We start from the raw sequence: 101,554 nt of genomic DNA, 5'->3' as shown, positions 1-101,554 counted from the left end.
CCTCCGCCCCTCCCAAGTAAGTGGCGCTAAGTGTCGTTTTGGGCCTCCAAAACGACACTTAGCGCTACTTACTTGGGCGTTGCCAACAGGGCAGCCGCGGGGCAGGGTTGAGGCATGACGGAACACGCGCCCCACCAGCACGAACAGCACGAACACGAGGCCACGCACGACGCCGGCGCCGGCCTCTTGGACGACGCCGGCCCCGGCCTCTCGGGGCACGCTGACCCCGAGGGCGGCCAGGGGATCAGGGACGCGGCGGCCCTGTGGGACGAGCGGTACCGGAGCAAGCCCCAGATTTGGAGCGGCAAGCCGAACCCCCAATTGGTGCGCGAAGCCGGCGGCCTGCGGCCGGGCCACGCACTGGACCTTGGTTGCGGCGAAGGGGCCGACGCCATCTGGCTGGCCCAGCACGGGTGGACCGTCACCGCCGTCGACGTTTCCGCCGTCGCGCTGGAACGCGCGCACGGACACGAGAAGGCGGCACTGGCGCGGGAAAGCGTGCACGCTGCCGAGGGCGCCATCGCCAGCCGGATCCATTGGCAGCAGGCCGACCTCGAGGAGTGGCATCCTGAGGGCTCGTACGATCTTGTCACCTCGCAGTTCCTCCACTCGCAGGAGCTGGCCTGGCAGGGGCCCCTCCGTGCGGCCGCAGCGGCCGTGAAACCCGGCGGGACCCTGCTGGTGGTTGGCCACCACCCCGACCGGTTGCCGCCCTGGGGAGGGGCGCATACCCACCACAACATGTTCTACACGGCTGATGAGCTGGTGCGGGAGCTGGAACTGGACAGCCCCGGGTGGCAGCTGGAAGTGCAGACCAGCCGGGAGCGGCCGGTGACCGGACCGGAAGGCCAGCAGGCCACCATCGCGGATGTTGTGGTCCGGGCCAGTAGGCTCCCCTGACTTTTAAGGGGTTTTGGTGGTGACCCGCGGGGCCACCGAAACTGCGGCAGCGGCGAGCACGGCGCAGAGTGCGAAGACCCCGGCGAAGGATCCGGCCGTCGTCGTAAACGCCGCGAAAACGATGCCGGTGGTGGCCAGCGCCAGCGCGCCGCCCAGTGAGTCCGAGATGGACATGGCCGAGCTGTTGAAGCCCTCGTTCTCCTTGTCCGACAGCGCCAGCGTCATCACACTCAGCCGCGGATAGAGCAGGCCCATGCCGCCGCCCGCGAGAATCCACCCGGCGATGACGACGGCGGGCGGCCAGTGCAGCGCCGCTGTTGCCAGCGCGAGGAGCACGGCCCCGAGCACCATGAATGAGCCGGTGCGGACGGCGGCGCGGTGGGACAACCGGGTGCCGAGACGGCCCTGGACCGCCGAGGCGCCCGCCCACGCAATCGCTCCGAAGGTGAGGGTGAGGCCCGCAAAAGTGGGCGAAAAGCGGTACTGCTCAATCAGCAGGTACGGCAGGTAAACCTCCGCGCCGAAGAACCCGGCCGCGGCGAGCCCGCGGACCAGGATTACGCTGGGCAGGCCGCGGCGGGCGGTGAGCGTTCCCCGCGGCACCAGCGGCCGCACTGCAATCAATGCAATAGCGACGGCGGCCAGTGCCAGCAGTGCCGGCGCAGCGGTAAAGCCGGGGAGACGGACTTCCCGCGAGAGATTGAGCGCCAGCACGGCGAGCGCGGCGAGGCTGGCCCAGGCGAGCCGGCCCAGGGCCCACGGGGAGGGCGGTTGCGCCGGGCCATCGCCTTGTTCCTGGCGCGGCGATGACTGGCCTGACAGTGATTGGCCCGATGCCATGTTCCGGAGCACCGGCACGATCATCGCGAGGGCCGGGATCACCAGCCCCACCACACCCAGGAACACCCAGTGCCAGCTGAAAACCTGCGCCACCACGCCGGCGGCAAACGGGCCCACCAGGGACGGGATCACCCAGGCTGCGGAGAACGCCGCGAAGATCTTGGGGTGCAGCAGTCCCGGGTAGATGCGCGCCACCAGCACATACAGGGCCACGGTCAGGGCGCCGCCACCGAGCCCCTGCACCAGCCGACCCGCCACCAATTGCGGCATGGACATGGACGTGCCTGCGATCAGCAGTCCTACGACGAACAGTGCCACGGACGCATAAAGGGGAGCGGCGGGGCCGCGGCGGTCTGACCAGTTCCCGGCGGCCACCATGCCGATCACGCCCGTAGCCAGCGGGCCAGCGAAGGCCAGGGCGTAAAGGTCCCCACCGTGCAGTTCCCGGCTCACTACCGGCATGATGGTGGTCACCGCCAGCGACTCGAACGCAGCCAGGAAGACCAGCGCGCAAGTGCCAATGGTCACCCACAGGTAAGGCCGCTGCAGGATGCCGGAACGGGTGTCTGCCGATGGAAGGGTTGTGTCGCGCACGCTGTTGGGCCGATCGGTTGTTTGTCTTTCGTGCCAGCTTATCGCCGGGCCTGGAAGAGCTACCCGGCGCTTGCTACCGCCGCCGGGACAATGACCCGCCCCGTGGCTGTCGAATCCTGGTTCAGCATCCAGCCCACCCGTTTGACGGTACTGAGCATCACCACACTCTCCACGAGTTCGATGTCCGGGATCCGCTGCTGCAGCGCAAGTTCGGCGTTCATCACATCGGCCAGCGACTGCAGCCACATGATGATCACATAGTTGGTGCGGCCGGTGGTGGAGGCGCTGAGCCGGACGTTGCGGAGGCCGCGGAGCTCGGCCGCGGCGGCTTCATGCTGGCCTGGCGGCACGTTTGCGAACCACTGGCAGGTCACGGGGTAGCCGGAGAACTTCTGCGCCACTTCGCAGCGGAATGAGAGGAGCCTGCTGGCGAGGACCCGGTTCAGCTGGCGTTGGACTGTGGCGGGGTGGCGGCCCAGCGCCCGGGCGATGTCGGCCGCCGTCGCCCGGCCGTCCCTTGCAAGGAACGGAAGCAGCGCGAGGTGGCTTTCGGGCAGGGGCTCGACGACGGCGTCCGGAGGCGCCGAGCCTGCGGCCTCCGGACCGGCCTTGGCCTGCAGCGCAGCGATCTGGGCGCGGTCCAGCACGTTCAGGCGCCAGGCGTAGCCGCCGGAGTGCAGCCTGGTGCACAGCGCGGTCTGGTACTTCAGCAGCCCGCCGATGTCCTGCAGCCGGGAGGCCACAGTGGTGGTGAACTCCTCCAGGGACTGGGTGAGGACCGTCAGCATCAGGTCCCGGTTGCTGGCGGCCTCCTCGATGGTGACAATCTCCGGGACGGCAGCCAGCGCCTCTGTGACCTCGGCACGGCGGTGCATGTCGCAGTCAACGTCTACCAGCGCCAGGCACATCTGTTTGGGATCGCCCATGAGGTGGGCTGTCACCCATGCGGCACCTGCCCCGCGGACTCGCTCCCACCTGGCTGCCAAGGTGGTGGCGTGAACGCCGAGGATTTCGCCCGCGTCCGCCCAGCTGATCCGCGGTGCGATCTCCAGCGCATTGATCAGGGCCAGGTCCTCCTCACTCAGTTCCATAGTCCCTATTCTTCCGCAGTTGTGCACAAAACGTGGAAGAGAAGGAGAAGAGGTGCATTTTTCGAGGACTTTCCGGAGATGTGAACCACATCACCCCACACTTGACTCAGCCCATTCTTTGGAGGAGAAGTCAATGACCATCACATCCGCGGCCAGGGAACTCCAGCCCGAATTGATCCGGTTCCGCCACGCCATGCACCAGGAACCGGAAATCGGCCTTGACCTGCCCCGGACGCAGGAAAAAGTTCTCCGGGCATTGGACGGACTGCCCTACGAAATCACCCTGGGCAAGGAGACGACGTCGGTCACGGCAGTATTGCGCGGCACCGGCCACACAGTACGAACCGAAGCAGCCGGCACACAGTCGCCACCGCCGTCGGTCCTCCTGCGTGCCGACATGGACGGCCTGCCCGTCCAGGAGAAGACCGGCGTGGACTACACCTCCCGCGTGGACGGCGCCATGCACGCCTGCGGCCATGACCTCCACACCGCCATGCTGACCGGCGCCGCCACCCTGCTGGCCGAAAACCGGCACCGCCTGGCCGGCGATGTGGTCCTGATGTTCCAGCCCGGCGAGGAAGGTTTCGACGGCGCAAGCTACATGATCCGCGAAGGCGTCCTGGAGGCGCCAGGTCGCCGGGTGGACGCCGCCTACGGCATGCACGTGTTCTCCTCGCTCGAACCGCACGGCACCTTCGCCACCAAGCCGGGCGTGATGCTCAGCGCCTCCGACGGCCTGGTGGTCACCGTACTCGGCGCCGGCGGCCACGGCTCTGCCCCGCACGCGGCCAAGGATCCAGTAACCGCGGCCGCCGAGATGGTTACCGCACTGCAGGTGATGATCACCCGCCAGTTCAACATGTTCGATCCCGTGGTGTTGTCCGTCGGCGTCCTCCACGCAGGCACCAAGCGGAACGTCATCCCGGAGACGGCACGGATCGAAGCCACCATCCGGACGTTCTCCGAGGCCTCCCGCGAGAAGCTGATGGACTCTATTCCCCGCCTCCTCCAGGGCATCGCGTCCGCCCATGGCCTCGAGGTGGACGTCGACTATCAGCAGGAGTATCCCCCCACCATCACCGACGAGGATGAGACCCGTACTGCGGAGAACATCATCAGCGAAATGTTCGGCGATTCCCGGCTGTCCCGCTGGGCCACTCCCCTCAGCGGCTCGGAGGACTTCTCCAGGGTGCTGGCCGAAGTACCCGGCACCTTCATCGGCCTCAGTGCCGTCCCCCGCGGGGCGGACCACGCCACTTCCCCCTTCAACCACTCACCGTATGCAACGTTCGACGACGGCGTGCTGGCCGACGGCGCTGCGCTCTATGCGGAACTCGCCATGCAGCGTCTGGCCGCCCTTTCGTCCACCCGCACCAACTCCTGATCCACCTTCCAGGAAGAGAACTGAAATGACCACTATCGTCAACCCGCAGCGCGCGGCGCGTACGGCTATGCGGAAAACCATCGTTGGTACCGGTATCGGCAATGCCGTGGAGTGGTACGACTGGGCGATTTACGCAACCTTCACCCCCTTCATCGCCAGCCAGTTGTTCAGCAAGGCGGACCCGGCGTCTGCCGTCCTGTCCACCCTGGCGATCTTCGCCGTCGGCTTTGTGGCCCGGCCCTTCGGCGGTTTCCTGTTCGGCTGGATCGGCGACCGCGTGGGCCGCAAGACGTCCATGACCCTCGCGGTGGGGCTGGCATCGCTCGGCAGCCTGATGATCGGCGTCGCCCCCACCTTCGCCAGCATCGGCGCCTGGGCGTCGCTGATGCTGCTGGTGGCCCGGCTGGTGCAGGGCCTGGCGCACGGCGGCGAGCTGCCGTCGTCGCAGACGTACCTGTCCGAGATGGCGCCGAAGGAAAAGCGCGGCTTCTGGGCCACCCTGATCTACACGTCGGGGACGGTGGGAATCCTGTTCGGCACGCTGCTGGGCGCGGTCCTGAACATGGCGCTGAGCACCGAGGCGATGAACGCCTGGGGCTGGCGCATCCCGTTCCTGATCGGCGCGGCGCTGGGGCTCTACGCTCTGATCATGCGGTCCCGGCTGCATGAGACCGAGGCTTTCGAGTCCGAGTCCGGCCGGGAAAAGCGTGCCCCGATCTGGCCGCAGATTGTCCGCCACCGGAAGCAGGCCCTGCAGGTCATCGGCCTGACGGTCGGGCTTACGGTCATTTACTACATCTGGGGTGTTGTGGCGCCGAGCTACGCCACCACCGCGCTGAAGATCGACCGCGGCGAAGCCCTGTGGGCCGGCGTCGTGGGGAACATCGTGTTCATCGCAGCGCTGCCGGTGTGGGGCAAGCTCTCGGACAGGATCGGCCGCAAGAAGGTGCTGTGGTCCGGAGCCATCGGGTCCGCTGTGATGCACTTCCCCATGACCTGGCTGCTGAAGGACTCCGCCTGGCAGCTCGCTGTCAGCATGTCGGTGATGCTCATCTTCATCGCCGCGAGCGCTGCGATTGTCCCGGCCGTGTACGCAGAGCTCTTCCCCACCAGCATCCGCACCGTCGGGGTGGGTGTCCCCTACTCCATCTGCGTGGCACTGTTCGGCGGCACCGCCCCGTACCTGCAGCAGTGGCTGGGCACCACCTTGCACATGCCGGACCTGTTCAACGTGTACGCCGTGCTGCTGCTGGCGGTCAGCGCAGCATTCGTGTTCACCATTCCGGAGACCAGGGGCAAGGACCTCACCCACTAGTCCCCAACTAGATAGCAGTAAGTGTCGTTATGGGCGCCCATAACGACACTTACTGCTACCCGGTTTCAATCTTCATCTTCGACGAAGCGGTTCCGTCCGGCCCGGTAGCCAAACAGGGCCGCGAGCAGCCCTACCGCCAGGAAGAGGATGCCGGCGGGGGTGAACGATCCCGTGGCCTGGTGCAGCTGGCCCACCATCAGGGTTCCCGTTGACCCCAGGCCGTAGCCCACGCCCTGCATCATCCCCGAAAGGTGCGCTGCGGTGTGGCCATCACGGGTGCGGAGCATGATCATGGTCAGCGCCACGGCAGTGAGGCTGCCCTGGCCCAGTCCCAAAAGCCCTGCCCACATCCAGACCAGGTCAAGCGGACCGAAGATGCTCAGCGCGAAGCCGCCGCCGGTCATCAGCGCCACCACCGTGGCGATGGCACGCTGGTCCCGGAACCTCGCGGCAAGCGCCGGCGCAAAGAGCGAGCCGAGCATCTGCAGCACGATGCTCACCGACACGATCAGGCCAGCGGTGGCCCCATCCACGCCCCGCTCGCGCAGGATGGGCGCCAGCCAGGCGAACACGCTGAAGGACATCATGGCCTGCAGCACCATAAAGATGGTGACCTGCCACGCCACCGGCGAGCGCCACACGTTGACGCCGTCCTTCACCAGCTGGTGCCGCACGGCGCGTTGCCTGGCAGCAATGGGAAGGAACAGGAAAAGGACGACGGCGGCCGGCAGCGCCCAGAACCACAGCGCCTGTGTCCACTCCCCCGTCGCCGCGTAGACAGGGTAGGTGAAGCCGGCTCCGAGGGCGGCAGAGGCGCAGATGGCTGTGGTGTAGAGCCCGCCCATGAGGCCAAGCCGATGGGGAAAGTCGCGTTTGACGAGTCCAGGCAGGAGCACGTTGCACAGGGCGATGGCGGCGCCGCAGGCAGCGGTTCCGGCCAGCAGGGTGGGCAGGTGAAGGGGTCCCACCGGGCGGAGCAGAAGCCCTGCGGTCAGGACCGCCATGGCCCCGAGGAGGACGCGCTCGGCGCCGAAGCGTCGTGCCAGGACCGGGGCCAGCGGCGCAAACAGGCCCAGCAGTGTCACCGGGACGGTGGTCAGGACTACAACGGCCCAGCCGGGCAAGGCCGCTTGCGACGTGATTTCGGGCAGAACCGCGGAGAAACTGGAGAAGACAGTGCGCAGGTTCAGCCCGATCAGGACCAGGCACAGGCCCAGGTAAACAAGTGCCCGCCGGCCACCCACCCGGGTTGGTTCCGGTGCCGGCAGTTCATCGATCTCGGCGTCCACCAGATTGTCCCTGCGGGCCAGGTTGTCCGGCTGTTTTGCCAACTGGGGCTTCACCGCGCGCTCCCGGGGCCGCCGCTTCCTGGCCGCAGCATTCGTCGCTTCCGTCACCCGCCCATTCTTGCAGGACACAGGGAGGCGAAGTTATCCACATAGGGCAGCTGGCACCTGCTGCGAAGCTCACCGCCTCCATAGGTTGGAACCCTCACGATCCGGTCGACCAAAAGGAGAGACATGGGTGTTCCCCCACCAGAAGAGACCCAGCCAAAAGATGAAACAGCACAGTCCGAAGCATCCGCCGCCGTGGAATCCCGGAATGCCCGGCGTGTCCATTACGAGCGTCAGGCAACAGCGGGCGTGGTTTTGGCAGGCCTCTCCATTCTCAGCATGATCATCACTGCGCCACTGGCGGTGTTTGCCATGCTCGGCACTTATCCATCCGAGGGCCCGTCACCCATGCCCTGGGTGACGCCTTTGGTGTTCTTCAGCTTGCCCCTCCTGTTTGCTTTGCCGTCCCTGGCACTGGCAATTTCCGTCATCAGGAATTCCCCGGACGCTTCGCCCGCCAGGTCATCGGCAGCATTTGCTCTATGCATCTCCGGGCTGGTCTTTGCGTTGGCGTTGGGGCCTGCACTGGACCTACTGGGGAACATATGATTCTGCCCGCCGGCCGCCGGTATTCTGGAAGGGATGAGCGAATCCCCAGAAACCCCCCAGCCGCAGCATGTCCCGAGGCCGGTGACTCCCGGCACGCAGGCTTCCTATGGCACGTACGGCGGCCGTCCCGTCAGTTTCGTCCGCCGCGGAACCCGCCTTCAGGGACGCCGGCAGGCCGCCTGGGAACTGCATGCCGAGCGGTGGGCCGTGAACGTCCCCCGCCATGTAGCCAACACCTCGGTCCACCCGGACTACACGTTTGACGCCGAGTTGGAATTCGGCCGCAAGGCACCCCTCATCGTCGAGATCGGTTCGGGCCTGGGCGATGCCATTTGCCACGCCGCTGAGCAGAATCCTGACACCGACTTCCTCGCAGTGGAGGTCTACACCCCGGGACTCGCCAACACCCTGATCAAAATCAACAGCCGGGGCTTGAGCAATGTGCGGGTTGTCGAGGCCAATGCTCCGGAAGTGCTGGCCACCATGCTTCCGGAGGGTTCAGTCAGCGAGCTGTGGGTCTTTTTCCCGGACCCCTGGCATAAGTCCCGCCACCACAAGCGGCGCCTCATCCAGCCCGAGTTCGCCGGCCTGGCCGCGCGGGCGCTCAAAAAAGGCGGACTCTGGCGGCTCGCCACGGACTGGTCCAACTACGCGGTCCACGTCCGCGACGTCCTGGCGGACTCAAAGGACTTCGAAAACCTGCACACCGGCGAGCGGCGCGGACCCGAAAGCCCGCTGACCCAGGTGTGGCAGTCGGGCGTGGAATCAGTGGTGGGCGGAGCACCGGTCCGGGAAGGCCGTGCACCGGTCAGTACCGAACACACCGGGCCCAACGAGGGTGTGGATGAGACGGGCGGCTGGGCACCGCGTTTCGAGGGCCGGATCCGGACCAGCTTCGAGGCCAAGGCCCATGAAGCCGGGCGGCTCATCTTCGACCTCTGCTACCGCCGGCGGTAACACCCGACACCGTAATCCTTGCGGGGTGGCTCCAGCCCCGCCCCGGCGTGCACCACGCCGCCCTTCACCAGGATTGGACCCGGCAGCTGTTCCGCTGCCGGGCAGCGCGGCGCCGCGCCTTCGAACGCCCCAACCACATGCTTTGACACGCTGTTCCACATAGTTCTTTCCGCTTGCTGGGCCGCAACCGCCTCCGCATGGCACGATGGCGGTGTGCGGGGCACGCACCGATCGCGCCCCGGCGCCGGTACAAAGGAACAGCCATCAAAAGAGAACTGAAGCAGGCCGCGGACGCGGCGGAGAACGTCACCAACTCCCGCACGCTGGAGCTGCTGGCCAGGGCTGGCTTTGCGGCCAGTGGCATCCTGCATCTGCTGGTGGGGGCCATCGCCATCCGGCTGGCCATGGGCGGCACAGGAAATGCCGATTTCAGCGGCGCCGTGGCCGAACTGGCCACCCAGCCCGCCGGACCCTTCCTCTTATGGGCCAGCTTCGCCGCCTGCGCCGCCTTGGCGCTGTGGCAGGCCAGCGATGCCATTTTCGACTACAACCACCTGCCGACCAAGGAAAAGGCGGGGAAGAAGGCCAAGGCGGCGGCGCAGGCCCTGGTGTACGCGGGTCTCGCCCTGACGCTGATGTCCTTCGCACGCGGCACGGGCTCAGGTGGGGACAACCAGCAGAAAGCCGTCGACTTCACCGCCTCACTGATGAAGGCTCCGGGCGGGGTGGCACTGCTGGTCCTGCTCGGCGCCGGCATCGCCGTGACCGGGGTGGCCTACGGCATCCGCGGAGTCAAACAATCGTTCGAGAAGCAACTGGTGATGCCGCCGTCCCCTGCGGCCAGGAAGGCCGTCACCGGACTGGGCGTGACCGGGTACGTGGCCAAGGGCACCGTGCTGCTGCTGACCGGGCTGCTTATTGCCATCGCCGCCATTGAGGCACATCCCGAGGAGTCCACGGGATTGGATGGCGCCCTAAGGGCGTTGCGCGACCAGCCCTTCGGGCTGTATGTCCTGGCGGCCGTGGGCGCGGGACTGATCTGCTACGGGGTGTACTCCATTGTCCGGGCGCGCCTGGCAAAAATGGTCCACTAACGGCGGCACCTGCGGACTGCGTGTCCAATACGGACGGGCTGCCAGCGTGAACGCATAGGGTTGGACCATGCCCCAGGTACGCGCCGAACGCTTCATCCGCATCGACCCGGACGTTGCTTTCGCCTTCTCCCAGACCACCGGCCGCTTCCGGCTGGGCTGGGATCCCTTCATTTCGGAACAACATTTCCTGGACGGCGCCGCCACCGCGGGCAAGGGCGTGCGGACCCGCACCCGCTCGCGCCTTGGCCTCACCATGGTCAGCGAGTACGTCTCCTACGCGCCGCCCCGGAACGTGGGCATGACCATGGTGTCCGGCCCTTGGTTCTTTGAAAACTTCGGCGGCGGCTGGAGGTTCACAGCGGACGACGGCGGCACCCGGGCAGTCTGGAAGTACACCTTTTCCTGCCGCCCTGCACTGCTGCGGGCCGGAATGGAACGGATCGGCGCCTGGCTGCTGGGGCGGGAAATCGAGAAACGGATTGAAGCATTCGCCCGCGCCTGCGAAAATCCGGCCCTGGTGGCCGAGTTCCGGAGGCTGGAAGCAGGCGATGCGGCCGGGAAGCAGGAGTAGCTTCCGGCAGTGCTGGTTCCCAGCGCAGGCATAGCCGCATACGGATCAGGCCGCAGCGATCACACCAGCAATCAGGGCACGGTGATCACGGCAACCGTCTGCTGGGTTCCGTCCCGCAACTCCACGCTGGAGATGCTGCCCAGCTGGATGGGTGTTGCCCCCGTGACCTTGACCCGGCCGCTGGGGGTGGCGGTCCAGGCGCACGCGCGGTCCTCCCCGCCGGCCCGGTCCCTGACCCAGAGCGACAATGTGCCGTCGGAGGGAAGGCTGCTGCCGTTAACGGCCAACTCCGTCCCCCACGTTTTGCGGGCAAGGTCGATGCTGAACTGCAGCCCGCCGCCCGACTGGACCGAGTAGCTGGCGTCCGGCTGCGGTGCCCGGCCCAGGAGCGGACCCACGGCCAGTCCCACGGCGAGGCAGGCAGCGGCGACAGCGCCCGCGAGCGCCGCCCAACGCCGTCGTACTTTACGACGGCGGCGCGCCAGCTCGGAGAGGAGGGCCACCGGGGCCGCGGTTGAGGGCGCGGCAACCGCCGCTGACGGACCAGCGGTGAGCGCCACGGCGTCCGGCACCGGAACGGCGTCCAGCAACATGGGCACTGTCTCCAGCCGGGCCAGTTCCTCCCGGCACTGCGGGCACTCCTGAAGGTGGTCTTCGAAACTCTTCAGGTCAATGGCATCCAACCCGCCCAGCAGGTAGGCGCCCAGCAGTTGGTGCAGCCCGGAAGCATTCACCACTCCACCCCCATTTCATCGAGGATGGTCCGCAGGGCCCGCACAGCGTAATAGGCGCGGGATTTCACCGTTCCGCTCGGGATGTTCAGCTGCAGGGCCGCCTCGTTCACGGTGAAGCGGCGGTAGTGCAGGGCCACCAGGACGTCACGGTGCTCGGTGCTGAGGCGGAGCAGCGCCTCCTCGATCAGTACCCGGTTCAACAGTTCGTCCACTCGCTCCACGGCTTCGGCGTGACCGCTGAGCCCGTCGTCCAGCGCCTCCGCGGGGCGGCGTTGGGCACGGCGGTAATTGTCGATCATGATATTCCTCGCGGTACGGAACAGGTAGCTGCGAAGGCTGCCGGTCACCTCGGGTGCGTGTTGCCATACCCGGAGCACGGTTTCCTGGACCACGTCTTCGGCAAGCTGTGGATCACGGGAGGCGCTGAGCACAAAGCGGCGGAGGGCCGGGCCGTGTTCGCGGTAGATGGACTCCACCACGTCGTCATCAAGCGGCATTCGGCGGACCTCCTGTCCCAGCCTCCGGCACGGCTATTCCGCGCTTCCCGGCTGATACGACGCCGGCAGCCGGGATTTGGTTCAACCTGAACCATTCTTCACCCTGCGGCGTCGTACTGGTTAGCGTCCGGCGATCGGCGCCGGGCACCACCAAAGGAGCAACCATGAAACAGCGTGTGTTGGGGGCAGGCCTTGCAATCCTCGCCCTGTCGGCGGCCCTCACCGGGTGCGGCGGCGGCGGAACCACTCCTGCGGCCAGCAGTCCGGCTGTCACGGGAGGTGCACCTGCCGCCTCGGCAACCGCCCCCGCCGGCTCGGTATCGCCGTCCGCAACATCAACGGCGAGTGCAGGCGTTGACCTCAAGACGGCGTCCTCCAGCGCGGGCACTATCGTGGTGGACTCCAAAGGCATGAGCCTCTATTTCTTCACCAAGGACGTGAAGGATTCGGGCACCAGCGCCTGCACCGGCGGATGCCTGACGGCGTGGCCGCCGCTCACCACCACCTCTGATAAGCCGAAGGTCGAAGGGGTCACCGGGACGGTTGGCACCATCCCCACGCCGGAAGGTAAGAAGCAGGTAACCCTGAACGGCCTCCCGCTGTACTACTTCGCGAAGGACACCAAACCCGGCGACGTGCTGGGCCAAGGCGTCAACGATGTCTGGTACCTTGCGGATCCGTCCGGCGAAATGATCAAGAAGATGGCCGCCTCAGGCTACTGACCGGATCACCTGGCCCTGTGGCCCGCGGTGGGCGCCCGGACGTCAGGGAAGCGGGACGGCCGGCAGCGTCCCCGGCAGGGGAACCTGCGAGGGGAGCGGCACCTCCGGTTGCTTTCCCAGGCCATCGGCGATCTGACCCGGGACTGCCTCGGGCAGGGTTTCTGAAGCGGGAACTTCCCCGGGCTGTCCCGGGGAAGTTCGCTGGCCACTGGGGGCGGTCGCAGCAGGAATGGCCGACGGCGGCTCAACCGCAGGGTGCGCTGCGGCTGGGTCGGCAGGGATAGACGCCGGGTCGGCTGACGGGGTGGCGGCCGGGGCTGTGACTGCGGGGGCTGCGGGCACAGGTGCCGCGGGCTGCTCCGCCTGGTCATTGGCAGGAACTCCGGCTGAACCGGTGATGAAGGAGGTGACCGCGTGGTTGAGCTGGGTGAAGGATTCACGGATGCCCTGGTCTGACGCAGCGGCTACCGCACCGCCGGCACCGAGTGATACCGCGACGGACAAGGTGGTGAGGACTGTGCGGCGCCTCGCCCTGCGGCGGGCTGCGAGTTCGTCACCAGGGGCGCCCGGTGCTGCCGCCACGGCGGGGGCCGGTGGTGTTTCCGCAACAGGGGCTCCGGCCATCAGTGCCAGCAGCTCGGCAGAAGGTTCCGGCGCGGCCGCGTTCAGGGCCTGGAGCTCCAGGAGGACGGGGCGGAGCTGGCTGTCGCCGCCCAGGTCTGCTTCCAGCAGCAGCTGGTCCACTGCCCCGCCGGCGCGGGATCCTGCGGTGTCACTCATGGTTTGCCTGGTTTCTTGAGAGCGTCTGTGCCTTGAGATTGGAAAGGGCCCGGCGTTGAAGCTGCTTGATGGCTCCCTCGCTTTTGCCCATGATTGCGGCCACCTGTTCGATGGACAGGTCGGCCACCACGCGCAGGGCCAGCACTTCCTGGTGTTCGTCACTGAGCCCCGCCAGCAGTGCTTCGGCCCCGCCGTTCAGTTCCACAGCGTGATCTTCCGCGCTGGGTGTGCTGCGGCTGTCCTCCTGCGGGTCGTAGGGAGTCAGCTGGGGCCTGCGTTCGAGCCGGCGGTAGTGGTCCACCATCCGGGCATGGGCGATGGAGAAGATCAGTGACTTTGCGCCTTGAAGGCCCCCGCTGAGGCCGTTGATCCTGGGGAAGAAAGCCAGGAATACGTCCTGGGTGACCGCTTCGGGATCGTCCACGCCACGTGCTTTGAGATAGCCCAGTACCGGTCCGGCGAAGGACCTGTAGGCAACGCCGAAGAGCGCTGCCGGGTCGGTGCCGGCGGCGTCGTCGAATATGTCGATATCTTCTTGGGCCAAAGTGTCAAGCACCAGCGGCTCCTCCATCCCGGGACAGGCAATCCCCGTCCCGGTTTACGCTGCGGTTCGCGGGTCCCGCCCGCACTGCCCCGACGGCCCCTGGCTGCTTCTGACGGACGGTATTCCGGTCTGTTCCAGTGGTGCGGGCGGTGATCGTAAAGATCGGCACTGCCGTACTGCGGGAAACGGAATCCGGGCCGTTTCCCGCAGTACACCCTAGCTAAGCGTGCCTAGCGGACCGAAACGGAGGGTGCGTCCACGACGTTGCCGGCGCCGGCGGGGACGGCGGGAACTGCAGGTACGGCGGGGACTGCAGGCTCGCCGTCGACAGCCGGGACGGCGGGCACAGCCGGGACTGCCGGAACAGCAGGCAGCTCAGGACGGTCCACGTCTACAGCGGCGGAGCCGGCTGCCTCAGCGCCGGCCTCAGCGGCGGCATTGGCGTGGGCCACGACGTCGGTGCAGAAGCTGCCGATGTTTGCCTCGCCCTGCGCGGCAACCGCGAGTGAGGAGAAGCCTTCGGAGGAGGCGTTCAGGCCGCCGTTGGTGAAGGCCGTGCACAGGCCGAGCGATGCGGCACCGGCTGCGTCAACGGCTGTGCTGGCCGCAGCGGAGACGGAGGCCTGGGCGGCGACGTTGTCGTCAGAAACGGTGGCGTCTGCGGAGGCGTCTGCGTCTGCGTCGGCGGCGGCGTTGGCTGCTGCGTTTGCGGCCGAATCTGCGGTGCCCTGGCCTTGGCCGGCAGCTTCTGCTGCGAGCTTCGGGGCCGGTGCGCCGAAGACATCGTGCGCGGTCTGCTGAGCTTCGGTGGGGAGGACACCGGTAACGGCAGCTGCCCCGGTTCCGCCGACGGCGATGGTGCCGGCTGCCAGTACTCCGGCGGCGACTTTGCTGGTGGCGAGAACGGTGAACAACGACATAAAACTCTCCAAAACCTAGGCAACATGTTCAGTTCGGGCCCGGCGGGCGGGCCCATCACCTCCTACATCGCCGGGGGCGGCGGAAAGGTTACGGGCGCGAAGAATCTTTTTTTCGAGGCGGTCGGCGGCAGGGCCGGGGGCGCCGTCGGGAGGCGCGTCCGGCATTACGATCGAGGCATGCCTACAAACCCCGAACCGGCACTCGTACCGCAGAAAAAGGCCGGAACCTGGCAGCTGATGGTGGACAACAACAAGGCGCTCCTGATGCGGAAGACCGGCCAGGACACCGCGTATTGGACCGAGAAAGCCCGGGCCGCCGGCATCCAAAACGACGGCGAGCTGCGCCGCTGGATGCGCGACGAATTCGGGGTGACCGGGTACGCCCAATATGCGGTGTCCTGGGAAATGTTCGGTTACCCGGACTTTATGCTTCGTGATGCCGACGAACTGATCGACGGCCAGTATGCGAACCATCCGCAGCTGAGGCCCATCGCTGATGCGCTCCTGGCGTGGGCTGCCGCCACGGACGGTGTGGGAATCCAGATGCGGAAGGGCTACGTGTCCCTGCACAGCCGGCGGCGGAAGTTCGCCCAGGTCACCAGGACCACCAACAACGCCGTGGACGTGACGCTCCGGCTTGGGGCCGGGGAGCCCGGTGCTTCTACGCCCGACGGCCCCGCGGCGCACAGGATCGAGGAAGTCAAGACCAGGCCGGATGATCCGTTCACCCGCCGGGTGCGCCTGACCTCCGAGGACCAGGTGGACGACGAACTGCTGGAAATCCTGGCGGCTGCCCTGGCCCAGAACAGCTGACTCGGGTCCAACAGCAAACAGCTGGCGGGGCGCCCTGCCGGCGCCCCGCGTGCCCGCCTAGGCCTCGACCATCTCCGCGTCGGCTTCCGCGAACTCCACCGCCGCCACGATCTCCTGAGTTTCGGGGTTGACCATAAATGCCTCGTCGTCCTCCTCCACCATGAGGAAGTCGCCATGGTCCGTGGAGAAGTGCCAGGCGAGGGTCTTCTCTCCGTCGTGAACGTAGTTCGGATCGCCCATGGTGATCTTGATCAGCTCATACCCGGCGATGCTGCAGAGTTCGCGGATAATGATCTCGAAGTCCGGGGCATCCTCCAGCGCTTCAGCCTCGGCCTGCGCCTGGCGTTCCGGCAGGTCCGGGATCCGGGCGACGAGACGCTCGATGTACGCGCCGATCTCCTCGTCGTCCAGCACCAGCAGTTCGGCCTGGCCGCGCAGCCAGGCCGCGTTCAGTGCCGTGATGTTTTCACTCTCCAGCAGCTCCTCGAACTCGCCGTCGAGCTCCTCAATGCGGAGGACGCCGTCGGGTGTGTCCGCGGTGTCGTCCAGGCCGCCGTCGAGGTAGTGTTCCTCGTCTTCCTCGGACAGGTCATCGAATGCCTCCACGGCGCGGTTGAAGAGGTCCAGGTGTGCGGTGGCGCCCATTCCCGCCATGCCTTCGCGGATCAGCGTGTCCGTTTCGGAGCGGTCGACGGCGGTGAACACGTACTGCGCGAAGCCACCCTCAAGTGCCTGCGTGAGGTAGAAGTCCACGTAGTAGCTGCGGACTGCAACGGGCGACATCTCTTCGGTGCGAAGCAGGGCGGTGTGCATGGCGTCGACGATGCTGACGTTGGCTTCGACGACGTCCTCGTCGTTTGATGCGATGCTGCTGCTGGTCAGGACGACGGGCTGCTGGCTGGTGGTCATGGCAATCCTCACTGCTTTTGCGGGTGCTGCTTGAACGCTTTTCACGCTACGTGCGCCTGGTACCCGCAGGGTTGAGGAGGAAATGAACGTCCGGCGAAGTTTCCGGGGCTTTTGAATCCCGCCGGCGAACTAAGATGGATCAGATAACCAACCACCGGCCCGGCCACGCCGCGGCCTGTTGAAAGTAGCGCGCGCCATTCCATCCCACCCGGACGAAAGCTCGGCACTGGCAATACAGACCCCCGCCATCAACGACCGTTCCCTGGCCGCCGGACTGGCCTACGCCATGGGCAGCCGTGTTTCGGGCATCTCTTTCGATCCCGCCACCGGGCTCATGCTGGGCAAGGTCCGGGGCGGCGCTGACCTGCCCTATTCCACTACCGCCAAACTGGTCCGCAAGGGCGGCGGCTGGAGCTGCACGGTTGGCGTGTGCAGCTGCCCGGTCCGGAAGGACTGCAAGCACGTGGCGGCGCTGCTCTTCGCGGCGGAGGACAATCCGGCCACCCGCGTCCAGCTGCTGTCCCCGGGCGGCGCACCCGCCACCCAACTCTCGCGGGAGCCCTCCGCGGCCGTGTCCGATTGGGAAAAGGCCCTCAGCCCCCTGATCTCCCAGCCCGGCGCCGCACCCTCCACCGGCGGTGTCCCGCTGGCCCTCCAGTTCGAGATTGAGGAGCCGGCGCCGCACTTCTCCTACACAGGCCGGCGGGACCCCCTCCGCAGCGTCCGCCAGCTTAAGGCCCGCCCGGTCATCATGGGGGCCAAGGGCAAGTGGATCCGCGGCGACGTCTCCTGGAACACCCTGAGCTACCTGAACTTCCGCCGCGAATGCAACGTTTCGCATGTGGAGTGGATGCAGGAGTTCCTGGCCGCCCACTCCGCCTCGGCCAGCCGGATGCAGAACTCCTCGGGCCTGTGGCTGGGCCTGAACACCTATTCCGGAAAGAACCTGTGGAGCCTGCTGGCAGACGCCGGGAAGATCGGCCTGGCCCTGGTTCACTCCAAGGGCACCGAACCCGTGCGGCTCGCGGAGTCACCTGCCGCCGTCGGCCTTAACCTGGGCCGTTACGGTGCTCCTGTTGAAAGCCCGCTGGATGAAAACCCCGGGGCTGAACCCGAGGCGGGCCACGGTGTCCCGCCCAAGGAGCAGGCGTCCGACGGCGGCCTCGAGCTGGCGCCCACCATCACCGTGGAGGGGGAGGATGTTGATCCGGCCGCCGTGGGAACCATCGGCCGGCCCGCGCACGGCATCTTCTTCACCTCCGGCGAAGCCTCCCTGCCGGGAGTCCCCGACCCCGACGGCATCATCACGCTGGCACCGCTTGAGGGCGGCCTGAGCGAAGAACTGCTGGCGTTTGTCACCGCCGGAAGCACCCTGCACATCCCCGCCAAGGACGAGACACGCTTCCTCACCGGCTTCTATCCCAAGCTCAAGCAAACCGCCCGGGTCACGGCCCGCGACGAGTCCGTGTCACTGCCCGCACTGGCCGTCCCCACGCTCTCGCTGCTCGCCAACTACGGTGCGGACCACAGGCTCCGGCTGCACTGGGAGTGGCACTACAAAACCGGAAAGCTCGTCACCGCCCAGCCGCTGTGGCGGCACCCGGGTGACCACGGCTACCGCGACGACACCGCCGAGGCCCGCATCCTGGAAGGCATCGGCCGGCCGTGGGAAGTGGTTGCCGCGCTGGGTGAATCCGCCACCGGCGGCTGGGGAACCCCCCGGCTCGCTGCGTCCGTGGAGCTGAAGGGCCTGGACACCCTGGCCTTCACCGAGGAGGTGCTCCCCCGGCTGCGCGAGGCTCCCGATGTGGACGTGGACACGGTGGGCGAGATCGCCGACTACCGCGAGGCCGAGGAAGCACCCGTGGTTTCCATTTCCACCAAAGCCACCGAGCAGCGCGACTGGTTCGACCTCGGCATCCAGATTTCCCTGGAGGGCCAACCGGTCTCCTTCGCCGCAGTGTTCTCGGCGCTCGCCGCGGGCCAGACCAAAATGCTGCTGCCCAGCGGAGCCTACTTCTCCCTGGACCTGCCCGAGCTGCACCAGCTGCGCGCCCTGATCGAGGAGGCCCGCTCGCTGCAGGACAACAAGGATGCGCCGCTGCAGATCAGCCGCTTCCAGGCCGGCCTGTGGGACGAGCTGACCCAGCTGGGGATCGTGGACGAGCAGGCCGCCGCCTGGCGCTCCGCCGTGGGCGGCCTGCTGGAAGGCGGCGTGGACGGCCTGCCGCTGCCGGCCACCCTCAACGCGGAGCTGCGGCCGTACCAGCTGGAGGGCTTCAACTGGCTCAGCTTCCTGTACAAGCACAGCTTGGGCGGGATCCTCGCTGACGACATGGGCCTGGGCAAGACCGTGCAGGCGCTCGCGCTGATGTGCGCGGCGAAGGAAATGGCCCTGCCGGCCGTTGCGGAGGGTTCAGCGTCCGACGCCGGCGCTCCCTTTTTGGTGGTTGCGCCCACCAGCGTGGTGGGCAACTGGGCCCTGGAAGCGGCGCGCTTCGCGCCCGGCCTGAAGGTCCACGCCATCAGCGAGACTTTCGCCAAGAGCAGCCAAGTCCCTGCGGAGGCGCTCGCCGGCGCGGACATCGTGATCACGTCCTACGCGCTGTTCCGGATCGATTACGAGGCCTACGCGTCCACACAGTGGGCGGGCCTGGTGCTGGACGAGGCCCAGTTCGTTAAGAACCACCAGTCCAAGGCATACCAGTGTGCCCGGAAACTGCCGGCGGCCTTCAAGCTGGCCATCACGGGCACGCCGCTGGAGAACAACCTGATGGAGTTCTGGGCCCTCACCTCGATCGTGGCCCCCGGCCTGTTTTCCAGTCCCAAGCGCTTCGCCGAGTACTACCAGAAGCCGGTGGAGAAGAACGGCGACAAGGGGCAGCTGGACAAGCTCCGCCGTCGGGTCCGTCCACTGATGATGCGGCGCACCAAGGACCAGGTCATCAAGGACCTGCCGCCCAAGCAGGAGCAGATTCTCGAAGTGGTGCTGAACCCGCGCCACCAGAAGGTGTACCAGACCCATCTGCAGCGGGAACGGCAGAAGATCCTGGGGCTGATCGAGGACGTCAACAAAAACCGGTTCACCATCTTCCAGTCGTTGACCCTGCTGCGGCAGCTCAGCCTGGACGCCTCCCTCGTTGATCCGGCACTTGCATCCGTCCGGTCCAGCAAGCTGGACGTGTTGTTCGAGCAGCTGGAGGACCTGGTGGCGGAGGGCCACCGCGCCCTGATCTTCAGCCAGTTCACCGGGTTCCTGGGGAAGGTCCGCGAGCGGCTGGATGAGGAGAAGATCGAGTACTGCTACCTCGACGGCGGCACCCGCAACCGCGCCGACGTGGTCAGCGAGTTCAAGAACGGCAGCGCACCGGTGTTCCTGATCTCCCTGAAGGCCGGCGGTTTTGGCCTCAACCTCACCGAAGCCGACTACGTGTTCCTGCTGGACCCGTGGTGGAACCCGGCCTCCGAGGCCCAGGCCGTGGACCGGACGCACCGGATCGGGCAGGCACGGAACGTGATGGTCTACCGGCTCGTGGCCAAGGACACCATCGAGGAAAAGGTGATGGCGCTAAAAGCCCGGAAGTCGCAGCTGTTCGCCGACGTAATGGAGGGCGACGCCCTGGCCGGCGGTGCCATCACTGCCGAGGACCTGGCAGGGCTGTTCCAGGAATAGGCGGGGAACCCTTCGCAGCTGCACCTATCGCGTAAGCTGGACGCACCAAAACTACAACGTTGGAGAAAACTGTGTCCCAGCAGCAGGCCGCCCAGCAGACTCTCGCACCGCCGGCCCCTCCCCTCCTGCGCCCGGATGCGTTCAGCACCCCCTACCGCGACCCCGTCTGGGACGGCCCTACAGATCCCATCCTGATCCCGGACCACCGCACCGGCGAGTGGGTGCTGTTCTACACCCAGCGCCGGGCCACCGCACCAGGGTTGACCGGCGTCGAATGGGTACACGGCACGGCCATCGGCGCTGCCCGGTCCTCCGACGGCGGACTCAACTGGACCTACCAGGGCACCGTGGACGGACTCGTCCCGCCCGCCACTGAACTGCCCGCCACCCTCTGGGCCCCCGACGTCGTACGCATCTGCGACCAGTGGATCATGTACCTGACCGTGCTCGGCGGGGTGCGGACCGACTGGACCGGGACCGCATCCATCGTCCAGTTCGCCAGCCAGGACCTGGCGACGTGGGAGTACCTGGGCGCCATCGACCTGGACTCGCCGCGCGTTATCGACGCCGCCGTCGCCCTCTGCGGGGACGGCCGGTACCGGCTTTGGTATAAGGACGAAGCCCGTGGATCAAACACGTACAGCGCGGTGAGTGACACACCCGGGGACCCGTCGTCGTGGGTCCTTGAAGGACTCACCATCCCGGGCCGCCCGCATGAAGGGCCCAAGGTCTTCCAGCTCGGCGGAACGTTCTGGATGATCGTGGACGAGTGGCGCGGCCAGGGTATCTACCGCTCGGAAGACGGCGCGGGCGGCTGGGTCCGGCAGGACCACCTGGGCGGGCTCATCCTCACCTCACCGGAATCGGTGGACGGAAGGCCCGTCGTCGGCCGCCACGCGGACGTGGTCCCGCTCCCGCCCGGGGCGGACGGCAGGGAACGCGCCGTGCTGGTCTACTTCACGCATCCGCACTGGAACGGCGAGGACATCGATACCATGGCGCCGGACCCTCGAACCCGCCTCAGCCACGTCCGGGCGGCGGTACTGGAAGTCCGCGAGGGAAACCTGGTCTGCGGCGAGGGGTAAACAAACGGGCACAGCAAAGGGCCAAACCTTGGAACTATAAGCCAGCTGGTGCTGGCACCGGTCCAAGGCCTGGCCCTTTGCCTGACTCGTATTCCGGGCGCCCCCACCCGGAATTCTTTACTGGCCGCTAGACCCGCTGGGGCGAACCGAGCTCCACCGGATCTTCATCCGTCAGGTACGCCAGCTCCGAGTGGGCGGCGAGGTCGATGCCGCGCATTTCGTCTTCGGGCTTGATGCGCAGGCCAATGGTCTTGTCCAGGATCTTCGCCAGGATCCATGTGATGCCAAACGAGTAGACCAGGACGGAGACGGTGGCCAGCGCCTGGACTCCCAGCAGTTCGACGCCTCCGCCGTAGAACAGGCCGCTCACGGCGTTGGGTGCAGCGTCCGTGGCAAACAGGCCGATCAGCAGGGTTCCGAGGATGCCGCCCACGAGGTGGACACCCACCACGTCGAGTGAATCGTCGAAACCGAGGCGGAACTTCAGCTCAATGGCGAGCGAGCACACGGCCCCGGCGATCGCGCCGATGGCCACAGCGCCGAGCGGGCTGACAGCACCACAGGCGGGGGTGATCGCAACGAGCGCCGAGATCAGACCGGAAGCGGCGCCCATGCTGGTGGCGGCTCCATGGCGGACCCGCTCAACCAGTGCCCAGGCCAGGAGGCCGGCGGAAGCAGCAACAGCGGTGTTCAGGAAAACCACCGATGCGGACTGGCCAGCGGAAAGCGCAGAGCCGGCGTTGAAGCCGAACCAGCCCACCCACAGCAGGCCTGCGCCCACCAGCACCAGCGGGCGGCTGTGCGGTTTGGCGTGTTCCACCTTGGGCCAGCCGGAGCTCTTGCCCAGGACCAGCGCCAGGGCCAGTGCGGCAGCGCCGGCGTTCATGTGCACCGCGGTGCCGCCGGCGAAGTCGATGGCCTTGATGCCGCTGGCGATCCAGCCGCCAACGGTGCTGCCGTCAGCCGAGGAGAACGCGAATACCCAGTGCGCGATGGGGAAGTAGACGATCGTGGCCCAGATGCCCGCGAACAGCATCCAGGCGCCAAACTTCATCCGGCCGGCCGCGGCTCCGGCAACCAGTGCCGTGGTGACGCACGCGAAGAACAGCTGGAATGCGGCGAAGAGGATCACCGGGATGGACGCCCCATCATCGGCGGGAAGCAGCTGCGCCATGCCGGGGAACTCGGTAACGTCCCCGATGAGTCCCATGCCGCCCACGGAGTTTCCGAAAGCCATGGAGTAGCCGAACAGCGCCCAGAGGACGGCCACCAGGCTGGCGCCGCCAAAGCACATCATCATCATGTTGAGGATGCGGCGTGAGCCCACCATGCCCCCGTAAAACAGGGCCAGGGCGGGGATCATCATGCAGACCAGCGCGGAGCTGGCCAAAATCCAAGCGACATTTCCCGAATCCATGGGAAACCCCTTTCGTGATGCGAAGAAGAGAGAACGGTAAGTTGCCGTCAGAGCCGATCCGTCAGGAGGGACGCGGGATGAATTCCACGTTCAGCGGAGGGCGGCCATTGCCGTCTGGTTCCAACTGTATGACTGGCATTTTTGGCTGGGTTTCCGATGTGTAAAATGATCGTTTCAGTCGTCCGCCTGCGAGTTTCAGCTGTCCCTCCAAGCGCACGGGAGGGCTGCCGGGACCTCTACGGCAGCGCACGACGGCGGCCCTAGCCAGTGGCACGGGCCCCGCCCAGCAGCCCGGCCAGCGAGTCAGCCAGCGCCACGGCGCCTTCCTCGGCGTCCCAGTCCTCCACCAGTTCGTCCGGTGAGTGCGAGACGCCGGTGGGGTTCCGGACGAAGAGCATGGCGGTGGGGATGTGTGAAGCCAGCACACCGGCGTCGTGCCCTGCTCCGGTGTCCAGGACCGGCGCGGCGGGAAGCAGTTTTTGCAGCCGGTCCCACAGGCCGGCGTCAAAATGCACTGTGGGGCTCAGCGATTCCGTGGCCAGGCTTGCCGTGCAGCCCTCCTCCGCGGCGAAGATCCCGGCGTTCAGCCGGATGGCTTCCACCAGGGCTGCGGTGACGGAGTCGTCCGGGTGGCGGACGTCGATCCACAGGTCCACTCGGGACGCGATCACGTTCGTCCCGCCAGGTACCGGTTGGATCCTGCCTACAGTGGCCCGCGCATCCCGGTACTTCCGGGCAGTATCGCGGATGCCGACCATGATCTTGGCAGCGGCGATCATGGGATCCTTGCGGCCGGCCATCAGGGTGGTCCCTGCGTGGTTGCCCTGGCCGGTGATGCTCAGCTTCCAGCGGCCGTGCCCCAGGATTGACGAGCCGATAGCCACGGGCTGGTTGAGGTCCACCAGTCCCCTGCCCTGCTCCACATGCAGCTCCACGAACAGGCCAAGCTGTTGGAGGGCCTTGTAGTCGGCGCCGATCAGCCGCGGATCCTGTCCGTTCGCGGCCGCGACGTCCGCATAGGTGTTGCCGTCGGGGTCCTTCAGCCGGCGCGCCTTGTCCGGGTCCAGTTCACCGGTAAGGAGCCGGGAACCCAGGCAGGCCACCCCGAACCTCGAGCCCTCCTCCTCGGGGAAGACGGCGATGGCCAGGGGCCGCCGGGGACGGAGCCCGCGGGCCTTCAGGATGTCGACGGCGACCAGCGCCGAGGCGACCCCCAATGGGCCGTCATACGCGCCCCCGCCCGGAACCGAATCGAGGTGGCTGCCCGTCACCACGGCGTCCCTCCGGGTGCCGGCGGAAGTGTCCCACCAGGCCCAGATGATGCCGTTGTGATCGGTATGGACGTCCAGTCCGCGCCGTTCGGCCTGCTCGATGAACCAGGCGCGCAGGTCCGTCTCGGCGGTGGAGAACACCGGCCGCGAGTAGCCGCCGCGTGAGGTGTCCCTGCCGATGGCGGAGATATCCTGCAGCAGGCTGCTCACAGTGGATGCGCTGGTTCGGGCGGACGGCAGGGCCTCCGCCATGGGTACGGTCTGTGGAAGACTCACTGGTATCCGTTCTACGTGGTCACAGCTGTTGACGATGTCATCCGGAACCGGCCGGGAACTGTCCCGGCACCGGTGGCCAGGTCCGCGGCCCACTGGCCGATCAGCGGCGCGAACTTGGCGCCGTGCCCCGAACATGGCGAGAGGACAGTCAGGTTCTCCGCGCGGTCGATGACGAAGTCTTCGCCGGGGCTGTTGGTGAACAGGCAGGTGGTTTCCGCGTACGGATTCGGGTCCAGGCCGGGAAGGTAGCGGCGGACGTAATCCACTACGCGGCGCCGGTTGGCGGAATCCACTTCACCGGTCTGCTCCCGGGCGGACGGGATGAGTTTCCCGCCGTTGTATTCGGCCACTTTCTGCCCCGCGAAGCCTGCGTCGCGTCCGCCGGGAAGCCCGTAGGCCTGGATGTCGGCGGCCTTGTGGATGAACGTGGGCCAGCCCGCGGTACCCCGGCCGGTGCCGCCTGAAGCCGCGCCGCCGTCGTGATCCCGGTATTTGAAGTGGAACGCCTGCTCCTGCCGGACGGTGAACTCCGGCAGCGCCGCCCGGAAACCTGGAGGGAGGGACAACCGTCCCAGCAGCCCCGGGAGCCAGCCGCCGGCGCTGATCACCACGTTGCCGGCGTCCACCGTTTCCCCTGTTGAGGAATGCAGCCGGTAACCCGCACCCGTCCGTTCCACGCTGTCCAGCTCCCAGCCGGTCAGCAGCCGCGCGCCGTGCCCGACGGCGAGCCTCACCATCGCGTTCACCGCGGTTTCCGCGTCGATCACCCCGGCCCCGGGATGCCAGAGGACCTCGGTATCGAAGGCGATCTGCGGCCAGCGTTCCCGGGCGTCCGCGGCGGACAGGAGTTCGTGTTCGATCCCTTCGGCCGCCAGCACCGAAGCCAGCAGGCGGGGATTGCGCTCCGGGCCGTAGTCCACGGCGCCGAACGGAGTGATCAGGGTGGTTCCGGAGGCCGCGGCCAGCCCGTCCCACAGCGCCTTGGACTCCAGGACTGCCCGGGTATAAAAGGGGTCCGGGTAGGCATAGCGGAAGATCCGGGCGGAGCCGTGCGAACTGCCGTCGTGCGCGGCAGGGGTGCTGCGTTCCAGGAGGGTGACCTGGTGGCCGCGGGCGGCGAGCTGCCAGGCGGTGGCAGCGCCGGCCAGGCCGGCGCCCACCACCACAAAGTCGGAGGAGTCAGAAGCGGCTCCAGGCATCAAAAGCTGCCCTGGCCGGGGATCCAGCTGGTGCCCGCCAGCGGCACGCGGGCCATGGCGGAGGCCTCGATAGTCAGCGCCACCAGATCCTCAGGTTCGAGGTTGTGCAGGTGCGACTTTCCGCAGGCCCGGGCGATGGTCTGCGCTTCCATGGTGAGGACGCGGAGGTAGTTGGCCAGCTGTTTGCCGGCGGCTACCGGATCCAGCCGGGAGGACAGCTCCGGATCCTGGGTGGTGATGCCGGCGGGGTCGCGGCCGTCCTGGAAGTCGTCGTAGAAACCGGCGGCGGAGCCCAAGGCGGAGTACTCAGCGGCGTAGCGGGGATCGTTGTCGCCGAGTGCGATCAGCGCAGCCGTGCCGATGGCCACTGCGTCCGCGCCGAGGGCCATGGCCTTGGCCACGTCCGCCCCGGTCCGGATGCCGCCGGAGACGATGAGCTGGACCTTGCGGTGGACCCCGAGTTCCTGCAGGGCCTGAACAGCCTGCGGGATCGCGGCGAGGGTGGGGATGCCGACGTTCTCGATGAACACCTGCTGCGTGGCGGCAGTTCCGCCCTGCATGCCGTCCACCACCACAACGTCGGCGCCGGACTTCACGGCGAGCGCTGTGTCGTAGTACGGCCGGGAGGCGCCGATCTTGACGTAAATGGGCGTCTTCCAGTCGGTGATCTCGCGGAGCTCCCCGATCTTGATTTCCAGGTCGTCCGGGCCGGTCCAGTCGGGGTGCCGGCTGGCCGAGCGCTGGTCGATGCCCACCGGCAGGGTGCGCATTCCGGCCACGCGTTCGGTGATCTTCTGGCCCAGGAGCATGCCGCCACCGCCCGGTTTGGCGCCTTGGCCGAGCACGATCTCGATGGCATCGGCCTTGCGCAGGTCGTCCGGGTTCATGCCGTACCGGGAGGGCAGGTACTGGTACACGAGGTGCCTGGACTGGCCGCGCTCCTCAGGCGTCATGCCGCCGTCGCCCGTGGTGGTGGAGGTGCCCACCTCGCTGGCGCCGCGGCCCAGCGCTTCCTTCGCGTTCGCGGACAGGGCGCCGAAGCTCATGCCGGCGATGGTCACCGGGGTCTGCAGGTGCAGCGGGCGGGTGGCGTGCCGGTCGCCAAGGACGACGTCGGTATCGCACTTTTCGCGGTAGCCCTCCAGCGGGTAGCGGGACATGGAGGCGCCCAGGAAGATCAGGTCGTCAAAGTGCGGGACCTTGCGCTTGGCGCCCCAGCCCCGGATGTCGTAGACGCCGGTGGCGGCCGCGCGCTGGATATCGGCGATGGTGGCGCGGTCAAAGGTGGCCGACTCGCGGAGTCCCAATTCCGCAACGTTTTGTACTGGTACTTCGGTGGAGAGCGGTACTGAGGTGATGGTCATGGGGGCTCCTAGTACGACGTCGAGTTGTCGACGTGGAAGTGGTAAAGGTTCCGGGCTGAGCCGTAGCGCTTGAAGTCGGCCGGATTGTCGCTGCGGCCGGCGGCGGCCAGCAGTTCAGCGAGTTCGGCAAGGTGCTCGTCGCGCAGCGGTTTTTCGATGCAGTCGGCGCCGAGGGAGGCCACCGTGCCCTTGACGTAGATCCGGGCCTCGTAGATGGAATCGCCCAGCGCATCACCGGCGTCGCCGCAGACCACCAGGCGGCCGGCCTGCGCCATAAACGCGGACATATGGCCGATGTTGCCGCCCACCACAATGTCGACGCCCTTCATGGAAATCCCGCAGCGGGCCCCGGCGTTGCCGTCGATGACCACCAGGCCGCCATGGCCGGTAGCCGCTGCGGACTGGGAGGCGTCGCCCGTGACATGCACCCTGCCGGACATGATGTTCTCGGCCAGTCCGACGCCGGCATTGCCGTTGATGGTCACGCCGCCTTTTTGGTGCATCCCGGCGGCGTAGTAGCCGGCGTGGCCTTCGATGGTCACGTTGATGTCCGCGTCGATGCCGACGGCCAGGCTGTGCTTGCCGCCGGGACTGGCGACAGTCCAGGACTGCCCGTCAACGGCAGCGTGGATGGCCTGGTTAAGTTCGCGGACGGTGCGGGTGGCGAGGTCCACCGTGGTGTCCGTCAGCGCGTCGACGGCGGGGGCTTCGGGGGCTGTCAGAGTGACCATGTGTAGACCTTTCCGGGTTCCGGTTCAAAGATGCGGGCGTTGTCGATGCCCGGCAGGCCGGCCAGGGCGCGGTACTCGGAGGCCATGGCCACATAGTCGTCCGTTTCGGCGATGATGGCCGGCTTGCAGGCGATGGGGTCCCGGACCACGGCCATGCTGTCCGCGGTGGTGACCACCAGGGTGTAGAAACCGTCCAGGACCTTGCCCAGGTTCACCAGTGCTTCCTCGAGGGTGTCGCCCTGCTTCAGCCGGGAGGCGACGTACCGTGCGCCCACTTCGGTGTCGTTTTCGGAGTCGAACACCACGCCTTCGCGCTTGAGCTCACGGCGGACGGTGGCGTGGTTGGAGAAGGAGCCGTTATGGACCAGGCACAGGTCGTCGGCGACCGAGAAGGGGTGGGAGCCGCCCGCGGTGACGGCGGATTCGGTGGCCATCCGGGTGTGGGACAGGCCCTGGCTTCCGGCCATGGCTGCGAGTCCGTGCTCGGCCGCGATCTCCATCGGGTGGCCAACGCTCTTCATCACGGCCACATGCTCGCCGCGCCCGATGATGGTCGCGCCGGGCAGTGTTTCGCTGACTGCTTTCACCAGCAGGTCAGTCCCGACGGCGGCACTCACCAGGGTGGTATCACCCACCACGCGGGCATCTGCTGCGTCACCTGCTGGAAGCACACCAGCGAGGAGCGCGGAGACGCCTGCGGTGATGGACGCCGTCGTCATCCCCTGGTCCTTGCCCAGCAGGCTCAGTGTGGAGGTACCGGGAGAAACCAGGCCGGGGGTGTTGTAGACGGCGAGGCCGGCGGAGTCCGGTCCGCGGTCCACGATCTGGCAGAGCATCGAGGACAGCAGGCTGCCCATCTGGGGATGCAGCGAGGGGTTGCGCAGCTGCAGCGCGGCAATTCCGCACATGGTGGTCCTTTACGTGTGGGTAGTGGGTCAGATAGAGGTCAAATAGGTGCGGATTTCCCAGTCGCTGACCTGGTTGTGCCAGCTCAGGAACTCCTCTTCCTTGGCGTCCGCGTAGTAGCTGCCGATGGCGGGGTCGCCGCTGAGACTGGCCAGGATCACGGGATCCTTCCGCAGCGCTTCGACGGCGTGGAGCAGGGTGGCCGGCAGGAGGTGTGCGTCGGGCTTGGACTCCCCCGGCCCGGACGGCTGGCCCGGGTCCAGGGACTTCTCCACACCGTCCAGCCCGGCGGCAATGGCCGCCGCGATGGCCAGGTACGGGTTGGCCGAGCCGTCACCGGAGCGCAGCTCGATCCGCTTGTTGTCCGGCACCCGGATCATGTGGGTGCGGTCGTTTCCGCCGAAGGATGCCTTCCGCGGCGACCAGGTGGCGCCGGAGGAGCTGGTGGTGGCACCAGACCTTTTGTAGGAGTTCACGGTGGGCGCGAGGAAGGCCTGCAGCGCGGGAGCGTGGTCCAGGATGCCTGCGATGAACGAATAGGCGAGGCCGGAAAGCCCAAGGCCCCGGCCGCCGTCGTCCGCTCCCGCGGCGGGGAACAGTGGCTCGGCACCCGACCACAGTGACAGGTGGAAGTGCAGGCCGGTGCCGGTCCGGTCAGTGAAGGGCTTGGGCATAAACGTGGCGGTCATGCCGCGCTGCCCGGCCAGGATGTTCAGGATGTAGCGGAGGGACACCACCCGGTCAGCCGTGGTGAGGGCATCCGCGTAGTTGAAGTTCTGCTCGAACTGGCCGGCGGCGTCCTCGTGGTCGTTGGCGTAGTTGCCCCAGCCCAGGCTGTTCATGGCATCGGAGATGGAGGTGAGGTGGTCGTACATGCGGGTGACGCCGCGGGCGTCGTAGCAGGGGCGGGGTGAGTCGTCCTTGCTGTCCGCGGTACTGATCGTCCCGTCGTCGTTCTTTGTCACCAGGAAGTACTCGACCTCGGCGCCCACCTTTGCTTGCATGCCCTTCTCCGCCAGGCGGGACAAAGTGTTTTTCAGGACCACGCGCGGGGCGTAGGGCCAGGGCGCGCCGTCAACGTGCGGATCGCAGTGGATGATCGCCAGGCCCTCCTTGATGAAGGGCACCGGGGTGAAGGACGCGAGGTCCGGGACAGCGATCAGGTCCGGGTCCTGCGGCTTCTGGCCCATCAGCCCGGCGGCGTACCCGGCGAAGCCCATGGCACCGTTTTCCAGTTCGTCGGCGGCTTCCACGGGGACCAGCTTGGCGCAGGGCCTGCCCGTCATGTCCACGAAGGTGGCCAGCAGGAAGCGGACGCCGTGGGCACGCGCAATGTCTGCGAGGGAAATCCGGCGGGCGCTCTCCGCCACAGGTGCTTCTGTTGGTACTTCAGGTGTCGCGAGACTAGTCATCGGAACTGTCCTGTTCGCTTGCTGTTGCTTCCTATGAAACCTTGTTGAACCACAGTAGTCAAAGGTCTGTTTCAAGCGAGCGCAGGATTTGTTAAATCTGGATGTCGCGGGGTCCGGCTGGAAAGGACACGTCCGCGCCTTAGGCAGGAGCATTCAGGCAGCAAAGGGCGCAGAAAGGGGCGCATCCCAGCCGCCCAAGCTCTACCGCGCACGTGCGGCGTTCGGTCCCCGGCCGGTCCGCAGCTTTACAAGTGTTCCTACTTGGCGGCCACGGCCAGGAACCGGATGGGCAGTTCCTGGAGTTCGAGCGGGCCGTGGGGGCCTTCGCCGTCGAGAAGCAGTGAGTCACCAGGCTCCATGGTGTATTCGTACTGGCCGTGGCCGTAGACCATCCTGCCGGCCAGCATGTAGATGAACTCGGTGCCCGGGTGCTGGAAGAGCGGGAAAACATCCGAGGCGTCCGTCAGCGTCACCAGGGTGGGCTCCAGCGCATCCGTGCGGCCCTTTAAAGTACCCAGCACGCGGTATTCGTGCCCGTGCTGGGTGCCGCTGCGCACGGTGAGGCTGCCCTCGCCATTCTTGGTGAAGGTGGCATCCCGGTCTGTGTCCGCGCCGCGGAACAGCGCGGTGACGGGGATCCTAAGCCCGTCGGCGAGGCGCTGCAGGGTAGTCAAGGAACAGGACGTACTGGCAGTTTCGATCTTTGAGATCATCGCCTTGGACATCCCGGTGCGGGAGGCAAGCTCGGCGGAGGACAGGCCCTGGGAGGTGCGGTAGTGCCGCAGTTGGGCCGCAATCACCTGTTCGAGCTTTCCGGCAACCTCTGCCCGGGCATGTTCCGTCATAGCAGCCATCTTAGGTTGCCTGCTTCAGCCGCTGGTCGCTTGCCACAACCACCGCACGCGGTTCCAGATTGCATCATCCGCGTGCAGGTTTGTTCGAGCACGATCGATGCTGTTCGAGTGGCTTGTTGCGGCCGCCTCCCGCCCATAGTCTCGCTGTGCCGCAGCTTTCCCGCTCCCCTGGATCTCCGTAGCGGGCGCCGGCACCAGCAACGCTTCCTGAGACAGTGAGGTACAACAATGACGTTCTCCGCCCGACCACCACGAAGGCTGCGAAGGCCGGTGGCCGCCCTGGCAGCCGCGGTCACGGCAGCAGCCGGCCTGGCGGTGCTGCCGGCCGCGCCGGTGGCAGCAGCCGATGCCACCCCGGTGACCATCACCCCCAACCCGGCGAGCCGCGGCGAGGCCTTTGAAGGCTGGGGCACCAGCCTGGTCTGGTTTGCGAACGCGACGGCGGGCTACCCGCCGGAGCTGCGGGAGGAGCTTTACCAGAAGGTGTTCGGTGAGGACGGGCTTAACCTCAACATTGCCCGCTACAACGTGGGCGGCGGCAACGCGTCCGACGTCGCCAACTACCTGAACGACGGCAGCGCGGTGGAGGGCTGGTGGAAGCCGGTCACTGAACCCGGTGCCGGCGAAACGCCATCGAACCTGTACAACCCGGACGGGTCGGTGGACCCCGCGCAGGCCAACAAGCTCGCGTTCCTCAACCAGTGGAACCCGGATGACCCCGCCTCCTACAACCCCGATGCAGACCGTAACCAGCGCTGGTGGGTGGAACGCCTCGCCGCAGACCAGCAGATCACCCATTGGGAAGCCTTCAGTAACTCTCCTCCGTGGTTCATGACCAAGAGCGGCTACGTCTCCGGCCAGGTCAACACCAACAAGGGCGAGAATCTGCTGCCCCATGCGGAAGCCAAGTTCGCCGCCTACATGAAGCACGCCGTCGAACTCCTCGAAGACGGCAGCGGCATCACAGTGGACACCATCGATCCGTTCAACGAGCCCAACTCCGGCTACTGGGGCACGGACATCAACGCCGCCACCGGCAAGCCGCCCACCACCTACACACAGAAACAGGAAGGCGCGCTGATCTACCCGGCGGCGCAGGACCGCGTCACCAAACTGCTCGCCGCCGAACTGGCCAAGGACGGCACCAGCACGGACGCCGTCATCTCTGCCATGGACGAGACTGATCCGAGCAAGTTCATGACCAACTGGAACGGCTACAGCCAGCAGGCCAAGGACGCCGTCTCCCAGTTGAACGTGCACACCTACGGCACCAACGACCGCCGCCGCGTCCGCGACCTGGCAAACTCCACGGACAAGCCGCTGTGGATGAGCGAAGTGGGCGGTTTCTGGACCGGCAACCCGGCGCTCGGCGACTCCACCAGCGGCTGGGACCGCTCCAACATCACCAACGGCCTGGGCATCGCCGGCCGTATGGTCAACGACCTGCGCGAACTCGAACCGGACGCCTGGGTGTTCTGGCAGCCGGTGGAGGACACCTACAAGCAGGAAAAGGCGGACAAGGGCTGGGGCTCCATCTACGTTGATTTCGACTGCAACTACGCGGGCCGTGAGGGCTTCTCGAACCGCCGGCTCAACGACGGCGCCAGCGCCGACGCCGCCAAGTGCAAGGTCCTGACCAACCAGAAGTACAACACCACCCGGAACTTCACGCACTACATCCGCCCCGGCGACTTCCTCATCCAGAATGACAACGCCAAGACCGCGAGCGCCCTGGACGCGGACGGCAACGGGGCCAGCCTGGTGCACTTCAATGACACTCCGACGGCGGAAAAGGTCACCATCGACCTCAGCCGGTTCGGCAGCATCGCTCCCGGCGCCACCGTCACACCGGTGGTCACCACCAAGTCCCCGCTGGACGACATCGAGCGGAACGCCCTCGTCAAAGGTGCCCCGGTCGCCGTCGATAGCGCGGCAAAGTCAGCCACGCTGGACGTTCCGGCCGCGTCCGTGGTGACCTTCGTCGTCGACGGCGTCAGCGGAGTGGCGGGCAACGCCGCCCCCGTGCAGGACGGCCACAGCTACCACCTCACCGGTGAAGCCAGCGGAAAGTACCTCACCGGCAAAGCCGACGGGTCCGCCGCCATCCAGGATCCGGGCAGCACGACGGCGGAGGTCAGCCCGCAGCTGTGGACGTTCACCGCAGCGGGCGGCAAGCAGTTCGCGAACGACCGACGCTGGGTGGTCACCAACAAGGACGGCCGCGTTCTGACCGGCAACGGTGGCGTGCTTAACGCCAGCCAAACGGGCAGCGCGTCCCTGGCCACAATGTCCCTGGAACAGGCCAAAGCTGATCCTGCGGCGCAATGGATAGTCACCACTGAAAATGGCAAGCAGTGGTCGCTGGTGAACGCCGGAGCCGCCATCGCCCTGCAGGTCTCCGGAAACCAGACCGCTGCGGGAGCCTCCGTGTCGCTCAGCTCGTCCACCGGAACCACGGCAACGGCAACCGGCAACGCGCACCAGGCCTGGGGTTTCACGGACCTCGCCGACCTGAAGCTGCTCGGCACCAAGCCAGTGGAACTAAGCACTCCCGTTGGCATTGCACCATCCTTGCCGTCCACCGTTACCCCGCTGTACGCCACGGGTGAAGGGCGTCCGGCAGCAGTTCACTGGGACACTGTGGATCCTGCCGTCTGGAAGAAACGCGGCACGGTGACCATCACCGGGTCAGGCACGGACGTCTACAGCCAGTCCTTCGCCGACGCCAAGGCAACCGTGACCGTTGGCAAATACACGGCCACGGACCCCGTGTCGGTGACGGTCGGAGCGGGTGCCACGCTGGACGGTGTCAAGGCGGCCGCGCCCGCGACTGTTCCCGGCCAGGTGGGAGCGGCAGCGGCCCGGAACGATCTCGCTGTGACCTGGGACTGGAGCACCCTTGACCCGGCGGCGCTGCAAACGCCGGGGACTGCCACCGTCCGTGGCAAGGCCGGCACCGGAGTGGCCGGTGACAAACCGCTCGATGCCCTGCTGACCGTGCTGGTGGTGGACCGCGTCCCGAGCAGCAACATCTGCAAGGACGATCCCGCCACCACGGTCACCGCCAGCTACACCGAGGGCTCGTACACCGCCAGGAACACCTGCGACGGCAACGCGTCCACCCGGTGGTCCAACTGGGTGGGCGGCGGCCGTAACGGCGACAGCCTGAGCTACGCCTTCAGCCGCGACTACACCGTGGACTCAGTGACGGTGACCTCCGCCGAGAAGGCAGCCCAGAGCCTGAAAATCCAGTACCAGGATGCTTCAGGGGCCTGGCAGGACACCTCGGCAGGAACCGTCACCGGGCTGAGCACCACCGCTCCGACCAAGGTGGAGTTCAACCCTGTCACCACCCGCGGCATCAGGGTTGTGGTGGCGACCCCCGGTTCCTACACCAAGGTGGCTGAGGTGGCCATTGCCGGCACACGGCTGGGCGAAGCGGGCCTCGCTGACCTCGGCCGGTTGCTGGTGGACCAGAAGTCCGTAGTGGGCTTCTCGTCCGGAACGGGCAATTACACAGTTCTCACGACGTCGACGGCGGCGCCCACAGTTGCCGCCTACCCGCTGGACACCAACACCAAAGTTGTGGTGTCCCAGGCTACGGTTCAACGGCCGACGGCGACAGTCACCGTGACTGCCCCGAACGGCACCACCCGGGAGTACACAGTGGCTTTTGTGTCGGGCAAGGCAGCCTGTGCCGGCGGAGGCTGGGCCATCAACGTGGAGCCGGGCTTCACCAATGAAGGGGAGTGCGTGAGCTTCTTCGCCTCGAAGTAGGCGGGTCGCAGCCTTCCTCTGAACCACGGGAACGGCCGTTGGAGCCGCCAGGCAACTGGCACTTCGGCGGCCGTTTTTCCTTGTACCGCCGGACTATGCTGGGGAAACCTGCCGCAGCACCGGACGGCACGGGCAATGGAGGCGGGGACTTACGTCACTGGCCGCGGAAGGATGAGGGAATGGCGCGAGCGACAGTCCAGGACGTCGCCAGAACGGCAGGCGTGTCTGTGGGCACGGTTTCCCGCGTCCTGAACGGCAGCCCGGCCGTCAGCGCAGCAAGCAAGGAAAAGGTCACCGGCGCCATCCGGGAGCTCAACTACCGCCCCCTCGCCTCCGCCCGCGACCTGCGCCGCGACCGGACCATGCGCATTCTGGCCCTCGCCAGGAACCTCAACTCCCCCGTGATCAGCGAGGCTTTCCGGGGCTTCGGTGACGCCGCGGCCCAGGCCGGTTACGTCAGCCTTATTGCTCCGACGTCCGGGGACCTTGAACGGGAACAGCAGCTGGTGGACATGCTCCGCAACGGCTCCGTGGATGGCGCAATCCTGTTTTCGCCCGCCATGGCCGATGCCGAGGTGGAGGCCTTGGCGCAGCAGTTGAGCGTGGTGCAGGTCTGCGAAATCGTTGATTCCGGGGCGGCCTTTGGTGTTTCCATCGACGACCGGCAGGCAGCCTTCGACATCACGCGGCACCTCATCCAAACCGGCGGCCGGCGCCTGGCGATGATCGGCAACAGGCTGGCCCGTTCCGGCCGGCTGCGCGAGGAAGGTTTCCGCGCCGCGACCGCCCAGGCAGGCATGTCACCAAGGCATCTGCTGTTCGCAGAAGGCGAGTTCGACTTCCACGCCGGGCGCCGCCTCGCCAAGGAGCTTCTGCAGCTGGACCCGCTGCCCGATGCCGTGTTCTGCGGCAGCGACACGGTGGCCGCCGGCTGCGTCCGGGAGATTATCGACGCCGGGTTGCGGGTCCCCGAAGACATTGCAGTGGCAGGTTTTGACGACTCCATCCAGGCGGAGATGTGCGTCCCGGAACTGACCACCATCCGGCAGCCTGCCTATGAGATGGGCAGGGTGGCCTTTGAGGCGCTCTTCGCGCGGATGACGGAACCGGGTGAACACCGCCGCGGCCGGACTTTCCTGCCGCATGAGCTCGTGGTCCGCGACTCGACGAACGGCTAGCCCAGGGGGTTGACAGTGAGCGAGGGTGGCTGCCAGACTTTTTGGAATCGATTCCACAGCCGGTGGTTGAGCGTACCGAAAATCACCAGCCGCACCCGCCAGCAACCCTTAAGGAACCCTCTTTTGACCAACGAGCAACAGCCCACAGCGCAGCCCGCCGTTCTCCCGGGAGCACCTCCGGGGCAGTCGCTGCGGGTGGGCGTTGTTGGCATCGGCTGGGCCGGCCAGCAGCACCTGAAGGCCTATGAAGCCCTGGACGGCGTGAGCATCGTTTCGCTGGCCGGGATGGAGCAGGAGCTCCGCGACTCACTGCAGGCCGAATACTCCATCCCCAACGCCTTCGCGGACTGGAAAGACATGCTGGACCACGGCGGCCTGGACGCCATCAGCGTTGCTGTACCAACCTTCCTGCACGCCCCCATCGCCGTCGCCGCCCTGGAACGCGGCATCCACGTGCTGAGCGAGAAGCCCATCGCGCGCAACGCTGCCGAAGGCCAGGCCATGGTGGACGCGGCACGCAAGGCCGGGCGCGTTTTGGATGTCGCCTTCAACCACCGCCGCCGCGGCGATATCCAGGCGCTCAAGGGCGTGATCGACGCCGGCGGCCTGGGCCGCCCCTACTACGCCAAGGCTTCCTGGCTGCGCCGCTCCGGCATCCCCACGCTGGGCAGCTGGTTCACCAACCCGGAACTCGCCGGCGGCGGACCGCTGGCGGACATCGGCGTCCACGCCCTGGACTACGCGCTGCACCTGCTCGGTGAGCCCAAGGTGGTGGCCGTCTCTGCCGCCACCCACTCGGAGCTGGGCCCGCAGGGCCGCGGCGGCGGAAAAGAGTACTCGGCCCTCGCCTCCGCCCACGCCTTCGAGGTGGAAGACTTCGCGTCGGCCTTCCTGAGGCTTGAGGGCGGCGGAACCCTGCTGATCGAGGCAAGCTGGGCAACCTACCGTGAGACGGACGACCTCCTGGACTTCACCATTTACGGAACCGACGGCGGCGCCGAACTCAAGGTGCAGGGCGCGCCCTTCCCGCCCGTCGGCCAGCTCCGGGTGTTCACGGACAAGGACGGCGAATCCGCCGACTACGTCCCGCCGGTCCTGCCGGGCCGCGCCCACGATGCAGTGGTGGAAGACTTCGTCACGGCGGTACGAGGCGGGGAGGCGGTGTGGGGCGAACACGACGGCTCCCTGGCTCTTTACCGGGCGCAGATCATCGACGCGTGCTACCAGTCCGCGCTGGAGCAGAAGGAGGTTCGACTCTAATGAATGACAAACTGAGGATCCGGGTGTGGAACGAGGGCGTCCACGAGGCCATCAACGAGCCATCCCACATTGGTGAGATCTACCCTGACGGCATCCACGGCGCCATCGCGGCGGGCCTCCGCTCCTACTACCCGGAGGCGGATATCACGACGGCGGTCCTCGCCACCGACGATGAGCACGGCCTGGACGAGGAGGTGCTTGCCGAAACGGACGTCCTGCTCTGGTGGGGACACATGGCCCATCACGAGGTGAGCGACGCCGTCGTCGAACGCGTCCACCGGCACGTGCTGGGCGGCATGGGACTGATCGTGCTTCACTCGGGCCACTTCGCCAAGGTGTTCACCAAACTGTTGGGCACCAGCTGCTCGCTGGCTTGGCGGAACGACGGCGAGCGCGAGCTGGTATGGACCGTGAAGCCCTCGCACCCCATCGCCGAAGGCGTGGACAGTCCCATCGTGATCCCCGAGCAGGAGATGTACGGCGAGCTGTTCGACATCCCCGACCCCGACGACCTGATTTTCATCAGCTCCTTCGCGGGCGGCGAGGTGTTCCGCTCCGGCGTCACCTTCACCCGGGGCAAGGGGCGGATCTTCTACTTCAGCCCCGGCGACCAGGAGTATCCGGTGTACCACCACCCCCAGATCCAACGGGTCCTGGCCAACGGCGTGAAGTGGGCCGCCCAGCCCGGCCTGCACCGGGCGCCACCGGAGGTCACCAACCCGGCGCGGGACTGGTTCGGCCAGGGCTAGGCTTACCTGTCCAAAAACTCCAACGCCGCGTCGAGGGGGAGGGTGGCGCCGTCGGCGAATTCGAACCGGCCGCCGCCTTCCTGCTCCGCCGGGACAAAGCGGATGGCATGGAAGTCCGCACTTCCCTCGCCGGTGAGGACCACGACGGCGGCATAGTCGCCGTCGTTCGCCGTGCCCGAGGTGCCAATCCAGGGAATGGTCAGCTGCTCCCCCATGGGGTGCGGTTCGTCCCGGCGCCAGGTTCCGGCCTCCTCCAACAACGAGCCGAAACCGGCAACGGGGTGGATGCCGCTGACCGTCCCGGAACCCGCATCCACCGGCCAGCCGCCCATGCGGAGTGTGGCTGCCGGTGCCGATGCGGTGCCGCGCACGCGGACCAGCCGCAGCTCCACGGAGCCGCGCGTCGCCGAGACCACTGTCACCTCCGGTCCCGCGGTGGCGGTGCCCTTAGCGCCGCTGCCGTGGTCCGGACCGGCGTCGGGATCAACGGCAATCCAGTTCACCGTTCCGCGGGAAACACCCACCAGCACGCCGTCCAGGTCCTGCTGCCCCAGGTACTCAAAGCCCGTCCTGTGCGTGGGCTTGCCGTCGCCGTCTACCAGGACGACGGCGTTGTCCAGGGATTCCGGCTCGAGGTCCGGGAAAGTGGAGGTGGAGTAGCCGAGCCGGGCGTAGAGGGGCGAGTCAGCCACCGCCACTCCCGCATTGGCGTGGTCCGTACCGTGGTTCCGGATCCGGACCACGCCGTCGGCTACCGTTCCGTTCACCTGCCAGCCGGGTGCCGCCAGCAAGCGGCGCGTGTCACTGACTTCCACCGGCAGCGGCTCCTCCACAGCTGTCCAGGCGGGATGGTTGGCGGGCAGGGCCAGGCCCAGCATGCCCTTGGCCGCCCAGTAGGGTGAGCCGGCGCCGGAATAGGACTGCTTCATTCCCGGAAACTCACCGTGGAAGCCGATGGAGAGCAGCCCGTCATCCGTGATGGAGGCGCGCTTGACGAAATAGTCCAGGATCCCGGAGGCGGCCCGCCGGCTGAGGCCCGCGCTCAGCCTGGTGTTGCCCAACAACTGGCCGGACCAGAACGGCGCCGCGGCGGCGAAGCGGTAGATAAGGCTGCGGCCCTGGATCAGCGGGGCGCCGTTGGCTCCCACCAGGTGCACGGCGTCATCCAGGAAATCCGCGAGCCGGCCGCCGTCGAGCTGTGCCCGTGCTTTGACCCGGGCATCCTCCGGCGCCATCAGCTGCAAAAGCTGCGGGTAGACCTGGAAGGCCCAGCCCACGTAGTGGTCGTAAGCGCGTTCCGGCCCGTCGGCGAACCAGCCGTGGTGGCGGTAGAGGGAGTCGTGGATGGCCAGGCCGGCGTCGATGTCCTCGTCGGAATACTTACCGCCGACGGAGGCCAGGAAGGTCTCCACCACAATCTGGAACCAGACCCAGTTAATGGGCGGGTACTCCTCGCCGATGACGGTCTCGAACCAGGCGACCAGCTGCTCCTGGACCCGTTGCGGAAGCTTGTCCCACAGGACCTCCCTGGTCAGCGCCAGGCCAACGGCCAGGGACGCTGCCTCCACCTTGGCCTGGCCGAGCTCCCCCGGCGTGGGCCAGCGGTCCGGGTTGGCGGGGTCGGTTCCGGCGTCCAGGCCCTGGGCGTACCAGTCCGCCAGCCAGCCAGTGCCTTCAGGATCCCCCTTGATACGGAACGAGGCCAGCAGGAAGGTCCGGGCAAAGGCTTCCAGTGAGTCGCTTGCCGGGCCGTAGGCACTGTTAGCTCCGGGCAGGTGGAGATTGGCGTGGTCCTCCGTGGCGTAGCGCTGGGCCGAGCGCAGCAGGTAGTCGGCGTAGGCGCACCAGTGCTCCCGGGTCAGGCCGGTGTAGGGCGAGAGCCGGCGGTCCAAGGGCGGCAGGGCAAGGGAAACAGGAGGAGCTGTGGTTGGCATGGATTCCTCGGGTATCAGGGGCAGAGGGGGTTCGGTGTTCAGGCCGTCAGCCAGGCAAGGGCGCGGCGGAGCAGTTCCCGGTGTTCGGTGGATTCGTAGGAGGCGGCGTCATGGCCCAGGGCGTCGTAGAAGGTCCGGCCGGCTCCGGAGCCCGGCGCAGCAGGATCACTACCCCGGTCGAAGGACCACATCACCGGGTGCTCCACGCCGTCATGGGTGTGGGTGGCATGGACCGTAATGCCCGGAGCGGTCCGCAGCCAGCTGTACCGCTCATCCGGGAGCTTGAAGTCGCCAATCCCGGCAACGAGCGGCCCGGAACCGGGCAGGATGTGGATGGCGGCCGGCCCATACTCCGGATGCATGGACTGGCCCCGCACCCACCGGCCGCCCAACCCGGCTTCCCATGCGGGCAGGTCCACAAAACTGGTGGAGCTGACATGGCTGGCCAGTAAAGGACGGGTTGAGCTGAGCCAGCGGGTCAGCCCTGCCGCGGCATCAGGGATACCGGGGGACGGCTGCCCGTCGCGGGGAAGGCCTACGTTGACCGCCAGGAGGTCCGGCAAAGCAGTGTCGTCAGCGCTGGCGAGGCCCGCCAGGGCGGCGTCGACATCAGCGGGAAGGTCGACGTCGTAACCCGCCTCCCGCAGCAGGCCCGCCAAAGCCGCGGACGTCTCAGCGAACGGATGCCAGGGGTCGCCATAACGGCCGACGCCGCTGAGCAGCAGCGCTTTAGGCTGCGGGCCCGTACCAGGTGAGGCCGTTTCCGGCACCCGTGCCGCCGTCACAGGGATTCCTGCAACACGTCGGCATTGGGCACCCGCGGCGCACCAATGGAGGATTCGCGCAGGATCAGCTCAGGGTTCAGCTCAATGCGGTGCACCGGCCGCATTCTTCCCTCGGCCAGGCGGGCAGCCATCAGCTGCACTGCCACCTTCCCCACATACTGCTTGGGCGGCCGCACGGCCGAGATGGCGGGCTCGGCGAGGTAGGCCACCTCGTCGTCGTACCCCACGATGGCCATGTCCCCCGGCACCGCCCGTCCCCGGTCCGCGCAGTGCTGCACAAATGCCACCGCCTGGGTGTCCGAATGGACCAGCATGGCGGTGGTCCCGGTCTTTTCGCACAGTTCCAGCACGTGGTCGAAGTGCTTGGCGCGTTCGCCGTTTTCCTGTTTCGCCGAGTCCTCGTGCACGGATCCCTCCAGTGGAATCTTCAGGGCAGCAAGGGCCTGCCGCCAGCCACGCACCACATGCGGGCTGGTGGGGCTGGAGGAGTCGGTGAGGCAGCCGATCCGCCGGTGCCCCTCCTGCCACAGGTGCCGGACCGCCATTCCCGCGCCGAACGCATGGTCCGTGGCCACCCACTCCAGCCGGTGGGCAGGGATTTCGGCCGGCGACCGGCGTTCCGCCAGCACCACGGGAATGGGCAGCGCGTTGAGCCAGCGCAGCAATTCCTGGCCCTGGTCACCGGTCATGTCCGGCGCCACGATCAGCCCGTCCACATTCTGGTTGTCCAGCAGCGCCTGCACCTGCCGGCGGTTGTCCGCGGCGTCGTAGGCGGAACCGCGCACCATGATCCGGAGGTTCTGCTCCTCCGCCTCGGCGCGCGCCCCGCTGATGACCTGCGGCCAGTAGTAGTCCAGCGACGGCACCACCATGCCGATGGCATAGCTGTGCGGCTGCGGCCGGCCCGCAGCCGCTGAGCGGTCCAGCCGGCTGGGCAGTGTTGCCCCGCCATGGACGCGGGAGACCAGCCCTTCGTCCGCGAGGAGGTTGACGTCGCGCCGGATGGTCAGCTCGCTGACTCCCAGTTTCGCGGCGATGTCGCGGACCGTAATGGCACCGTGGGCCCGCAGTTCCTCCATCAGCCGCTCCCTGCGCTGGAGTGAAAAGAGCGCCTTGCCGGCTGCTTCGTGCGGTAGTTCAGGGCTCATGGCGTGGCCTCCACGGTGAGGGTGAATGCGCCGGCGGCGCTGGACAGTTCGGCGATTGGATGGGCGGGCACAGCGACGGGCTGGCGGAAGCGCAGGCGCGTGAGCTTTGCACCCCAGATGTCCGCGAGGAGGGGATCGTCCAGCGGCCACTCATCAACGAGGACGACGGCGGCGGCCGGCTCCCAGCGCAGTTCGGCTCCGCGGGTGGTCCCGACGGCGGCGGGAATGCCCGCTGGCAGGACGGTGGCTGCGCCATGCCCCACGGTGACGGTACCGGCGGCAAGGTAGGTGATGTCGACGTCGGACGTTCCGTTTACCGGCGGAACACCAAGCTCCCAGCGGTCCTCGACGATTGCTGTCCGGGCTTTCCGGTCCAGCGATGTGGTGCGGATCCACTGGTCCGGCCGCACCCCATAGGCCGCGCCGAGCGCCAGCTGCAACGTAGGGTCCGCGGGATCGGGAGCATTCAGAACCTTGGCCGCAAACTCCGCGCCCGTGCCCTGCTCCAAGCCGAACGGTGCCGGAACGCTGTGCCAGGCACTTTGCATGGCCCGGATATCGTAGCGATCCGGGCCGAACGTCTTTGCCGTATACGTCGGCTGGCCGGCGTCAACCAGAAGCGGAATTCCGTCAACCGCAACCACCACTGAACCCACGTCGCGGTGGTTGTGGTGTTCGTCGTTGTGTCCGCCCTTGGCGGCAAGGAACAGGCCCTCTTCGGTGCCGCCTTGCTCGCGCGCCGCCATAATCTGTACCGACGGCAGGTAGGTGAAGGGAACGAGCGGCGACTGGGCGGGCGTCGGGGTATCGGCGGCGTTCAGGAGCGAATGAAGGACACGGCCCAGGCCTGCCGCCGCCTCCGGCCGGGCCGGAGCACAAGCCGCCGCATGCCGTGCGGCGTCCTGGTCACCCAGGCGCACTGCCCAGCGGTGCAGCATGTCCCACGGCAGCGCTTTAGCTGCGCGGGCGGGACCGTCAGCGACGTTCAGGAACCAGTCCCCGCCGATGTGCATCCGGTGCGGGAAGGCCACGAGCTCCCGGATTACCGGAAGGTCCGCATCAAGCGCACCGCCGGTGGCTTCCTCCAGCAAGGCAAGCCCTTCGAGCATCCGCCCTGCCCCGTTCCACCAGTAGGCGAAGCCCTCGTCGATGGCGCCGTCCGCCGGGAGGGAGGCGAGGAAGCGGTCCAGTCCCTCGATACACCGCGCCACTGTTCGAGCCTGTTCGTTTGGATCGTCGAGAAGGAAAATCGCGGCTGCCAGGAGGTTGGAGTGGATCCAGGGATTCCAGTTGTGGACGTTGCCGTCCAGCCCCAGCCAGTGCCAGTCGAGGCGGTCCAGGAAGGGGCGGATCACCCGTTCCGCGGTTTCCTCCCGGATGCGGCGCCGCAGGCCGGGAGCCCTGCTGTCCAGGCGGTCGCCCAGGACGTGGTCCAGCCAGGCAAGCTGGGCTGCAACCTCCCCGGCACCCAGGTCCAGGTATGGCCGGGATCTGCGCGGCACCACGTCCCCGGAGCGGGAAAAGACGTCATCGTGCGCGGCCCAGCTCCAGGAACTTTGCTCGCACAGGAGGTACGCACCGTCGATCACTTCGTCGAGCCAGTCCGGCTCGTCCCTGTCGTTCACAGTCGGGTCCGCGTGCATGTCCGGATCCGCACCCGCGTCCGTGCCTGTGTCCGGGTCCGTGCCTGTGCCTGTGTCCGGGCCCGGGTCCGGGAACAAACACATCAGCGCCGCCCGGGTGAGGCGCTGCTGGCGTGCCGCCACCAGACCTTCGTAGGCGGTGCGGTTCCCGTCGCGGAAATAGCGGGCATAATGCGAGACGAGGGGCTGCGGCCAGGGCGTGCCCCTCTCTTCGCCGGCATGCCGGCGCAGTGCCACGAGCAGCCCGGCGGGAACTCTCTCCCAGACCCTTTCCCCTGCCGGCCGCACACGCATGCGCTGGGGGGCGCCACGAAGCAACTCTGTCAGTTCAGGCCCGGCGGACTTGTTGGCCCATGCGGACGCCAGCGGCATTTCACGGGTGGCCGTCGGCAGGGTGTTAGGCGTCATGGACTTCTTTCGAATGTTCGAGTGTGATCGTTCTAGAACGATCGGGAACAGCTTGAATGAACTGTCTTGTTTATGAGTATCTACTGATTGTTAGATGTGATGCAAGACATGATTCAGCCCCTACGGGTCAAGCCACAGAATGCGAAAGGAGGATCCCTGATGTCACAAAAGCCCAAGGCGCTGCTGGTCATGAACAGTGGAACCTTTGCCGATCAATTTGATTCAACCCGGCTGGAACGGCTGGGAAAAGTCGTTGACCTCGGCGCGGACCCCTGGACTGATTCGCTCGATGGTGCGGAGCTCACGGAGCGGCTTTCCGACGTCGAAATCCTCCTGACCAGCTGGGGCGTGCCCCGCCTGGACGCCGCCCGCCTGGAGCGGATGCCCAAGCTTCGGGCAGTGTTCCACTGCGCGGGAACCGTCCGCAGCTTCGTCAGCGAGGAACTGTGGGACCGCGGCATCCTGGTGACCAACGGTGCGGACGCCAACGCCATCCCGGTGGCCGAGTTCACGTTCGCCTCCATCGTCCTGGCCGGCAAGAAAGCGCACGTACTGTCCAACGATGCCCGCACCTTCCGCGAGGACTGGAGCTACACCACCCGGCGCGGCGAGCTCGGCAACATCGGCCGGGTGGTGGGCGTCATCGGGTTCTCCCGCATCGGACGCCGGGTGGTGCAGCTGGTACAGCAGCTGCAGGACGTGACCTGCCTGGTCAGCGATCCGCATGCCGATCCGAGGGCAGTGGCAGCGGCCGGCGGACACCTTGTTCCGCTGGCGGAGCTGCTGCCGGCCTCGGACATCGTCACGGTCCATGCCCCCGCCCTGCCGGAAACCCGGCACATGATCGGGGCACCGGAACTGCAGGCCATGAAGGACCACGCCACCCTGATCAACACCGCCCGCGGTTCACTCGTTGACACCGCGGCGTTGGAAGCGGAATGCGCCACCGGCCGCATCATGGCCCTGCTGGACGTCACCGAACCGGAGCCGTTGCCCGCGGATTCAAAGCTCTACGACCTTCCCAACGTCATCATCACCCCCCACATCGCCGGCTCACTGGGCACCGAAACCCGGAGGATGTCCGACGCCGCATTGGACGACCTGGAACGGTACCTCACCGGCCGGGACCTCCTCGCCCAGGTCCTCCACGAGGACCTCTCCCTCAGCGCCTGACCAAAGAACACCGCCGCCGCTGCGGCAAAATTGAAACCCTACAAAGGAGATCGCAATGAAGCGCACAACCCTCGCCGCCATCGCCCTGGCAGTGACCGCCGGGCTTGGCCTGACCGGTTGCGCAGGTGCCGCAGGCCCAGCCGAACCCCAGGGCCAGGACGGCAAGACCCGCCTGACGGTGTCCGTCTGGAACTACGAAGGCACCCCGGAGTTCAAGGCACTCTTTGATGCCTATGAGGCCGCCAACCCGAAGGTGGACATCGAGCCGGTGGACATCCTCGCCGATGACTACCCGCAAAAGGTCACCACCATGCTGGCCGGCGGCGACACCACCGATGTCCTGACCATGAAGAACGTCATCGACTATTCCCGGTACGCCAACAACGGCCAGCTGCAGGAAATCAACAGCGTGGTGGACAAGGTGGGCAAGGACAACCTCGCCGGCAGCGACGCCTTCGACATCAACGGCAAGTACTTCGCCGCCCCATACCGGCAGGACTTCTGGCTGCTGTACTACAACAAGGACCTGTTCAAGGCCGCCGGAATCGACGATCCCAAGGACCTGACCTGGGAGAAGTACACGGAGCTCGCCAAGAAGCTCTCCACCGAGGCCGGCGGCAAGAAGGTCTACGGCACTTACCACCACATCTGGCGCTCCACGGTCCAGGCCATCGCAGCCGCACAGAACCACGCGGACCAGAACAGCGGCGACTACAGCTTCATGGAGGACCAGTACAACACCACCCTGGACCTGCAGAAGAGCGGCGCCACCCTGGACTTCGGCACGGCCAAGAGCCAGAAAACCAGCTACCGCACCATGTTTGAATCCGGCCAGGCGGCCATGATGCCCATGGGCACCTGGTACATCGCCGGCGTCCTGCAGGCCAAGAAGGACGGCAAGACCAACGTCAACTGGGGCCTGGCTCCCCTGCCGCAGAAGGACTCCGACGGTAAGGTCACCACGTTCGGCTCCCCCACCGCCTTCGCTGTCAACAAGAACGCATCCCACTCTGACGAAGCCAAGAAGTTCATCGAATGGGCCGCCGGTGAAGACGGCGCCAAGGCCATCTCCAAGATCGGTGTTGTCCCGGCCCTGCAGAACGATGCGATCACCGCCGAGTACTTCAAGCTCGACGGCATGCCCACGGACGAGCTCTCCAAGAAGGCCTTCACCCCGGACGAAACCGCCCTGGAGATGCCGGTCAGTGACAAGTCCGCCGCCACGGACAAGGTCCTGAACCAGGAGCACGACCTCATCATGGTGGGCGAGCGCTCTGTCACTGACGGCCTCGCCGAGATGGGCAAGCGCGTCAAGAGCGAAGTCCTCGGACAGTAACAGCCATCATGACAACAAAAACACTTCCTCCCGTTGCCCCGGCTGCCAGCCGGGGCAACCGGAAGCAGGCCCGGCGGAACACCCTGATTGGCTGGACGTTCATCCTGCCGAACTTCCTGGGCTTCCTGGCCTTCACGCTCATCCCCGTCCTGGCGGCGTTCGCCCTTTCCTTTATGGAGTGGACCTCGTTCACGGCACCGAAGTGGGTGGGGCTGGCCAACTTCCAGCGCATGCTGGCCAGCGACACCTTCTGGGTGGCGCTGCGCAACACAGTCGCCTACGCCCTGGGCCACGTCCCCCTCACCATGGCACTGGCACTGCTCCTGGCCATGCTCCTGAACCGGAAGCTCAAGGGGATCGGCTTTTTCCGGGTGGCCATCTTCTTCCCCTACATCACCTCGCTGGTGGCCGTCGCCGTCGTCTGGAACATGCTTTTCAGTCCGGACAACGGCCCCATCAACCAGTTCCTGCACTCCATCGGCATCGCCGAGGCCCCCGGCTGGACGTCAAGCTCCGACTGGGCCATGCCCGCCGTCATCATCACCAGCGTCTGGCGGGACATGGGCTATTACATGGTTCTCTACCTGGCCGGCCTGCAGGCCATCCCCAACGAACTTTACGAAGCGGCCGAAGTGGACGGCGCCAGCGCCTGGCAGAGGTTCTGGAACGTGACCATCCCGTCCCTGCGGCCCACCACGTTCTTTGTTGTGGTGATGCTGACGGTCTCCAGCTTCAAGGTCTTCGACCTCATCGTGGTGATGACCAACGGCGGGCCGGGCCGCTCCACCACCGTCCTCTCCCAGCTCATCTACCAGGAGGGCATCGGCGAAGGTAAGTTCGGCTACTCGTCGGCCATCTCGCTGGTGCTGTTCCTCATCGTCCTGACGGTCACCGTCCTGCAGTTCAAGATCCAACAGCGGAGGGAACGCTGATGACCAACATGGCCGAAGACCTCAAGGCCGAGGCACCCTTTGCCAAGGCGGGGCTGGCACCTGCGGAAGGCCGCCGTCGTACGACTGGTACCGGCACGCGGGGTTCCGGGCAGCGCAAACGCTCCAGCCGGGAACGGAAAGCCCGCACCACGGATACCGTGATCTACGCCGTGCTGGCCGTGCTGGTGGTGGCGCTGATGGTGCCGTTCATCTGGATGGTGTCCTCGTCGCTGAAGGAGAACAACCAGGTCCTCACGGTTCCCATCCAGTGGATCCCGTCCGAGTTTGTGTGGAGCAATTACACGGACATCTGGACCCGGATCCCCATGGTGGGGTACCTGCAGAACTCGCTGTACCTGGCCGTCATCATCACCTGCCTGCAGGTGCTCACCGGGTCACTGGCCGCCTACGGGTTCTCAAAGGTCCGTTTCCCGGGCCGCGACGTCCTCTTCCTGGCGTACATCGGCACCATCGCCGTGCCGTGGCAGGCCTACATGGTGCCGCAGTACATCATGATGCAGAACCTGGGCCTGACCAACAGCTTCAACGCCCTGATCCTGCTGCAGGCGTTCGGCGCGTTCGGCGTGTTCCTGATGCGCCAGTACTACATGACCATCCCGGACGAACTCTGTGAAGCGGCCCGCATCGACGGCCTGAGCGAGTACGGCATCTGGGCACGGGTGATCCTGCCGCTGTCCAAGCCGGCCCTGGCCAGCCTTGCACTGCTGACGTTCGTGAACACCTGGAACGACTACATGGGCCCGTTCATCTACCTCACGTCCAACCGCCTGTGGACCGTCCAGCTGGGCCTGCGCTCCTTTGTGGGCCAGTTCGACGCCGAGTACGCCATGATCATGACCGGCTCAGTCATCTCGGTGATCCCCATCCTGATCATCTTCCTGCTGGGCCAGCGCTACTTCATCCAGGGCATCGCCACGAGCGGCATGAAAGGATGAGCTCCGTGGCACAGCACCAATCCCGGCGGCGCGGACTGGCGGCCCGGATTCCGAGCCCCGGGTTCGAAACGTTCGGCGGCATCTTCGGCTTCGTCTACACCTTCCTGGCCGGGAACGTGTTGATGGCGCTGGCCAACGCCCCGCTGGTGCTGTGCCTTGCCCTGGTGGCCGATCCCATCGCGGCGTGGCCGTTCTTCCTGGCCCTCTCGGTGACGGTTCCGCCGTCGCTCGCGGGCCTGTTTGCCGCCTTCCAGGCATTGAACGACGACGGCACTGCGGTTAAGCCGGTCGCCTCCTTCTTGCGGGGCTACCGGCGAGGCTTCCGGCGGGCGGCCCTGGTGGGCCTGGCCGCCGTCGCGGTGCTGCTGTTCCTCGGCGTGGACCTCGCGATTGTCCAGTCGCTGCCCGCCGGGGCGGTGCTGGTTCCCGTCATTGTGGTGGCGGCGGCCGTGGTGGTGAGTGTGGCGGTGCTGTCCGTCGCCGGGGCCGTGCTGCTCCCGGACGCCCGGCTCAGAAGCCTGGTGATTGCGTCCCTCTACCTCTGCGTCCAGCGCTGGTACCTGAGCCTGGCCATGCTGGTACTGCTCGGCATTATCGCCTCGGCCGCGCTCCTCCAACCGGTCCTGGGCGTGGCCCTGGCGCCGGCGCCCCTGCTGTTTGTGGTCTGGAGCAACGCAGCGTACGCGTTCCATGCGGTCCTCGGTGGCCGTGAAATAACCCCGGAGGAATCTCCTTGAACACCTTCGCCATTGGCGACCACGACTTCCTGCTGGACGGGGAGCCCTTCCGGATTCTCTCCGGCGCCATCCACTACTTCCGGGTCCACCCGGACCAGTGGGCGGACCGGATCCACAAGGCCCGGCTCATGGGGCTGAACACCATCGAGACGTACGTGCCGTGGAACGAACACTCCCCCGCACCAGGGGCTTTCCGTACTGACGGCGGCCTTGACCTTGGGCATTTCCTTGATCTGGTGGCAGCCGAAGGAATGCAGGCCATCGTCCGGCCGGGCCCCTACATCTGCGCCGAGTGGGACAACGGCGGATTACCCGCCTGGCTGTTCAGTGATCCCACAGTGGGTGTGCGCAGCAGCGAACCCGCTTACCTCGCCGCCGTCGACTCCTTCCTCGGCAGTCTGCTGCCCATCGTCGTCGAACATCCTGTTCCAGATCGAGAACGAGTACGGCGCGTACGGCAACGACAAGGCGTACCTCCAGCATCTGGTGGACGTTGCGAAACGTGCCGGCGTGGACGTCCCGCTCTTCACCTGCGACCAGCCCTTCGGCACCATGATCGAGGACGGCTCGCTGCCTGAGCTGCACAAGACCGGAACGTTCGGTTCCCGCGCCGCCGAACGCCTGGCGTTCCTCCGCGAACGGCAGCCCACGGGTCCGCTGATGGGCGCGGAGTTCTGGAACGGCTGGTTCGATAACTGGGGCACCCACCATCACACCACCGACGCCGCCGCTTCCGCAGCCGAGCTCGACGCACTGCTGACTGCCGGAGCCTCCGTCAACATCTACATGTTCCACGGCGGCACCAACTTCGGCTTCACCAACGGCGCCAATGACAAGGGCATTTACGAGCCCACCATCACGTCCTACGACTACGACGCACCGCTGAGCGAGGACGGCTTCCCCACTGACAAATACTTTGCGTTCCGGGATGTCATCGCCCGGCACTTTGACGTACCGGCCGAGGTTCCTGCCCGCCGCGCCGAGGCAGCGGAGGGCACCGTGTCCGTTGTGTCCTCTGTGCCCCTGCTGAAGGCCGTGGAGTCTTTCGGCAGCCCGTTTACGGTCCCCGGATCCCTGCCAGTCAGCGAGGCCACTGGACAGTACCGGGGGTTCCAGTTGTATGAACGGCAGGTGCCCGACGGCGGCGTCCTCAGCTTCGACGAAATCCGTGACCGGGCGCAGTTCTTCCTGGACGGATTCCCCGTGGGGATCCTGAGCCGTGAACTTGGCGAACGTTCGATCTTCCTTCCGAACGGCGGACTGCTGCAGATTGTCGTGGAGGACCAGGGCCGGGTCAATTACGGGCCGCGGATCGGCGAAGCAAAGGGTCTGATCGGGCCAGCGCTGTTGAACGGCGTGGAGGTCCTGGACTGGACGATCCGGCCGCTGGACCTGGGTTCGCTGGATGGTTTCCGTCGTGCCGTCACCAAACTGCCGGACAAGGGAGGAGTGGCCGGCCCCTCGGTGTCCTTCGGCTCTTTCACCGCCGACGGGCCCGGTGACCGGTACCTCCGGCTGGACGGCTGGACCAAGGGCAATGCCTTCATCAACGGTTTCAACCTGGGCCGTTACTGGAGCCGCGGACCACAGCGCACGCTCTACGTACCCGGCCCGCTGATCCGCCAAGGCGCCAACGAACTCGCCATTCTCGAACTGCAAGGCAGCTCGACCCGGGATGTACGGTTCGTCTCTGCTCCGGACCTGGGACCCAACGAGAAGTAGCGCGACCATGCGCCGGGACGCGCCATTGTGGTGCGGTTCTCCTGGCGCAGCCGTGCCACCAAGGTTGCGGCGAGCAGGGCCGTGGCCAGTTCCAGCCCGATGACCAGCAGCAGCTGGATGCTCCCGGTCGCCTGGACAGCGGACGACGCCGGCCTGCCGCCGTGGGCGTGCCCCGCACCTCCCGAGCCGAGCAGCAACGCCGCATGCAGGCCGGCCATCAGCAGGGCCGAAAGAGTCACCTGATGCAGTGCGCCCACCCGGCTGTGCCGCCAGATATGGACGCTGCAGGGTACGCAGACGGCCGCCAGCACAACCATCAAAACGCCCAGCCAGGCACCGTGGTGGCCGGCGACCGCCACCCACGGGTGCGCAACGCAGGACCCGGCGGTGACCACGGCGACCAGCCGGGGATGCACGACCGGACCGCCGGCACGGACGCGTCCCGCCGTCGTCGTACGCCTCCCGGCTCCTGCAGCGCCCGGTCCGGACGCCGCACCTGCCGCGAGGCTAGTGGCAGGAGCCACCGGTGGTTCCCTCGCTGTGGCAGGAGGAGGCCTGCTGGTTCGGGTTGGCCGGAACGTCCAGCACCGGGCTGCGGTCGAAGAAGCCTTCCGGGCGGAGCTTGAAGCCCACAGTGTCCACGGGCATGATGGGCCAGTCTTCCACCCGCGGGAAGTGGGTGAGGCCGAAGGTGTGCCACACCACGAGGTCCTGGCCGTCGAGTTCCCGGTCTTTCGCCACGTAGGCAGGCAAACCGGCGCCGCCGGAGTGCTGGTTGACGAAGTCGCCGGTGGGGTAGCGCTCGTCCTCGGCGTAGCGGGTCACCCACAAGTCCTTGGTGGCAAAGGCTGCCCGCTTCGCGATGGACGAGCCCGGATCTGCCAGCAGCGTGGGCTGGTTGTGCGAATGGAGTTTGTAGCCCACCGGCTCGCCCAGCCGGTTCCGTGATTCGGGGTTGGAGATGATCCAGGTCCGGCCGGCACGGGCATCTGCTTCCCGGACCGCTTCGGATTCGCGGGCCAGCACGGTCCGCTTGCGGGAGAAGGCGTTGCCGCGCTCGTTGCCTTCGCCCATCGCCTGGCGGACAACGTCCTCCTCTTCCACCCGGTTGGTGAAGCCGTCGATGGCCATGTCCAGCCGCGCACTGAACAGATGCTGGTGGAACGGCGCGCCAAGGCCGGGCGCCAGCTGCGAGATGTTGTCCGAGCCGCCCTCGGGGAACGCCGAGGTGAAGACGACGCCGGTGGCCTTGGCTTCAAACTCGATGGTGCCGTCCAGGTACAAGTACCAGTAGAAGCCGTAGTCGTAGTTGCCGATGGTGGTGAAGAAGGAGATCACCAGGCGGCGGTTGCGGCGGGTGTAATTGATCCCGGTCCAAAGGTCCGAGTGCTTGGACAGGATGCCCCAGTCCTCCTCGTGCATGCAGATGCCCTTGCGGATCTCGCGCGGGTTGCCGAAGGCGTCGCTAATGACGGGGCTCAGGTAGGTGATGTCGCCCAGGCAGTCGCAGCCGAGCTCCAGGGAGTTGGCGTACTGGCCCACCAGGTATTCGCCGGTGTCGAAGTAGTTTTGCCAGGAGCGGATGGGCGACGGGTCCCCGTACGGGACCACCATTTCGGCGATCGACGCGCGGTTGATGATGGGCCGCACCCGGCCTCCGTCGCGGAAGCCGAGGTTGTGCAGGACCACGCCTTCGCGGACGTCAAACCCGACGTCGACGCTCCACTTTTCCCACTCCACGTGGTTGCCGCCGGTGACGGTGAAGCTGGGCCCTTCGGGCTGGGTGATGCTGATGGGCTTTTGGGTGGTGCGGAGCGGCCCGGTCAGTTCCGGATCCGTGTAGTTGCCGTGCTCGGCCGGAACGGGCATCACGCCGAGGTCGATGACCTGGGTGACTTCCTTGTTCACCACATCCACGTAAGCCACCAGCCCGTCCACGGGGTGCGCCCACGCACTGTCCTCCGGGAAGTCCTGCACAAAAGCGAGCCCACGCAGGATCCGGCGCCCCTTCTCCTCGGCATACTCGAACACGCCGGCGGACAGCGGGGCCACACGGACCTTTGCCACGTCGAGGTCCCGGGCGGCCAAAGCGTCCAGCCAGCGCTCGTCCGTGGCCAACAGGGACTCGACCACCTCGAATTCTTCTTCAAGCACGGGCAGTTCGCCGGTCCGGGCGGTATCCAGGGTGACGGCGGATTCCACCCTTTGGTGCGTGAGGGAAACGATGGCGTCGGTTGGCGCAGCCCCGGAGACGTCGTGGATGAAGATCCGGAAGCGCCGGTCCTGGGCCTGGTTGCCCCCGGCTGCGGGCGCGCCTGGCCGGGCCGGGTCCAGGAGGCCCAGGTAGGCAATCCGGTGCTGCGGCCCGAGCAGACCCTCCTGCTGCAGGATGGACTGGACCTCGAGGATCTCCGGGGCCGTGGCCAGGCCGAATGCCGGGGTTGTTTCAACTGGTGCGAGCGTCATGGGTGAGCCTTTGATCGGACCGCTGCGGGGTCGGCCGGTTTATTTTCTATAGTTGTAGAGAATAAGCTCTACGTAAGATGGCTCACAAGGGTTTGGGCAAGAATATTTTTCAGGGAGCAGCTGCGGTGCCAAAGATTGTTGACCATGACGAGCGGCGCCTGGAGCTGGTGGACGCCACCTGGCGGATCATCGCCCGGAACGGACTTGAAGGCGCCACGATGCGCGAGATTGCCATGGAGGCGGGCTTCGCCAACGGCGCCCTAAAGCCGTACTTCCCCACCAAGGACACGTTGTTGGAGTTCGCCTTCAGCCATGTCTTCAACCGGACCAACCAGAGGATTGCCGAGGTCACCGCGGGCCAGACCGGCCTGGCAGCGCTGCGGGCCTTTTGCCTCGAAGTCTTGCCGCTCGATGAGGAGCGCATCAACGAGGCACGGATCGTGATCCCCTTCTGGCAGAAAGCCGTCAACGATCCCCAAAAGGCCGTGATCCATCAGCAGTCCATGGACGAGTGGCTCACCGCCATCCGGCGCCACCTCAAGGAGGCGCGGGAGGCTGGCGACGTCAGTACCGCCGTCGACGACACCGCATTGGCGGGCCAGCTCCTGAACATGCTGCTCGGCGCGCAGATTGAAGCCGCCCTTGCTCCGGCGGGACGCACGGACTTCGGGCACGACCGCCAGCTCGAGGGCTTCCTTGCCCTGCTGACCCAGCCGTCTTCCCGGTGAACGCAGCAGTGAACGTGGAGAGTGCCGCCGCACCCATTCCCGCCGACGTCGATACGCCCGAAATCCTGGTGGACGTAGACATCCTGGACCGGAACATCGAGCGGATGGCACAGGCCGTGAAGGCGAAAGGGCTCGCCCTGCGCCCGCATGCCAAGACCCACAAGATCCCGGAGATCGCGGCACGGCAGCTCGCCGCCGGGGCAGCAGGGCTGACTGTGGCCACCATCGGGGAGGCCGAAGTGTTCGCCGCGGCGGGCGTGAAGGACCTCTTCATCGCCTACCCCCTGTGGCTCTCACCGCAGAAGGCGGAGCGGATCCGTCGGTTGGCCGCAACCACGAAAATTTCGGTGGGCGTGGACTCCGAATCCGGTGCTGCCGCACTCGGGGCAGGCCTCGGCGATGCTGCCGGAGGTGTCAGCGTGCTGGTGGAGATCGACAGCGGCCACCACCGCAGCGGCGTCCAGCCGGAAGCCGCTGCGGCCGTTGCGTGGGCGGCGTCCGACGCCGGACTCAACGTTGCCGGGGTCTTCACCTTTCCCGGCCACAGCTACGCGCCGGGGATGCCGGTTGAGGCGGCGGCCCAGGAGCAGGAGGCCCTGCGCCAGGCAGCAGAAACACTGAGCGCGGCAGGCTTCGAGGCGGCCGTGCGAAGCGGAGGATCCACCCCGACGGCGCTCCTCACCGAGGGCTCGTCCGCCACCGAAGTGCGGCCCGGCGTCTACGTCTTTGGCGACGCCCAACAACTGGAACTGGGCCGCTGCGCGCTTGAAGACATCGCCTTGACGGTTGCGGCAACGGTGGTCAGCCACCACAGCACAGCTCCCGGCACCCCGCCGCGGTTTATCCTCGACGCCGGCAGCAAGATCCTGGGCAGCGACCGGCCGGCCTGGGCCAGCGGATTTGGCCGGCTAATGGACCACCCCGATGCGAGGATCACGGCGTTGTCCGAGCACCATGCGACGGTGGAATGGCACGGGGACGGCACACCGCCGCCCATTGGCACAAAGCTTCGGGTCATCCCCAACCACGTCTGCCTCGCGATGAACCTCGTGGACGACGTGGCGGTGGTCAGCCAGGGCGAGCTCGTGGACCGGTGGACTGTCGCCGCCCGGGGGAAGAACAAGTAGCCAGGAATTCTTTTTTCGCCAAGTGTTGAAAAAAGATGGCAACGGGGGCTAACCTCATAGGACTGTGTTCCAGGACACAGTTCTTGGGGAACGCCAGATGGCCGCCCGTCGACAGGAACATCCATGCTCACCGCTACCGCACCCACCAGCCAGGACGTCACCACCAGTGTTGCCCGGACTTTTGACGACTGGAAGCATCTTGTGGCCGAATCCTTTGTGCCGCTCACGGCACGCACGGCAGACGTGGACGGCTTCCGCGGACAGCTGCGCTCGCGCGTGCTGGACCGGATGTCCATCGTGGAAGTGACGGCCACATCCCACGAGGTCCACCGCACTCCGGCGCTCATTGCCCAGGCCGGCGAGCGCTACTTCAAGCTGAACCTCCAGCTCGAGGGCACCGGCCTGCTGATCCAGGACAACCGCGAGGCACTCCTCGAGCCGGGCGATCTGGCCATCTACGACACCAACCGCCCCTACACCCTGGCGTTCGAGGAGCAGGCCCGGATGATGGTGGTGATGTTTCCCTGCGATGCCCTCACGTTGCCCACGGATTACGTCGGCCAGCTCGCCGCCGTCAGGATGGCAGGCGGTACCGGACTGAGCGGGATTGTGGGGCAGTTCATCCGCCAGCTCTCCGAAAACCTTGAAGTCCTGGGCGGCCCCAGCGGCTCACGGCTGGCCGCCAACGCCCTGGACCTGGTGTCCACCATGCTGCATGCGGAGATGGACATCGCTCCGGACCGGATGAAACCGCAGGCGCTGCTGGCCGCCGCCATCCGTGAGTACATCGAGGCCAACCTTTCCGACCCGCTGCTGTCCCCGGCCAGCATTGCTGCTGCCCACTTCATCTCCACCCGGCACCTGCACAACGTCTTCCACGAGTCCGGCACCACGGTGGCCAGCTGGATCCGGAGCCAGCGCCTGGACGGCGCGCGCCGCGATCTGCGCGATCCGCTGCACGCAGGGAAGTCCGTCAGTACAGTCGCTGCCCGCTGGGGCTTCCTGGACGCGGCCCACTTCAGCCGCACCTTCCGCGACGCCTTCGGCCTGTCCCCCACCGACTGGCGCCGCCAGGCCTGATCCAACCAACGCGGGGTCACTTATGGCCCAATTTTCCGGCCGGGAGGGGCCGTAAGTGACCCCGCGTTGCAGTGGCAGGGGCGTACGACGGCGGGCTGGCGCCGGCTTGGAGCCTAGATCAGCCCCTGTGCCAGCATGGCGTCGGCGACCTTGACGAACCCGCCGATGTTCGCGCCCAGGACATAGTCCCCGGGGGCACCGTATTCTTCGGCGGTGGCGGCGCACAGGCCATGGATTCCCACCATGATGTCCGTCAGGCGCTGCTCGGTGTGCTCGAAGGACCAGGAATCGCGGCTGGCGTTCTGCTGCATCTCCAGTGCGGAGGTGGCAACTCCACCGGCGTTGGCTGCCTTGCCGGGCGCGAACAGGACCCCTGCCTGCTGGAAGACCGCGACGGCGTCGGGTGTGCTCGGCATGTTGGCGCCCTCACCCACGGCGACCAGGCCGCCGCGCACCAGGGCCGCGGCAGCATCGCCGTCGAGCTCGTTCTGCGTTGCGCACGGCAGCGCCACAGTGGCGCCGGCATCCCACACCGAGCCGCCGTCCACGTAGGTGGCGCCCGGCTTGCGGACGCCGTACTCCTTGAGCCGGGCGCGCTCCACTTCCTTGATCTGGCGCAGCAGCGGAACGTCGATCCCGGCCTCGTCGATGATGTAGCCGCTGGAGTCTGAGCAGGCAACCACAGTGGCGCCCAATGCCTGGGCTTTCGCGATGGCATTGATGGCCACGTTGCCGGAACCGGAGACCACCACGCGCTGCCCGTCGAAGGAGAGTCCGCGGGTTTTGAGCATTTCGCTGGTGAAGATGACGGTCCCGAAACCAGTGGCTTCCGGCCGCACCAGGGACCCGCCCCAGGAGATGCCCTTGCCGGTGAGGACGCCGGATTCGTAGCGGTTGGTGATGCGCTTGTACTGGCCGAAGAGGTAGCCGATTTCGCGCCCGCCCACGCCGATGTCGCCGGCCGGGACATCGGTGTACTCGCCGATGTGGCGGTAAAGCTCGGTCATGAAGGACTGACAGAACCGCATGACCTCGGCGTCGCTGCGGCCGCGGGGGTCGAAGTCGGAGCCGCCCTTGCCGCCGCCGATGGGCATGCCGGTCAGCGCGTTTTTGAAGATCTGCTCAAACCCGAGGAATTTGACGATGCCCAGGTTCACTGAGGGGTGGAACCGCAGTCCGCCCTTGTAGGGACCCAGCGCTGAATTGAATTCCACGCGGAAGCCGCGGTTGATCTGCACCCGGCCCTGATCGTCCGTCCAGGGGACGCGGAAAATGATCTGCCGCTCAGGTTCGCAGAGCCGCTCCAGAATGGCTGCTTCGAGGAACTCGGGGTGGCGGTCGTGGACCGGACCGAGGCTTTCGAAGACCTCGGTGATGGCTTGGTGGAATTCCGCTTCACCGGGGTTTCTGGCCAGGACTGTATCCCTGATGGCCTCCAGCCGAGCATGCATGAACTTTTCCTTACGTGGCCGAACGAGGGCAGGCACACGCAGGGCGGCGCTGTCCCAAAGGTTTACGTTTCAACTTATCCGATTACGACTGCGGACTGTTAGGCGGCCATCGCAGCTTCCGCTAATCTCCGTATTGTGACAGCGATATTCCACTTTATGAAATGCTTTTCGGATAGCTCGCCAGACAGCGGGGCGTCCTGATGCCGCACGTATGCCTCCTCCTCTCCGGCGCTGCGTTGCTGATCAACGGGCTGGCCGCCATCGGACACGTGCCCAGGCGCGACGCAGCCGTGCTGAGCCTGGTGGTGGGCATCGTCCAGCTGGTGCTCGGCGTCGTCGTCCTGTCTCCGGGCAGCTCTGCGGGCGCAGCGCTGACGGCCGCCGGCATGTTCCTGTTCGGCCTGACGTACGTCTACGTGGGCCTGGACTTTTTGCTGGGGCTCGGGTCGAAGGGGCTGGGCTGGTTCTGCGGCATGGTGTCCTTCGTTGGGCTTCTGCTGGAAGCGGCGTGGTTTGCCGACGATCCCCTGCTGGCCGTTCTCTGGCTGGCCTGGTCTTTGCTGTGGGGTTTGTTTTTTGCCTCGATGGCCCTGGGCCTGTCCCGGGTGGAGCCGTTCACCGGCTGGGCACTGGTCCTCACCAGCCAGGTGAGCGCCACCGTCCCGGCTTACCTGGGGCTGGCCGGGTTGTGGCCTCGCAGCCCGACGGTTGCTGCCGCAGCAGCAGTCTTGCTGGTCGGGCTGTTCGCCGCCGCCGGCGTCCTGGCGCGCCGGACCCCGGACGCACACGGAAAGGCCCGGTCCGGTGCAGCTGCACCAGACCGGGCCTATAGCCAACGCCTCGCTGCCGAAAAGGACGCTGCGCGTTAGCCGGCATTCCCCAAACTGTGAAGCCGCTGCCGCCGTTCAATCCCGACCTCCACCAGGACACCGGCGGCGAACATCACCGGGACAGCCACCAGCAGGGCCGTGGCCGTTTCAGCGCTGCCGCCGATCAGTGCGGTGAAGTTGCTGACCACCAGGGACAGCACCCACGCCAGCAGCAGCGTGGCCAGGGCCGGCGCCACTCGAGTCTGCCAGAGCTGGCCTTCCACGCGCTCGCGCCGGAAGAATCCCACCACGGCCACCGAGCAGAGGATGTACAGCACCAGCAGTGCGGCAACAGCGAGCCCGCTGAACCAGGAGAACAGGGTGAGCACGGGATCCAGCGCCAGCAGCGCGAACGGAACCACCAGCACGACGGCGGTGCCCGTCTGGATCCGTGCGGCCACAGCGGGGGCGCGGTGGCGGTTGGTCCTGGCCAGGACGGCGGGCATGGAGCCTTGAAGTGCCAGGGAGTGAAGGTACCGGTTGATGCCGTTGTGGAAGGCGATGATGCCGGCCAGCAGGGACGTCACCAGCAGGATGCCGGTGGTGACGCCCGCCCACGGACCGAAGAGTTCCACCATGGGGTTGAGCACAAAGCTGGTGGAGTCGCCTGATTCGAGGGCCGCGCCGGCGGCGTCCATGACATGGCTCGGGCCGTAATAGCTCACCAGCATCCAGGAAATAAAGGAGAAGAAGACGGCGATCACGCCCACTGACAGGTAGGTGGCCCGCGCGACGGTGCGGTGGGCGTCCTTGGCTTCTGCCGAATAGATGGCGGTGGATTCGAAGCCGAACATGGAGGCCACGGCGAACATAATGGCTACGCCGGGGGCGCCGGCGGCGATGGCCTCCGGGGAGAAGGACGCCGGGATGCTGATCCCTTCGGGCCCGCCGCCGCTGAGCAGCACCGTAAGGCCGAACATCAGCAGGATGGCCACCTCGAAGCCCACCAGCAGGGCCAGGACCCTGGCGCCGAGTTCGATGTTGAGTGAGCCCAGTACCTGAACTCCTGCCATCGTGGCCAGGGCCAGCAGCCACCAGGGGACGCTGACGCCAACGGAAGCCAGCAGTCCGGAAAATGCCGCCCCGTACAGCCCGTACATCGCCGCCTGCACCGTGCTGTACGCCAGCAGCGCGAGCCAGGCCGCGCCTGCTCCTGCCTTCCTGCCGAAGGCCGCCGTCACGTAGGCATAAAAGGCGCCGTTGGCCTGGATCCTGCGGCTCATGGCCACGAATCCCACGGCGAAAATGACAATCACGACGCCGACAATCAAGTAGGCGCCCGGGGCGCCGGCACCGTTGCCAAGCGCAGCAGCCAAGGGGGAAGCGCCGGCGATTCCGGTTAGGGGCGCTTGGGCGGACAGGACAAAAAACAGGATTCCCATCACGCCAATGCTTCCGGCGCGGAGGGACGTGGAATGCTCCTTGGCGGGCTTTGTATCGGCAGTCCGGGACTCGGAATTCGAAATACTCATTGGATCCTTCTTAACGGTCATGAGCGCTGGGGAAAGGGTGCGGTTTCATCCGTCCTGCACCATTGCATTCAGCATGGCACCGGGCGGGCCCGGTGTGTTTGTCGTGGAGCGATCAGTTGTTGCACTTGAGCGCAACGCGGTGCGCCGGAGTGCGTGTCAGGGGTGCCGGCCCGCCAACAGGGAGGCGGCATCGTTGGCGGCCTCCATGCCGCTCTCAATGGCGCCATCGATGAAGCCGCCCCAGCCGTTGGCTATGTCCGAGCCGGCAAAGTGAACCTTCCCGTGCGGTGCCTGCATTGACTGCAGGAAGGTGGATAGGAAGCCGGTCCGGTGCATGGGCCAGGTTTCCCCGGACAGCGGATCGGCGACCCAGTTGTGGCTCGCCACTTCCAGCACCTCGGCACCGGGAACCAGCCGCGCCAGCTCGGCCTGGACGGCAGCGCGGTCTTCGACGTCGATCGTTGCGGCGTCAGGCCCGAATCCCACGGCTATGGTGTCCCCGCCCTGGGTGTATTCCGCCTGGAAAAAGTTCAGTGGCCAGTCCGCTCCACCCAACGCAACGAACGGTGCGTGTTCACCCCGGAGCCTGAGCCAGACCTTGGCGCCTTTGGCCACTTGGCCCAGGCAGATGCCGTCAGTTTTTGCGGCTGGCAGGGGAGGCTCAAAAGCCACGGCCTTCAGTGCGTGCAGCGGAACCGTGACGATCGCAGTCCTCGCGCTGACGGTACGCCCGTCCACACTGCGGATGTCCACGGAACCGCTGTTGTCCGAAACAGTTTCCACTGTGAAGCCGTATTCCACGGCGGCCTTGGAGTCTGCCAGTATTGCGGCTGCCAGGGCGGCTGTTCCACCCCGGATCTTATACGTGGCACAGGCTTCGAAGTTGAGCGCCCAGTCGCCGTTGGTCAGTGCCACCCAGCGGAGCGCCTGGGTCAGGGCAGCGTTCTCCAGCGGACCGTTGAAGTTCAGGGTCCAGAACGATTCCAGGACATCGCGTGCGGCTCCGGCCGGGAACTGCTCACGGATCCGCGCCAGGACAGATACCTCGTCAATGGCTTTGAAATCTTCGCGGGCCAACGGTTTGAAGGGTTCCGGAAAGTAGGTGCGTGACTCCTTGACGAAGTCGCCGTTCGTCTGTCCTATCAGCGCAAGCAACTCATCCGGCGCGCCCTCGTGGCGTGCGCCCGCCGCCCACCAGTAGGCACGTTCCGGGTCGGGGCTGGGCGTGGTGTCCAGGCCGTAACGCTTCAACTCGGCCCACACGTAGGGCTGCGTCCAATGCACCCACGTGCCGCCGATTTCCAGGTCCCGGCCCAGCCGGTGATCAAGCCAGGTCCGCCCGCCGATCCGGCGCCGGGCTTCGACAATCTGGACGGACAAGCCACGCCTGCTGAGCTCGCGGGCCGCGGTCAAACCTGCGAAGCCTGCCCCGACCACCACGACGTCGTGCAGCTCGGTATCCGGGTTCTGCGCCATTGCGGTTTCCAACCTAGGAGTACACGAAGAACTCGACGGTGGGCGCCAGGACCGACCACCTGGTTCGGGACCCCTTGTTGAAGGATGCCGCGCCGCCGGAAGTCAGATCGTAGGTGTCTCCGCCCTCCACTTCGATGCGAAGGTGTCCGTCAATGATCGAGATGGTCTCGTCGGCATGGATCAGGAGGTCGAAGGGTTCCGGTGCCTCGTCAGGGTGGACGTGCCAGTATCCACAGGCAAGAGTCGGCCGTTCCCCCTCCCCGAACCTGCGGACCCATTGGACCCGGCCGAGTTCGAATGGCTCGTTTTTGGCCGGATCGAGGACCGATGAGGTGGTGAACTGCAGAGGTTCTGACATGGTTTTCTCCAAGCAAGTGGTGCCGGACGGGGCCGGTAACGGTGAGTTTTGGGATAGGGAGCCAGAGCTGGCAGAGGCTTCCAGTGAGCTATGTCACCGGTGGAATCAAATCTAAGCAGTTGCTTAGTTTAAGTCAATGGTGAAATTATGGCGGTTGCCTGCACTGGCTAGACTCGGCGTATGAAGACCACTGCCGCAGCTGCAGCCTCGTCGAAATACGGGACCGGCAAGGAGGCCCTGCTCCGCGCCGCAGTGGGGGTGGTGGCCGCAAAAGGCCTGCGCGGCCTTACCTATCGCTCAGTAGCAGAAGCCGCAGGCGTCAACAACACCCTGGTGGCACACCACTTCGGATCGCGCGATGCGCTGATCGCGGCCGCCCTCGAATGGGCCGCGGAGCAGTCGATCAGTTCGTCCAGGCTCCGCGAGGCCGCTGACCTGGGGCAGCCCTTTACGGAGTCACTGCTGGAATTATTGCTGTCCGAGCCGGAGTTGCAGGTTTTCCAGTACGAAATGATCCTTGAGGCGCGGCGCCGCCCCGAGCTCGCCGCATCGGTGTCCGCCCTCTACGACAATTACATCGAGGCCCTGGCCGATGGCCTCCGGGCCTCCGGGTTGACCCACAACGTCCACGTGGTTGCGCGGACGCTGTTTGCTTCACTGGACGGCCTGGTTCTCCAGTACCTGGCGGGGGTGGATCGCGAGGAAATCGCCGCTTCCCTGGAAGAAGTGCACCAAGTCCTGCTGCTCAGGACCGGCGCCGCCACCTGAACCGCACCTCCATGGCATACTGCCCTAGACCAGAAATTGCCGGACCCGCCGGCCGGAAGGGGCCCCTTGATGCAGGAACTCGCCAGTGTGGATGAGACGGCGCGGCAGCACGTCGTCGAGGCCATTGCCCGGGCGGACGTCAGCGCAGGAACTGACTTCGAGCAGCGGTTCCACCGGCACTTCCCGGACCTCCTCCGGCTGTTCCATTCGCTGTACGGTTCCCGCGGGGACTGGCTGGACCAGCTCACGGCACTGGTCCTGCAATGCGCGCGCTCGTGGCAGGACCGCCCGGCGGAGCTGAAGGCCATCGATGGCGAGCGGGAGGCCAACCCCGGATGGTTCCAGGCCAACACCATGCTGGGCGGCGTTTGCTACGTTGACCGGTATGCCGAAAACCTGGAGGGAGTCCGGAGCCGCATCCCGTACTTCAAGGAACTAGGACTCACCTACCTGCACCTGATGCCGCTGTTCCTGGCACCCGAACCGCACTCCGACGGCGGCTACGCAGTCTCCAGCTACCGCCAGGTCAACCCGAAACTCGGCACCATGGAGCAGCTCCGGGATCTGGCAGCGGAGCTCAAGGCCAACGGGATCAGCCTGGTGGTGGACTTCATCTTCAACCACACCTCGGACGAGCATGAGTGGGCCAGGCGCGCTGCCGCCGGTGATTCCGAATTCAGCGACTACTACTGGATCTTCCCGGACCGCACCATGCCGGACGCCTTCGAACAGAACGTGCGGGAGATCTTCCCCGAGAACCACCCCGGTTCTTTTATCCGGATGGAGGACGGCCGCTGGGTGTGGGCCACGTTCCACACCTACCAGTGGGACCTGAACTACTCCAACCCGGACGTGTTCCGCGCCATGGCCGGCGAAATGCTGTTCCTGGCCAACCAGGGCGTGGACATCCTGCGCATGGACGCGGTGGCGTTCATCTGGAAGCAGCTGGGCACCCCCTGCGAAAACCTTCCCGAAGCCCACACCCTGCTGCAGGCCTTCAACGCCGTCTGCCGGCTCGCGGCGCCGTCACTGCTGTTCAAGTCCGAGGCCATCGTGCACCCGGACGAGGTGGCCCTCTACATCGACCCCGCCGAATGCCAGATCTCCTACAACCCGCTGCAGATGGCCCTGATCTGGGAGGCCCTGGCCACCCGTGACGCCTCGCTCCTGGCCCAGGCACTGGAGCGCCGGCACAACATCCCGGAGGGCACCTCCTGGGTGAACTACGTCCGCAGCCACGACGACATCGGCTGGACCTTCGCCGACGAGGACGCCGCGGAACTGGGCATCAACGGCTTCGACCACCGGCGGTTCCTGAACTCCTTCTACGTCAACCGCTTCCCGGGCAGCTTCGCCCGCGGCGTGCCCTTCCAGGACAACCCCAAGACCGGGGACTGCAGGATTTCAGGCACGACGGCGTCCCTGTGCGGCATGGAAATTGACCCGGCCGAGGCGGTGGAGCGGATCCTCCTGGCCCACGCAGTTGCCTTCAGCACGGGCGGCATTCCGCTGCTGTACCTGGGTGACGAGGTGGGCCAGGTGAATGACTACGGCTACGCCTCCGAGCCGGGGCACGAAGCGGACAGCCGCTGGGTCCACCGGCCGCATTACCCGGCGGAGCAGTACGCCCGCCACCAGGATCCTTCCACCCCCGAAGGCGCGGTCTTTGCGGGCCTAAAGCGGATGATCGAGGTCCGGGCGGCCACGCCCGAACTTGCCGGCACCCGGCTCATCGACTTCGCCACCAACAACCGCAGCGTCCTGGCCTACCAGCGCCCCGGGTGGCAATCGTGGATCCTAGCACTGGCCAACTTCAGCGACCAGCCGCAGTCCCTGCCCGCCGAAACCTTCTCCGGATACGCAAGCGCCGCCGTCGACCTTCTCTCCGAAGCCGGCCTGCAGCTGGACGAGGGCGTCACGCTCCTCCCGCGCCAGTACCTCTGGCTGCGTGTCACCCCCGCGTAGCATCGCGGGCCTGTTTTCCCAACGGGCCCGCGCGCGTGAAACCATACGGATCATGGCCTCCAAGATTGCGTACCAGGGTGAGCCCGGCGCCAACTCCAATATCGCGTGCAAACAGATGTTCCCGGACATGGAAAGCGTGCCCTGCGCGAGCTTTGAGGACGCGTTTGAACTCGTGTCCAGCGGCGAGGCGGACCTCGGCATGATTCCCATTGAGAATTCGATCGCCGGCCGGGTGGCGGACATCCATATCCTCCTGCCCCAGTCCAACCTGCAGATTGTGGGCGAGTACTTCCTGCCCATCCACTTCGACCTGCTGGGCATCCCGGGCAGCACCATCGACGGTGCCACCGAGGTCCACAGCCACATCCACGCCCTGGGCCAGTGCCGGAAGCTGATCCGCGAGCACGGGCTCAAGCCGGTCATCGCCGGCGACACAGCGGGATCGGCGCGCGAAGTTGCGGAGTGGAACGATCCGCGAAAACTCTCCCTCGCTCCCCCGCTCGCCGCGCAGATTTACGGCCTGGAGGTACTGGCCTCGCGGGTTGAGGACGATCCCTCCAACACCACCCGTTTTGTGGTCCTGGCCCGGGAAACGGCGCTGCCGGCCCGGGACGAACTCCCCGGGCCGGCCGTCACCAGCTTTGTGTTCCGGGTCCGCAACGTACCGTCAGCCCTGTACAAGGCGCTGGGCGGGTTCGCCACCAACGGCGTGAACATGACCCGGCTGGAAAGCTACATGGTGGGCGACGAGTTCGCCGCCACCATGTTTATGGCCGACGTGGAAGGCCACCCCGAGGACCTGCCGCTGAAGCTGGCCCTCGAGGAACTGGACTTCTTCACCACCGAGGTGCGCATCCTCGGCGTCTATGCCGCCGCGGAGTACAGGACAGCTCAGACCGTCAGCGGCTGACCCGAGGCCTGGTGCGGCTTCAGCAGGGCGGAGAAGAACTCCCCCAGCTCGGCCGTCGCCGTGAGCGGCAGGACATTCGCCACGTACTGGTCCGGGCGGACCACCACCACCACGCCGCCGCGGTCCAAGCCGCGCTGGTCAAAAATGTCAGCAGCGGGATCGGAGGCGTACACCTTCTCGTAGTCCGTCAGCTTGAACGGGCCCACCTGCGGCTTGAAGACGGCGGGAACCTGTCCGATGTCCACGGCCGTGTGCGGCTGCTGGTAAATCACCTTCAGGTCGAACCAGGCGTCCGGATCAGCGTCCGACGGCGTTGCAGCCAGGGGCGAGTCCGGCGAGCTAGCGATCCACTCGGCGAAGTCGGCCACCCCTGAGTGCGCTCCTGCGGGTGCCGCGTCAGCGAAGACGTAGATGCGCCAGCGCCCGTCGGCCGTGGCGTGGTGGCCGAGGTGGAGCGAGTTGGTGTCGCCCACGCGCACCACGGGTGCCGATTTGAAGCGCTTGCCCACCGGGAAGCCCGTGGCCAGCGCCTGGTGCTTGGCGGGGGCCACCAGCATGGACGGCGCGTATTCGGTCATGAAACCGGCCGGGAACTCGGCGGTGCGCACGTAGAAATCCTCGAGGTCCGAGGGGTTTTCGAACTCCTCGGGCTTCTTGGCCATCATGGTGGACCATTCCTTGTCGAAGTCGATGAGGTTCTTTGCCACCACCTGCCGTTCGGCGGAGTAGGTGGACAGCAGGCTCTCCGGGCTGCGGCCCTCAAGCACATGCCCCAGCTTCCACGCGATGTTGAACCCGTCCTGCATGGAGACGTTCATGCCCTGGCCGGCTTTGGCGCTGTGCGTGTGGCAGGCGTCGCCGGTGATGAACACCCGCGGGGTACGCGTGCCGCGCTCCTCCGGCAGGACGTCGTCGAACCTGTCAGTCAGCCGGTGCCCCACCTCATAGACGCTGTGCCACGCCACGTTCCGCACGTCGAGGGTGTAGGGGTGGAGGATCTCGTTGGCCTTCTCAATGATCTGCTCGATGCTGGTGTTCCGCACGGCGTGGTGGGTGGCCGGGTCCACCTCGCCGAGGTCCACGTACATGCGGAACAGGTGGCCGCCTTCGCGCGGGATCAGCAGGATGCTGCCCTTTTCGCCCTGGATGGCGCACTTGGTGCGGATATCGGGGAAGTCGGTGACGGCGAGGGTGTCCATGACACCCCAGGCGTGGTTGGCCTGGTCTCCGGCCAAGGTGCAGCCAATTGCTGCGCGTACTTTGCTGCGCGCGCCGTCGGCCCCCACCACGTACTTGGCACGGACCACGCGTTCCTGGCCCTCGTTGGGACCCGCGGTGTGGAGCAGTGTGACGGTGACGGGGTATTCGCCTTCGTTCGCGACGCTCAGTGACTGGAACTCATACCCGTAGTCGGGCTTCAGGCGGGTGGGCGAATTGGCGGCGAATTCGGCGAAGTAGTCCAGCACGCGGGCCTGGTTGACGATGAGGTGCGGGAACTCGCTGATGCCCATCTCGTCGTCCACAGCACGGGCGCTGCGGATGATGTTGGCGTGGTTCGCGGGGTCGGGCTTCCAGAACGCCATCTCGGTGATGCGGTAGGCCTCGGCGATGATCCGCTCAGCGAAGCCGAAGGCCTGGAAAGTCTCCACGCTGCGCGCCTGGATACCGTCGGCCTGGCCGATCGCGAGCCGTCCGGGGCGGCGTTCGATGATCCGCGTGGTGACGTTGGGGAACATCGAAAGCTGCGCTGCGGCGAGCATTCCCGCCGGACCGGTGCCGACGATCAGGACGTCAACCTCGTCCGGGAGTTCATCGGGCCGGTTGAGGCCGACGCCGGCTGCCGGCTTTACCCGCGGGTCTCCGGATACGTAACCGTGGTGGTGAAACTGCACGGGATTCCTCACTTCGTTGTGTGGCTGGGAGCCAAAGGATAAGTGTTCGATAATAGAATTTGGGTTTCCATATGAGAAAACCATGCTGTGGAGCAACACTGTACGCCAGGTGTGATGCGCACGACAAGGGCGACGGAATTGGCAAGCACCAAGGGGTTGACAAAGGTTGGGTCGAAGCGTGAGAGTGATCGTATACGATTTCGTACTTCAGTAGGAGATGCTTTGGAGCAGGTCAACGGGGACACCCTCGCCGCGGCACGAAAGGTGATCGCGGTGCACATCAACTACCCCAGCCGGGCTGCGCAGCGGGGACGCACGCCGGCCCAGCCGTCCTACTTTCTCAAGCCGTCGTCGTCGCTTTCCCTGACCGGGAACGCCGTCGAACGTCCCGCGGGCTGTGAACTGCTGGGCTACGAGGGCGAGATTGCCTTGGTCATCGGCAAGGCGGCCCGCCGTGTCGGGATCGATGACGCGTGGAGCCATGTCGCCGCAGTTACGGCCAGTAATGACCTGGGCGTGTACGACCTGCGCTGGGCGGACAAGGGCTCGAACCTCCGGTCCAAGGGTGGTGACGGGTTCACTCCTGTGGGTCCGGCACTGATCCCGGCAGACGCCGTCGACCCCGCCGGCCTGCGGATCCGCACCTGGCACAACGGGCAGCTGGTCCAGGACGACTCCACGGAGGACCTGCTCTTCCCGTTCGCCCGGCTGGTCGCGGACCTGTCCCAGCTGCTCACCCTCGAAGAGGGCGACATCATCCTCACCGGCACCCCCGCCGGAGCGTCCGTTGCCAGGCCGGGTGACGTCCTCGAGGTGGAGGTCTCCGCAGGGGAGCTCACCACGGGCCGGCTGGTCACCACCGTTGAGGAAGGCACGACGCCGTTCGCGGACTTTGGTGCCGGACCGAAGGTTGATGACCTGCAGCGGGAGGAGGCGTGGGGTTCACGCGAAGCAGCCGGCCTCCCGGCGGTCGAAGAGACTGAGGCGGGTACCGTCGTCGCGCCTTCCCTCTCCCCCGAGCTGAAAGCAAAGCTGGAGAGCGTGGCCACAGCCACGCTGTCTTCCCAGCTGCGCAAGCGCGGCCTTAACAACGTCAGCATCGACGGGCTGCAGTCCACCCGGCCGGACCGCCGCGTCGTCGGCCTGGCCCGGACCCTGCGGTACGTCCCCAACCGCGAGGACCTCTTCAAGACCCACGGCGGCGGATTCAACGCCCAAAAGCAGGCCATCGACTCCGTCAACGAGGGCGAAATCCTCGTCATGGAAGCCCGCGGCGAAAAGGGCACCGGCACCGTGGGCGACATCCTGGCCCTGCGCGCCCAGGTCCGCGGCGCCGCGGCCATCATCACCGACGGCGGCGTCCGCGACTACACCGCCGTGGCCGGTTTGGACATGCCCACATATTTCGCCAACCCGCACCCGGCCGTGCTGGGCCGCCGCCACATCCCGTGGGACACGGACATCACCATCGCCTGCGGCGGCGCCACCGTCCAGCCCGGCGACATCATCGTGGCCGACTCCGACGGCATCCTGGTGATCCCACCGGCCATCGCCGAAGAACTGGTGGACGACTGCATCGCCCAGGAGCAGGAAGAAACCTTCATCTTCGAAATGGTCAAGCAGGGCAACAGCGTGGACGGCCTCTACCCGATGAACGCCGAATGGCAGGCCAAGTACCAGGAATGGAAAGCGGGCAACGCTGATGACTGAAGCAGTGGCTGAGCTTGCCGCCGCCCCCGGCAGCAAGTCCGAGCAGGCCTACCAGGCCGTGAAGGCACGGATCATCGAGGGGACCTACACTCCTGGATACCGCCTGGTCCTGGGCAGCATCGCCAAGGACCTGGGATTCAGCGTGGTCCCGGTCCGGGAAGCCATCCGCCGCTTGGAGGCCGAGGGCCTGGTCACGTTCGAACGGAACGTCGGCGCCACGGTGGCCGGGATTGATCCCACGGAATACCTCTACACCATGCAGACCCTCAGCATTGTGGAGGGCGCCGCCACGGCGTTGTCCGCACCGCTGATCGATTCCGTGGCGATTGCCCGGGCCCGCGCCGTGAATGAGGAGATGCGCGAATGCCTGGAGCACTTTGACCCGGTCCGCTTCACCCGGCTTAACCAGGACTTCCACAGCGTTTTGTTCGAACACTGCCCCAACCCGCACATCCTGGACCTCGTGCACCGCGGCTGGAACCGGCTGGCAGCACTGCGGTCCTCCACCTTCCGCTTCGTCCCCGGTCGCGCCCACGACTCCGTGGATGAGCACGAGGCACTGCTCCAGTTGATCGAAACCGGAGCAGACGCCGACTCGATCGAAAAGGCAGCCCGCCTGCACCGTTCCGCCACCCTGGACGCCTACCTCGCCCAGGCATCCCCATCCGAACGCAACGCGGGGTCAGTAAACGCCCAATATTAGGCCTTTAATGGGCCAAAAGTGACCCCGCGTTGCTCTCAACCACAGTAAGGACTTCAACGATGACGACCTCTGCAGAAACCGCCAAGCACTACGTGCCGCAGGACCTTCCCACGCACATCCAGCACTTCATCAACGGCCAGTTCGTCGACTCCGTGGGCGGCAAGACCTTCGACGTACTGGATCCTGTATCCAACCGGAACTACGCCACCGCCGCGGCGGGCCAGAAAGAGGACATCGACCTCGCCGTGGCCGCCGCGCGCGAAGCCTTCACCAAGGGTCCGTGGCCGAAGATGAAGCCCCGCGAACGCGCCCGGATCCTGAACAAAATCGCCGACGCGGTCGAGGCGCAGGAAGCCCGGCTCGCCGAACTCGAAACCTTCGACACCGGCCTGCCGATCACCCAGGCCAAGGGCCAGGCCCTGCGCGCGGCCGAGAATTTCCGGTTCTTCGCGGACCTGATCGTGGCCCAGTTCGACGACGCCATGAAGGTCCCCGGCTCGCAGATCAACTACGTGAACCGCAAGCCGATCGGCGTCGCAGGCCTGATCACGCCGTGGAACACCCCGTTCATGCTCGAGTCCTGGAAGCTCGCTCCTGCACTGGCGACCGGCAACACCGTGGTCCTCAAGCCCGCCGAATTCACCCCGCTCTCGGCCTCGCTGTGGGCCACCATCTTCAAGGAAGCCGGCCTCCCGGACGGTGTCTTCAACCTGGTCAACGGCCTGGGCGAGGAAGCGGGCGACGCCCTGGTCAAGCACCCGGACGTCCCGCTGATCTCCTTCACCGGCGAAACCACGACGGGCCAGACGATCTTCCGCAACGCCGCGGCCAACCTCAAGGGCCTGTCCATGGAGCTGGGCGGCAAGTCCCCCTGCGTGGTGTTCGCCGACACCGACCTCGACGCCGCGATCGATTCGGCCCTGTTCGGGGTCTTCTCCCTCAACGGCGAACGCTGCACCGCCGGCTCCCGCATCCTCGTCGAACGGGCCATCTACGACGAGTTCTGCGAAAAGTACGCCGCCCGGGCCAGGAACATCGTGGTCGGCGACCCGCACGATCCCAAGACCCAGGTGGGCGCCCTGGTCCACCCGGAGCACTACGAAAAAGTGGCCTCCTACGTGGAGATCGGCAAGTCCGAAGGCCGGCTCCTGGCCGGTGGCGGCCGCCCCGAACACCTCCCCGAAGGCAACTACATCGCACCCACCGTGTTCGCCGACGTCGCCCCCGACGCCCGGATCTTCCAGGAGGAAATCTTCGGCCCCGTCGTGGCGATCACCCCGTTCGAGAACGACGACGAAGCCCTCGCCCTGGCCAACAACACCAAGTACGGCCTCGCCGCCTACATCTGGACCCAGAACCTCACCCGCGCGCACAACTTCTCCCAGAACGTCGAAGCCGGCATGGTGTGGCTGAACAGCCACAACGTCCGCGACCTCCGCACCCCGTTCGGCGGCGTCAAAGCCTCAGGCCTGGGCCACGAGGGCGGCTACCGCTCCATCGACTTCTACACCGACCAGCAGGCCGTCCACATCACCCTCGGCTCCGTCCACACTCCCAAGTTCGGCAGCATCGAAGCCTCCGCCGCCAACGAAGGCTAGGCTCGGGCACCCACCCCGGCCTGCCGCCGTCGTACTAATCCGAACCCTTTCAAAGAAGAGAGACCATCATGACCAACTTCGTCCCCACCCCCACTGTCCCGGCACCGGACATCGTCCGCTGCGCCTACATGGAGATCGTGGTCACCGACCTCGCCAAATCCCGTGAGTTTTACGTGGACGTCCTGGGCCTGCACGTCACCGAAGAAGACGAGAACGCCATCTACCTGCGCTCCCTGGAGGAGTTCATCCACCACAACCTGGTGCTCCGCAAGGGACCCATCGCCGCCGTCGCCGCCTTCGCCTACCGGGTGAAGTCCCCCGCCGAAGTGGACGCCGCCGAGGCCTACTACCGCGAGCTGGGCTGCCGGGTGGAGCGCCGCAAAGAAGGCTTCACCAAGGGCGTGGGCGACTCCGTCCGCGTCGAGGACCCGCTGGGCTTCCCGTATGAGTTCTTCTACGACGTGGAGCATGTGGAGCGCCTCACCCAGCGCTACGACCTCTACTCCGCCGGGGAACTGGTCCGCCTGGACCACTTCAACCAGGTCACCCCCGACGTCCCCCGAGGCCGCGCCTACCTCGAAGATCTCGGCTTCCGCGTCTCCGAAGACATCAAGGATGCCGACGGCGTCACCTACGCCGCGTGGATGCACCGCAAACAGACCGTCCACGACACCGCCCTCACCGGCGGCAACGGACCGCGGATGCACCACGTCGCGTTCGCCACCCACGAGAAACACAACATCATCCAGATCTGCGACAAGATGGGCGCCCTGCGCATCAGCGACCGGATCGAACGCGGCCCCGGCCGGCACGGCGTATCCAACGCCTTCTACCTCTACATCCTGGACCCGGACGGCCACCGCATCGAGATCTACACCCAGGACTACTACACCGGCGACCCCGACAACCCCACCATCACCTGGGACGTCCACGACAACCAGCGCCGCGACTGGTGGGGCAACCCCGTAGTCCCCTCCTGGTACACCGAAGCCTCCCTGGTCCTGGACCTCGACGGCAACCCCCAGCCAGTCATCGAACGCGAGGAAAAGTCTGAGATGGCCGTCACCGTCGGCGCCGACGGCTTCTCCTACACCCGGCCCACCGAAGCAGCCGGGGCCGAGGGCTTCAAGCTGGGAGCACAGCTGTAGCTATGCTGGATGCCAAGACAATTGAGGCCATCGCGGACGAGCTGCTGGAAGCCGGGCGCACCCGCACCCCCGTTCCCCGGCTGACTGCCCGCTACCCGCACATGACGGTAGAGGACTCCTACGCGGTCCAACAGTTGTGGCGGCGCCGGAACGAGGAAGCCGGCAGGACCCTGGTGGGGCGCAAGATCGGCCTCACCTCCAAAGCCATGCAGGACGCCACCGGCATCACCGAACCGGACTACGGCGCCATCTTCGATGACATGGTTTTGGAGACCGGCTGCTCGGTGGAGTGGGACCAGTACACCCACCCCCGGGTTGAGGTGGAACTGGCGTTCGTGCTCAAGGACGGGCTCAAGGGCCCCGGCGTCACCATCTTCGATGTCCTGAAAGCCACCGACTACGTGGTCCCGGCCCTCGAAATCCTCGACTCGCGGATTGAGATGGAGGGCCGGACCATCGTGGACACAATCTCCGACAACGCAGCCATGGGCGCCATGGTGATCGGCGGCCGCCCGGTCAAGCCCGACGCCGTGGACCTCCGCTGGGTCTCCGCCATCCTGTACAAAAACCAGACCGTGGAGGAAACCGGCGTGGCCGCCGGCGTCCTGGACCACCCGGCCAACGGGGTCCACTGGCTGGCCAACAAGATCGCCGCTCACGGCGACTCGCTGAAGGCCGGCGATATCATCCTCGCCGGCTCGTTCACCCGCCCGCTGTGGGTCTACAAGGGCGATACGGTCCACGCAGATTACGGACCCTTGGGGAGTGTCACATGCCGATTCCAGTAGGAAACACCTTCCGGTCCGCTTTGGCTGAGGCCAGGCGCCCGCTGGCCGGGATGTGGGTCTGCTCCGGCAGCCCGCTGATCGCCGAACTCTGCGCCGGATCCGGGCTGGACTGGCTCCTGGTGGACGCCGAACACAGCCCCAACGGGCTCGAATCCATCCTCGCCCAGCTCCAGGCCATCCATGGCTACCCCGTCCAGGTGATGGTCCGCCCGCCGGTCAACGACACCGTGCTCATCAAGCAGTACCTGGACCTGGGCGTCCAGAACCTGCTCATCCCCATGGTCAACTCCGTAACCGAGGCGGAAGCCGCCGTGGCCGCCACCCGCTACCCGCCGCACGGCGTTCGCGGTGTTGGCTCCGCGCTTGCCCGGGCTGCCCGCTGGAACCGGGTCCCTGATTACCTCGCCCGCGCCAGTGAGACCATCAGCGTCACCGTCCAGATTGAGTCGACGGCGGCAGTGGAGGCGGTGGCGGACATCTTGAAGGTGGACGGCGTGGACGCCATCTTCATCGGGCCCTCCGACCTCGCCGCCTCCATGGGCCTGCTGGGACAGCAGGAACACCCCGAGGTGCGCGCCGCCGTCGAACACTGCCTCGCCGCCGCCACAGCCGCCGGGAAACCCGCCGGCGTCAACGCCTTCAACCCCGACACCGCCCACCACTACCTCGAGAACGGCGCCACCTTCATCCTCGTCGGCGCCGACGTCGCCCTCCTCGCCCGGGGCTCCGAAGCACTCGCCAAGCCGTTCATCCAGCCCGCTGACGGCGACTCGCCCGCCAGCTACTGACGCCACCGCTTCCGAGCAGCGTTGGCGGGAAGGCGTCCGACGGCGTCACGCAGGGCATGCTTTCGGCCCACCTCGGACGGCGGGATCACGGAAATCGGGGGTCCTGCCGTGGCGCGTCCCGCGAAAACATGCCTGGAGTGACACGGCGTTCGCTCCCGGACAAGGGCTCTGCGCACAAACACAAGAGCCCACGGCAGGCGGTCACCCAGACTGGGAGCAACCCGCCGGCCATCCGGCAAGCGCCTGACTACTCGAAGTGGAGCACCCCATGGAAACTTACGATGCCCTTCTGGCGTCCATATCTCCCGCATCCGGCACCGGCCGGACCATCCTGGACCCGGCCACCGGTGAAGCCGTCGGCGAGGCACCCATCCACTCCGTCGAAGACCTGGAACAGGCAATTACCGCAGCCCAGGCAGCCCAGCCCGCCTGGGCTGCCTTGGGACACGACGCCCGGTCCGCCGCGCTCCTGAAGGCAGCCGACGCCGTCGAACGCTCCGCCGAAGAGCTCGCCCGCCTGCTCTCCCGCGAGCAGGGCAAACCCCTCAACGGCCCCAACGCCCGCTTCGAAGTGGGCGCCTGCGCCGCCTGGCTGCGCGTCGCCGCCACCACCCCTATGGAACCGGAGACGGTGGTGGACGACGGCGAAACCCACGCCGAGCTGCACTACAAGCCCATCGGCGTCGTGGGCGCCATCGGCCCGTGGAACTGGCCCATGATGATCACCGTCTGGCAGATCGCACCTGCCCTGCGCATGGGCAACGCCGTGGTGGTCAAGCCCTCCGAGTACACACCACTCAGTGTCCTGGCACTCGCGAAGGTCATCAACGAAGAACTGCCCGAAGGACTCCTCACGGTCGTCAGCGGAGGACGCGACGTTGGCGCCCGGCTGGCCGAACACCGAGCCATCGGCAAGATCATGTTCACGGGATCCACAGCCACCGGCAAGGCCATCATCAAATCCTCCGCGGACACCGTGAAGCGCCTCACCCTGGAACTGGGCGGAAACGACGCCGGCATCGTCCTCCCCGACGCCGACCCCACAGCCATCGCGCAGGACCTCTTTTGGGGCGCGTTCATCAACACCGGCCAGACCTGCGCCGCCCTCAAGCGGCTTTACGTCCACACCGATATCTACGGCGCCGTCTGTGAAGAACTCGCGAAGGTCGCCGCAGCCATGCCCATGGGCAACGGCCTGGACGAAAACAACGTCCTGGGACCGCTGCAGAACAAGGCACAATACGACGTCGTCGCGAACCTCGTGGAGGCGGCCCGCGAGGCCGGGGCCAGGATCCTTCTCGGCGGAAACCCTGACACCAGCCAGCCCGGCTACTTCTACCCCGCCACCCTCGTGGCGGACATCGACAACAACAATCCGCTCGTGACTGAGGAACAGTTCGGCCCCGCCCTGCCCATCATCCGCTACGACACAGTGGACGAAGCCGTGGAGAAGGCGAACGCGCTCGACGTCGGACTGGGTGCCTCCGTCTGGTCCGCCAACCGCGACACTGCCCGCGAAGTCGCAGCACGCCTCCAGGCCGGCACCGTCTGGATTAACAAGCACGGCGCAGTGGACCCGCGGATCCCGTTCGGCGGCGCCAAGCAGTCAGGCTACGGCCTCGAATTCGGCGTCGAAGGCCTCAAAGCCCTCGGCGTCCCCCAGGTCATCAACGGCTGAACCCCTACTGCCGCCGCCCCATGGGCTAATCCAGCCGGCTTACCCCATGGCAGGGGCGGCGGCGGTCCGGCCCGAAAGCTGGCGGCGGGCCCAGCGGGCGAGCTTCTTGCCCTTGCCCTTCCACCAGTTGTCCTCATCCTTGTCGTGATGCAGGCGGAAAATGATGGCCATCAGCACGAACATCCCCATCACCACATCAATCCAGGATGCCAGCACCAGGGCAATCAGGACGGTCACACCGTTGGCAATGATGGACGGAATGGCAAGCGTCCGGAAAACCGTGCTCGCCACGTATCGCCGGTGGGACCGCGGCACGGACAGGGCACGCACCATATCGAAGCAGACGCACACCACCACCACCGTCTGGCCGAGTGCCAGCAGGATCTGGCCCGGGATCGAGCCGCTGAATGCTGCCACGGCTTCCATGCCCGGGCTCACGGCCGGGCCTTGCTTTGATAACCAAACATAAAAACCCCCAGAAACGTGGAACCACTGCTGCTGATCCAGCGGCAGTGGTTCCATTCAAGTTTCCGGGGGTAAAAGCGTCACGAGTAGTGGGTACTCGAATTTCAGCCGGCACGTATAAAGCGGTACCTACTGGCCAATCGCCCGCGGCCGCCAGAGCACCATGGCCTGCGACCGCGGCCGGGGACGCTGCCCGCGGGCCAGGCTGACCACGTCTCCCGCAGCGCCTGCCGCGAAGATCCGGGAATCGAACGGCTGCGGGCGGCGGCTGAGTTCCTCCGAAAGTTCGGAGACCCGGCGCTGCAGGGCCGCTACCTGGTTTTCGAGTTCCAGGATGCGCTTGATGCCTTCGAGCGAGACACCTTCCTGGGACAGCCGCTGCACCTCGCGCAGCATGTTCACGTCCCGCTGTGAGTAGCGGCGGGACTTGCCGGGCGCGCGGCTGGGCGAAACGATGCCCAGCCGGTCGTACTGGCGGAGCGTCTGGGGGTGCATGTCCGCCAGTTCAGCCGCTACCGAGATGACAAAGATCGGCTGGTCTGAGTTGATGTTCGCGGCGTTGATGTCCACGGCTCACCCCGTTGCTATAGCCGGGCCTTGGCGGCCAGGCCCTCTCGGACGTCGGCATCGGCGGTGGCCTCAGCAAACGCCTTGACCGCAGCTTCGGCGTCCTTGTTCAAGTTCTTGGGAACCGCGACGTCGATGGTCACCAGCAGGTCGCCGGTCCCCTTGGACGTCTTCACGCCTTTGCCCTTCACCCGCAGGGTACGGCCCGACGGCGTCCCCGCCGGTACGCGCACCCGCACCTTTTCGCCCTCGATGGTGGGCACTTCGATGTCGGCGCCCAGGGCAGCCTCCGGGAAGGTGACCGGAACGTGGATGCGGAGGTTGTCGCCGTCGCGCGTGTAGAACGCGTGCGGCTGGACCGAGACGGTCACCACCAGGTCGCCGTTGCCGGCAGGACCGGGCTGGCCCTTGCCGCGTACCCGGACCTTCTGGCCGTCCTTGATGCCGGCAGGGACGCGGACGTCGATGACGTCGCCGCTGGGCTCGCGGAGGCCGATGGTGGTGCCCCGGATGGATCCGGCAAACGAGATGCTGGTGGACGCGGTCCGGTCCGCACCCTTCTGCGGGGCGCGCTGGAAGCCTGGAGTGCCACCGAAGCCACCGCCGAACAGGTCGGCGAACTCGGGTGGAATGCCGCCGGCGGACGGGTTGAAGCCGCCCGCGTGCCTTCCGGTGTTGCCAGTGAAGAGGCCGCCGAACAGGTCCTCGAACCCGCCATTGCCTCCGCCGGCACCTCCGGGGGCGAAGCGGGCTCCGCCGCCCATCGCCCGGATGGCGTCATACTGCTGCCGCTCGTCCGGATCGGAAAGTACGGAGTAAGCCTCGGAGATGTCCTTGAACTTCTTCTCGGAAGCAGTGTTCCCCGAGTTGGTATCAGGGTGGTGCTGCCGCGCAAGCTTCCGGTAGGCCTTCTTAATGTCGGCGTCGGAAGCGTCCTTGGCAACACCAAGGATCTTATAAAAGTCCTTGTCCACCCAATCCTGGCTAGCCAATGGCGTTTCCTTTCTCGTTCAAACCTTTAGTCCTCGGCGCCGTTACGCTCCGCTGGATAGGGGGCCGTGCCCGCTCCGCGGTGCCCGCCACGCCGCGGCCCCCTATCCAGCTGCGCGCTGCGGTCATCTCACCTTAGGCGAGATAACCGCTGAGCGACGGACGGATAAGGGGCCCGGGAGTGGCATCGGGCCTGCCGGAGCCGGGTGGCTAAGGATCGCAGATCCTCAGCCACCCGGCGCAGGGGCGGGGCCCCTTATCCGTTTGGCGCGGTCCCAGCGGAGGCGTAGCGCCGGAAGTACCCCGACTAAGCCGGAACAGCCACGATGACCTGGGCGGCGCGGAGGACTCGGTCGCCTGACTTGTAGCCGGACCGGAGCACCTGGCTGACGGTGTCGACTTCAAGGTCCTCGCCGGGCTGCTGGATGAGGGCCTCGTGGATGTTGGGATCAAACTCCACGCCGGTCTCATCGATGCGTACCAGGCCGTAGGTCTTCAGCGCGTTCTCCAGCTTGGTGGCGATCGCGGCGAAGGGTCCGTCCGTGAGGTCACCGTGCTGGCGGGCGGCGTCGATATCGTCCAGGACCGGCAGCAGCGAGTTCAGGACACCGATGACGGCCATCTCCCCTGCCACGGCCCGGTCGCGTTCAACGCGCTTGCGGTAGTTGACGTACTCGGCCTGCAGGCGGAGGAGGTCGTTCTTTAGCTCGGCTGCCTCGGCGCTGGTTGAGCCTGCGGGAACACCCTGGGCCACGGATTCCTCAGCCGGCACCTCGACGCCGTTGAGGATTTCCTCAGCCTGGGCCAGCGCATCGCCGTCGGAGTCCTCGGAACCGGTACCGGGGGCAGTGTTTCCGCCTTCAGCGTGACCGCCCTCGGGGTGCCGGGCCTGGCCGGTCACCGGGTCAACCTTGCGGTTGTCCCGGATGACCGGTTCCTGGTGGCCGTTGCCCTGCTGCTCCTGGAGGTGCTCTTCACGGGGTGACGTGTTGTGCTCTTCCTCGTTACCGTGATGCGGCATGGTTACTTCTTCGCTTCGTCTTCGTCGATGATTTCGGCGTCGACGATATCCTCGTCGGCCTTGTCACCTGCAGCACCACCGGCAGCGCCTTCAGCACCTGCAGAAGCACCGGCACCGTCCGGCGAACCGGCCTGGGCGTAGATGGCCTCGCCCAGCTTGGTCTGCGATGCCTGCAGCTTCTCGAAGGCGGACTTCACCGCGGCGTCGTCGGTGCCTTCCAGTGCCTTCTTGAGGTCGTCGACGTCGGACTGGACCTCGGTCTTGACCTCTTCAGGCAGCTTGTCGGCGTTGTCGGCGATCAGCTTGTCTACGGAGTAGGCGAGCTGCTCGGCGGAGTTGCGGGTGTCGGTAGCCTCGCGGCGGGCCTTGTCCTCGGCAGCGTGCTCCTCGGCGTCACGGACCATGCGGTCGATGTCTTCCTTGGAGAGCGCGGTGCCGCCGGTGATGGTCATGGACTGTTCCTTGCCGGTGCCCTTGTCCTTCGCGGAGACGTGGACGATGCCGTTGGCGTCGATGTCGAACGTGACCTCAACCTGGGGAACGCCGCGAGGAGCCGGGGCGATGCCGGTCAGTTCGAACGTGCCGAGCGGCTTGTTGTCGCGGGTGAATTCGCGTTCGCCCTGGAAGACCTGGATGGCCACGGACGGCTGGTTGTCGTCAGCGGTGGTGAAGGTCTCGGACCGCTTGGTGGGGATCGCGGTGTTGCGCTCGATCAGGTGCGTCATCACGCCACCCTTGGTTTCGATGCCGAGGGACAGCGGTGTGACGTCGATCAGCAGGACGTCCTTGCGCTCACCCTTCAGCACGCCGGCCTGCAGGGCTGCGCCAACGGCCACAACCTCATCCGGGTTCACGCCCTTGTTCGGCTCCTTGCCGCCGGCCAGTTCCTTGACCAGTTCGGAGACGGCGGGCATACGGGTGGAGCCGCCCACGAGCACGATGTGGTTGATGTCGGAGAGCTTGATGCCGGCTTCCTTGATCACATCGTGGAACGGCTTCTTGGTGCGCTCCAGCAGGTCCTTGGTGAGGTCCTGGAACTTGGCGCGGGTCAGCTGCTCGTCCAGGTGGACCGGGCCGTCGGGGGTGACGGACAGGTACTGGAGCGAGACGTTGGTGCTGGTGGAGGAAGAGAGTTCCTTCTTGGCCTGCTCAGCTGCTTCGCGGAGGCGCTGCAGGGCAATCTTGTCCTTGGACAGGTCGATGCCCTTGACCTTGAGCTGGTTCAGCAGGTAGTCAACAACCCGCTGGTCCCAGTCGTCGCCGCCGAGGCGGTTGTCACCGGCGGTGGCGCGCACCTGGATGGTGGAGAAGTTGTCTTCGTCCTTGCCGACTTCCAGCAGGGAGACGTCGAAGGTACCGCCACCGAGGTCGAAGACCAGGATGAGTTCGTCTTCCTTGCCCTTGTCCAGGCCGTAGGCGAGAGCCGCCGCGGTGGGCTCGTTGACGATGCGCAGGACGTTCAGGCCTGCGATTTCGCCGGCTTCCTTGGTGGCCTGGCGCTCGGCGTCGTTGAAGTACGCGGGAACGGTGATCACAGCGTCGGTGACCTTTTCACCCAGGTAGGACTCGGCGTCGTTCTTCAGCTTCATGAGGATACGCGCGGAAATTTCCTGCGGGGTGTACTTCTTGCCATCGATGTCCACCTTCCAGTCAGTGCCCATGTGGCGCTTGACCGAAGCGATGGTTCGCTCGATGTTGTTGACGGCCTGGCGCTTGGCGATCTCGCCGACCAGGACCTCGCCCGACTTGGAGAATGCAACGACGGACGGCGTGGTGCGGCCACCCTCGGCGTTGGCAATAACGGTGGGCTCGCCACCTTCGAGAACGGAGACGACGGAGTTGGTGGTTCCGAGGTCAATACCTACTGCACGTGACATGTGTTGCTTCCTTCTTTCCTTGGAAACTTGCTGGCGCCCCGATGATTGAGCGTTCTGCACTCAACTTTACTCAGGGCGCCAGCGATGTCAATCCAAGTTGAGTGAAGTACGCTCAACTTTGATTTAGGCAGGAAATCGGAAGGGTATCTTTTCCTTGAAATTCCGGGGTTAACGGACGACGGCGGTCCTCCGTTCGCTCTTGGAGAACCGCGCCGCCGGGGTGCTTTAGTGCTGGGTTGCCTGCCGCTGTTACCGTTCGCTGTCAGTGTCGCCATGCAGGGGGCCGCGTTCCTCGGCAGTGGTGTTGACCTGCCCGTCGGTGAGCCGCTCGCGGACAGCATCCGCTTCATGGGCAGCACCGGCAGTACCGGCATCGCCATAGTCCCCATCCGGGTATTCGGCATCCTGAAGGTTCCCGGCAGGCTCGCCCACAGTGCCGGCGTCCCCGTAGTCGCCGTCCACATACTGCCCGCCCTCGCCTTCCAGGCCGGGGGCCGTGCTTCCCCTGCGGGCCTCCTCGCCGGGGACTTCCGGGTTCTCAGTCATGGTGCATCTCTCCTCTGAGTTGCGCGTCCATGCGGGCGCACTTGCAGTCTAATCAGCGCGAACTTCCGCCAACAGGGGCTGGTTTCCCTCGCTTGCAGGCAGGGGCACCCCTCCGCCAGACGTGTCACGCACGGCATGCTTTTAGCCCGGCAGCGCCGACGCGAGCCCGGAAAACCGGGACCGCGGCGATGATGGGAGCCCAAAAGCATGCTGTGCGTGACGCCGGGAGCGGGACTAACGGCGTCCGGCGCCTTCAAGATCGGTTTCGGGACTGCCGCTGGAGTCGCGCTGCGCTGCGGCGTCCAGCTCCGGCCGCCCCAGCTTGCCCGGCCACCAGATCCGCGGACCGATGTCGTAAGCAAGGGCGGGGACCAGCAGCGAGCGCACCAAAACCGTGTCCAGCAGCACTCCGAAGGCCACGATGAACGCGAGCTGCACCAGGAACATGATGGGAATGACCCCCAGCGCCGCGAACGTGGCAGCCAGGACCACCCCGGCGGAGGTGATCACGCCCCCGGTCACACCAAGTCCGCGGAGGATGCCGGGCCGTGTGCCGTGCTTCAGGGATTCCTCGCGGACCCGGCTCATCAGGAAGATGTTGTAGTCCACGCCCAGCGCCACCAGGAACACGAAGCCGAACAGTGGAACGGTGGCATCTGCGCCCGGGAAGCCAAGGATGTTGTTGAAGACGAAAGCGGAAACACCCATGGCCGCGGCGTAGGACAGCACCACCGAGAGCACCAGCAGGACCGGCGCCACAACCGAGCGCAGCAGCAGCATGAGGATCAGGAGGATCACAGTCAGGACCACCGGGATGATGATCACCAGGTCGCGCTGGGCGGTGGTATTGGTGTCCAGGGCAGTGGCGGTCACGCCACCCACGAGCGCGCCGGGATCCACGGACTTCACATTTTCGCGAAGAGCCTTAACCGTCTCCTCAGCCTCCAGTGAATCCGCTGCGTTGTTCAGCGTGGCGTTGATCAGCACCTTTCCGTCGCGGACGTCCGGGGCGTTGGGAGCTCCCGGGGCTCCGGTGATGGGCACAGAACCCTGGGCCAGCAGATAAGCCTCACCGACGCCGTCGGCCGCCTTTACCGCGTCCAGCACTTCCTGCGCCTTTCCCTGGTCCGCAATCACGACGGCGGGGCTGCCGCTGCCGGCGTCGAAATGGCGCGCCAGCGCGTCCTGGCCGTCCACGGCGTTGGACGCCGTAAGGATAACGTCCGTCTGCGGGACACCGTTGGCCTTCAGTTGGAGCAGGCCGCCTGCGGCAACCACCAGCAGCAGGACCGAGGCCACCCAGACAGCCCGCGGCCGGCGCGAAACCAGGGAGCCGGTAGCACGCCACAAGCCCTTCTGCCCCTCCAGTCCGGTAACCAGTTCGGGCTCACGCTGGTCCGCCGGGACGAGCTTGGGCCGGAACGGCCAGAATGCAGCGCGGCCCAGGAGTGCCATCAGGGCGGGAAGCAGGGTTAGGGCTGCAAACAGCGAGCAGAGGATGCCGGCCCCGGCCACGGGACCCAGCGCCTTGTTGGAGTTCAGGTCGGAGAAGAGCAGGCACAGGAGCGCGATGATCACGGTGGCACCGGAGGCCAGGATGGGCTCGAAGGAGGCCTTCCATGCTTTCAGCACGGCAGCGGTGCGGTTGGTGGTGTGGGTCAAGGCTTCACGGAACCTTGCCACAAACAGCAGGGCGTAGTCCGTGGCGGCGCCGATCACCAGGATGGAAAGGATGCCCTGGCTCTGCCCGTTGAGCTGGATCCAACCGGCCTTGGCCATGCCGAAAACCAGCAGGATGGCCGCACAAAGCGCGAACACGGAGGTCAGCAGCACCACGATGGGCAGCAGGAGCGAGCGGTACACCGCCAGCAGGATCACAAACACGGCTCCCAGCGCCACCAGCAGGAGGATCCCATCGATACCTGCGAATGCCGCCGTGAGGTCAGCTGCCAGTCCTGCGGGACCGGTGACATACGTTTTGATGCCCTCCGGGGCTGATTCTGCGACGGTGTCCCGCAGTTCCTGGACAACCTCCTTCACCTCTTTGGAAGAGTCGATCGGGACGATGAACTGAACCGCCGTCCCGTCCTCAGACGGGATGGGCCCGATCACCGCGCTGCCCGCCTGGAGCCCTTCCAGCTCTGTCCGCAGGTTGGCGAATTCACCAAGCTGCGCGGGACTTATTGGCTGGTCGCCTTCGAGGACGATCACGCCGGGCACCTCGTCCGAATCGCGGAACTTCGATTGCCAGTCCTGGGCCGCGGTGGCCTCTGCACTGACAGGCAGGAACGATGCCTGGTCATTGGACGAGACTTCGTCCAGGCGGCCGAACGTGGGTCCGCCGACGCCTGCGAGCGCCAGCCAGGCCAGCACGAGGATGACGGGGACCAGCCAGCGCAGCCAGAATGGCACGCGCTCTTTGGCCGGAGAATGGGATTTCATGATGCCTTCCGGACAGCGACGGGAGTAGGATTGATTCCATACTAGAGTATCTCCATAATGGAGATAAGTGCTGGCCTAGCTTTTCTTTTGCGGCCGATGCCCGAGCGCCCCCGCGGCTGAAGTAATATCCGTCAGTACGGCCGGACGCTGCGGGCGCTTCGCCCGGCAATGACTCGTGCGGCAAGAATCTGGAGGTGGACGTGGCTGGCAACAGGACTCCCGCCGCGCCCGAACCTCCCGAGGGCCGGCCCGCGCCGGGCGCACCGCTTCAGGGACCGCCCCGCGGCGCCGGCCCCCACCCGCTGATCCGGCTCCTTCAGGAGTTCACGCTCGAAGCCAACCGCTACGTGGACGCGGCGGGCGGGCGGAAGGACATGCACCGGACGGACCTGAATGCGCTGGCAGTCATCATGCGGCACACTGCAAGCGGGGGCAGCGTCACGCCCGGGCTGCTGCGGAAGGAGCTGAACCTCAGCTCTCCGGCCACCACCGCACTGATTGACCGGCTGGACAACTCGGGACATGTCGTGCGGGAGCGGGACATCTCCGACCGCCGGCAGGTCCACCTCCGGATGACGCCCAAGGCCTTCGAGGAAGGCGGCGCCATTTTCGCTCCGCTCGCCCGCCACATGGGCAGCGCGATGGCCCACTTCTCCGCCGAGGAACTGGAAACAGTCACCCGCTTTATGACCGCGATGGTGGAAGCCACGGTGGCGGCCCGGGAAGAACCGTCCGGCGCACCCAGTTTCCCCGCCCACCCAAGTAAGTAGCAGCAAGTGTCGTTTTGACGCGGCAAAACGACACTTAGCGCAACCCAGTTGGGGGTAGCGTTTGCTTATGAGCGCGCAGCAGCCCGAAGACGACGTTTACACGCACGGCCACCACGAATCGGTGGTCCGCGCCCATGCCGCCAGGACCGCCGAGAATTCGGCCGCGTTTGTCCTGCCGCACCTCACCCCCGGAACTGCCCTGCTCGACGTCGGCTGCGGCCCGGGCAGCATCACCTGCGATTTCGCTGGCGTGGTGAGCCCCGGCAAGGTCATCGGCCTGGACCGCTCGCCGGACATCATTGCCCAGGCCAAGGCCCTCGCCGTCGAGCGTGAAGTAGCGAACGTCGAATTCGTTGCCGGCAACATCTACGACCTCCCCTTCGAAGACGAAACGTTCGACGTCGTCCACGCCCACCAGGTGCTCCAGCACCTGACGGATCCTGTGGAGGCGCTGCGGGAGATGCGCCGGGTAGCGAAGCCGGGCGGAATTGTGGCGGTGCGCGACGCCGACTTCCACGGCATGAGCTGGTACCCCGCCATCCCTGAGCTGGATGAGTGGATGGAGCTTTACCAGCGCATCGCGCGCAGGAACGGAGCAGAGCCCGACGCCGGGCGGCGGCTGGTGAGCTGGGCCCAGTCCGCGGGCTTCACCGACGTCGCGCCCACCAGCAGCAACTGGCTTTACGCCACGGGACAGCAGCGGCGTTGGCAGGCGCGCGTCTGGGGCGAGCGGGTGCTCCATTCCGCCTTCGCCGAGCAGGCGCTCGAATACGGCTTCGCCAATCCCGCGGACCTGGCCAGGATCTCTGCCGGCTGGCACCGCTGGGGCTCCACGGACGACGGCTGGTTCCTGATTCCCAACGGTGAGGTCATCGCGCGTGCCTAGTTAACGGCAAGCGCCAGCGCCACTATCCACATAGCCACTTTGCGGGCTGCCGCTGGTTGCCGCCTCGGAAATATCGTCGGCCCATGAGCTACTACGGCGACAACGAATACTGGGCAGAACCATACACAGTGGAGGTTGACCAAGTAGACTTGGTCAACATGGGACAGTACAACGTCCAGGAAGCAAAAACGCGTTTGTCCGAGCTGTTGAACCAAGTGGAAAACGGCGAGGATGTGGTCATTGCCAAAGCAGGAAGGCCTGTTGCCCGGCTGGTAAAGATCGAACGCCCCCATAAGCGGGAACTGGGATTCCTGGGCCCCCTTCACATTCCTGACGAGTTCTACGAGCCTTGGAGTGACGAGGAGATGGGGGCCGCGGAATGATGCGGCTCCTTTTGGATACCCACGTTTTCCTGTGGGCTGTGGCGGAACCCAAACGGCTGTCCACCAAGGCCAGGAATTCCATTACAAAACTGGAAAACCAAATCTTCGTCTCGCCGGTCACCGCTTACGAGCTGTCCTCCAAGCACCGGCAAGGAAAATTGCCCTTTGGAGCGGCAATCGTCACTAGCTTTGGCCGGCAGATTGCCCACCTCTACGCTTCCGAACTCGCTGTCTCGTCTCCCCACACCCTCGCCGCGGGACAACTGGACTGGGACCACAAGGATCCCTTCGACCGAATGCTCGCTGCCCAGGCGATGGTGGAGGGGCTTACCCTCGTTACTGCGGATGAAGACCTGCAGGCGTTCGGACCCGTGGCAACCCTCTGGTGATTGCGCACTAAACTTGGCTGGTGCAATTTTCCCTGTGGCTCACCCTGGCCGGCGCCGGCGTCCTGATCAGTTTCACCCCCGGCGCAGGGGCCATCAACACCATGAGCAATTCCCTGAACTCCGGGTTCCGGCGCTCCATGTGGGGAATCCTCGGCCAGCAGGCAGCACTGGTGATCCATGTGGTGATCGTGGCCCTTGGCGTGGGCGTCCTGGTGGCCAGCTCGCCTATCGCCTTCAATGTCATCCGCTATTCAGGCGCTGCCTACCTGGTGTATCTGGGCATCCGGCAATTCCTCGCCAAGCCGGATCTCGAGCAGGAGAAAATCGCCGGCCTTCAGAACGAGCCCGCATGGTCCATCTTCCGGCGCGGATTCTGGGTAAATCTGCTGAATCCAAAAGCCATCATCTTCTTCCTGGCCTTTATGCCCCAATTCATCCGGCCCGAGCAACCCCTCCTGGCCCAGTACGCGGTGTTGACGGCAACGATCGTCGCCATCGACGTCCTGGTGATGTGGTTCTTCTTCGCGGCGGCCGCCAGATCCTTTGAGCGGTTCACCCACAGCGCCCGCGGGCAGCGGGTCCTCAACCGCTCATTCGGCGTTCTGTTTGTCGCCGTGGGAATCCTGCTGGCCTTCCTCCACTGAGCACCCCTGAGCCACGGGGCAGCAGGGCGATGACGGATAAGCACAGTTTCTTTACAAAATAGTCATGCATTATGAACTCACCGCTAGCCAACAGGGCTCATTAGCACGCATGCTTAGCTTATGAACTCAGCGTCGAGCCCATACCGTGTTATCGCCGTCTGCACCGGGAACATCTGCCGGTCCCCCATGGCTGAGCTGATGCTCGCCGCGGCGTTGGAACGCGAAGGGCTTGAGGGCCTGGTGGCCGTTGATTCTGCGGGTACTACCGGCTATGAGGCAGGCCGGCCGATAGATCCGCGCGCGGCCCGCCGCCTCGGCGCGACGCAGCTCAACTGGGACAAACACATCGCCCGCGAGTGGCAGCACTCCTGGTTCCGGGAACGGGACCTGATCCTCGCACTGGACATCGACCACCACGCCTGGCTCAGCGAGTCCGCCCCGGACCAGGAATCCAGGAACAAAATCCGCATGCTGCGCAGCTTTGATCCGCGGCTGGCGGACAAAGACCTGCTGGACCAGGGCATTGAGGACCCCTGGTACGGCGGGCAGGCCGACTTCGACGTCGTCTGGCACCAGGTCCATAACGCCCTCCCGGGCCTGGTGGAATACATCAAAGGGGCCGTCCTGAAAAACACGCAGCTCCAGCGGCAGGCATAAGTCGCAGGCCCTGCTCCGGCAGGGGCCGGCTCAATCGAAAGTGAAGCCTGGCAAGGATACCGGTACGCTCTAATCCATGAGCCCAGCCCCCGTCATCATCGCCATCGACGGGCGCTCGGGGGCAGGCAAAACCACCCTCGCCATCGAACTGGCGGCACAGCTGCGCGCCCACCACAAGGTCTCCCTGTTCCACCTTGAGGACATCTACCCGGGCTGGAACGGCCTGTTGGCGGGCATCGACCGCTATGTCGCCACAGTCCTGGAACCGCTGAGCCGTGGCGGGGCGGCCACGTGGACCAGCTGGGACTGGGAAAGACATTACGACGGCGACTCCCGCGTCACGCTGCCCGCCGAGATTGTGATCGTTGAGGGAGTGGGGGCCGCCGCCGCCGCGGCACGGCCCCTGCTCAGCGCCGTCATCTGGGCGGACTCCCCGGATGACATCCGCAGGATCCGGGCGTTGGAGCGTGACGGCGGAACCTACGAACCCTATTGGGACCAATGGGCGGCCCAGGAGGAGGAATGGCTGCGCGGCGACCACGTCCCGGAGCACGCGGACGTGCGCGTGCTGAACCGCGCTGACGGGTCCGCCCCGAGGGATGTGCTTCAGCTTCTTCCATACCTACCCGCGCTGGCCCCCGTACTGGCGCCCGAACTCTCGGCCCGGCGCGGCCTGGGTATACATGCCGAACGTCTGGACGCGCGCCCGGATGCCGCCACCCTGTTCAACGCTCTCTGTGGCACTTCCGCCAACGCCGTCTGGCTGGACTCGTCCAATGCCGGCGCTCCGGCCGTGAGCTTTCCCAAGGCCCGCCATGCTGCCCCCGCAGGGGAGGACCAGGCCGAATCGGCCGCCGCTGAACGCAGCCGCTTCAGCATCATGGCGGACGACGGCGGGCTGTTGGGCCAGAAGGTGTCGCACCGTTCGGGCGTCACCAGTATCCAGGCCGGCTGCGCATCAGCGACGGTGGAAGGCACGTTCTTCCGCTGGCTTGACACAGTGTGGGGCGACGCGTCGGTCAGCACCCCGGACGGCTACCCGGGCGAATTCACACTGGGGTGGCTCGGATGCCTGGGCTACGAACTCAAACGGGAAACCGGCGGAACCGATCATTCCGCCCCCACCCCCGATGCTGCCCTGATCTTCGCAAGCAGGGCCGTGGTCCTGGACCACGCCGAAGGCACCGCGTGGTTGCTGGCCCTGGACGCACTGGATGGCCCGGAATGGTTCGACAAGGCCCGCACGGCGGTCGAAGAGGCTGCCGGCCACGAAGCCTCGCCGGCTCATTCCACCCAGGCCGGCGGCAGCACCGGCGTCGTCCTTCCTCAAACAGCCAGGTTCACAAGCCGCGATACCGGCGCCGCATACCGGGAGAAGATTGCGGCCGCCCAGCACGAAATTGCCGAGGGGAATACCTACGAGGTCTGCCTGACCACCACGTTGTCAGCCCGGATTCCTGCAGCTGCGCTCGACCCCTGGCCGACATACCTGGCCCTCCGCCGGAAAAACCCGGCGCCTTTTGCCAGCTACTTCCGGTTCGGCAGCCTGGCCGTGGCCAGCACCTCCCCCGAGCGCTTCCTCAAGATTGCGTCCGACGGCGGAATGCGCGCCGAACCCATCAAGGGAACCCGCCGCCGAGCCTCCGATCCGGCTGAAGACACTGCGCTGCGCACTGACCTTGCCACGTCGTTGAAGGACCGCGCCGAGAACATCATGATCGTGGACCTGCTGCGGAACGACCTCAGCCACTTCGCCGTCCCCGGCTCGGTGACCGTCAGCCGGCTCTGCGCCATCGAAAGCTACGCCACCGTCCACCAGATGGTGAGCACCATCGACGCCCGGCTGCAGCGTGGATCGTCCCGGGCCGAGGCCGTGGCAGCCTGCTTCCCGGCAGGCTCCATGACCGGCGCGCCAAAAATCAGCACCATGGCCATCCTGGACCGGCTGGAAGGCGGCTCACGCGGGCTCTATTCCGGGGCCATCGGCTACTTCTCGCTAAATGGCGCCACGGACCTCGCCGTCGCCATCCGGACCCTGGTGATCAACCGCGCAGGTGACGGGACCGCCGATCTGACCCTCGGCGTCGGCGGCGCGATCACGGCCGATTCAGTCCAGGACGAGGAATACGAGGAGATCCGGACCAAGGCTTTCGGCGTCCTCTCCACGCTGGGCGCAGAGTTCCCCGATGCCTGAAACTCTTCGAGCCGTTACTGCACCGTCGCCGTCAGCCTGGCCACGTTGTCCACGTACCGCGTGGCCAGGGGCCGCTTGATCCAGTCGGCCAGCTTGAGCTCATGCGAGATGTCCCGGTACGTGTCCTCGATGGCGCGCATCTTGGTGACAATGTCCTCCCCCAGCAGCATCACCGACACCTCAAGGTTGAGTGAGAACGAGCGCATGTCCATGTTGGACGAACCGAGAACGGCAACCTCGTCGTCAATGGTGAAGTGCTTGGCATGGAGCACGAACGGGGCCTTGTACAGGTAGATCCGGACGCCGGCCTCCAGCAGGGCCTCATAGTATGAGCTCTGGGCGTGGTGGACCAGGAACTGATCGCCCTTCTCCGAGACGAACAGCTCCACGTCCACGCCCCGCTGCGCGGCAGTGGTGATGGCGTAGAGAAGGGAATCGTCCGGGACGAAGTACGGGCTGCAGATGGAAATATTATGCTGGGCCGAATAGATGAGCGTGTTGAACAGCCGCAGGTTGTTCTCGGTGATGAAGCCCGGGCCGCTGGGCACTACCTGGGCCGTGACGTTGCCCGGGTGCGCGTTGGCCGGGAGCTGCAGCTGGTGCTCCAGGGACTCGTCCGTCTCACTCAGCCAGTCCGTGGCAAAAACAACGTTCAAGGTGGTGACGATGGGTCCGCGAAGGCACGCCATCAGCTCCACCCATTCACGGCCGGCCTTCCGGTGGCGGGGGTTGTTGTAGGAGGGCTCGATCAGGTTCTGCGAGCCGGTAAAGGCGATTTCGCCGTCGATCACCATGATCTTGCGGTGGTTGCGCAGGTCCGGACGGCGCCACTGGCCATGGATGGGCAGCAACGGAAGCATGCGCTTCCACTGGATTTTGCCGGCCCGAAGCCGCTTGAGCAGGTTCCGGTAGCCCTTCACGCGGAGGGTGCCGATGTGGTCGAACAGCACCCGGACTTCCACCCCGCGTTCGGCGGCTTCCTCCAGGGCGGTCATCAGGTCGTCAGTAATGTGGTCCGTGCTCATGATGTAGAACTCGGCGTTAACGAACTTCTTCGCGTTCCGCACCGCCTTGGTCATCTCAAGAATCGAGTCCGGGTACCCCGGGATCAGGTCCACGGAGTTCCCGTCCACCATCGGCAGCGAACCCAGCCGCCGGTTCAACTCCGCAGCGGAACGCACCCATTCCGGCCCGGGATAGTCGCTTTCGACGTCGGCCAGGGAGGAAATTCCGGCCCTCACCCTTTCATTGACCTGTTGCTGCTGCTGCCGTCGGCGGCTGGACAGCTTGAAGTTGCCGAACAGCAGGAACAGGATGATGCCCACGAACGGGACAAAGAAGATCCCCAGCAGCCATGCCATGGCGGTAGTGGGCCGGCGGTTGCCGGGGATGATGCCAACCGCGAGCACCCTGATCACCAGGTCGGCGAAGGCCAGCAGCACCACCACCCACGTCGGAGCGGTGCCGGCAAGCGAAAATGGCCACAACACGTGAATAACCCCCGGAGGACGGCTCCCGGCGGACGGGTTCCGGCCAGGGCACTCCGCCCAGCTTATCCGTGAGCGCCGCACTAAGCTGGACCCATGACCTCTCCAGCCCCCGTGGTTCTCGCCTTCCTCGATCCCGCCTTCCCTGACGGCCGGTTTGCCGATGCGTCCAGTCCCCAGCTGCTGGTGACGGACCAGGGCGCCACCAGGGGCGACGGAATCTTTGAGACCATGCTCGCCGTGGGGGGTACCGTCCGGAAGATCCAGGCACATCTGGACCGCCTTGCCGGTTCTGCTGGGGCGCTGGATCTGGCCATTCCCGGCGAGGATGAGTGGCGCCGCGCCATCACCGCAGCCGTGTCCGAGCACCGGGCCCAGCACCCGCCCGCCTCCGCCACCGACGACGAACTGGTGGTGAAGCTCGTGGTGACCCGCGGTGTGGAGGGAGCGTCCACCCCTACCGCCTGGGTGCAGGTGTCCCCTGCCGGTGCTGCCGGCCGCCGCCAGCGCGAGACCGGCATCGACGTCATTCTGTTGGACCGCGGTTACGACAGCGATGTTGCCGAGCGCGCCCCCTGGCTGCTGCTGGGCGCCAAGACCCTCTCCTACGCGGTCAACATGGCCGCCCTCCGTTACGCCCGCAAGCAGGGCGCTGACGACGTCATCTTTACTTCCTCCGATGGCCGCGTGCTTGAGGGCCCCACGTCCACCGTGCTGATGGCACACGTGGAAACGTCCGACGACGGCACCTCCGTTAAGCGCCTCATCACGCCCCTGCTGGACAGCGGCATCCTCCCCGGCACCTCCCAGGGCGCGCTGTTCGCCGCCGCCAAGGCCGCCGGCTGGGAGCTGGGCTACGGGCCGCTGGAGCCGCAGGACCTGCTGGACGCCGACGCCGTCTGGCTGATTTCCAGCGTGCGGATGCTGGCGCCGGTAAACCGGATCGATGGCAAGGAAATCGGCACGCCCTCGGTACAGAAGGAGCTGACTGCCGAGCTGAACGAGCTTTTCGCCGGCATTCAGTAACCTTCCCCGGAGACTAAGCATGGCCTTAGGGTATGGTCATGAACCCTGACGCGGAGCACACCGGGAAACTGACCTTTGACGACTGCTGGGAACTGCTTGAAAGTGACACGCTGGGCCGGCTCGGACTGGTTGTGGACGGACACCCCGAGATTTTCCCGGTCAATTACGTGGTGCACCGCCGGAGCATCGTCTTCCGGACCTCCGGAGTGACCAAGCTGTGGAACGCCAAGGAGGAACGGCCGGCCGCCCTGGAGATCGATGGCTACGACCCCCACACGGAAGAGGCGTGGAGCGTGGTGGTGCGCGGGGATACGGGCATTATCGAGGACCAGGCTGACAAGGACGCGGTGGACAGCCTGGGGCTGGAGCCGTGGGAGCCGGGCGAGAAAGCCCACTACATCAGGTTGTCAGCACGGGCGCTGACGGGCCGCCGCTTCAAGGTGAACACACCGGACGTCTGGAACACGCGCAGTACTGACCGGCGCCGCGCGTCCTTCGAGTAAATGCGTCCGGCCCGCCGCCCCTCGTGCAGCGGGCGTTCCCCTAGGCGGACGAGCGGGCAGGCTTCTTGGAGAGCTGCCCTTCAAGCCCTGTGAGCAGGATTGTCAGGCCCTGGTCCAGCTCTTTTTCTCCGTCGTATTCGGAAAGGTTCGGCGCCAGCGCCCTGAGCCGGGGAAATTCCTTGGCCGGGAGCCTGTGCAGCCCGAGCCGCAACAGCGCTTCGTTTTCTTCCGGATCCACCACAAACTCCTGCAGTTCGTTCAGGATGTGGCCGTAGAGGAAGCCATAGTAGGCGCGGTAGACATGCAGCGCCCCGGCCGGATCAAACCCGGCCCCGCTGAGCAGCGAGAGAATCTGCTCCAGCGGGCGCAGCGTGCCCAATGGCCTCAGCCCCAGCGGCGTAGAGAGCGGCCGCGTGACCAGCAGCGGCACTACGTTGGGGTGTTCAAGCGCGAGCTGGCGGAGATTGTGCGCAATCTGCCGCAGCTGCGCTTTCCAGTCGGGGTCCTCTGACTGAATCGACAAGTCGTTAAGTACCAGCTCCGAGACTCCATCAAGCAGCGCTGCCCGGTTCTCCGCATAGCGGTAGAGGCTCATGGGGTCGCGGCCCAGTTCCTGGCCAAGGCGGCGCATGGTCAGTGCTTCCAGGCCTTCGGCGTCCACCAGTTCGAGCGCTTTGGCCAGCACCAGCTCACGGCTGAGCCGGGCCTTGCGGGCGCGGTCTTCAGTACCTGAGGTCTTCGGCGGCGGCATGTGTTTTTCCGTTCTGGAACTAGCGGCATGTGTGGCCTGAACATAATTCCAGACGCTTGCCGTATATGTAGTCTACGGGTACAGTCTACAGCGTAGACAAGGTGTTAGCGCCGCCTTGGACCATCGATTCCCAAAGACTCGATCAACACTCCATTGCCTTGTGCACGGCTTTGAGTTCCCGCTGCTGTAGCCGAACGGCGGCACCACGCACGTAGCGAAGGGACGCCGTCATGGCACATTCGCAGTTCGATCTTTTCCTCCAAGAAGCCACCCACCTGGATAAGGCCTACGACCACAGCCTCGACGATGACCGCCTTTACGGCCTGTACACCAGCTGGTGCTTCATTAACCAGCAGAAGCCCGGCAAAGAGTCTGTCTTCTGGGCAGCCATGAAACACCGCATGCCCGCAGGTCACAGCGGCCTGCGCATGAAGGGCCCCGCAGCCGCGGATTACATCCTGACGAGCTACCCAGGGCTCGTCTAACCGGACAAGGAATGGGCGTGGACTGCTGGCCGGCAGTCCACGCCCATTCGCTATTTCCCGCCAGGAGCAGGGTATGCGGCATCTACTTCCACCTCGACGAGCCAGCCGTTGACCGGCAGGTTTTCGATCTCGAGGGCAAAGCGTGAGGGCCGGGCAGGGTTGGCCACAAGCGGTTCAGCTGGTGCAGCCGAACCCAGCGGCACCTTGATCACGGATCCGTCCGCGAGGCTGGTGTTGGCAAAGTACTGCCGGTAGGCGCGGTTCCACCCATCAAAGTCGGCCTTTTCGGCCCCGGCGGGGTTCTGGAGGAAGACGCGCATGGTGATGACGTCGTCGTAATCCAAACCGGCCTGGGCAAGGTTCTCGCCGATCCTGCGCAGAGCGTTGATCCCCTGCGCCTCGGTGATGGTTACGCCGGGAGGAAGCACGCCGCCCGGGAAAACGGCCGTGTCCACGTAGCGCTGCTCGCTGCCTGCTGCAGCAGCTGTGTTCAGGGCCGACGGTCCGAGCCCGCTGGTCTTATAGATGGGCGTATTCGCCCCAATGGCCACTCCACTGGCGATCATCGGGTTGTCCTGGCCGGCAGGGAGGTTGGAGACAGTGGTGCCGGGCTTGGGGCTTGTAAGGTCCTTGAAGACGGCGGGTGCGGCGAAAGCGGCAGTTGCGGTGAGCGTGATCCCGGCGATGCCGGCGGTCACCAAGGCGATGTGGCGTCGGAACATGGGCTTCCTTCGTGGTTTCGTTCGGCGGCTGGCGGCTGCAATCGGGCCCATCATCCGGCCACCGTCGCCGCAACCCGGGTGTGCAGGGCCGTGACGGCGGCGCGTGCGGAGGTCATTGCGCCGTGCTGCCAGGCGATGGCGTGGCTCAGGTGGTCGCCGGCGAAGTAGATGTTGCCGGACGGCTCCAGCAGCTTGGCGTACTTGGCATCTGCCTGCGATGGCCAGCCCACCCACGCCCCTTCGGAGAACGCGGTGCTCCCCCAGTCAACCGAGAACGACGCCGACACGTCCTTTCGGTACACGTCGCCGTGGATCCGCGCACCTTGGTCAAGGGCGCGGCTGAGCCGCTTTTCCGGGCTGAGTTCCTTGTAGACACGAGCGCTGGCGCCGGTGTTGTAGTAGCCCACCATGGTGCCGCGCTGGCCGTGGAATCCGGTGGACGGATACCACATGTTGCCGAGGTCGATGTTGGTGTTGGTGATTCCGCCGTAGATCCGGTGATCCTCTTCCCACCAGCGGCGGGAGTACTCGATGCCGATCTTGCCGGCGTCGCTGGGGCTGGCGAACTTCAGGGCGTCAAGAACGTCGGCTGGCAGGTTGCCGGGGATCTTGGCCGCGATGTGTGGCGGCAGCGTGCAGACGGCAAAGTCCGCTTCGATCTTCTTGGTCTGGCCGCCCGGGTTGGTGTACTCCACCGCGACGCCGGCAGCACTGTTGTTCATGGACAGAACCCGGGCGCCGTACACGAACTTGTCCTTGCCGATTGCTGCTTCGAAGGCATAAGGGATACGGTCCATGCCGCCTACGGGCTGGAACATCATCATGGCCTGGTCCCAGCCGAATTCGAAAGAAAAGTAGTTGCCAACGCCGCTGGCGAAGACGTCAGACAGGGCGTCCGGCGCCAACGGTGTTCCCGCTTCCAGGCCGGCTCCCGGGGTCACCGAGTAACCCTTGCGGCCCGTACCTGTGTACTTGAAACTTGCCGCAGCATCACCGGGAACCTTGCCGCCAATGGCCCCGAAGTTCTGCAGGAAGGAGATCAGGTTTTCCTTGTCGGCTGCCGTCATGTAGCTGTCCAGGGCGCCCTGGTCCGTAGCTTTGGCCAAGAGTTCGGAGACGTAGCCGTAGACGTCGGCCTTGGCCGCGCGGTGCCGGACCGGCGTGTTGGAGAGTTTGGTGTTGCCCTCGCGGAAGAGGTAACCGTCTGCATTCTGGTTGGTGAATGGCTCGATCGCCACCCCGAGTTCCTTACAGTAATCGAGGGTGATGTGGTGCTGCGGAATACGGCCCGGGCCGGCATTCATATACTGGTCTTTGGAAAAAGCGGCCCGTTGCGTGACTCCGCGGAGATCTGTTTCCTCGGTACCACCCCGCACGGTCCAGTTGCGTCCGCCGGGTCGCATCCGCGCTTCCAGGATGGTTACCTTGTAGCCCGCCTTGCCCAATTCGTATGCCGTGGTCAGTCCCGCGATGCCGCCACCCAAGACCACCACGCTTTTTCCGCTGCCGCGCAGGTCGTCGGCGCGGGGCGCAGCATAAGCAGGGGCCGCTGCGTCAGGCGCCAGTCCCATCGCCGCCATCGTTTCGTACATCACCCCGGCTCCCCCCACCATGCCCACGTAGCGGAGGAAGTTCCTGCGAGTCGCATCTGACATTTTTTTCCTTTCACCGGAGTGTTACACGGTGAGCGTATGGGTGAAATGTTTCGTCAAATGATGTGACAATGACAGTGCTGTAGCGTTCACATTTCGATGAAGTAAACGCTTCCCGCTGGACCTGCCGTGGGTTGGTGAAGGCCGGTTTCCCTCAGGTGGGGATGATGCGGAAGAGGAACCGCGTCCGGACCATCACCCAGAGGAGCCCCAGGACCAGTGCGTACGCCGCTGTGTTGATCCAAATGTCGCCCTGGCGCAGTGCCGGTATGTTGGCGATGACGGCAATGAGGACCACATGGATGATGAAGACGTACAGGGTGGCCCGGCCCAGTGGAATCAGGAACCAGCCAAGGGCGCGTGCCACCGGCTTCCAGTAGGCCGTCAGGAATGCGTAGGCGGCCACCACCAGCACCAGGACGTTCAGGAGTCGGCCGGGAGCCAGGTAGGTGCGGCCAAAGAAGAGGTCGTACATGCTCCGGTACACCGTGTCCGGAATGATGGCCAGCCGTACGTCGAAGCCGTTGGCCAAATAGGGGTTGCCCCAGGACAGGAACGCGAAGGCGAACGCGGCACCCGTGCAGACTCCCACAACCCAGGTGTGGTCAGTGAGCCACGAAACGATGCGCTGCCGGTGGAACCCGGCCACCAGGCCGACCACAAACAGGACCTGCCAGACCAGCAACGGGAATGAGTCCTCAAACTGCGAGGGCAGGATCCGGAACCTGGTGACAGCCCCTACCGCATACACGGCCAGGGTGCCGGCCAGCACCCACACGGCCTTGCCCCGGTTAAGCGCGGCAAGGATGAGCGGGCTGACGAGCAGCAACACCACGTAGAGGCCCATGACGTTGAACTGCCAGGGGCCGAATTGCAGCAGCAGGATGGCGGGCAGGACCTGCGGGGGCACCGGGAACTGGAACAACGAGCCCATTCCCGCGTAGAGGTCGTAGGTGCGGCCGGCGCCGTTGTGGCCGGCGCCGCCGGTTCCCTGGTCAACGAAGGTGGTGAGTGCATCGGTCTGGAAGACAGGCACCAGGGAGATCAGGAAGACGCCGATCAGCACGGCGAGCGCCGTTACATAGAGCTTGCCTGCCCGCCGGGATGTCAGGTCCACCACGGTTCCGAAGTCCGCGTTCACCCTGGGTCCGTAGACCATGCCCACCACGATGCCCGAGAAGAGGACAAAAAGCTCGGCCCCGGAAACGAAGCCCACAGCTTCCTGGGTCAACAGCTGGAACAGCGACGTCATGCCCAGGTGGTTCACCACCACAAACACAATGGCCATGCCGCGCAGGAGGTCCACCCGCGAATCCCGCTTTGAAGGATCCGTGTAGCTCCACGCAGTTGCTGTATTGACCCTGCGGGGAACCTGCCACAACGCCACCAGGAGGATCAGCAGCGCCGCACCCACAGTCCAGGCGGCGGCGCCGGTGAGTGTGTTGGCCCGGACGTATCCGCTGCCGGCCGCAACCTGGGTCACCGGGCCGGTCACCATGGAGGACGTCTCTAGACGGTCCCGGGCGGCGGCCGCAACCGCAGGGTTTCCGGTGAGCAGCCAGTCAATGCTTGCCACCCCAGTGTCCCTGGTGCTGGTCCGCTCGTCCCAGACTACGGCCGCCGTTTTGGCGAAGTCCGTGGAGGTGGCCGTACTCAGGACCTGGTCCCACCAGCCCGCTTTGATGTCCAGATCCGAGGCGCCGCCGGATGCCGGGCTGTAAAACGCAGCCGTCTGCAGGACGAACGGCTTGTCCTTCCCTGCCGCATATGTGCCGTAGAAATTTTCCCCGCCGGAGGTTGTGAGCATTTCCTGGAGTTCGTTCGGCCGCGGCACCGTGTTGACCGGCGCCCCGCCGGCAGTGTCATCGTGGAACGCGGTCAGACCCACCCAGTCCACGGCATCGTCCCCGGGGTAATACGGGGCATACGCCGCGTCCGAACCGTTCCACGCATCGTCGCGGTTGCTATCGAGGAGGGCGAAACCCTCGCTGCCCGGCGCAGGGGCATTCCGGTTCCGGTCAAAGGGGTAGCCCGTTCCCAGGTATGGCTCCCACACCATCGACGTACGGCCGCCGGTATCCTCAAAGGCCTCAGCGACGGCCCGGAAGGCGGACCGGTAGGCGGCCGGCTGCTGGCCCCACTCCACCCAGCTGGCATTCATATCGGGGGCAAAGCGGATCAACACCTCGCCCTTGAAGTTCGCAGTCAGCTTCCGTACCTCAGCGGCAAACGATGCGGCGGCCTCGGCGGTGACCTGCTCCAGGGCGATGCTGGGCTTGACCGTCAGCATGGCGTGGGCGCCCTGCATCCCCGATTGCTCCAGGAAGCCCCTGATGTTCTCCTCCTCCGAGCCGCGGAAGGGCAGGGCGATGTCATGCCCGAAGAGCGCCGGGGATGCTCCCAGCCTGTCTGTAAAGCCAGCCGCGGTGTCCTCGCCCCATTCGAGGACTGCGCCCAGAAGCGGCTTGCCCTCGGCCGGGATGGTGTCTGCAGCACGGGCGGCCCCGGCGGGCAGTATCACTGCCAGGACGGCAATCAGCATCGCGGCAAGAAGGGCAGCTGCGGCGCGGAGAAGGGACTGTCGGGTGAGTTGCCCGCGACGGTTTGGCAGACGGCCATGGCCTAAAAGATGTTGCAGTTCGGCGGCTGTTGGCGTACTGATGAGGACCCCCCCAAGGACTTTGCTCCGACTGCCGGGGCGGCGCCCCACAAGAACCCTATCTGCCCGGAAAGCAGCCACGGGCGCCAGGTGCCCTGAGCCGCCCGTGGTGACTCCCGCCGTCGTCCGTTCCGGGAACCGTCTGCAAGTGCGTCCAAGTTGCTCCAGCAGCGCTTCGGTTACGGAACATGACGACGACGGCGGTGCGGGCCCTCGTGCCAAGTGTTACGTTTTTGGGGAGTAATGAGTACCGGCGCCAAGCCCTGACTGGCCGGTCGGCAACCCTCCTTCCGCGGCGGGGTGCCTCAGGTGAATACTCGGCATATCGACCGATTCGAGCTGCAAGCGTGAGAGAAGGAGATCCGTCATGTCAGACGCCCCTGCCAACGAAGAAGAACTGGCCTACCGCCTTATCACGGGGCCTGATGACCGCTCCTTCTGTGAGCGGATTTCCGCCGCCCTGGCCGAGGGCTATGTGTTGCACGGAAGCCCCGCCGTCACGTTCAACGGCAGCACCGCCATTGTGGCGCAGGCCGTCGTCCTGCCGGCAGCGATCGCTTCCGCTGATGCCGCGGTGGCCACTGCGGTGGATGAGCTTGAACTGTCAGGCGAAGACCTCGAGTTCGCAGGCGAGGGCCACGCATGAGCTACGCCGGCGACCTCACCCCCCAGGAAGCCTGGGACAAGCTGCAGCAAGGTGCCATCCTGGTGGACGTCCGCACCGAGGGTGAATGGGCCCACATCGGCATCCCGGACACCAAAGCCACGGACAACGATCCCCTGTTCATCCAGTGGACCTTCCCGGGCGGAATCCCTAACCCCGACTTCATCAAGGACCTGAGCCTGCAGGCCCCCGAAAATGGCTCCACCGAACTGCTGTTCCTGTGCCGCTCCGGCCAGCGGTCCATCGCGGCCGCCATCGCCGCCACACAGGCCGGCTTCACCTCCTACAACGTCCTGGAGGGCTTCGAAGGTGAGCCGGACCGCTATGGCGAACGCACTGTCAACGGCTGGAAGAACCGCGGCCTGCCAACCAACCTGGGAAAGAACTAAGTGACCTTCAACGAAGACGCCCCCGGCTGGAGCCCTGACACCCAGGCCGTCCGCGGCGGACTGGACCGCACCAACTTCCAGGAAACCAGCGAGGCGGTGTTCCTGAACTCCGGCTTCGTGTACGAATCCGCCGCCGCTGCCGAGCGCGCCTTCACCGGCGAGGACGAGCGCTTTGTCTACTCCCGCTACGGCAACCCCTCTGTGGCCACCTTCCAGGAGCGGCTCCGACTCCTTGAGGGCACCGAAGCGTGCTTTGCGACGGCGTCAGGCATGTCCGCGGTTTTCACCGCCCTGGGTGCCTTGCTGGCTGCCGGCGACCGCGTGGTCGCCGCCCGCTCACTCTTTGGCTCCTGCTTTGTGATCCTCAACGAGATCCTGCCCCGGTGGGGCGTTGAGACTGTCTTTGTGGACGGCCCGGACCTCGACCAGTGGCGCGAAGCCCTGTCCCAGCCCACCACCGCCGTTTTCTTTGAGTCGCCGTCCAACCCCATGCAGGAGATCGTGGACATCGCGGCGGTGAGCGAACTCGCCCATGCGGCGGGTGCCACCGTGGTGGTCGACAATGTTTTTGCCACTCCACTTCTGCAGCGCTGCGGCCAGTTGGGCGCCGACGTCATCGTCTACTCCGGCACCAAGCACATTGATGGCCAGGGCCGGGTCCTGGGCGGTGCGATTTTGGGAACGAAGGAATTCATCGAAGGTCCGGTCAAGCAGCTCATGCGCCATACCGGTCCGTCGTTGTCCGCCTTCAACGCCTGGGTCCTCACCAAAGGCCTTGAGACCATGGCCCTGCGTGTGAACCACTCCTCCGCCTCCGCCCTGCGGATCGCCGAGTGGCTCGAGCAGCAGCCTGCGGTGAGCTGGGTGAAGTACCCGCTCCTGAAGTCGCACCCGCAATACGGCCTTGCTGCCAAGCAGATGAAGGCCGGCGGAACGGTGCTCACCCTGGAACTTGCACCATCAGGCGGGCGCTCCGGCAAGGAAGCCGCCTTTGCACTGCTGGACGCCTTGCGGATCATTGACATCTCCAACAACCTGGGAGATTCCAAGTCCCTGATTACGCATCCGGCCACCACCACGCACCGCGCCATGGGGCCGGAAGGCCGCGCTGCCATCGGCCTCAGTGACGGAGTTGTTCGGCTGTCCGTGGGGCTCGAGGACGTGGACGACCTGATCGGCGATTTGGAACAGGCACTGAAGCAGATTTAGTGCTGGCCGGGGCTCGGTTCGGTGCCGGGTCCGGGCACGGCTCGGGCGCTGGATTGCATTAGTGCGCCTGTGCCGGGAATCTGCGCCGTGTAGGGGGCTCAGAAGTTCCATATAGAAAGGTGGACGACTACTTCGTCGCCTTGGCCGATCTTGGCTTTGTCCCTGATGTCCTTTTTGACGGGAAGCAGGTAGGAGCCGCTCTTTGTGTCCCGGAAGAGGGAAGTCTGCCAGGAGTGTCCACCGGTTTCGGCCGTGACCTTGATAGAGCCAAACGCCTTGCTCGCACCGGCAGTTTGAACCCGGACGTCATCTGCGACCTCGGGAGGCAGGGTCAGAAAATGCCAACCAGCCTCGCCCGGATAGAGCCAGAGTTCGGCCTTGAAGGAATACGACGGCTTCACGCGCCGAGTATGGCATTTTCTAGGCCCTGCATAAAAGGCACCCAAGGGTTTCGAGCCGCCGGCACCCCTGCCCCACAACTGTCAGACCCCTATTAGACGATGTCTTTATGGGAATCCTTGCGGGCGAGCATGGCGGTGACGTGCTGATTTCGCCTGCCTCGCCCGCTGCTCCTGTACCCCCACCAGCCCCCGGACCTATGCCCGCCAGAATTGTCAGACCCCCATTAGAAGATGTTTGTATGGGAAACGGCACGGGAACGGCGGCC

87 protein-coding genes, 2 pseudogenes and 1 riboswitch are annotated in these 101,554 nt (G+C 66.1%); of the genes and pseudogenes, 47 read left to right on the top strand and 42 right to left on the bottom strand.

Annotation, left to right across the window (positions count from 1 at the left end; translation table 11 throughout):
• The first annotated feature begins 114 nt into the window (after positions 1 to 114).
• Positions 115 to 900: a bifunctional 2-polyprenyl-6-hydroxyphenol methylase/3-demethylubiquinol 3-O-methyltransferase UbiG gene (locus FNL14_RS19735; RefSeq protein WP_142063551.1), complete on the top strand. Its 786-nt coding sequence runs from the start codon at positions 115 to 117 to the stop codon at positions 898 to 900.
• Between the two features lie 3 nt (positions 901 to 903).
• On the opposite strand, the gene FNL14_RS19730 is transcribed toward FNL14_RS19735, so the two are convergent.
• Together FNL14_RS19730 and FNL14_RS19725 are read right to left on the bottom strand one after the other, a co-directional pair.
• Positions 904 to 2,334 carry an MFS transporter gene (locus FNL14_RS19730; protein WP_142063548.1) on the bottom strand — a complete coding sequence of 477 codons (1,431 nt, stop codon included), beginning with the start codon at positions 2,332 to 2,334 and terminating at the stop codon, positions 904 to 906.
• A gap of 59 nt (positions 2,335 to 2,393) precedes the next feature.
• Complete coding sequence (locus FNL14_RS19725) at positions 2,394 to 3,425, bottom strand: Lrp/AsnC family transcriptional regulator (RefSeq protein ID WP_142063545.1); 1,032 nt, start codon at positions 3,423 to 3,425, stop codon at positions 2,394 to 2,396.
• Positions 3,426 to 3,558: 133 nt separating this feature from the next.
• On the opposite strand from FNL14_RS19725, the gene FNL14_RS19720 reads away from it, so the two are divergent.
• Complete coding sequence (locus FNL14_RS19720) at positions 3,559 to 4,809, top strand: M20 family metallopeptidase (RefSeq protein ID WP_142063542.1); 1,251 nt, start codon at positions 3,559 to 3,561, stop codon at positions 4,807 to 4,809.
• Between the two features lie 25 nt (positions 4,810 to 4,834).
• The gene (locus tag FNL14_RS19715; RefSeq protein ID WP_142063539.1) at positions 4,835 to 6,124 is read left to right on the top strand and encodes an MFS transporter; all 1,290 of its coding nucleotides are present in this window, start codon (positions 4,835 to 4,837) and stop codon (positions 6,122 to 6,124) included.
• A gap of 65 nt (positions 6,125 to 6,189) precedes the next feature.
• Here the strand turns inward: FNL14_RS19715 and FNL14_RS19710 are convergent, their stop codons facing one another.
• Positions 6,190 to 7,467: an MFS transporter gene (locus tag FNL14_RS19710; protein ID WP_142063599.1), complete on the bottom strand. Its 1,278-nt coding sequence runs from the start codon at positions 7,465 to 7,467 to the stop codon at positions 6,190 to 6,192.
• A gap of 374 nt (positions 7,468 to 7,841) precedes the next feature.
• Positions 7,842 to 8,006: a hypothetical protein gene (locus FNL14_RS23380; protein WP_181762715.1), complete on the bottom strand. Its 165-nt coding sequence runs from the start codon at positions 8,004 to 8,006 to the stop codon at positions 7,842 to 7,844.
• A 94-nt stretch (positions 8,007 to 8,100) separates the two neighbouring features.
• On the opposite strand from FNL14_RS23380, the gene trmB reads away from it, so the two are divergent.
• The 3 genes from trmB to FNL14_RS19695 all read left to right on the top strand — a co-directional run bounded on the left by trmB (position 8,101) and on the right by FNL14_RS19695 (position 10,689).
• Positions 8,101 to 9,024: a tRNA (guanosine(46)-N7)-methyltransferase TrmB gene (gene trmB, locus FNL14_RS19705; RefSeq protein ID WP_142063536.1), complete on the top strand. Its 924-nt coding sequence runs from the start codon at positions 8,101 to 8,103 to the stop codon at positions 9,022 to 9,024.
• 197 nt (positions 9,025 to 9,221) lie between these two features.
• The gene (locus tag FNL14_RS19700; protein WP_091423524.1) at positions 9,222 to 10,118 is read left to right on the top strand and encodes a DUF1206 domain-containing protein; all 897 of its coding nucleotides are present in this window, start codon (positions 9,222 to 9,224) and stop codon (positions 10,116 to 10,118) included.
• Between the two features lie 67 nt (positions 10,119 to 10,185).
• Entirely contained in the window at positions 10,186 to 10,689 is a 504-nt protein-coding gene (locus tag FNL14_RS19695) for an SRPBCC family protein (RefSeq protein WP_142063533.1), read from the top strand.
• 71 nt (positions 10,690 to 10,760) lie between these two features.
• Here the strand turns inward: FNL14_RS19695 and FNL14_RS19690 are convergent, their stop codons facing one another.
• Positions 10,761 to 11,423, bottom strand: a complete 663-nt coding sequence (locus tag FNL14_RS19690; protein WP_142063596.1) for a zf-HC2 domain-containing protein — start codon at positions 11,421 to 11,423, stop codon at positions 10,761 to 10,763.
• On the bottom strand, positions 11,420 to 11,920 hold the full coding sequence (locus FNL14_RS19685) for a sigma-70 family RNA polymerase sigma factor (RefSeq protein ID WP_091423337.1): 501 nt from the start codon (positions 11,918 to 11,920) through the stop codon (positions 11,420 to 11,422). Before FNL14_RS19685 ends, FNL14_RS19690 begins: the two co-directional genes overlap by 4 nt.
• Before the next feature lie 164 nt (positions 11,921 to 12,084).
• Here FNL14_RS19685 and FNL14_RS19680 point away from each other — a divergent pair, with 164 nt between their 5' ends.
• The gene (locus FNL14_RS19680; protein WP_142063530.1) at positions 12,085 to 12,642 is read left to right on the top strand and encodes a hypothetical protein; all 558 of its coding nucleotides are present in this window, start codon (positions 12,085 to 12,087) and stop codon (positions 12,640 to 12,642) included.
• A 42-nt stretch (positions 12,643 to 12,684) separates the two neighbouring features.
• On the opposite strand, the gene FNL14_RS19675 is transcribed toward FNL14_RS19680, so the two are convergent.
• The 3 genes from FNL14_RS19675 to FNL14_RS19665 form a co-directional block, all read right to left on the bottom strand.
• Complete coding sequence (locus tag FNL14_RS19675; RefSeq protein ID WP_142063527.1) at positions 12,685 to 13,422, bottom strand: hypothetical protein; 738 nt, start codon at positions 13,420 to 13,422, stop codon at positions 12,685 to 12,687.
• A complete protein-coding gene (locus FNL14_RS19670; protein ID WP_142063524.1) occupies positions 13,415 to 13,993 on the bottom strand; it encodes an RNA polymerase sigma factor in 579 nt (192 codons plus the stop codon). The genes FNL14_RS19675 and FNL14_RS19670 overlap by 8 nt, the downstream gene beginning before the upstream one ends.
• A gap of 203 nt (positions 13,994 to 14,196) precedes the next feature.
• Complete coding sequence (locus FNL14_RS19665) at positions 14,197 to 14,886, bottom strand: protein tyrosine phosphatase (RefSeq protein WP_142063520.1); 690 nt, start codon at positions 14,884 to 14,886, stop codon at positions 14,197 to 14,199.
• Between the two features lie 177 nt (positions 14,887 to 15,063).
• Between FNL14_RS19665 and FNL14_RS19660 the strand changes: the two genes are divergently transcribed.
• Entirely contained in the window at positions 15,064 to 15,699 is a 636-nt protein-coding gene (locus FNL14_RS19660) for a DUF5655 domain-containing protein (RefSeq protein ID WP_142063518.1), read from the top strand.
• Positions 15,700 to 15,756: 57 nt separating this feature from the next.
• On the opposite strand, the gene FNL14_RS19655 is transcribed toward FNL14_RS19660, so the two are convergent.
• Positions 15,757 to 16,608, bottom strand: coding sequence for a hypothetical protein (locus tag FNL14_RS19655; protein WP_142063515.1), 852 nt, complete (start codon positions 16,606 to 16,608; stop codon positions 15,757 to 15,759).
• A 196-nt stretch (positions 16,609 to 16,804) separates the two neighbouring features.
• Here FNL14_RS19655 and FNL14_RS19650 point away from each other — a divergent pair, with 196 nt between their 5' ends.
• Together FNL14_RS19650 and FNL14_RS19645 are read left to right on the top strand one after the other, a co-directional pair.
• Positions 16,805 to 20,281, top strand: a complete 3,477-nt coding sequence (locus FNL14_RS19650) for a DEAD/DEAH box helicase (RefSeq protein WP_142063593.1) — start codon at positions 16,805 to 16,807, stop codon at positions 20,279 to 20,281.
• Between the two features lie 59 nt (positions 20,282 to 20,340).
• Positions 20,341 to 21,366, top strand: a complete 1,026-nt coding sequence (locus tag FNL14_RS19645; RefSeq protein WP_255470933.1) for a glycoside hydrolase — start codon at positions 20,341 to 20,343, stop codon at positions 21,364 to 21,366.
• Positions 21,367 to 21,493: 127 nt separating this feature from the next.
• Here FNL14_RS19645 and FNL14_RS19640 read toward each other — a convergent pair whose 3' ends face one another.
• From FNL14_RS19640 to FNL14_RS19605, 8 genes are all read right to left on the bottom strand, one after another.
• Positions 21,494 to 22,783 (bottom strand): ammonium transporter, encoded by a 1,290-nt coding sequence (locus FNL14_RS19640; RefSeq protein ID WP_091423315.1) that lies wholly within the window; start codon positions 22,781 to 22,783, stop codon positions 21,494 to 21,496.
• 260 nt (positions 22,784 to 23,043) lie between these two features.
• Positions 23,044 to 24,330, bottom strand: coding sequence for an allantoate amidohydrolase (locus FNL14_RS19635; protein ID WP_255470932.1), 1,287 nt, complete (start codon positions 24,328 to 24,330; stop codon positions 23,044 to 23,046).
• An 11-nt stretch (positions 24,331 to 24,341) separates the two neighbouring features.
• The gene (locus tag FNL14_RS19630; protein ID WP_142063512.1) at positions 24,342 to 25,529 is read right to left on the bottom strand and encodes an FAD-dependent oxidoreductase; all 1,188 of its coding nucleotides are present in this window, start codon (positions 25,527 to 25,529) and stop codon (positions 24,342 to 24,344) included.
• On the bottom strand, positions 25,529 to 26,893 hold the full coding sequence (locus FNL14_RS19625) for an FMN-binding glutamate synthase family protein (RefSeq protein ID WP_142063509.1): 1,365 nt from the start codon (positions 26,891 to 26,893) through the stop codon (positions 25,529 to 25,531). The genes FNL14_RS19630 and FNL14_RS19625 overlap by 1 nt, the downstream gene beginning before the upstream one ends.
• A gap of 8 nt (positions 26,894 to 26,901) precedes the next feature.
• On the bottom strand, positions 26,902 to 27,624 hold the full coding sequence (locus tag FNL14_RS19620) for a protein glxC (RefSeq protein WP_142063506.1): 723 nt from the start codon (positions 27,622 to 27,624) through the stop codon (positions 26,902 to 26,904).
• On the bottom strand, positions 27,612 to 28,532 hold the full coding sequence (locus FNL14_RS19615; RefSeq protein ID WP_142063503.1) for a glutamine amidotransferase: 921 nt from the start codon (positions 28,530 to 28,532) through the stop codon (positions 27,612 to 27,614). The genes FNL14_RS19620 and FNL14_RS19615 overlap by 13 nt, the downstream gene beginning before the upstream one ends.
• A 27-nt stretch (positions 28,533 to 28,559) precedes the next feature.
• The gene (gene glnT, locus FNL14_RS19610; RefSeq protein WP_142063500.1) at positions 28,560 to 29,942 is read right to left on the bottom strand and encodes a type III glutamate--ammonia ligase; all 1,383 of its coding nucleotides are present in this window, start codon (positions 29,940 to 29,942) and stop codon (positions 28,560 to 28,562) included.
• 257 nt (positions 29,943 to 30,199) lie between these two features.
• The gene (locus FNL14_RS19605) at positions 30,200 to 30,787 is read right to left on the bottom strand and encodes an XRE family transcriptional regulator (RefSeq protein WP_255470931.1); all 588 of its coding nucleotides are present in this window, start codon (positions 30,785 to 30,787) and stop codon (positions 30,200 to 30,202) included.
• A 237-nt stretch (positions 30,788 to 31,024) separates the two neighbouring features.
• Here FNL14_RS19605 and FNL14_RS19600 point away from each other — a divergent pair, with 237 nt between their 5' ends.
• The 4 genes from FNL14_RS19600 to FNL14_RS19585 all read left to right on the top strand — a co-directional run bounded on the left by FNL14_RS19600 (position 31,025) and on the right by FNL14_RS19585 (position 37,760).
• Positions 31,025 to 34,573: a discoidin domain-containing protein gene (locus tag FNL14_RS19600; RefSeq protein WP_142063494.1), complete on the top strand. Its 3,549-nt coding sequence runs from the start codon at positions 31,025 to 31,027 to the stop codon at positions 34,571 to 34,573.
• 179 nt (positions 34,574 to 34,752) lie between these two features.
• Positions 34,753 to 35,751 (top strand): LacI family DNA-binding transcriptional regulator, encoded by a 999-nt coding sequence (locus FNL14_RS19595; protein ID WP_142063491.1) that lies wholly within the window; start codon positions 34,753 to 34,755, stop codon positions 35,749 to 35,751.
• A gap of 123 nt (positions 35,752 to 35,874) precedes the next feature.
• Positions 35,875 to 37,011, top strand: coding sequence for a Gfo/Idh/MocA family protein (locus tag FNL14_RS19590; RefSeq protein WP_370455887.1), 1,137 nt, complete (start codon positions 35,875 to 35,877; stop codon positions 37,009 to 37,011).
• The gene (locus tag FNL14_RS19585; protein WP_142063488.1) at positions 37,011 to 37,760 is read left to right on the top strand and encodes a ThuA domain-containing protein; all 750 of its coding nucleotides are present in this window, start codon (positions 37,011 to 37,013) and stop codon (positions 37,758 to 37,760) included. Before FNL14_RS19590 ends, FNL14_RS19585 begins: the two co-directional genes overlap by 1 nt.
• 2 nt (positions 37,761 to 37,762) lie before the next feature.
• On the opposite strand, the gene FNL14_RS19580 is transcribed toward FNL14_RS19585, so the two are convergent.
• From FNL14_RS19580 to FNL14_RS19565, 4 genes are read right to left on the bottom strand one after another with little or no spacing between them, the layout of a single operon-like run.
• Positions 37,763 to 39,694, bottom strand: a complete 1,932-nt coding sequence (locus FNL14_RS19580) for a DUF2264 domain-containing protein (protein WP_142063485.1) — start codon at positions 39,692 to 39,694, stop codon at positions 37,763 to 37,765.
• Positions 39,695 to 39,732: 38 nt separating this feature from the next.
• Entirely contained in the window at positions 39,733 to 40,479 is a 747-nt protein-coding gene (locus FNL14_RS19575; RefSeq protein ID WP_255470930.1) for a ThuA domain-containing protein, read from the bottom strand.
• Positions 40,476 to 41,627 carry a LacI family DNA-binding transcriptional regulator gene (locus FNL14_RS19570; protein ID WP_091423281.1) on the bottom strand — a complete coding sequence of 384 codons (1,152 nt, stop codon included), beginning with the start codon at positions 41,625 to 41,627 and terminating at the stop codon, positions 40,476 to 40,478. Before FNL14_RS19570 ends, FNL14_RS19575 begins: the two co-directional genes overlap by 4 nt.
• Positions 41,624 to 43,678, bottom strand: coding sequence for a heparinase II/III family protein (locus tag FNL14_RS19565; protein ID WP_255470929.1), 2,055 nt, complete (start codon positions 43,676 to 43,678; stop codon positions 41,624 to 41,626). The genes FNL14_RS19570 and FNL14_RS19565 overlap by 4 nt, the downstream gene beginning before the upstream one ends.
• 159 nt (positions 43,679 to 43,837) lie before the next feature.
• Here FNL14_RS19565 and FNL14_RS19560 point away from each other — a divergent pair, with 159 nt between their 5' ends.
• The 6 genes and pseudogenes from FNL14_RS19560 to FNL14_RS19535 all read left to right on the top strand — a co-directional run bounded on the left by FNL14_RS19560 (position 43,838) and on the right by FNL14_RS19535 (position 50,534).
• On the top strand, positions 43,838 to 44,851 hold the full coding sequence (locus FNL14_RS19560; protein WP_142063482.1) for a hydroxyacid dehydrogenase: 1,014 nt from the start codon (positions 43,838 to 43,840) through the stop codon (positions 44,849 to 44,851).
• A 55-nt stretch (positions 44,852 to 44,906) separates the two neighbouring features.
• Entirely contained in the window at positions 44,907 to 46,187 is a 1,281-nt protein-coding gene (locus FNL14_RS19555; RefSeq protein WP_142063479.1) for an ABC transporter substrate-binding protein, read from the top strand.
• An 8-nt stretch (positions 46,188 to 46,195) separates the two neighbouring features.
• A complete protein-coding gene (locus tag FNL14_RS19550; protein ID WP_142063476.1) occupies positions 46,196 to 47,119 on the top strand; it encodes a carbohydrate ABC transporter permease in 924 nt (307 codons plus the stop codon).
• Positions 47,119 to 48,075 (top strand): carbohydrate ABC transporter permease, encoded by a 957-nt coding sequence (locus tag FNL14_RS19545; protein ID WP_142063473.1) that lies wholly within the window; start codon positions 47,119 to 47,121, stop codon positions 48,073 to 48,075. Before FNL14_RS19550 ends, FNL14_RS19545 begins: the two co-directional genes overlap by 1 nt.
• Positions 48,072 to 48,812: a DUF624 domain-containing protein gene (locus FNL14_RS19540; protein WP_142063470.1), complete on the top strand. Its 741-nt coding sequence runs from the start codon at positions 48,072 to 48,074 to the stop codon at positions 48,810 to 48,812. The genes FNL14_RS19545 and FNL14_RS19540 overlap by 4 nt, the downstream gene beginning before the upstream one ends.
• Positions 48,809 to 50,534: pseudogene (locus tag FNL14_RS19535) on the top strand (beta-galactosidase family protein). The gene FNL14_RS19540 and the pseudogene FNL14_RS19535 overlap by 4 nt, the downstream one beginning before the upstream one ends.
• Before the next feature lie 41 nt (positions 50,535 to 50,575).
• On the opposite strand, the pseudogene FNL14_RS19530 reads toward FNL14_RS19535, so the two are convergent.
• Both FNL14_RS19530 and FNL14_RS19525 read right to left on the bottom strand, forming a co-directional pair.
• Positions 50,576 to 50,950, bottom strand: a pseudogene (locus FNL14_RS19530) (hypothetical protein); the annotation flags it as partial.
• A gap of 91 nt (positions 50,951 to 51,041) precedes the next feature.
• Entirely contained in the window at positions 51,042 to 53,000 is a 1,959-nt protein-coding gene (locus tag FNL14_RS19525; protein ID WP_142063467.1) for a primary-amine oxidase, read from the bottom strand.
• Between the two features lie 125 nt (positions 53,001 to 53,125).
• Between FNL14_RS19525 and FNL14_RS19520 the strand changes: the two genes are divergently transcribed.
• From FNL14_RS19520 to FNL14_RS19510, 3 genes are all read left to right on the top strand, one after another.
• Positions 53,126 to 53,728, top strand: coding sequence for a TetR/AcrR family transcriptional regulator (locus FNL14_RS19520; protein WP_142063465.1), 603 nt, complete (start codon positions 53,126 to 53,128; stop codon positions 53,726 to 53,728).
• Positions 53,725 to 54,855 (top strand): alanine racemase, encoded by a 1,131-nt coding sequence (locus FNL14_RS19515; protein WP_255470928.1) that lies wholly within the window; start codon positions 53,725 to 53,727, stop codon positions 54,853 to 54,855. The genes FNL14_RS19520 and FNL14_RS19515 overlap by 4 nt, the downstream gene beginning before the upstream one ends.
• A gap of 123 nt (positions 54,856 to 54,978) precedes the next feature.
• Positions 54,979 to 55,935: a helix-turn-helix domain-containing protein gene (locus FNL14_RS19510; RefSeq protein WP_142063462.1), complete on the top strand. Its 957-nt coding sequence runs from the start codon at positions 54,979 to 54,981 to the stop codon at positions 55,933 to 55,935.
• 113 nt (positions 55,936 to 56,048) lie between these two features.
• On the opposite strand, the gene gdhA is transcribed toward FNL14_RS19510, so the two are convergent.
• Positions 56,049 to 57,386 carry an NADP-specific glutamate dehydrogenase gene (gene gdhA / locus FNL14_RS19505; protein WP_142063459.1) on the bottom strand — a complete coding sequence of 446 codons (1,338 nt, stop codon included), beginning with the start codon at positions 57,384 to 57,386 and terminating at the stop codon, positions 56,049 to 56,051.
• 200 nt (positions 57,387 to 57,586) lie between these two features.
• On the opposite strand from gdhA, the gene FNL14_RS19500 reads away from it, so the two are divergent.
• Positions 57,587 to 58,255, top strand: coding sequence for an AmiS/UreI family transporter (locus FNL14_RS19500; protein ID WP_142063456.1), 669 nt, complete (start codon positions 57,587 to 57,589; stop codon positions 58,253 to 58,255).
• On the opposite strand, the gene FNL14_RS19495 is transcribed toward FNL14_RS19500, so the two are convergent.
• The 3 genes from FNL14_RS19495 to FNL14_RS19485 form a co-directional block, all read right to left on the bottom strand.
• The gene (locus FNL14_RS19495; protein WP_142063453.1) at positions 58,252 to 59,727 is read right to left on the bottom strand and encodes an APC family permease; all 1,476 of its coding nucleotides are present in this window, start codon (positions 59,725 to 59,727) and stop codon (positions 58,252 to 58,254) included. The two genes, FNL14_RS19500 and FNL14_RS19495, sit on opposite strands and share 4 nt — an antisense overlap.
• Before the next feature lie 156 nt (positions 59,728 to 59,883).
• Positions 59,884 to 61,203, bottom strand: coding sequence for an NAD(P)/FAD-dependent oxidoreductase (locus FNL14_RS19490; RefSeq protein ID WP_142063450.1), 1,320 nt, complete (start codon positions 61,201 to 61,203; stop codon positions 59,884 to 59,886).
• Positions 61,204 to 61,216: 13 nt separating this feature from the next.
• The gene (locus FNL14_RS19485) at positions 61,217 to 61,561 is read right to left on the bottom strand and encodes a cupin domain-containing protein (protein WP_142063447.1); all 345 of its coding nucleotides are present in this window, start codon (positions 61,559 to 61,561) and stop codon (positions 61,217 to 61,219) included.
• A 180-nt stretch (positions 61,562 to 61,741) separates the two neighbouring features.
• On the opposite strand from FNL14_RS19485, the gene FNL14_RS19480 reads away from it, so the two are divergent.
• The 3 genes from FNL14_RS19480 (at position 61,742) to FNL14_RS19470 (ending at position 65,204) form a co-directional block, all read left to right on the top strand.
• Positions 61,742 to 62,329, top strand: coding sequence for a TetR/AcrR family transcriptional regulator (locus FNL14_RS19480; protein ID WP_142063444.1), 588 nt, complete (start codon positions 61,742 to 61,744; stop codon positions 62,327 to 62,329).
• 69 nt (positions 62,330 to 62,398) lie between these two features.
• Positions 62,399 to 64,294 (top strand): amylosucrase, encoded by a 1,896-nt coding sequence (locus FNL14_RS19475; protein ID WP_142063442.1) that lies wholly within the window; start codon positions 62,399 to 62,401, stop codon positions 64,292 to 64,294.
• Positions 64,295 to 64,346: 52 nt separating this feature from the next.
• Positions 64,347 to 65,204: a prephenate dehydratase gene (locus FNL14_RS19470; protein WP_142063439.1), complete on the top strand. Its 858-nt coding sequence runs from the start codon at positions 64,347 to 64,349 to the stop codon at positions 65,202 to 65,204.
• On the opposite strand, the gene FNL14_RS19465 is transcribed toward FNL14_RS19470, so the two are convergent.
• On the bottom strand, positions 65,186 to 67,096 hold the full coding sequence (locus FNL14_RS19465; RefSeq protein WP_142063436.1) for an FAD-binding monooxygenase: 1,911 nt from the start codon (positions 67,094 to 67,096) through the stop codon (positions 65,186 to 65,188). The two genes, FNL14_RS19470 and FNL14_RS19465, sit on opposite strands and share 19 nt — an antisense overlap.
• Positions 67,097 to 67,318: 222 nt before the next feature.
• Here FNL14_RS19465 and FNL14_RS19460 point away from each other — a divergent pair, with 222 nt between their 5' ends.
• From FNL14_RS19460 to FNL14_RS19430, 7 genes are all read left to right on the top strand, one after another.
• Complete coding sequence (locus FNL14_RS19460; protein WP_142063433.1) at positions 67,319 to 68,806, top strand: fumarylacetoacetate hydrolase family protein; 1,488 nt, start codon at positions 67,319 to 67,321, stop codon at positions 68,804 to 68,806.
• The gene (locus FNL14_RS19455; RefSeq protein WP_142063431.1) at positions 68,799 to 69,509 is read left to right on the top strand and encodes a GntR family transcriptional regulator; all 711 of its coding nucleotides are present in this window, start codon (positions 68,799 to 68,801) and stop codon (positions 69,507 to 69,509) included. The genes FNL14_RS19460 and FNL14_RS19455 overlap by 8 nt, the downstream gene beginning before the upstream one ends.
• A gap of 59 nt (positions 69,510 to 69,568) precedes the next feature.
• Entirely contained in the window at positions 69,569 to 71,107 is a 1,539-nt protein-coding gene (gene hpaE / locus FNL14_RS19450) for a 5-carboxymethyl-2-hydroxymuconate semialdehyde dehydrogenase (RefSeq protein WP_142063428.1), read from the top strand.
• Between the two features lie 68 nt (positions 71,108 to 71,175).
• Entirely contained in the window at positions 71,176 to 72,255 is a 1,080-nt protein-coding gene (hpaD, locus tag FNL14_RS19445; protein ID WP_142063426.1) for a 3,4-dihydroxyphenylacetate 2,3-dioxygenase, read from the top strand.
• 2 nt (positions 72,256 to 72,257) lie between these two features.
• Complete coding sequence (hpaH, locus tag FNL14_RS19440; protein ID WP_142063423.1) at positions 72,258 to 73,043, top strand: 2-oxo-hept-4-ene-1,7-dioate hydratase; 786 nt, start codon at positions 72,258 to 72,260, stop codon at positions 73,041 to 73,043.
• Complete coding sequence (locus FNL14_RS19435; protein ID WP_181762714.1) at positions 73,028 to 73,831, top strand: HpcH/HpaI aldolase/citrate lyase family protein; 804 nt, start codon at positions 73,028 to 73,030, stop codon at positions 73,829 to 73,831. Before hpaH ends, FNL14_RS19435 begins: the two co-directional genes overlap by 16 nt.
• A 268-nt stretch (positions 73,832 to 74,099) precedes the next feature.
• Complete coding sequence (locus tag FNL14_RS19430; RefSeq protein ID WP_142063420.1) at positions 74,100 to 75,509, top strand: aldehyde dehydrogenase family protein; 1,410 nt, start codon at positions 74,100 to 74,102, stop codon at positions 75,507 to 75,509.
• Positions 75,510 to 75,548: 39 nt separating this feature from the next.
• Here the strand turns inward: FNL14_RS19430 and FNL14_RS19425 are convergent, their stop codons facing one another.
• From FNL14_RS19425 to FNL14_RS19395, 7 genes are all read right to left on the bottom strand, one after another.
• Complete coding sequence (locus tag FNL14_RS19425; protein ID WP_142063570.1) at positions 75,549 to 75,935, bottom strand: hypothetical protein; 387 nt, start codon at positions 75,933 to 75,935, stop codon at positions 75,549 to 75,551.
• Between the two features lie 168 nt (positions 75,936 to 76,103).
• Entirely contained in the window at positions 76,104 to 76,538 is a 435-nt protein-coding gene (locus tag FNL14_RS19420) for a heat shock protein transcriptional repressor HspR (RefSeq protein ID WP_091424010.1), read from the bottom strand.
• A 20-nt stretch (positions 76,539 to 76,558) separates the two neighbouring features.
• On the bottom strand, positions 76,559 to 77,533 hold the full coding sequence (locus tag FNL14_RS19415; protein ID WP_181762713.1) for a DnaJ C-terminal domain-containing protein: 975 nt from the start codon (positions 77,531 to 77,533) through the stop codon (positions 76,559 to 76,561).
• Positions 77,534 to 77,838: 305 nt separating this feature from the next.
• The gene (locus FNL14_RS19410; RefSeq protein WP_142063417.1) at positions 77,839 to 78,552 is read right to left on the bottom strand and encodes a nucleotide exchange factor GrpE; all 714 of its coding nucleotides are present in this window, start codon (positions 78,550 to 78,552) and stop codon (positions 77,839 to 77,841) included.
• A 2-nt stretch (positions 78,553 to 78,554) separates the two neighbouring features.
• Entirely contained in the window at positions 78,555 to 80,429 is a 1,875-nt protein-coding gene (gene dnaK, locus FNL14_RS19405; protein WP_142063414.1) for a molecular chaperone DnaK, read from the bottom strand.
• 249 nt (positions 80,430 to 80,678) lie between these two features.
• Positions 80,679 to 80,975 carry a hypothetical protein gene (locus FNL14_RS19400; RefSeq protein ID WP_142063411.1) on the bottom strand — a complete coding sequence of 99 codons (297 nt, stop codon included), beginning with the start codon at positions 80,973 to 80,975 and terminating at the stop codon, positions 80,679 to 80,681.
• Between the two features lie 234 nt (positions 80,976 to 81,209).
• Positions 81,210 to 83,417 carry an efflux RND transporter permease subunit gene (locus FNL14_RS19395; RefSeq protein ID WP_142063408.1) on the bottom strand — a complete coding sequence of 736 codons (2,208 nt, stop codon included), beginning with the start codon at positions 83,415 to 83,417 and terminating at the stop codon, positions 81,210 to 81,212.
• A gap of 200 nt (positions 83,418 to 83,617) precedes the next feature.
• On the opposite strand from FNL14_RS19395, the gene FNL14_RS19390 reads away from it, so the two are divergent.
• From FNL14_RS19390 to pabB, 7 genes are all read left to right on the top strand, one after another.
• Positions 83,618 to 84,187 carry a MarR family winged helix-turn-helix transcriptional regulator gene (locus FNL14_RS19390; RefSeq protein WP_181762712.1) on the top strand — a complete coding sequence of 190 codons (570 nt, stop codon included), beginning with the start codon at positions 83,618 to 83,620 and terminating at the stop codon, positions 84,185 to 84,187.
• 67 nt (positions 84,188 to 84,254) lie between these two features.
• Positions 84,255 to 85,073 carry a methyltransferase domain-containing protein gene (locus FNL14_RS19385; RefSeq protein ID WP_142063405.1) on the top strand — a complete coding sequence of 273 codons (819 nt, stop codon included), beginning with the start codon at positions 84,255 to 84,257 and terminating at the stop codon, positions 85,071 to 85,073.
• A gap of 83 nt (positions 85,074 to 85,156) precedes the next feature.
• On the top strand, positions 85,157 to 85,456 hold the full coding sequence (locus tag FNL14_RS19380; protein ID WP_255470927.1) for a type II toxin-antitoxin system Phd/YefM family antitoxin: 300 nt from the start codon (positions 85,157 to 85,159) through the stop codon (positions 85,454 to 85,456).
• Positions 85,453 to 85,845 carry a type II toxin-antitoxin system VapC family toxin gene (locus tag FNL14_RS19375; RefSeq protein ID WP_255470926.1) on the top strand — a complete coding sequence of 131 codons (393 nt, stop codon included), beginning with the start codon at positions 85,453 to 85,455 and terminating at the stop codon, positions 85,843 to 85,845. The genes FNL14_RS19380 and FNL14_RS19375 overlap by 4 nt, the downstream gene beginning before the upstream one ends.
• A 20-nt stretch (positions 85,846 to 85,865) precedes the next feature.
• Complete coding sequence (locus FNL14_RS19370) at positions 85,866 to 86,489, top strand: LysE family transporter (protein WP_142063402.1); 624 nt, start codon at positions 85,866 to 85,868, stop codon at positions 86,487 to 86,489.
• 120 nt (positions 86,490 to 86,609) lie between these two features.
• Positions 86,610 to 87,146, top strand: a complete 537-nt coding sequence (locus FNL14_RS19365) for a low molecular weight protein-tyrosine-phosphatase (protein ID WP_142063399.1) — start codon at positions 86,610 to 86,612, stop codon at positions 87,144 to 87,146.
• A gap of 76 nt (positions 87,147 to 87,222) precedes the next feature.
• Positions 87,223 to 89,340, top strand: coding sequence for an aminodeoxychorismate synthase component I (gene pabB, locus FNL14_RS19360; RefSeq protein ID WP_142063396.1), 2,118 nt, complete (start codon positions 87,223 to 87,225; stop codon positions 89,338 to 89,340).
• 14 nt (positions 89,341 to 89,354) lie between these two features.
• Here the strand turns inward: pabB and cls are convergent, their stop codons facing one another.
• Positions 89,355 to 90,827, bottom strand: a complete 1,473-nt coding sequence (gene cls, locus FNL14_RS19355; protein WP_142063553.1) for a cardiolipin synthase — start codon at positions 90,825 to 90,827, stop codon at positions 89,355 to 89,357.
• 96 nt (positions 90,828 to 90,923) lie between these two features.
• Between cls and FNL14_RS19350 the strand changes: the two genes are divergently transcribed.
• Together FNL14_RS19350 and FNL14_RS19345 are read left to right on the top strand one after the other, a co-directional pair.
• Positions 90,924 to 91,853: an aminodeoxychorismate lyase gene (locus FNL14_RS19350; RefSeq protein ID WP_142063393.1), complete on the top strand. Its 930-nt coding sequence runs from the start codon at positions 90,924 to 90,926 to the stop codon at positions 91,851 to 91,853.
• Positions 91,854 to 91,891: 38 nt separating this feature from the next.
• Complete coding sequence (locus tag FNL14_RS19345; RefSeq protein ID WP_142063390.1) at positions 91,892 to 92,356, top strand: pyridoxamine 5'-phosphate oxidase family protein; 465 nt, start codon at positions 91,892 to 91,894, stop codon at positions 92,354 to 92,356.
• Positions 92,357 to 92,396: 40 nt separating this feature from the next.
• Here FNL14_RS19345 and FNL14_RS19340 read toward each other — a convergent pair whose 3' ends face one another.
• Positions 92,397 to 93,107 carry a TetR/AcrR family transcriptional regulator C-terminal domain-containing protein gene (locus tag FNL14_RS19340; protein ID WP_142063387.1) on the bottom strand — a complete coding sequence of 237 codons (711 nt, stop codon included), beginning with the start codon at positions 93,105 to 93,107 and terminating at the stop codon, positions 92,397 to 92,399.
• Between the two features lie 230 nt (positions 93,108 to 93,337).
• Between FNL14_RS19340 and FNL14_RS19335 the strand changes: the two genes are divergently transcribed.
• Entirely contained in the window at positions 93,338 to 93,592 is a 255-nt protein-coding gene (locus tag FNL14_RS19335) for a hypothetical protein (protein WP_142063384.1), read from the top strand.
• Between the two features lie 50 nt (positions 93,593 to 93,642).
• Here the strand turns inward: FNL14_RS19335 and FNL14_RS19330 are convergent, their stop codons facing one another.
• The 3 genes from FNL14_RS19330 to opgC all read right to left on the bottom strand — a co-directional run bounded on the left by FNL14_RS19330 (position 93,643) and on the right by opgC (position 98,508).
• Complete coding sequence (locus FNL14_RS19330; protein WP_142063381.1) at positions 93,643 to 94,314, bottom strand: Rid family hydrolase; 672 nt, start codon at positions 94,312 to 94,314, stop codon at positions 93,643 to 93,645.
• 50 nt (positions 94,315 to 94,364) lie between these two features.
• Positions 94,365 to 95,969 (bottom strand): flavin monoamine oxidase family protein, encoded by a 1,605-nt coding sequence (locus FNL14_RS19325; RefSeq protein WP_142063378.1) that lies wholly within the window; start codon positions 95,967 to 95,969, stop codon positions 94,365 to 94,367.
• A gap of 151 nt (positions 95,970 to 96,120) precedes the next feature.
• The gene (gene opgC / locus FNL14_RS19320; RefSeq protein ID WP_142063375.1) at positions 96,121 to 98,508 is read right to left on the bottom strand and encodes an OpgC domain-containing protein; all 2,388 of its coding nucleotides are present in this window, start codon (positions 98,506 to 98,508) and stop codon (positions 96,121 to 96,123) included.
• A 356-nt stretch (positions 98,509 to 98,864) separates the two neighbouring features.
• Positions 98,865 to 98,979, top strand: a riboswitch (SAM riboswitch).
• 13 nt (positions 98,980 to 98,992) lie between these two features.
• On the opposite strand from opgC, the gene FNL14_RS19315 reads away from it, so the two are divergent.
• The 3 genes from FNL14_RS19315 to FNL14_RS19305 are packed head-to-tail and all read left to right on the top strand — an operon-like array spanning position 98,993 to position 100,887.
• Positions 98,993 to 99,271 (top strand): DUF1737 domain-containing protein, encoded by a 279-nt coding sequence (locus FNL14_RS19315; RefSeq protein ID WP_142063372.1) that lies wholly within the window; start codon positions 98,993 to 98,995, stop codon positions 99,269 to 99,271.
• Complete coding sequence (locus FNL14_RS19310) at positions 99,268 to 99,678, top strand: rhodanese-like domain-containing protein (RefSeq protein WP_142063371.1); 411 nt, start codon at positions 99,268 to 99,270, stop codon at positions 99,676 to 99,678. The genes FNL14_RS19315 and FNL14_RS19310 overlap by 4 nt, the downstream gene beginning before the upstream one ends.
• A complete protein-coding gene (locus FNL14_RS19305; protein ID WP_142063368.1) occupies positions 99,679 to 100,887 on the top strand; it encodes an O-succinylhomoserine sulfhydrylase in 1,209 nt (402 codons plus the stop codon).
• A gap of 98 nt (positions 100,888 to 100,985) precedes the next feature.
• Here the strand turns inward: FNL14_RS19305 and FNL14_RS19300 are convergent, their stop codons facing one another.
• Positions 100,986 to 101,288 (bottom strand): DUF1905 domain-containing protein, encoded by a 303-nt coding sequence (locus FNL14_RS19300; RefSeq protein WP_142063365.1) that lies wholly within the window; start codon positions 101,286 to 101,288, stop codon positions 100,986 to 100,988.
• Positions 101,289 to 101,554: the final 266 nt, after the last annotated feature.

The sequence above is a fragment of the Pseudarthrobacter sp. B4EP4b genome (genome assembly GCF_006680095.1).
Lineage (GTDB): Bacteria > Actinomycetota > Actinomycetes > Actinomycetales > Micrococcaceae > Arthrobacter.
Note: the sequence above shows the minus strand (reverse complement) of the source record. Positions and strands in the feature narration are given on the sequence as shown.

Excerpts from the sequence above, each read along its gene's own strand:
- FNL14_RS19670 (WP_142063524.1), bottom strand. The coding sequence starts at position 13,993 with ATGGAGGAGCCGCTGGTGCTTGACACTTTGGCCCAAGAAGATATCGAC.
- FNL14_RS19470 (WP_142063439.1), top strand. The coding sequence starts at position 64,347 with ATGGCCTCCAAGATTGCGTACCAGGGTGAGCCCGGCGCCAACTCCAAT.
- dnaK (WP_142063414.1), bottom strand. The coding sequence starts at position 80,429 with ATGTCACGTGCAGTAGGTATTGACCTCGGAACCACCAACTCCGTCGTC.
- FNL14_RS19345 (WP_142063390.1), top strand. The coding sequence starts at position 91,892 with ATGAACCCTGACGCGGAGCACACCGGGAAACTGACCTTTGACGACTGC.
- FNL14_RS19655 (WP_142063515.1), bottom strand. The coding sequence starts at position 16,608 with ATGACCACCAGCCAGCAGCCCGTCGTCCTGACCAGCAGCAGCATCGCA.
- FNL14_RS19540 (WP_142063470.1), top strand. The coding sequence starts at position 48,072 with ATGAGCTCCGTGGCACAGCACCAATCCCGGCGGCGCGGACTGGCGGCC.
- FNL14_RS23380 (WP_181762715.1), bottom strand. The coding sequence starts at position 8,006 with ATGCATAGAGCAAATGCTGCCGATGACCTGGCGGGCGAAGCGTCCGGG.
- FNL14_RS19695 (WP_142063533.1), top strand. The coding sequence starts at position 10,186 with ATGCCCCAGGTACGCGCCGAACGCTTCATCCGCATCGACCCGGACGTT.
- FNL14_RS19605 (WP_255470931.1), bottom strand. The coding sequence starts at position 30,787 with ATGACGGAACATGCCCGGGCAGAGGTTGCCGGAAAGCTCGAACAGGTG.
- FNL14_RS19585 (WP_142063488.1), top strand. The coding sequence starts at position 37,011 with ATGAATGACAAACTGAGGATCCGGGTGTGGAACGAGGGCGTCCACGAG.
- FNL14_RS19615 (WP_142063503.1), bottom strand. The coding sequence starts at position 28,532 with ATGTGCGGAATTGCCGCGCTGCAGCTGCGCAACCCCTCGCTGCATCCC.
- FNL14_RS19640 (WP_091423315.1), bottom strand. The coding sequence starts at position 22,783 with ATGGATTCGGGAAATGTCGCTTGGATTTTGGCCAGCTCCGCGCTGGTC.
- FNL14_RS19375 (WP_255470926.1), top strand. The coding sequence starts at position 85,453 with ATGATGCGGCTCCTTTTGGATACCCACGTTTTCCTGTGGGCTGTGGCG.
- FNL14_RS19700 (WP_091423524.1), top strand. The coding sequence starts at position 9,222 with ATGGCACGATGGCGGTGTGCGGGGCACGCACCGATCGCGCCCCGGCGC.
- FNL14_RS19490 (WP_142063450.1), bottom strand. The coding sequence starts at position 61,203 with ATGGCGCAGAACCCGGATACCGAGCTGCACGACGTCGTGGTGGTCGGG.
- FNL14_RS19310 (WP_142063371.1), top strand. The coding sequence starts at position 99,268 with ATGAGCTACGCCGGCGACCTCACCCCCCAGGAAGCCTGGGACAAGCTG.
- FNL14_RS19525 (WP_142063467.1), bottom strand. The coding sequence starts at position 53,000 with ATGACGCTCGCACCAGTTGAAACAACCCCGGCATTCGGCCTGGCCACG.
- gdhA (WP_142063459.1), bottom strand. The coding sequence starts at position 57,386 with ATGCATGCTCGGCTGGAGGCCATCAGGGATACAGTCCTGGCCAGAAAC.
- FNL14_RS19565 (WP_255470929.1), bottom strand. The coding sequence starts at position 43,678 with ATGACGCCTAACACCCTGCCGACGGCCACCCGTGAAATGCCGCTGGCG.
- FNL14_RS19725 (WP_142063545.1), bottom strand. The coding sequence starts at position 3,425 with ATGGAACTGAGTGAGGAGGACCTGGCCCTGATCAATGCGCTGGAGATC.
- opgC (WP_142063375.1), bottom strand. The coding sequence starts at position 98,508 with ATGCTGATTGCCGTCCTGGCAGTGATACTGCCCGCCGGGGCCGCCCGT.
- FNL14_RS19400 (WP_142063411.1), bottom strand. The coding sequence starts at position 80,975 with ATGACTGAGAACCCGGAAGTCCCCGGCGAGGAGGCCCGCAGGGGAAGC.
- FNL14_RS19430 (WP_142063420.1), top strand. The coding sequence starts at position 74,100 with ATGGAAACTTACGATGCCCTTCTGGCGTCCATATCTCCCGCATCCGGC.
- FNL14_RS19500 (WP_142063456.1), top strand. The coding sequence starts at position 57,587 with ATGCCGCACGTATGCCTCCTCCTCTCCGGCGCTGCGTTGCTGATCAAC.
- FNL14_RS19570 (WP_091423281.1), bottom strand. The coding sequence starts at position 41,627 with ATGAGCCCTGAACTACCGCACGAAGCAGCCGGCAAGGCGCTCTTTTCA.
- FNL14_RS19340 (WP_142063387.1), bottom strand. The coding sequence starts at position 93,107 with ATGCCGCCGCCGAAGACCTCAGGTACTGAAGACCGCGCCCGCAAGGCC.
- FNL14_RS19335 (WP_142063384.1), top strand. The coding sequence starts at position 93,338 with ATGGCACATTCGCAGTTCGATCTTTTCCTCCAAGAAGCCACCCACCTG.
- FNL14_RS19735 (WP_142063551.1), top strand. The coding sequence starts at position 115 with ATGACGGAACACGCGCCCCACCAGCACGAACAGCACGAACACGAGGCC.
- FNL14_RS19550 (WP_142063476.1), top strand. The coding sequence starts at position 46,196 with ATGACAACAAAAACACTTCCTCCCGTTGCCCCGGCTGCCAGCCGGGGC.
- hpaE (WP_142063428.1), top strand. The coding sequence starts at position 69,569 with ATGACGACCTCTGCAGAAACCGCCAAGCACTACGTGCCGCAGGACCTT.
- FNL14_RS19330 (WP_142063381.1), bottom strand. The coding sequence starts at position 94,314 with ATGTTCCGACGCCACATCGCCTTGGTGACCGCCGGCATCGCCGGGATC.
- FNL14_RS19555 (WP_142063479.1), top strand. The coding sequence starts at position 44,907 with ATGAAGCGCACAACCCTCGCCGCCATCGCCCTGGCAGTGACCGCCGGG.
- FNL14_RS19455 (WP_142063431.1), top strand. The coding sequence starts at position 68,799 with ATGACTGAAGCAGTGGCTGAGCTTGCCGCCGCCCCCGGCAGCAAGTCC.
- FNL14_RS19385 (WP_142063405.1), top strand. The coding sequence starts at position 84,255 with ATGAGCGCGCAGCAGCCCGAAGACGACGTTTACACGCACGGCCACCAC.
- FNL14_RS19435 (WP_181762714.1), top strand. The coding sequence starts at position 73,028 with ATGCCGATTCCAGTAGGAAACACCTTCCGGTCCGCTTTGGCTGAGGCC.
- FNL14_RS19395 (WP_142063408.1), bottom strand. The coding sequence starts at position 83,417 with ATGAAATCCCATTCTCCGGCCAAAGAGCGCGTGCCATTCTGGCTGCGC.
- hpaH (WP_142063423.1), top strand. The coding sequence starts at position 72,258 with ATGCTGGATGCCAAGACAATTGAGGCCATCGCGGACGAGCTGCTGGAA.
- FNL14_RS19600 (WP_142063494.1), top strand. The coding sequence starts at position 31,025 with ATGACGTTCTCCGCCCGACCACCACGAAGGCTGCGAAGGCCGGTGGCC.
- FNL14_RS19365 (WP_142063399.1), top strand. The coding sequence starts at position 86,610 with ATGAACTCAGCGTCGAGCCCATACCGTGTTATCGCCGTCTGCACCGGG.
- FNL14_RS19560 (WP_142063482.1), top strand. The coding sequence starts at position 43,838 with ATGTCACAAAAGCCCAAGGCGCTGCTGGTCATGAACAGTGGAACCTTT.
- FNL14_RS19410 (WP_142063417.1), bottom strand. The coding sequence starts at position 78,552 with ATGCCGCATCACGGTAACGAGGAAGAGCACAACACGTCACCCCGTGAA.
- glnT (WP_142063500.1), bottom strand. The coding sequence starts at position 29,942 with ATGACTAGTCTCGCGACACCTGAAGTACCAACAGAAGCACCTGTGGCG.
- trmB (WP_142063536.1), top strand. The coding sequence starts at position 8,101 with ATGAGCGAATCCCCAGAAACCCCCCAGCCGCAGCATGTCCCGAGGCCG.
- FNL14_RS19510 (WP_142063462.1), top strand. The coding sequence starts at position 54,979 with ATGCTCACCGCTACCGCACCCACCAGCCAGGACGTCACCACCAGTGTT.
- FNL14_RS19630 (WP_142063512.1), bottom strand. The coding sequence starts at position 25,529 with ATGCCTGGAGCCGCTTCTGACTCCTCCGACTTTGTGGTGGTGGGCGCC.
- FNL14_RS19680 (WP_142063530.1), top strand. The coding sequence starts at position 12,085 with ATGAAACAGCGTGTGTTGGGGGCAGGCCTTGCAATCCTCGCCCTGTCG.
- FNL14_RS19475 (WP_142063442.1), top strand. The coding sequence starts at position 62,399 with ATGCAGGAACTCGCCAGTGTGGATGAGACGGCGCGGCAGCACGTCGTC.
- FNL14_RS19620 (WP_142063506.1), bottom strand. The coding sequence starts at position 27,624 with ATGGTCACTCTGACAGCCCCCGAAGCCCCCGCCGTCGACGCGCTGACG.
- FNL14_RS19715 (WP_142063539.1), top strand. The coding sequence starts at position 4,835 with ATGACCACTATCGTCAACCCGCAGCGCGCGGCGCGTACGGCTATGCGG.
- FNL14_RS19580 (WP_142063485.1), bottom strand. The coding sequence starts at position 39,694 with ATGCCAACCACAGCTCCTCCTGTTTCCCTTGCCCTGCCGCCCTTGGAC.
- FNL14_RS19325 (WP_142063378.1), bottom strand. The coding sequence starts at position 95,969 with ATGTCAGATGCGACTCGCAGGAACTTCCTCCGCTACGTGGGCATGGTG.
- FNL14_RS19350 (WP_142063393.1), top strand. The coding sequence starts at position 90,924 with ATGACCTCTCCAGCCCCCGTGGTTCTCGCCTTCCTCGATCCCGCCTTC.
- FNL14_RS19495 (WP_142063453.1), bottom strand. The coding sequence starts at position 59,727 with ATGAGTATTTCGAATTCCGAGTCCCGGACTGCCGATACAAAGCCCGCC.
- FNL14_RS19720 (WP_142063542.1), top strand. The coding sequence starts at position 3,559 with ATGACCATCACATCCGCGGCCAGGGAACTCCAGCCCGAATTGATCCGG.
- pabB (WP_142063396.1), top strand. The coding sequence starts at position 87,223 with ATGAGCCCAGCCCCCGTCATCATCGCCATCGACGGGCGCTCGGGGGCA.
- FNL14_RS19625 (WP_142063509.1), bottom strand. The coding sequence starts at position 26,893 with ATGACCATCACCTCAGTACCGCTCTCCACCGAAGTACCAGTACAAAAC.
- FNL14_RS19315 (WP_142063372.1), top strand. The coding sequence starts at position 98,993 with ATGTCAGACGCCCCTGCCAACGAAGAAGAACTGGCCTACCGCCTTATC.
- FNL14_RS19660 (WP_142063518.1), top strand. The coding sequence starts at position 15,064 with ATGCCTACAAACCCCGAACCGGCACTCGTACCGCAGAAAAAGGCCGGA.
- FNL14_RS19380 (WP_255470927.1), top strand. The coding sequence starts at position 85,157 with ATGAGCTACTACGGCGACAACGAATACTGGGCAGAACCATACACAGTG.
- FNL14_RS19675 (WP_142063527.1), bottom strand. The coding sequence starts at position 13,422 with ATGAGTGACACCGCAGGATCCCGCGCCGGCGGGGCAGTGGACCAGCTG.
- FNL14_RS19545 (WP_142063473.1), top strand. The coding sequence starts at position 47,119 with ATGACCAACATGGCCGAAGACCTCAAGGCCGAGGCACCCTTTGCCAAG.
- hpaD (WP_142063426.1), top strand. The coding sequence starts at position 71,176 with ATGACCAACTTCGTCCCCACCCCCACTGTCCCGGCACCGGACATCGTC.
- FNL14_RS19595 (WP_142063491.1), top strand. The coding sequence starts at position 34,753 with ATGGCGCGAGCGACAGTCCAGGACGTCGCCAGAACGGCAGGCGTGTCT.
- FNL14_RS19665 (WP_142063520.1), bottom strand. The coding sequence starts at position 14,886 with ATGTCGTTGTTCACCGTTCTCGCCACCAGCAAAGTCGCCGCCGGAGTA.
- FNL14_RS19480 (WP_142063444.1), top strand. The coding sequence starts at position 61,742 with ATGAAGACCACTGCCGCAGCTGCAGCCTCGTCGAAATACGGGACCGGC.
- FNL14_RS19425 (WP_142063570.1), bottom strand. The coding sequence starts at position 75,935 with ATGGAAGCCGTGGCAGCATTCAGCGGCTCGATCCCGGGCCAGATCCTG.
- FNL14_RS19685 (WP_091423337.1), bottom strand. The coding sequence starts at position 11,920 with ATGCCGCTTGATGACGACGTGGTGGAGTCCATCTACCGCGAACACGGC.
- FNL14_RS19485 (WP_142063447.1), bottom strand. The coding sequence starts at position 61,561 with ATGTCAGAACCTCTGCAGTTCACCACCTCATCGGTCCTCGATCCGGCC.